The 95,610-nt window shown below is 69.9% G+C and carries 94 protein-coding genes and 1 tRNA gene (1 of these 95 only partly in view); 60 read left to right on the forward strand and 35 right to left on the reverse strand.

The window, feature by feature from the left end; genetic code table 11:
• From ABZU76_RS26320 to ABZU76_RS26350, 7 genes are all read right to left on the reverse strand, one after another.
• Positions 1-511, reverse strand: partial view of a sirohydrochlorin chelatase gene (locus tag ABZU76_RS26320; RefSeq protein WP_354874035.1) — the 5' portion only. The gene continues 218 nt to the left of window position 1, outside the view; only the first 511 of its 729 coding nucleotides appear in the window; its start codon is at positions 509-511; the stop codon falls past the left edge of the window.
• A complete protein-coding gene (locus ABZU76_RS26325) occupies positions 508-1,770 on the reverse strand; it encodes a GTP-binding protein (RefSeq protein ID WP_354874037.1) in 1,263 nt (420 codons plus the stop codon). Before ABZU76_RS26325 ends, ABZU76_RS26320 begins: the two co-directional genes overlap by 4 nt.
• A complete protein-coding gene (gene cysD / locus ABZU76_RS26330; RefSeq protein ID WP_354874039.1) occupies positions 1,770-2,852 on the reverse strand; it encodes a sulfate adenylyltransferase subunit CysD in 1,083 nt (360 codons plus the stop codon). The genes ABZU76_RS26325 and cysD overlap by 1 nt, the downstream gene beginning before the upstream one ends.
• Positions 2,765-3,460: a phosphoadenylyl-sulfate reductase gene (locus ABZU76_RS26335; RefSeq protein WP_354874041.1), complete on the reverse strand. Its 696-nt coding sequence runs from the start codon at positions 3,458-3,460 to the stop codon at positions 2,765-2,767. Before ABZU76_RS26335 ends, cysD begins: the two co-directional genes overlap by 88 nt.
• Positions 3,457-3,615 carry an Insertion element protein gene (locus ABZU76_RS26340; protein ID WP_354874043.1) on the reverse strand — a complete coding sequence of 53 codons (159 nt, stop codon included), beginning with the start codon at positions 3,613-3,615 and terminating at the stop codon, positions 3,457-3,459. Before ABZU76_RS26340 ends, ABZU76_RS26335 begins: the two co-directional genes overlap by 4 nt.
• A complete protein-coding gene (locus tag ABZU76_RS26345) occupies positions 3,612-5,303 on the reverse strand; it encodes a nitrite/sulfite reductase (protein ID WP_354874045.1) in 1,692 nt (563 codons plus the stop codon). The genes ABZU76_RS26340 and ABZU76_RS26345 overlap by 4 nt, the downstream gene beginning before the upstream one ends.
• 127 nt (positions 5,304-5,430) lie before the next feature.
• On the reverse strand, positions 5,431-5,517 hold the full coding sequence (locus tag ABZU76_RS26350) for a putative leader peptide (RefSeq protein WP_354874210.1): 87 nt from the start codon (positions 5,515-5,517) through the stop codon (positions 5,431-5,433).
• A 269-nt stretch (positions 5,518-5,786) separates the two neighbouring features.
• On the opposite strand from ABZU76_RS26350, the gene hemW reads away from it, so the two are divergent.
• Positions 5,787-6,995 (forward strand): radical SAM family heme chaperone HemW, encoded by a 1,209-nt coding sequence (gene hemW, locus ABZU76_RS26355; RefSeq protein WP_354874047.1) that lies wholly within the window; start codon positions 5,787-5,789, stop codon positions 6,993-6,995.
• A gap of 72 nt (positions 6,996-7,067) precedes the next feature.
• Positions 7,068-7,988: an NADP-dependent oxidoreductase gene (locus ABZU76_RS26360; protein WP_354874049.1), complete on the forward strand. Its 921-nt coding sequence runs from the start codon at positions 7,068-7,070 to the stop codon at positions 7,986-7,988.
• Here ABZU76_RS26360 and ABZU76_RS26365 read toward each other — a convergent pair.
• Positions 7,978-8,685: a TetR/AcrR family transcriptional regulator gene (locus tag ABZU76_RS26365; RefSeq protein WP_354874051.1), complete on the reverse strand. Its 708-nt coding sequence runs from the start codon at positions 8,683-8,685 to the stop codon at positions 7,978-7,980. The genes ABZU76_RS26360 and ABZU76_RS26365 overlap by 11 nt on opposite strands.
• Positions 8,686-8,781: 96 nt before the next feature.
• Here ABZU76_RS26365 and ABZU76_RS26370 point away from each other — a divergent pair, with 96 nt between their 5' ends.
• The 4 genes from ABZU76_RS26370 (at position 8,782) to ABZU76_RS26385 (ending at position 12,566) form a co-directional block, all read left to right on the forward strand.
• Positions 8,782-9,189 (forward strand): SgcJ/EcaC family oxidoreductase, encoded by a 408-nt coding sequence (locus ABZU76_RS26370; protein ID WP_354874053.1) that lies wholly within the window; start codon positions 8,782-8,784, stop codon positions 9,187-9,189.
• 36 nt (positions 9,190-9,225) lie between these two features.
• Entirely contained in the window at positions 9,226-10,425 is a 1,200-nt protein-coding gene (locus ABZU76_RS26375; RefSeq protein ID WP_354874055.1) for an amidohydrolase family protein, read from the forward strand.
• A 94-nt stretch (positions 10,426-10,519) separates the two neighbouring features.
• Positions 10,520-11,335: a siderophore-interacting protein gene (locus tag ABZU76_RS26380; RefSeq protein WP_354874057.1), complete on the forward strand. Its 816-nt coding sequence runs from the start codon at positions 10,520-10,522 to the stop codon at positions 11,333-11,335.
• Positions 11,336-11,345: 10 nt separating this feature from the next.
• A complete protein-coding gene (locus tag ABZU76_RS26385) occupies positions 11,346-12,566 on the forward strand; it encodes a serine hydrolase domain-containing protein (protein ID WP_354874059.1) in 1,221 nt (406 codons plus the stop codon).
• Positions 12,567-12,680: 114 nt separating this feature from the next.
• Here ABZU76_RS26385 and ABZU76_RS26390 read toward each other — a convergent pair whose 3' ends face one another.
• From ABZU76_RS26390 to ABZU76_RS26410, 5 genes are read right to left on the reverse strand one after another with little or no spacing between them, the layout of a single operon-like run.
• Entirely contained in the window at positions 12,681-13,196 is a 516-nt protein-coding gene (locus ABZU76_RS26390) for a pyridoxamine 5'-phosphate oxidase family protein (RefSeq protein WP_354874061.1), read from the reverse strand.
• Between the two features lie 38 nt (positions 13,197-13,234).
• Complete coding sequence (locus ABZU76_RS26395; protein WP_220242808.1) at positions 13,235-14,233, reverse strand: TIGR03842 family LLM class F420-dependent oxidoreductase; 999 nt, start codon at positions 14,231-14,233, stop codon at positions 13,235-13,237.
• Positions 14,234-14,243: 10 nt separating this feature from the next.
• Positions 14,244-15,626: a dihydropyrimidinase gene (hydA, locus tag ABZU76_RS26400; protein WP_354874063.1), complete on the reverse strand. Its 1,383-nt coding sequence runs from the start codon at positions 15,624-15,626 to the stop codon at positions 14,244-14,246.
• Entirely contained in the window at positions 15,626-16,468 is an 843-nt protein-coding gene (locus ABZU76_RS26405) for a nitrilase-related carbon-nitrogen hydrolase (protein WP_354874065.1), read from the reverse strand. The genes hydA and ABZU76_RS26405 overlap by 1 nt, the downstream gene beginning before the upstream one ends.
• Positions 16,419-17,963 carry an NCS1 family nucleobase:cation symporter-1 gene (locus ABZU76_RS26410; protein ID WP_354874067.1) on the reverse strand — a complete coding sequence of 515 codons (1,545 nt, stop codon included), beginning with the start codon at positions 17,961-17,963 and terminating at the stop codon, positions 16,419-16,421. Before ABZU76_RS26410 ends, ABZU76_RS26405 begins: the two co-directional genes overlap by 50 nt.
• A 230-nt stretch (positions 17,964-18,193) precedes the next feature.
• Between ABZU76_RS26410 and ABZU76_RS26415 the strand changes: the two genes are divergently transcribed.
• The 3 genes from ABZU76_RS26415 (at position 18,194) to ABZU76_RS26425 (ending at position 21,563) form a co-directional block, all read left to right on the forward strand.
• On the forward strand, positions 18,194-18,889 hold the full coding sequence (locus tag ABZU76_RS26415) for a response regulator transcription factor (protein ID WP_354874069.1): 696 nt from the start codon (positions 18,194-18,196) through the stop codon (positions 18,887-18,889).
• Positions 18,886-19,932 (forward strand): HAMP domain-containing sensor histidine kinase, encoded by a 1,047-nt coding sequence (locus ABZU76_RS26420; RefSeq protein ID WP_354874071.1) that lies wholly within the window; start codon positions 18,886-18,888, stop codon positions 19,930-19,932. The genes ABZU76_RS26415 and ABZU76_RS26420 overlap by 4 nt, the downstream gene beginning before the upstream one ends.
• Positions 19,933-20,003: 71 nt before the next feature.
• The gene (locus tag ABZU76_RS26425) at positions 20,004-21,563 is read left to right on the forward strand and encodes a DUF4173 domain-containing protein (protein ID WP_354874073.1); all 1,560 of its coding nucleotides are present in this window, start codon (positions 20,004-20,006) and stop codon (positions 21,561-21,563) included.
• A 33-nt stretch (positions 21,564-21,596) separates the two neighbouring features.
• Here ABZU76_RS26425 and ABZU76_RS26430 read toward each other — a convergent pair whose 3' ends face one another.
• Together ABZU76_RS26430 and ABZU76_RS26435 are read right to left on the reverse strand one after the other, a co-directional pair.
• On the reverse strand, positions 21,597-21,986 hold the full coding sequence (locus ABZU76_RS26430; RefSeq protein ID WP_354874075.1) for an SSI family serine proteinase inhibitor: 390 nt from the start codon (positions 21,984-21,986) through the stop codon (positions 21,597-21,599).
• Between the two features lie 28 nt (positions 21,987-22,014).
• A complete protein-coding gene (locus tag ABZU76_RS26435) occupies positions 22,015-23,664 on the reverse strand; it encodes a PucR family transcriptional regulator ligand-binding domain-containing protein (protein WP_354874077.1) in 1,650 nt (549 codons plus the stop codon).
• 146 nt (positions 23,665-23,810) lie between these two features.
• Here ABZU76_RS26435 and ABZU76_RS26440 point away from each other — a divergent pair, with 146 nt between their 5' ends.
• The 4 genes from ABZU76_RS26440 (at position 23,811) to ABZU76_RS26455 (ending at position 27,717) form a co-directional block, all read left to right on the forward strand.
• Positions 23,811-25,301, forward strand: coding sequence for a CoA-acylating methylmalonate-semialdehyde dehydrogenase (locus ABZU76_RS26440; protein ID WP_354874079.1), 1,491 nt, complete (start codon positions 23,811-23,813; stop codon positions 25,299-25,301).
• 115 nt (positions 25,302-25,416) lie between these two features.
• Positions 25,417-26,283 carry an aldo/keto reductase gene (locus ABZU76_RS26445; protein ID WP_354874081.1) on the forward strand — a complete coding sequence of 289 codons (867 nt, stop codon included), beginning with the start codon at positions 25,417-25,419 and terminating at the stop codon, positions 26,281-26,283.
• A complete protein-coding gene (locus ABZU76_RS26450) occupies positions 26,280-27,107 on the forward strand; it encodes an oxidoreductase (protein ID WP_354874083.1) in 828 nt (275 codons plus the stop codon). The genes ABZU76_RS26445 and ABZU76_RS26450 overlap by 4 nt, the downstream gene beginning before the upstream one ends.
• A gap of 34 nt (positions 27,108-27,141) precedes the next feature.
• Positions 27,142-27,717 carry a TetR/AcrR family transcriptional regulator gene (locus tag ABZU76_RS26455; protein WP_354874085.1) on the forward strand — a complete coding sequence of 192 codons (576 nt, stop codon included), beginning with the start codon at positions 27,142-27,144 and terminating at the stop codon, positions 27,715-27,717.
• Here the strand turns inward: ABZU76_RS26455 and ABZU76_RS26460 are convergent.
• From ABZU76_RS26460 to ABZU76_RS26475, 4 genes are read right to left on the reverse strand one after another with little or no spacing between them, the layout of a single operon-like run.
• On the reverse strand, positions 27,704-28,219 hold the full coding sequence (locus ABZU76_RS26460; RefSeq protein ID WP_354874087.1) for a hypothetical protein: 516 nt from the start codon (positions 28,217-28,219) through the stop codon (positions 27,704-27,706). The two genes, ABZU76_RS26455 and ABZU76_RS26460, sit on opposite strands and share 14 nt — an antisense overlap.
• On the reverse strand, positions 28,216-29,481 hold the full coding sequence (locus ABZU76_RS26465) for a hypothetical protein (protein ID WP_354874089.1): 1,266 nt from the start codon (positions 29,479-29,481) through the stop codon (positions 28,216-28,218). Before ABZU76_RS26465 ends, ABZU76_RS26460 begins: the two co-directional genes overlap by 4 nt.
• The gene (locus ABZU76_RS26470) at positions 29,478-29,801 is read right to left on the reverse strand and encodes a type VII secretion target (RefSeq protein ID WP_354874091.1); all 324 of its coding nucleotides are present in this window, start codon (positions 29,799-29,801) and stop codon (positions 29,478-29,480) included. The genes ABZU76_RS26465 and ABZU76_RS26470 overlap by 4 nt, the downstream gene beginning before the upstream one ends.
• Positions 29,801-30,364, reverse strand: coding sequence for a YbaB/EbfC family nucleoid-associated protein (locus ABZU76_RS26475; protein ID WP_354874093.1), 564 nt, complete (start codon positions 30,362-30,364; stop codon positions 29,801-29,803). The genes ABZU76_RS26470 and ABZU76_RS26475 overlap by 1 nt, the downstream gene beginning before the upstream one ends.
• A gap of 249 nt (positions 30,365-30,613) precedes the next feature.
• Between ABZU76_RS26475 and hrcA the strand changes: the two genes are divergently transcribed.
• From hrcA to ABZU76_RS26565, 18 genes are all read left to right on the forward strand, one after another.
• Positions 30,614-31,639 carry a heat-inducible transcriptional repressor HrcA gene (gene hrcA / locus ABZU76_RS26480; RefSeq protein WP_220242792.1) on the forward strand — a complete coding sequence of 342 codons (1,026 nt, stop codon included), beginning with the start codon at positions 30,614-30,616 and terminating at the stop codon, positions 31,637-31,639.
• A gap of 36 nt (positions 31,640-31,675) precedes the next feature.
• Entirely contained in the window at positions 31,676-32,842 is a 1,167-nt protein-coding gene (dnaJ, locus tag ABZU76_RS26485; RefSeq protein ID WP_285973972.1) for a molecular chaperone DnaJ, read from the forward strand.
• Positions 32,843-32,845: 3 nt separating this feature from the next.
• The gene (locus tag ABZU76_RS26490) at positions 32,846-33,598 is read left to right on the forward strand and encodes a 16S rRNA (uracil(1498)-N(3))-methyltransferase (protein WP_354874096.1); all 753 of its coding nucleotides are present in this window, start codon (positions 32,846-32,848) and stop codon (positions 33,596-33,598) included.
• Between the two features lie 473 nt (positions 33,599-34,071).
• Positions 34,072-34,428 carry a histidine triad nucleotide-binding protein gene (locus tag ABZU76_RS26495; RefSeq protein WP_220242789.1) on the forward strand — a complete coding sequence of 119 codons (357 nt, stop codon included), beginning with the start codon at positions 34,072-34,074 and terminating at the stop codon, positions 34,426-34,428.
• Positions 34,429-34,518: 90 nt separating this feature from the next.
• Positions 34,519-35,598, forward strand: a complete 1,080-nt coding sequence (locus ABZU76_RS26500; RefSeq protein ID WP_354874098.1) for a PhoH family protein — start codon at positions 34,519-34,521, stop codon at positions 35,596-35,598.
• Positions 35,595-36,167 (forward strand): rRNA maturation RNase YbeY, encoded by a 573-nt coding sequence (gene ybeY / locus ABZU76_RS26505; protein ID WP_354874100.1) that lies wholly within the window; start codon positions 35,595-35,597, stop codon positions 36,165-36,167. The genes ABZU76_RS26500 and ybeY overlap by 4 nt, the downstream gene beginning before the upstream one ends.
• Positions 36,168-36,176: 9 nt before the next feature.
• Entirely contained in the window at positions 36,177-37,526 is a 1,350-nt protein-coding gene (locus ABZU76_RS26510) for a CNNM domain-containing protein (protein WP_354874102.1), read from the forward strand.
• Positions 37,519-37,854: a cytidine deaminase gene (locus ABZU76_RS26515; protein ID WP_354874104.1), complete on the forward strand. Its 336-nt coding sequence runs from the start codon at positions 37,519-37,521 to the stop codon at positions 37,852-37,854. The genes ABZU76_RS26510 and ABZU76_RS26515 overlap by 8 nt, the downstream gene beginning before the upstream one ends.
• Positions 37,854-38,753: a GTPase Era gene (era, locus tag ABZU76_RS26520; protein ID WP_220242784.1), complete on the forward strand. Its 900-nt coding sequence runs from the start codon at positions 37,854-37,856 to the stop codon at positions 38,751-38,753. Before ABZU76_RS26515 ends, era begins: the two co-directional genes overlap by 1 nt.
• A gap of 61 nt (positions 38,754-38,814) precedes the next feature.
• Positions 38,815-39,174, forward strand: coding sequence for a CD225/dispanin family protein (locus ABZU76_RS26525; protein ID WP_220242783.1), 360 nt, complete (start codon positions 38,815-38,817; stop codon positions 39,172-39,174).
• Positions 39,171-39,620: a DUF2752 domain-containing protein gene (locus tag ABZU76_RS26530; RefSeq protein WP_354874107.1), complete on the forward strand. Its 450-nt coding sequence runs from the start codon at positions 39,171-39,173 to the stop codon at positions 39,618-39,620. The genes ABZU76_RS26525 and ABZU76_RS26530 overlap by 4 nt, the downstream gene beginning before the upstream one ends.
• 195 nt (positions 39,621-39,815) lie before the next feature.
• Positions 39,816-41,036, forward strand: coding sequence for an RDD family protein (locus ABZU76_RS26535; protein WP_354874109.1), 1,221 nt, complete (start codon positions 39,816-39,818; stop codon positions 41,034-41,036).
• A 121-nt stretch (positions 41,037-41,157) separates the two neighbouring features.
• Positions 41,158-41,637 carry a CD225/dispanin family protein gene (locus ABZU76_RS26540; RefSeq protein ID WP_354874111.1) on the forward strand — a complete coding sequence of 160 codons (480 nt, stop codon included), beginning with the start codon at positions 41,158-41,160 and terminating at the stop codon, positions 41,635-41,637.
• 57 nt (positions 41,638-41,694) lie between these two features.
• Entirely contained in the window at positions 41,695-42,456 is a 762-nt protein-coding gene (gene recO, locus ABZU76_RS26545; protein WP_354874113.1) for a DNA repair protein RecO, read from the forward strand.
• 43 nt (positions 42,457-42,499) lie between these two features.
• The gene (locus tag ABZU76_RS26550; protein ID WP_354874115.1) at positions 42,500-43,336 is read left to right on the forward strand and encodes an isoprenyl transferase; all 837 of its coding nucleotides are present in this window, start codon (positions 42,500-42,502) and stop codon (positions 43,334-43,336) included.
• Positions 43,333-43,749, forward strand: coding sequence for a YbjN domain-containing protein (locus tag ABZU76_RS26555; RefSeq protein WP_220242778.1), 417 nt, complete (start codon positions 43,333-43,335; stop codon positions 43,747-43,749). The genes ABZU76_RS26550 and ABZU76_RS26555 overlap by 4 nt, the downstream gene beginning before the upstream one ends.
• A 129-nt stretch (positions 43,750-43,878) precedes the next feature.
• Positions 43,879-44,898 (forward strand): permease, encoded by a 1,020-nt coding sequence (locus ABZU76_RS26560; protein ID WP_354874118.1) that lies wholly within the window; start codon positions 43,879-43,881, stop codon positions 44,896-44,898.
• Positions 44,895-45,674 carry a TIGR03943 family protein gene (locus ABZU76_RS26565; RefSeq protein ID WP_354874120.1) on the forward strand — a complete coding sequence of 260 codons (780 nt, stop codon included), beginning with the start codon at positions 44,895-44,897 and terminating at the stop codon, positions 45,672-45,674. The genes ABZU76_RS26560 and ABZU76_RS26565 overlap by 4 nt, the downstream gene beginning before the upstream one ends.
• Positions 45,675-45,680: 6 nt before the next feature.
• Here the strand turns inward: ABZU76_RS26565 and ABZU76_RS26570 are convergent, their stop codons facing one another.
• The gene (locus ABZU76_RS26570; RefSeq protein ID WP_354874122.1) at positions 45,681-46,124 is read right to left on the reverse strand and encodes a Fur family transcriptional regulator; all 444 of its coding nucleotides are present in this window, start codon (positions 46,122-46,124) and stop codon (positions 45,681-45,683) included.
• Positions 46,125-46,126: 2 nt separating this feature from the next.
• Positions 46,127-46,528 carry a metalloregulator ArsR/SmtB family transcription factor gene (locus tag ABZU76_RS26575; protein ID WP_354874124.1) on the reverse strand — a complete coding sequence of 134 codons (402 nt, stop codon included), beginning with the start codon at positions 46,526-46,528 and terminating at the stop codon, positions 46,127-46,129.
• A gap of 280 nt (positions 46,529-46,808) precedes the next feature.
• Here ABZU76_RS26575 and ABZU76_RS26580 point away from each other — a divergent pair, with 280 nt between their 5' ends.
• The 16 genes from ABZU76_RS26580 (at position 46,809) to ABZU76_RS26655 (ending at position 62,536) form a co-directional block, all read left to right on the forward strand.
• Positions 46,809-47,918 (forward strand): hypothetical protein, encoded by a 1,110-nt coding sequence (locus tag ABZU76_RS26580; protein ID WP_354874126.1) that lies wholly within the window; start codon positions 46,809-46,811, stop codon positions 47,916-47,918.
• Between the two features lie 6 nt (positions 47,919-47,924).
• Positions 47,925-48,563, forward strand: a complete 639-nt coding sequence (locus ABZU76_RS26585) for a class F sortase (protein WP_354874128.1) — start codon at positions 47,925-47,927, stop codon at positions 48,561-48,563.
• A 75-nt stretch (positions 48,564-48,638) separates the two neighbouring features.
• Complete coding sequence (locus tag ABZU76_RS26590; protein WP_354874130.1) at positions 48,639-49,292, forward strand: class F sortase; 654 nt, start codon at positions 48,639-48,641, stop codon at positions 49,290-49,292.
• A 91-nt stretch (positions 49,293-49,383) separates the two neighbouring features.
• A complete protein-coding gene (locus ABZU76_RS26595) occupies positions 49,384-50,772 on the forward strand; it encodes a glycine--tRNA ligase (RefSeq protein WP_354874212.1) in 1,389 nt (462 codons plus the stop codon).
• A gap of 110 nt (positions 50,773-50,882) precedes the next feature.
• Positions 50,883-51,788, forward strand: coding sequence for a hypothetical protein (locus tag ABZU76_RS26600; RefSeq protein WP_354874132.1), 906 nt, complete (start codon positions 50,883-50,885; stop codon positions 51,786-51,788).
• 92 nt (positions 51,789-51,880) lie between these two features.
• Positions 51,881-52,837 carry an ABC transporter ATP-binding protein gene (locus ABZU76_RS26605; protein WP_354874134.1) on the forward strand — a complete coding sequence of 319 codons (957 nt, stop codon included), beginning with the start codon at positions 51,881-51,883 and terminating at the stop codon, positions 52,835-52,837.
• Complete coding sequence (locus ABZU76_RS26610; RefSeq protein ID WP_354874136.1) at positions 52,834-53,574, forward strand: ABC transporter permease; 741 nt, start codon at positions 52,834-52,836, stop codon at positions 53,572-53,574. Before ABZU76_RS26605 ends, ABZU76_RS26610 begins: the two co-directional genes overlap by 4 nt.
• A 105-nt stretch (positions 53,575-53,679) precedes the next feature.
• Positions 53,680-54,813, forward strand: coding sequence for a sensor histidine kinase (locus tag ABZU76_RS26615; protein ID WP_354874214.1), 1,134 nt, complete (start codon positions 53,680-53,682; stop codon positions 54,811-54,813).
• Positions 54,810-55,415: a response regulator transcription factor gene (locus ABZU76_RS26620; protein WP_354874138.1), complete on the forward strand. Its 606-nt coding sequence runs from the start codon at positions 54,810-54,812 to the stop codon at positions 55,413-55,415. The genes ABZU76_RS26615 and ABZU76_RS26620 overlap by 4 nt, the downstream gene beginning before the upstream one ends.
• 52 nt (positions 55,416-55,467) lie before the next feature.
• Positions 55,468-56,109, forward strand: a complete 642-nt coding sequence (locus ABZU76_RS26625) for a YdcF family protein (RefSeq protein WP_354874140.1) — start codon at positions 55,468-55,470, stop codon at positions 56,107-56,109.
• Positions 56,110-56,152: 43 nt separating this feature from the next.
• Complete coding sequence (locus ABZU76_RS26630; protein ID WP_354874142.1) at positions 56,153-57,430, forward strand: deoxyguanosinetriphosphate triphosphohydrolase; 1,278 nt, start codon at positions 56,153-56,155, stop codon at positions 57,428-57,430.
• Positions 57,431-57,676: 246 nt separating this feature from the next.
• A complete protein-coding gene (locus ABZU76_RS26635) occupies positions 57,677-58,765 on the forward strand; it encodes a serpin family protein (protein ID WP_354874144.1) in 1,089 nt (362 codons plus the stop codon).
• Between the two features lie 110 nt (positions 58,766-58,875).
• Positions 58,876-60,597 (forward strand): glycosyl transferase, encoded by a 1,722-nt coding sequence (locus ABZU76_RS26640; RefSeq protein ID WP_255638879.1) that lies wholly within the window; start codon positions 58,876-58,878, stop codon positions 60,595-60,597.
• 3 nt (positions 60,598-60,600) lie between these two features.
• Positions 60,601-61,188 (forward strand): CPCC family cysteine-rich protein, encoded by a 588-nt coding sequence (locus ABZU76_RS26645; protein WP_354874146.1) that lies wholly within the window; start codon positions 60,601-60,603, stop codon positions 61,186-61,188.
• Complete coding sequence (locus tag ABZU76_RS26650) at positions 61,088-61,603, forward strand: carboxymuconolactone decarboxylase family protein (protein WP_354874216.1); 516 nt, start codon at positions 61,088-61,090, stop codon at positions 61,601-61,603. The genes ABZU76_RS26645 and ABZU76_RS26650 overlap by 101 nt, the downstream gene beginning before the upstream one ends.
• A 66-nt stretch (positions 61,604-61,669) precedes the next feature.
• The gene (locus ABZU76_RS26655) at positions 61,670-62,536 is read left to right on the forward strand and encodes a GNAT family N-acetyltransferase (protein ID WP_354874148.1); all 867 of its coding nucleotides are present in this window, start codon (positions 61,670-61,672) and stop codon (positions 62,534-62,536) included.
• 13 nt (positions 62,537-62,549) lie between these two features.
• Here ABZU76_RS26655 and ABZU76_RS26660 read toward each other — a convergent pair whose 3' ends face one another.
• Positions 62,550-63,506 (reverse strand): sigma-70 family RNA polymerase sigma factor, encoded by a 957-nt coding sequence (locus tag ABZU76_RS26660; protein WP_354874150.1) that lies wholly within the window; start codon positions 63,504-63,506, stop codon positions 62,550-62,552.
• Between the two features lie 43 nt (positions 63,507-63,549).
• Here ABZU76_RS26660 and dnaG point away from each other — a divergent pair, with 43 nt between their 5' ends.
• The 3 genes from dnaG to ABZU76_RS26675 are packed head-to-tail and all read left to right on the forward strand — an operon-like array spanning position 63,550 to position 66,820.
• Positions 63,550-65,475, forward strand: coding sequence for a DNA primase (dnaG, locus tag ABZU76_RS26665; RefSeq protein ID WP_354874152.1), 1,926 nt, complete (start codon positions 63,550-63,552; stop codon positions 65,473-65,475).
• A 1-nt stretch (position 65,476) separates the two neighbouring features.
• Entirely contained in the window at positions 65,477-66,001 is a 525-nt protein-coding gene (locus ABZU76_RS26670; protein WP_354874154.1) for a hypothetical protein, read from the forward strand.
• A 54-nt stretch (positions 66,002-66,055) separates the two neighbouring features.
• A complete protein-coding gene (locus tag ABZU76_RS26675) occupies positions 66,056-66,820 on the forward strand; it encodes a trans-aconitate 2-methyltransferase (protein ID WP_354874156.1) in 765 nt (254 codons plus the stop codon).
• 52 nt (positions 66,821-66,872) lie between these two features.
• Here the strand turns inward: ABZU76_RS26675 and ABZU76_RS26680 are convergent, their stop codons facing one another.
• Positions 66,873-67,091, reverse strand: coding sequence for a hypothetical protein (locus ABZU76_RS26680; RefSeq protein WP_220242757.1), 219 nt, complete (start codon positions 67,089-67,091; stop codon positions 66,873-66,875).
• Between the two features lie 123 nt (positions 67,092-67,214).
• Here ABZU76_RS26680 and ABZU76_RS26685 point away from each other — a divergent pair.
• The 3 genes from ABZU76_RS26685 to ABZU76_RS26695 all read left to right on the forward strand — a co-directional run bounded on the left by ABZU76_RS26685 (position 67,215) and on the right by ABZU76_RS26695 (position 71,177).
• A tRNA-Asn gene (locus ABZU76_RS26685) sits at positions 67,215-67,287 on the forward strand.
• Between the two features lie 200 nt (positions 67,288-67,487).
• Positions 67,488-67,763, forward strand: coding sequence for a hypothetical protein (locus ABZU76_RS26690; protein WP_354874218.1), 276 nt, complete (start codon positions 67,488-67,490; stop codon positions 67,761-67,763).
• An 819-nt stretch (positions 67,764-68,582) separates the two neighbouring features.
• Complete coding sequence (locus ABZU76_RS26695; protein WP_354874158.1) at positions 68,583-71,177, forward strand: Pls/PosA family non-ribosomal peptide synthetase; 2,595 nt, start codon at positions 68,583-68,585, stop codon at positions 71,175-71,177.
• A gap of 98 nt (positions 71,178-71,275) precedes the next feature.
• On the opposite strand, the gene ABZU76_RS26700 is transcribed toward ABZU76_RS26695, so the two are convergent.
• The 8 genes from ABZU76_RS26700 to ABZU76_RS26735 form a co-directional block, all read right to left on the reverse strand.
• Positions 71,276-72,460, reverse strand: a complete 1,185-nt coding sequence (locus tag ABZU76_RS26700; RefSeq protein WP_354874160.1) for a ZIP family metal transporter — start codon at positions 72,458-72,460, stop codon at positions 71,276-71,278.
• Positions 72,457-73,503 carry a multicopper oxidase domain-containing protein gene (locus ABZU76_RS26705; RefSeq protein ID WP_354874162.1) on the reverse strand — a complete coding sequence of 349 codons (1,047 nt, stop codon included), beginning with the start codon at positions 73,501-73,503 and terminating at the stop codon, positions 72,457-72,459. The genes ABZU76_RS26700 and ABZU76_RS26705 overlap by 4 nt, the downstream gene beginning before the upstream one ends.
• Before the next feature lie 753 nt (positions 73,504-74,256).
• Positions 74,257-74,679 carry a peptidase inhibitor family I36 protein gene (locus ABZU76_RS26710; RefSeq protein WP_354874164.1) on the reverse strand — a complete coding sequence of 141 codons (423 nt, stop codon included), beginning with the start codon at positions 74,677-74,679 and terminating at the stop codon, positions 74,257-74,259.
• Between the two features lie 349 nt (positions 74,680-75,028).
• Positions 75,029-75,493 carry an NUDIX domain-containing protein gene (locus ABZU76_RS26715; protein WP_354874166.1) on the reverse strand — a complete coding sequence of 155 codons (465 nt, stop codon included), beginning with the start codon at positions 75,491-75,493 and terminating at the stop codon, positions 75,029-75,031.
• Positions 75,494-75,786: 293 nt separating this feature from the next.
• Entirely contained in the window at positions 75,787-76,542 is a 756-nt protein-coding gene (locus ABZU76_RS26720; protein WP_354874168.1) for a hypothetical protein, read from the reverse strand.
• Between the two features lie 25 nt (positions 76,543-76,567).
• The gene (locus ABZU76_RS26725) at positions 76,568-81,136 is read right to left on the reverse strand and encodes an RHS repeat-associated core domain-containing protein (protein WP_354874170.1); all 4,569 of its coding nucleotides are present in this window, start codon (positions 81,134-81,136) and stop codon (positions 76,568-76,570) included.
• Positions 81,133-81,471, reverse strand: coding sequence for a type VII secretion target (locus ABZU76_RS26730; RefSeq protein ID WP_354874172.1), 339 nt, complete (start codon positions 81,469-81,471; stop codon positions 81,133-81,135). Before ABZU76_RS26730 ends, ABZU76_RS26725 begins: the two co-directional genes overlap by 4 nt.
• 18 nt (positions 81,472-81,489) lie before the next feature.
• Entirely contained in the window at positions 81,490-82,245 is a 756-nt protein-coding gene (locus tag ABZU76_RS26735) for a YbaB/EbfC family nucleoid-associated protein (RefSeq protein ID WP_354874174.1), read from the reverse strand.
• 182 nt (positions 82,246-82,427) lie between these two features.
• Between ABZU76_RS26735 and ABZU76_RS26740 the strand changes: the two genes are divergently transcribed.
• Positions 82,428-83,165, forward strand: a complete 738-nt coding sequence (locus ABZU76_RS26740) for an MFS transporter (RefSeq protein WP_354874176.1) — start codon at positions 82,428-82,430, stop codon at positions 83,163-83,165.
• An 89-nt stretch (positions 83,166-83,254) separates the two neighbouring features.
• Here ABZU76_RS26740 and ABZU76_RS26745 read toward each other — a convergent pair whose 3' ends face one another.
• Positions 83,255-84,115: an alpha/beta fold hydrolase gene (locus ABZU76_RS26745; protein WP_354874178.1), complete on the reverse strand. Its 861-nt coding sequence runs from the start codon at positions 84,113-84,115 to the stop codon at positions 83,255-83,257.
• Positions 84,116-84,609: 494 nt separating this feature from the next.
• On the opposite strand from ABZU76_RS26745, the gene ABZU76_RS26750 reads away from it, so the two are divergent.
• Both ABZU76_RS26750 and ABZU76_RS26755 read left to right on the forward strand, forming a co-directional pair.
• Positions 84,610-85,428, forward strand: coding sequence for an alpha/beta hydrolase (locus tag ABZU76_RS26750; protein ID WP_354874180.1), 819 nt, complete (start codon positions 84,610-84,612; stop codon positions 85,426-85,428).
• A 91-nt stretch (positions 85,429-85,519) separates the two neighbouring features.
• Entirely contained in the window at positions 85,520-86,404 is an 885-nt protein-coding gene (locus ABZU76_RS26755; RefSeq protein WP_354874182.1) for an alpha/beta hydrolase, read from the forward strand.
• Positions 86,405-86,460: 56 nt separating this feature from the next.
• Here the strand turns inward: ABZU76_RS26755 and ABZU76_RS26760 are convergent, their stop codons facing one another.
• Positions 86,461-87,486 carry an AraC family transcriptional regulator gene (locus ABZU76_RS26760; RefSeq protein ID WP_354874220.1) on the reverse strand — a complete coding sequence of 342 codons (1,026 nt, stop codon included), beginning with the start codon at positions 87,484-87,486 and terminating at the stop codon, positions 86,461-86,463.
• A gap of 94 nt (positions 87,487-87,580) precedes the next feature.
• Here ABZU76_RS26760 and ABZU76_RS26765 point away from each other — a divergent pair, with 94 nt between their 5' ends.
• A complete protein-coding gene (locus tag ABZU76_RS26765) occupies positions 87,581-88,018 on the forward strand; it encodes a MarR family transcriptional regulator (RefSeq protein ID WP_354874184.1) in 438 nt (145 codons plus the stop codon).
• A 203-nt stretch (positions 88,019-88,221) separates the two neighbouring features.
• The gene (locus ABZU76_RS26770) at positions 88,222-91,008 is read left to right on the forward strand and encodes an AAA family ATPase (protein ID WP_354874186.1); all 2,787 of its coding nucleotides are present in this window, start codon (positions 88,222-88,224) and stop codon (positions 91,006-91,008) included.
• Between the two features lie 65 nt (positions 91,009-91,073).
• Here ABZU76_RS26770 and ABZU76_RS26775 read toward each other — a convergent pair whose 3' ends face one another.
• On the reverse strand, positions 91,074-91,886 hold the full coding sequence (locus tag ABZU76_RS26775) for an SDR family NAD(P)-dependent oxidoreductase (RefSeq protein ID WP_354874188.1): 813 nt from the start codon (positions 91,884-91,886) through the stop codon (positions 91,074-91,076).
• A gap of 501 nt (positions 91,887-92,387) precedes the next feature.
• On the opposite strand from ABZU76_RS26775, the gene ABZU76_RS26780 reads away from it, so the two are divergent.
• Both ABZU76_RS26780 and ABZU76_RS26785 read left to right on the forward strand, forming a co-directional pair.
• Positions 92,388-93,227, forward strand: a complete 840-nt coding sequence (locus ABZU76_RS26780; RefSeq protein ID WP_354874190.1) for an alpha/beta hydrolase — start codon at positions 92,388-92,390, stop codon at positions 93,225-93,227.
• Positions 93,228-93,342: 115 nt separating this feature from the next.
• Positions 93,343-93,894 (forward strand): DUF302 domain-containing protein, encoded by a 552-nt coding sequence (locus ABZU76_RS26785; RefSeq protein WP_354874192.1) that lies wholly within the window; start codon positions 93,343-93,345, stop codon positions 93,892-93,894.
• Positions 93,895-94,008: 114 nt separating this feature from the next.
• On the opposite strand, the gene ilvD is transcribed toward ABZU76_RS26785, so the two are convergent.
• A partial coding sequence (gene ilvD / locus ABZU76_RS26790; RefSeq protein ID WP_354874194.1) for a dihydroxy-acid dehydratase occupies positions 94,009-95,610 on the reverse strand: 1,602 nt, incomplete at its 5' end.

The following is a 95,610-nucleotide window of genomic DNA, read 5'->3' on the forward strand; positions in this document are numbered from 1 at the left end:
CGTCGGGCTGCGCCGCGCTCGCGAACGCCTCCGTGACCGGCAGCCCCAGCTCGCCTTCCCAGCGGGCGGCCAGGTCGGCGACGGCCGCGTTGGCTCCGGCGTTCGACGAACCGACGGCGCTCACCACGACCCCGTCGCCGTGGCCAAGGCCGGCTCCGGACAGCCGGTCGAGCGCGACGCGTTCCAGCACCGGGTCGACGCCCAGGACGTCGGACACGCGCACGTCGAACCCCGGGCACTCCGCCCGGACCTCGGCCACGAGCGCGGGCAGGTCCACGCGTGCGTGGAACGCGCTGCCGAGCAGGAGCGGCACCACGACGGCGGCGCGGTGCCCCTGTGTGTAGAGGCGCCGCAGGACATCGGTGACCCGTGGTTCGGAGAGGTCCAGGAAGGACTCGTAGACCTCGATCCCCGGTGCCTGCGCGCGCACGCGCTCCACGAGCCCCCGCACGGTCGCGGCCGAGCGGGGGTCGCGGCTGCCGTGCGCGACGGGGACGAGAGGAGCTGTCACGGGAACCGTTCGCCGATCAGCCCGGCGGCGAGCGTGTCGCCGTCCTTCGGGTCGATGACGAGGAACGCGCCCGTGCGGGGGCTGTCGGTGTAGTCGTCCACGCCCAGCGGTTCGGCCAGGCGCAGCTCCACTCGGCCGATGTCGTTGAGGTCCAACGAGTCCGGATCGTCCACACTGGACAATGTCTGCTCGTCGAAGCGGGCGGTGAGCTCGGTGACGATCGCCTGGACCGTGCGCGTGCCGTGCTTCACGAGCACGCGCGCGCCCGGCTTGAGCTGCTTCGACGAGAGCCAGCACAGTGTCGCGGTGAGCTCGTCGGTGACGCGGGGCTGACGGTCGGCCGTGGCGATGAGGTCGCCGCGGGAGATGTCGAGGTCGTCGGCCAGCAGCAGGGTCACGGACGTGCCGGCGCCCGCCTCGTCCAGCGGCCCGTCGGCGGTGTCGATGCGCTCGACCGTGCTGCGCAGCCCGGCGGGCAGCACCACGATCTCGTCGCCCGGGCGGATGGTGCCGGCGGCGATCTGCCCGGCGTAGCCGCGGTAGTCGAGGTACTCGGGCGTGCGCGGCCGGATCACGTACTGCACCGGGAAGCGGAACGCCGCCTCGTGCGGGTCGGGCGCGGCGGGCACGGTCTCGAGGTGCTCCAGCAGCGTCGGGCCGTCGTACCAGGGGGTGCGCTCGGATGTGGTGGCGACGTTGTCGCCTTCCAGTGCGGAGACGGGGATGGTGACGACGGTGCCGTGGTCGTAGCCCAGGGATTCGGCGTGGGCGGCGAATTCCTTGGCGATCACGGAGAACGTCTCCTCGTCGTAGTCGACGAGGTCGATCTTGTTCACCGCCAACACCAGCCGCGGCACCCCCAACAGTGCGAGCACCGCGGCGTGGCGGCGGGTCTGTTCCACGACGCCCTTGCGCGCGTCGACCAGCAACACCGCCAGCTGCGCGGTCGAGGCACCGGTGACGGTGTTGCGCGTGTACTGCACATGCCCCGGCGTGTCGGCCAGCACGAACGAACGCCTCGGGGTGGCGAAGTAGCGGTAGGCGACGTCGATGGTGATGCCCTGCTCCCGCTCGGAACGCAGCCCGTCCACAAGCAGCGACAGGTCCGGAGTGGACAGTCCCTTGTCCACCGACGCGCGGGTGACGGCGTCGAGCTGGTCGGCCAGCACCGACTTCGTGTCATACAACAGCCGCCCGACCAGAGTGGACTTGCCGTCGTCGACGCTGCCCGCAGTGGCGAGCCTCAGCAGCGAACTCATCAGAAGTAGCCTTCCCGCTTGCGGTCTTCCATGGCCGCTTCCGACATCCGGTCATCCGCCCGGGTCGCACCACGCTCGGTCAGCCGCGACGCGGACACCTCGGCGATCACCTCCGCCACGGTCACTGCCGTCGACTCGATCGCACCCGTGCACGAGCCGTCGCCCACGGTGCGATAGCGCACCGACAGCTCCCGCACCTGTTCCTCGGCCCGGGGTCCGCCCCAGGGGCCTTCGGCCAGCCACATACCGTCGCGCTGATACACCTCGCGCCGGTGGGCATAGTAGATCGACGGAAGATCGACCTTCTCCCGCGCGATGTAGTTCCACACGTCCGCTTCGGTCCAGTTGGACAGCGGGAACACCCTCACCTGTTCACCGGGACGGTGCCGGCCGTTGTAGAGGTTCCACAGCTCCGGGCGCTGCCGACGCGGCTCCCACTGCCCGAAGGAGTTACGCAGACTGAAGATCCGCTCCTTCGCCCGCGCCCGCTCCTCGTCACGGCGGCCACCGCCGAACACCGCATCGAACTTGTTCGCCGCGATCGTGTCCAGCAACGGCGTCGTCTGCAACGGATTGCGCAGACCGTCGGCGCGCTCCTCGAGACGGCCGTCGTCGATCCACTCCTGCACCTTGGCCACCACCAGACGCAGCCCGTACTTCTCCACGACACGGTCGCGGAACTCGATCACCTCGTCGAAGTTGTGCCCGGTGTCCACGTGCAGCAACGGAAACGGCACCGGCGCCGGCCAGAACGCTTTGATCGCCAAATGCAGCAGCAGCGTCGAGTCCTTACCCCCGGAAAACAAGATCACCGGCCGGTCGAACTCACCCGCCACCTCACGGAAGATGTGAATGGCTTCGGACTCGAGGGCGGCCAGGTTGTCGCTTGCGATCGCGGTGGGGGCGTCCAGGGGGGCTTGCCCCCGGGCCGGGGTCTGGGGCTCGGCCCCAGAGGACACAGTCAGGGTGGTCATCGGTCCTTCTGTGTTCGCCATCAGCCGTGCAGTCCGCACTCGGTCTTCGACTGGCCGGCCCAGCGGCCGCTGCGCGGGTCCTGCCCGGCCTCGACCTTCGCCGTGCACGGCGCGCAGCCGATGGACAGATAACCCACCGACACCAACGGGTTTTCGAGCACGCCGTGGTCGTGGATGTAGCCGTTGAACTCGTCGTCGGTCCACGCGGCGAGCGGGTTGACCTTCACCAGGCCGTTGCGCTCGTCCCAGGTGACGATCGGGGTGTTCGCGCGCGTCGGCGCGTCCACACGGCGCACACCGGTGACCCACGCCGAGTACTTCGCCAGCGTGTCGCGCAGCGGCACGACCTTGCGCAGGAAACAGCACTGGGTGGCGTCGCGCTCGAAGAGGTTCTTGCCGTACTCGGCGTCCTGCTCGGCCACGCTCTGCTCGGCCTGCGCGTTGACGATCGTCACGTCGGGGTACACGGTCTGCACGGCGTCGCGCGTGCCGATCGTTTCCGGGAAGTGGTACCCGGTCTCGAGGAACAAAACGTCCACATCGGACTTGACCTGGGTGGCCAGGTCGATGAGCACGGCGTCCTGCATGTTCGACGCGACGATGAAGTCGTCGCCGAACTGCTCGACCGTCCAGCGCAGGGCTTCGGTCGCCGTGGCCTGGGCCAGCTCTTTCTCCGCGCGTTCGGCCAGGGTCCGGTAGTCAGCTGTGGCCGTCATCCGAGCGTCTCCTCCGGTAGGGACAGTCCGTGGAACTTCACCGAGAATCCGCGCCGGCACGCACCGCAGAGCCAGCCGCCGTCTTCGGCGGGGCGCAGGTCCTCGTCACCGCAGAACGGGCAATAGTAGGGCACCGCTCGTTCCGTCGAGGTCACTGCAGCAGGCTCTCGTCGGCGCGCCCGACCCACTGCGCGAAACGCTCGCCGGGCTCACGGCCGTCGAGGTAGGCGCGAACCACGCGCTCGACGTAGTCGACCAGCTCGTCGGCGACGACCTTGTGCCCCCGCAGCTTGCGGCCGAACCCGGCGTCGAGGCCGAGACCGCCGCCGAGGTGCACCTGGAACCCCTCGACCTGGCGGCCGTCGGCGTCGGTGACGATCTGGCCCTTGAGCCCGATGTCGGCGGTCTGGATGCGGGCGCACGAGTTGGGGCAGCCGTTGAGGTGCACGCTGACGGGGTTCTCCAGATCGCCCTGGACGTCGGCGAGGCGCTTCTCGAGGTCGGTCACCAGCGCCAGCGCGCGGGCTTTCGTCTCGACGATCGCGAGCTTGCAGAACTCCAGCCCGGTGCACGCCATCACGCTGCGCCGCCACGGCGAGGGCTTGGTGTGCAGGCCCAGCTCCTTCAGCTCCGTCTCCAGGCCCGGGACCTCGGCCTCGGGCACGTCGAGGACCACGAGCTTCTGCTGCGGGGTCAGGCGCACGCGCTGGGACCCTGCGCGTTCGGCGGCCTTGGCCACGGCCAGCAGCGTCTCGCCGTTCACGCGGCCGGCGACGGGCGCGGCGCCGACGTAGAACTTGCCGTCGACCTGCTTGTGCGCGCCGACATGGTCGATCGGGGCGGGCGGGACCTCGGGTGCGGGGCCGTCGAGCAGCGGGCGCTTGAGGTACTTCTCCTCCAGGACCTCGCGGAACTTCGCGGCGCCCCAGTCCTTGACCAGGAACTTGATGCGGGCGCGCGAGCGCAGGCGGCGGTAGCCGTAGTCGCGGAAGACGCTGATCACGCCTTCCCACACGTCCGGCACCTCGTCGCGCGGAACCCAGGCGCCGAGGCGCTGGCCGATCATCGGGTTGGTGGACAGGCCGCCGCCGACCCAGACGTCGAAGCCCGGGCCGTGCTCGGGGTGGTTAACGCCGACGAACGCGACGTCGTGGATCTCGTGCGCCACGTCCTGCTGACCCGACACGGCGGTCTTGAACTTGCGCGGCAGGTTCGCGTACTGCGGGTCGCCGATGTAGCGGCGCTTGATCTCCTCGATGGCGGGGGTGCCGTCGATGATCTCGTCGGCCGCGATCCCGGCGACGGGCGAGCCCAGGATCACGCGCGGGCTGTCGCCGCACGCCTCCATCGTGGTCATGCCCGCGTTCTCGAGCTTCTGCCAGATCGTGGGGACGTCCTCGATCCGGATCCAGTGGTACTGGATGTTCTGCCGGTCGGTGATGTCGGCGGTGCCGCGCGCGTGCGTCTGCGAGATCTCCGCCAGCACGGCGAGCTGCTGCGTGGTGAGCAGGCCGCCGTCGAGGCGCACGCGCATCATGAAGTAGCGGGCGTCCAGCTCTTCGGGCTCGAGCGTGGCCGTGCGGCCACCGTCGATGCCTTCCTTGCGCTGGGTGTAGAGGCCGAACCAGCGGAAGCGGCCGCGCAGGTCACCCGGGTCGATCGAGTCGAAGCCGCCACGGGCGTAGATGTTCTCGATGCGTGCGCGGGCGTTGAGCGGGTTATCGTCTTTCTTCGACCGCTCGTTGGGGTTCAGCGGCTCTCGGTAGCCGAGCGCCCACTGTCCCTCGCCGCGCTTCTGCCGCGGCCGGCTCTTCGCGGGGGTTTCGCGCGTGGGTGAGGCCATGAGGAGTCCTCCGGTTAGTGGCTCCGGGCGCCGTTCCGGTTGTGCCGCTTCGTGGCGGGCAACGGGGATCGCGGCGGGTCCGGCGCCTGCGGTCCAGATGTGGTGGGCTGGGGTCGGGCGTCGGGAGTCAGCGGGCAGGCCGGCAGAGCGCGCTCGCGACCCGCAGAAGGTCGACGTGGCGGCGCGCCACGAGAAGGACACCGGCAGGACTCACCGGCCCAGATAACCACGCCTTCAGAACGTGGTTCAAACGCGTCCGGATGGTGGGAGGGCCTTGTCGGGGGGCTTGCGCGTGGGTCGCCGGTGTGGGTGAGCGGGCTCGCTGCCTGCGGTTTTGCGGCGCGGCGTGGATGCTCTGGGCGGCTCCTCGGCCGTGGTTCGGGCCGGGTGGGGTGCCGGTGTGGTTCGTTCGGCCGCCGAACTTCCGCCCGGGTGGCCCGGGGCCGGGGGAACACCGGCTCAGGGCGAGGGACAATGGACGTCGTGCCTGACGTAGCCGAACTGCCTGCCGAGACCGGATTGCCCGAAAGCGCCCTGAAGGGGCTGGGGCGGCGGCCGTTCGGCGTCTACGTGCACGTGCCGTTCTGCGCGACGCGCTGCGGGTACTGCGACTTCAACACCTACACCGCCGGTGAGCTGGGGTCCGCGGCGTCGCCGAAGTCGTGGCTCGACGGGTTGCGCAGCGAGCTGGACCTGGCCGCGCGGGTGCTGGGGGAGCCGCCCGCGGCCGACACGGTGTTCGTGGGCGGGGGCACGCCGTCGTTGCTGGGGGCCGACGGGCTGGCGGAGGTGCTGGACGTCGTGCGCGGCGCGTTCGGGCTGGCGCCGGGCGCCGAGGTGACGACCGAGTCCAACCCCGAGTCGACCTCGCCGGAGTTCTTCGAGCGCATCCGGGCGGCCGGGTACACGCGGGTGTCGCTGGGGATGCAGTCGGCCGCGAAGCACGTGCTGCAGGTGCTCGACCGCGTGCACACGCCCGGCCGGCCCGTGGACGCCGCGCGCGAGGCCAGGGCCGCCGGGTTCGAGCACGTGAACCTCGACGTGATCTACGGCACCCCCGGCGAGCGCCCGGAGGACCTGCGGGCCTCGCTCGACGCCGTGCTGTCCGCGGGCGTGGACCACGTGTCGGCGTACGCGCTGATCGTGGAGGAGGGCACCGCCCTCGCCCGCCGCGTGCGCCGCGGCGAGCTGCCCGCGCCCGACGACGACGTGCTCGCCACCGATTACGAGATGATCGACTCCGTGCTCTCGGCCGCAGGCCTGCGCTGGTACGAGGTGTCCAACTGGGCCACGGACGACGCGGCCCGCTGCCGGCACAACCTCGGCTACTGGCAGGGCGGCGACTGGTGGGGCGCGGGCCCCGGCGCGCACAGCCACGTGGGCGGCGTGCGCTGGTGGAACGTCAAGCACCCGGCCAAGTACGCGTCGCGGCTTGCCGAGGGAAGCAGCCCGGAAGCCGGCCGTGAGCTGCTTACCGAATCCGACCGCCACCTCGAACGCATCATGCTCGAACTCCGTGTCGCGGAAGGACTCGCGCTCGACGCACTCGACGCCGGGGGCATCGCCGAAGCCCGTGCCGCGGCGGCGGAAGGACTCCTGGAACCGTCCGTTCTGGACAGTCGCGGCCGCGCCGTGCTGACGGACCGCGGGCGGCTGCTCGCCGACGGTGTGGTCCGGCGCCTGGCCGGCTGAATTTTCGCTCAGCGGGCATAAACCCGGCGGATGGTTCGTTGGTCGAAGTATCGACGAGCGAGGGAGTCGCGCATGCCGCAGGCGGTCAGGTACAGCGAACACGGCGGGATCGACGTCCTGCGGGTGGAAGAAGTCGCGCGTCCGGTGCCCGGCCCCGGCCAGGTGCTCGTGGAGGTCAGGGCCGCCGGGATCAACCCCGGTGAAGCCGCCATCCGCGAAGGCGTCTTCGCGCAGCAGTTCCCCTCGACGTTCCCGTCCGGGCAGGGCAGTGACCTCGCCGGCGTGGTCGCCGAGCTGGGTCCGAACGTCGAAGAGATCCAGGTCGGCGACGAGGTCATCGGCTTCGTGCACACGCGCGCCAGCCAGGCCGAGTTCGTGCTGGTCGACGCCGAAAACCTGACGCCGAAGCCCAGCGGCGTGTCGTGGGAAGCGGCGGGCGGGCTGTTCGTCGCCGGCACCACCGCATACGCCGCGGTGCGCGCGACCGGCCTGCACGAGGACGACACCCTCGTGGTGTCCGGTGCCGCGGGCGGCGTCGGCTCCCTGGTCGTGCAGCTGGCGAAGCTCACCGGCGCGACCGTGGTCGGGATCGCGAGCGAGGCCAACCACGCGTGGCTGAAGGAGCAGGACGTGCTCCCGGTGGCCTACGGCGAGGGCCTCGAAGAGCGGATCCGCGAGGTCGCCGAGGGCAAGGTCGACGCGTTCATCGACACCTACGGCGACGGGTACGTCGAGCTGGCGCTGCGCCTGGGTGTCTACACGGGACGGATCGACACCGTGATCGACTTCGCCGCCGCGCAGAAGTTCAACGTGAAGACCGACGGCAACATGGCCGCCGCGAGCGCCGAGGTCATGCGCGACCTCGCCGCGCTGGTGGACAAGGGCCTGCTCGAGGTGCCGGTCGCGGCCACGTACCCGCTGGCGCGGGTGCAGGACGCCTACCGCGAGCTGGAGCAGCGCCACACGCGCGGCAAGATCGTGCTCAAGCCCTGACGAGGCCCTGCAGTCCGCCCACGAACATCGCGAGGGCGAACTCGAAGCGGTCCTTGCTCGTCTCGCCGGTGAAGAACTGCCCGGACTGCAACAGGTTCGGGAACGCGCCGGCCGGCAGGGACCGCATGTAGTCGGCCATCTGACGGCCGCGTTCGGCGACTTCCGCCTCGTCGTAGTCGCCGAACGTCCAGCTGCTCGCCTCGTAGGCATAGGCCTTGGCGTACAAGCTCAACGCGTCGCCCGCGTACACCGCCTGTTTCAGATTCAGGCCCCCGGCGCGCAGGATCGCGAGCATCGCTTCGCCCTGGCGCAGCGAGTTCGGCGTGACGGGCACCGGCGTGTTCCACGCGACCTTGGCGATGCCCGGGTAGGCCACCATCGCGCGGACCTGCTGCCGCACCTGCTCTTTCACCTGCTCGGTCCAGTTTTCCGGATCCGGTTCCGGCACCGGCACGTCGCCGAGGACCGCGTCGAGCATGAGCTCGTCGAGCTCCTCCTTGTTGGCCACGTGTGCGTAGAGCGACGCGGGTCCGGTCTCCAGCTGCTGCGCGATCCGTCGCATCGACACGGCTTCGAAGCCCTCGGCGGCGAGCATCTGCAGCGCCGTCTTCACCACCAGATCCCGTGACAGCACCGGCTTTTCGGCGCGCCGGCGGGGGCTCGGGCTACGGCGCCACGGCGGGGGCGGGACGGTCATGGACAGCAGCCTAGACGAATCGGGCCTTGACTCGAACGGCGTTCGTCGATAGAACAGTGTTCGTTAAGGCGAACACCGTTCGACAAGGAGCTCACCATGACCGATCGAGAAGAAGTCCTCGCCGTGCTCAGCCGTCTCGCCGACGCGTGGAACAGCGGCGACGCCGCCGCGTACGCGAGCCTGTTCACCGAGGACGCCGACTACGTGACGTTCTTCGGGATGCAGCTGCCCGGTCGAGAGCTGATCGAGAGCTCGCACCGCGCGTTGTTCGAAGGGCCGCTGCGGGGTTCGACGATCGGGGGACCCGGCGACGCGTCGGTGCGCTTCCCGCGCGAGGACGTCGCGATCGTCGTGTCCGGCGGCGGTTCGGCGCTCGACGGGGGCGACGCCGTGGCCCAGGGGCGCGAGAGCACGGTGACGTTCGTGCTGGTCCGCTCGGAAGCGGGCTGGTTGATCACGGAATTCCAGAACACCCGGGTGAGCGATCCGCGCGCGGCGGCGTGACGAGTTTTGCCGGACGGCCGCGCTACGGTCTTGCCTGTGTTGATCCGTGATGTCCGACCCTGGGGCGGCGAGCGCAGCGACGTCGAGCTGACCGGCGACCGCATCGCGGCGGTCCGCCCGCACGACCCGGCGCCGGCACCCGGTGCTGTGGAGGGCCGGGGCCGGCTGCTGTTCCCGTCGTTCAGCGACGTCCACGTGCACCTGGATTCGACGCGGATCGGCCTGCCGTTCCGTCCCCACACCGGCGGCCCCGGCGTGTGGGCGATGATGACGAACGACCGCGAGAACTGGCGGTCGGCGGAGGTGCCGCTGCCGGAACGGGTGGCGGGCACGCTGGAGCGGATGATCGCCCACGGCACCACGCGGGTCCGCAGCTACGCCCAGGTCGACGTCGACTGCGGGCTGGAGAAGCTCGACGCCGTGCTGGCCGCGAAGGAGAAGTTCGCGGACCGGGCCGAGGTGCACGTGATGGCGTTCGCCCAGGCGGGGATCCTCCGCGAACCGGGCACGCTGGACGTCCTGGACGCAGCACTGCGGTCCGGCGCGACCGTGATCGGCGGCATTGATCCGTGCACGCTGGACCGCGACCCGAAGGGCCACCTGGACGCGGTGTTCGGCCTCGCGGAGAAGCACCAGGTCGAAGTGGACATCCACCTGCACGAGCCGGGCCACCTCGGCCTGTTCTCGACGGACCTGGTGCTCGAGCGCGTCCGGGCGCTGGACCTGCGCGGCAAGGTGACGATGTCGCACGCGTACGACCTGGGCTCGATTTCCGAGTCGGTGAGCCGCCGGGTGATCGACGACTTCGCCGAGCTGGACGTCGCGATGACCACGGTGGCGCCGTCTTCCGCCGGACAGCTTTCCTTGCTGGACCTCGTTTCCGCCGGCGTGCGGATCGGCCTGGGGGAGGACGGGCAGCGTGACTACTGGAGCCCGTACGGCAACTGCGATCTGCTGGACCGGACCTGGCAGCTGGCGTTCACGCGCGGGTTCCGCCGGGACGACCACGTCGAGCTGGCCTTGGCCGTGGCGACGATGGGCGGGGCGTCGATCATGAGCCACGACGTGTCCCGCCTGGCCGGGGTGTCGGACCGCCCGGGGCTCGCGGCGGGCGACCGGGCGGACCTCGTCCTGGTGGACGGGGAGACGCCGACGAGCGCGGTGATGGACCGCGGCCGGGACCGGACCGTGCTGCACGACGGCGTGGTGGTGGCCGACGGGCTCGCCGTTCTCTGACCTGCGGCGTGACCAGTGCCGCTGGTCGGGACCGGGGGCGGGCGCGTACGGTGGGAGCAAGATTAGGTAAGCCTTAGTGATTGGGTGGTGTCCGATGGCCGATGCTCCGGCGCGCAAGGGGAACCCGGGCGTGCGCTTGTCGGTTCTGCGCAAGGAGAACCTGACCCCGCACATGATCCGGATCGTGGCCGGGGGCGAAGGCCTGCGCGATTTCCAGCCCAACGCGTTCACCGACGCGTATGTGAAGGTGATCTTCAAGGTGCCGGGCGTCGAGTACCCGGAGCCGTTCGACCTGCAGCGCATCCGCGCGGAACTGCCGCGTGAGCAGTGCCCGCGGATGCGCTCGTACACCGTGCGGTCCTACGACGCATCGGCCGGCGAGCTAGTGCTCGACTTCGTGGTGCACGGCGACGAGGGGCTGGCCGGCCCGTGGGCGATGCGGGCGCAGCCGGGCGACGAGCTGCTGCTCTCGGGCCCCGGTGGCGTGTATGCGCCGCGCGCCGACGCGGGCTGGCACCTGCTCGTGGGCGACGAAGCCGCGCTGCCGGCCATCGCCGCGTCGCTGGAGGTCATGCCGGCCGGTGCCCGGGCGCACGTCTTCCTGCTCGTGTCCGACGCTTCGGAGGAGCAGCCGCTGGTGACGAAGGCCGACGCGCAGATCACGTGGCTGCACCGGTCGTCCGGCGCGGACCTCGCGGCCGCCGTGAAGGCGCTGCCGTGGCCGGCGGAGGACGTGCACGCGTTCGTCCACGGCGAGGCCGGGTTCGTGCGCGAGTTGCGGCGCTACCTGTTCGCCGAGCGCGGTGTGCCGAAGGAGTCGGTGTCGATCTCCGGGTACTGGCGCGAGGGCAAGAACGACGAGGCGTGGCGCGAGGAGAAGGCGGCCGAGCGGGCGCGCGAAAGGGCGTAATGTCGCCGGCATGAACCTGGAGACCGACCCGTCTTCGGCGGGGTTCGACGCTGACCGTCTGAAGCGGATCGACCGGCTGTTCGACGCCTATGTGGACGACGGGCGGCTGCCCGGTTACCTCGCGGTGGTGAGCAGGCACGGGCGCATCGTCCACGTCGCTTCCCACGGCAAGCGGGACGTCGAATCGGGCGCCCCCGTGGAGCACGACACCCTCTGGCGCATCTTCTCGATGACCAAGCCGATCACCTCGGTGGCGGCGATGACCTTCGTCGAGGAAGGCGCCATCGACCTCGACGACCCGATTTCCCGCTGGCTGCCGGAGTTCGCGGCGCCGCAGGTGTACGTGAAGGGCTCGGCGCTGAGTCCGATGACGGTGCGGGCGACCGAGCCCATTCGCCTGTGGCACCTGCTCACCCACACCAGCGGCCTGACCTACGGCTTCCACCACACACACCCCATCGACGCGATCTACCGCGCGGCGGGCTTCGAATGGGGCACCCCGCCCGGTCTGGACCTGGCCGCCGCGACCCGCGCCCTGGCCGAGTTCCCGCTCGTCTTCCAGCCGGGCAGCGAATGGAACTACTCGGTGTCCACGGACGTCCTCGGCCGCCTCGTGGAGGTGCTCGCGGGCAAGCCCTTGGACGAGGTCTTCGCGGAGCGGATCTTCGGGCCGCTGGGCATGACGGACACGGGCTTCTTCACCAAGGACACGGACCGGCTGGCGGCTCTTTATGTCGCGCATCCGCGCACCAAGCTGCCCACCCGGAACGAGGCTTTCGGCTCCATCGGCGTTGCGCGCCCGGACTCGTTCTCAGGCGGCGGCGGGCTCGTGTCCACCGCCGCCGACTACCACCGCTTCACACAGATGCTGCTGCGCGGCGGCGCTCTGGACGGCGCGCGGATCCTGGGGCCGCGGACGGTGTCGATGATGGCGAGCAACCACCTGCCGGGCCACGTCGACCTGGAGTCCTACGGGCGGCCGTTGTTCGCGGAGATGCCGTTCGACGGCTTCGGGTTCGGCCTGGGCTTCTCGGTGCTGGAGGACCCGGTGAAGGCGAAGACCCTGTCGAGCGCCGGCGAGTACGCGTGGGGCGGGGCCGCGTCGACCGCGTTCTGGGTGGATCCGGACGAGGATCTGACGGTGGCGTTCTACACGCAGCTGCTGCCGTCGAGCACACATCCGATCCGGCAGCAGTTGCGGCAGTTGGTGTATCAAGCGCTGGTCGACTGACCGGCGTTCTTTGACCGGCGTCGGGCCTCGACCTGGTTCACTCTCCCCGCACCGGTTCGCGACTTGCCGGCGGGCCGCTTCGGCGCCCCGCCGGCAAACCGCGGGTTGGCTGGGTCACTGGGCGAAGTCCCACCGCGTCGCGCCATGAGGCTCGGCCGTCGCGACGCCCACGGCGGTGCGCAGGTCCAGACGGTAGACGTACCAAGGCGGCGGACCCGCGCTCGGCGCGCTGTACGGCGCGGTGAAGGTGTCCCCGTCGGCGGTGACCGGCCAGCCGTTGGCGTGGTAGACGGCGGCGAGGCGGGCGACGGTGGTGGCGTCGGTGACGCGGCCGGCGAAGCCTTCCAACGTCAAGTCGATGCCCTGCAAGCGGACGCCCACACTGCAGGACGCACGGGATGCCACGAGACGCGACTTCAGGGTGCCCGGACCGCTGGTGAAGTACAGGGCGTCGGAGTCCCAGATGGCGCCCACACCGGCCGTGTGGGGACGGCCGTCGGGGCGGACGGTGGTGAGGAAGAAGGTCAGGTCGGCGCTCGGCGAAGGGATGAGGGCGTCGCGGGCGCGGCTCCAGGGGAGTTCGGCGTGGCCGTAGATGTCCAGGTTTCGGGTGCGTTGGGGTTCAGTCATGTCAACGCGTCGAACGGCGACACCGAGAATCGACAGCCCTAAGCCGTGAGCTCGCCGACGACCTGTCCGCCGTACGCGGCGAGCGTCTTCTCGCGTTCGTCGTGCATCAGGTAGAGGGCGAACTGGTTCACGCCCAGCTCAGCGAGCTCCTGCAGGCGCGCGATGTGCGCGGGGGCGGGCCCGAGCAGGCAGAACCGGTCGACGATCTCGTCCGGCACGAAGTCGGTGGACGGGTTGCCGGCGCGGCCGTGGTGGCTGTAGTCGTAGCCGGTGCGGGCGCGGATGTAGTCGGTGAGCTCGTGTGGCACCGGGCCGGAATCGCCGTAGCGCGCGACGAGGTCCGCGACGTGGTTGCCGACCATGCCGCCGAACCAGCGCAGCTGCTCGCGCTGGTGGGCGAGGTCTTCGCCGACGTACGCGGGCGCGGCCACGCAGATCGTGATGCCACCCGGGTCGCGCCCGGCGGCGCGCGCGGCCTCACGCACCGCGCCGATCGTCCAGCGCGCGATGGCCGGGTCGGCGCACTGGAGGATGAAGCCGTCGGCGTGCTCGCCCACGGTCTTCAGCGCCTTCGGCCCGTACCCGGCCATCCACATCTCCAACCGCCCGTTGCGAATCCACGGGATGCGCACGGCCGTGTCGTTCATCGTGACCTCGCGCCCCTCGGCGAGGTCGCGCACCACGCGCATGCAGTCGCGCACCGTGGCCAAAGTGGACGGTGGGTTGCCGACGACGCGATGCGCCGAGTCGCCGCGGCCGATGCCGCACACCGTGCGGTTGCCGTACATGTCGTTGAGCGTGGCGAAGGTCGACGCCATCACCGACCAGTCGCGCGTGGCCGGCGAGGTGACCATCGGCCCCACCACCAGCGACGACGTCTCCGCCAGGATCCGTGAGTAGATCACGAACGGTTCCTGCCACAGCACGCACGAGTCGAACGTCCAGCCGTATCGGAACCCCTGGTCCTCCGCGGCCTTCATCAGCCGCACGACGTCCGACGCCGGCGGGTCCGTCTGCAGCACGATCCCGAAATCCAAGGCGCACTCCCTAACGAAGGTACTGATTCAGCCCACGGGACAAGAACTGACCGTGCCCGGCAGACCCACTGAAGCCCGAAGGCGACACCACGACCCGGCCCCGCGACAGGACAGTGTGGACCTTCCCGGTGAGGGAAAACCCTTCATATGCCGAGTAATCCACGTTCATGTGGTGCGTCGAAGCCGACAACGTCTGCGTCGCCGCGGGATCGTAGACCACGATGTCCGCGTCGGACCCGGCCGCGATCACACCCTTGCGCGGGTACAGCCCGAACATCCGCGCCGGCGTCGCCGAACACGTCTCGACCCAGCGGCCCAGCGTGATCTCGCCTGCGACCACGCCCTGGTGCAGCAGATCCATCCGGTGCTCGACGCCCGGCATCCCGTTGGGGATGGCGCGGAAGTCGTCGCGGCCGAGCTCCTTCTGGTCCTTGAAGCAGAACGGGCAGTGGTCCGTGGACACCACCGACAGGTCGTTGGTCCGCAGTCCGCGCCACAGGTCCGCCTGGTGCGACTTGTCCCGCAACGGCGGCGACGCCACGAACTTGGCGCCCTCGAAGCCCGGCCGCGCCAGGTCCTCGATGGACAGGTACAGGTACTGCGGACACGTCTCGGCGAACACGTTCTGCCCGTCGCTGCGCGCCTCCGCCACGGCCGCGAGCGCTTGCGACGCCGAGAGGTGCACGATGTAGAGCGGCGCGCCCGTCACGGCCGCGAGCGTGATGGCCCGCGACGTCGCCTCGGCCTCCAGCTGCGGCGGCCGCGTGAGGCCGTGCTGCAACGGGTCGACGTTGCCCGCCGCCACCGCCTGCGCGGCCAGCTGGTCGATCGCGATGCCGTTCTCCGCGTGCATCATGATCGTCGCGCCGACCTCACGCGCTTGCTGCATCGCGAGCAGGATCTCGCCGTCGGTCGAGTAGAACACGCCCGGGTAGGCCATGAACATCTTGAACGAACCGACGCCCGCGTCCACACAGGACTGCATTTCCTTCAGCGTGGAGTCGTTCACGTCCGACATGATCATGTGGAACCCGTAGTCGATCGCGCAGTTGCCGTCGGCCTTCGAGTGCCACTTGTCCAGTGTGGACTGCAACGACGTGCCCTTGGCCTGCACGGCGAAGTCGATGATCGTGGTCGTCCCGCCCCACGCCGCGGCGGTGGTGCCGGTCTCGAACGTGTCCACCGAGTGCGTGCCGCCGAACGGCATCTCCATGTGCGTGTGCGCGTCGATCCCGCCGGGCAGCACGTACTTTCCGGTGGCGTCGATCGTCTCGTCGGCGCTGAGCACGCCGGGCGCGGCGACGGCGGCGATGCGCTCGCCGTCCACCAGCACGTCGGCGAGCACGGCGCCCGACGGCGAGACGACCTGGCCCCCCTGGATAAGCGTGGTCATCAGGCCTCCGTCAGGGGTCCGTAGCTGTCCGGGCGGCGGTCGCGGTAGAACGCCCACAGGTCGCGCACCTCGGCGAGGCGGCCCATGTCGAGGTCGCGCACCACGATCTCCTCCTCGGTGTCCGACGCGGGGTCGCCCACGAGCTGCCCGCGCGGGTCCGCGAAGTACGACTGGCCGTAGAAGTCGTTGTCGCCCAGGGGTTCCACGCCGACGCGGTTGATCGTGCCCACGAAGTACTCGTTCGCCACCGCGGCCGCCGGCTGCTCCAGGCGCCACAGGTACTCCGACAGGCCGCGGCTGGTCGCCGACGGGTTGAACACGATCTTCGCCCCCGCCAGGCCCAGCGCGCGCCAGCCCTCGGGGAAGTGGCGCTCGTAACAGATGTAGACGCCGATGCGGCCCACCGCCGTGTCGAACACCGGGTAGCCCATGTTCCCGGGCCGGAAGTAGAACTTCTCCCAGAACCCCTTCACCTGCGGGATGTGGTTCTTGCGGTGCTTGCCCAGGTACTTGCCGTCCGCGTCGATCACCGCCGCGGTGTTGTAGTAGACGCCCGGCTGCTCCTGCTCGTACATCGGCACCACCAGCACCACGCCGTGGCGCTCGGCCACTTCCTGCATGAGCTTCGTGGTCGGCCCGTCGGGGATGCCCTCGGTGTAGGAGTAGTAGTCGGCGTCCTGGATCTGGCAGAAGTACGGGCCGTAGAACAGCTCCTGCAGGCACACGACCTGGGCGCCCTGCGAGGCCGCCTTGCCGATGGCGTCGACGGCGTTGGCGATCATCGAGTCCTTGTCACCCGTCCACCGCTGCTGGATCAATCCGGCTCGAACCAGGTCGCTCACTTGTCTCCTCCTTCTTCTTCAGGGGCAGGGCGAGCAGCACGTACACGAGGAATGCGCTGGCGAAGCCGATCGCCCAGTTGTAGTCGTAGAGCGGTTTGAGGAACGGGATGAGACCGTCCGCGGGGAACGGTCCGCCGTAGGCTCCGCCGACCGCGAGCACGGCGCCCACCAGCGTCGCGACGAGGGCACGCCAGTTCCAGCCGCCGCGGAACCAGTAGATCCCGTCGCGGGTGTAAAGGTCGCGCAGCCGAAGCCGCGTCCGGTTGACCACCCAGTAGCCGGCCACGAGCACACCGGCGACGGCGCCGAGCAGGCCGCCGTAGAACCCGAGCCACGCGAAGATGTAGATGCTCGGGTCGGAGTAGAGCCGCCACGGCTGGATCGCGATGCCCAGGATGCCCGTGATCAGGCCGCCGATCGCAAAAGTGATGCGCTTCGGGAAGGCGTTGGAGAAGTCGTAGGACGGGCTCACGACGTTGGCCGCCAGGTTCGCCGAGATCGTGGCCAGCACCAGTGCCACCAGCGCCACGACCACCACGACCGGGCTCGCGAAGCGGTCGGCGAGCTGAGCGGGGTCCCAGATGTCCTCGCCGTAGAGCACGTGCCCGCCCGACGTCGTGAGAATCGCGACGATCGCGATGAACGTCATCGTGGTCGGCAGGCCCAGGATCTGCCCGCGCACCTGCTTGCGCTGGCTGCCGCCGAAGCGCGTGAAGTCCGGCATGTTGAGCGAGAGGGTGGACCAGAACGCGATCATCGCCATGAGCGACGGCGCGAACACCTTCCAGAAGTCCCTGCCCCAGCCGAGCTTGCCGCCGTCTTCGAGGATCGGGCCCAGACCACCGGCCTTGACGAGCACGTAGCCGAGCAGGATGAGGAACCCGACCGACACGAGCGGGGCCGTCCAGTTCTCGAACTTGCGCACCGCATCCATGCCGCGCCAGATGATCAGCATCTGCACGATCCAGAACACGGCGAAGCTCAGCCACAGCGTCCAGTGCTGGCCCCACACCACCGTCGCGTCGCGCCACCCGGAACCGGCGAGGCGCCCGATGATCACGTAGATCGCCTCGCCGCCCACCCACGTCTGGATGCCGAACCAGCCGCACGCGATGAACGCGCGCAGCAGCGCGGCCAGGTTCGCGCCGCGCAGGCCGTAGAACGCGCGGGCGAACACCGGGAACGGGATGCCGTACTTCGTGCCGGCGTGGCTGTTGAGCAGCATCGGCGCGAGCACCACGATGTTGCCGATGGTGATCGTGATGAGCGCCTGGACCCAGTTCATGCCGAGCGCGATGAGCGACGCGGCCAGGGCGTAGCTGGGGATGTTGTGCGCCATCCCCATCCAGAGCGCGAAGTAGTTGTACGTGGTCCAGGTGCGTTTGGCGACGGGGACGGGGGCCAGTTCCTCGTTGAAGAACCGGCTGCCCGCGAGGGACCGCACATCGGCGAGTTCCACGCGGCCGTCGGCGTGTTCGCGTGTCGTCGGCTCCATTGCGGAATCCTGCGCGCCGGTCGAGGGCGGGTGGCAGAGGCAGACTGTTCACTCTTCGCGTGCGCTCGGCGCAGACTGTCGATTGCGTTTCGGCGCACGGCAGTGCATGACGTGCGTCACAATCTGCTCGTATCTTCGGTGCAAAGTGACCGAAACACGACGGGAGTTCTCCACAAGATCTCCACAGCTCACCCGGATGGCCTCCACGCTGGTTCCCTAGAGTCAGCGGCATGGACAAAGGGGGACGGCGGGTGCTGGTCGTCGAGGACGACCTCACGATCGCCGCGTCGATCGCGGCTCGGCTGCGGGCCGAGGGGTTCACGGTGGACGTGGCCCACGACGGTCCGGCCGCGGTGGCGGGCGAAGCCGAGTTCGGTCCCGACCTCGTGGTGCTCGACGTGATGCTGCCGGGGTTCGACGGCCTCGAGGTGTGCCGCCGGATCCAGGCGCGGCGGCCGGTGCCGGTGCTCATGCTCACCGCGCGCGCCGACGAGACCGACCTGCTCGTGGGCCTGGGCGTGGGTGCCGACGACTACCTGACCAAGCCGTTCTCGATGCGCGTGCTCAGCGCCCGCGTGAGCGCACTGCTCCGGCGGGTCGAACGGTCGGCGCAGGTCACGGCCCCGGAGCGGATCGTGCTGGGCGACCTGGAGATCGACATCGACCAGCGCCGGGTGGCCCGGGCCGGCGTGCCCGCGCAGCTCACGCCCATCGAGTTCGACCTGCTGGTGCACTTCGCGCGCCGGCCGCGAGCGGTCCAGCCACGGGAACGGCTGCTCAGCGAGGTGTGGGACTGGGACGTGCCGACGGGCGGCGCCGGCACGCGCGCGGTCGACAGCCACATCAAGGCACTGCGGCGCAAGCTCGGCGCGGACCTCATCCGCACTGTCCACGGGGTCGGGTACGCGTTGGAGGTGCCGGCGTGAAGGCGCTGCTTTCGAAGGCCGTCGACTTCCTGCCGCGGCCGCTCGATCCGATCCGGTCGATCAAGCTGAAGCTGGCGATCCTCATGCTGGCCGCGGGGGCGATCGCGTTTCTCTTCTTCTGGTCCCGCATCGGCTGGCTGCCGCCCGCGACGACGATCACGGCCATGTTGATCGCGCTGGTCACGTCGCAGATCCTCGCCCACGGCATGACGCGGCCGCTGCGCGAGATGACCGCGGCTGCCCGCGCGATGGCGAAGGGCGACTACACGCGCCGCATCCGCGCAACGGCCCGCGACGAGGTCGGGTCGCTCGCCCACGCGTTCAACCAGATGGCCGCCGACCTCGCCACCGCCGACCAGCAGCGGCGCGAGCTGATCGCGAACGTCTCGCACGAGCTGCGCACGCCCATCACCGCGTTGAGCGGCGTGCTGGAGAACTTGGTCGACGGCGTTTCGTCGCCCGACGCCGCGACGCTGCGTACCGCCCTGCACCAGAGCGAACGGCTGGGCCGGCTCGTCACCGAGCTGCTGGACCTCTCGCGCATCGACGCCGGCACGTTGTCACTGGACCGTTCGCGCGTGGACCTGGAGGAACTGCTGGCCGAGGTCGCCGCCGAGGCGGAAGCCATGGCCGCGGCGGCGGGGCGCGGCGTGCGCTTCGACGTGTCCGTGTCGCCCCCGGGCGCGTGTGTGCGCGCGGATCGCGAGCGGCTGTACCAGGTCGTGGTGAACCTGCTGGAGAACGCCGCTCGGCACGGTCCCGCGGGTGGTTCGGTGGAGGTCCGCGCGGTCGTGAACGAGGGGGAGACCCGCATCGAAGTCCGCGACGAAGGCCCCGGCATCCCCGCTGCCGACCGCGACCGCGTGTTCGAACGCTTCACCCGCGGTGAACGCACCGGTGGCGGTGGGACCGGGCTTGGCCTGGCCATCGCGCGCTGGGTCGTGGAGCTGCACGGCGGGACCATCGCCGTCGTCGAACCCCCGGCCGACGTCGGGCCCGGTGCGGCGCCGGGGTGCCGGATCCGCGTGACGTTGCCGGCCTGATCTTCCTGGCGCTTCCCTCGGGGGAGCTGCCGCGCTCGATGATTTGCCAACGCGAACACGGAGGCTGTTTCGTGACCGAGGAAAAGCCGAGACCGGCCCACGCGGTACCGCCGGAGAACGCGGTGGGTGGGGCCGTCGAGGGGGCTGCCCCACTCGCCGCGCACGCGGGGGCCGGTTCAGCAGGTGGTGTCGCCGTCGCGGAGCCGTTCACGCCGATGCTGGTGAGGCCCGCGCCGAAGTCGGCGGTGGTGCCGATGGTGGCGGGGGTGCTGCCGGCCGTCGCGGTGGCCGGCGTGGTGACCGCGACGTTGGTGCCACTGGACCGGCCGGGGATCGGGTGGCTGCTGGCGGCTCTGGTGGTGACGGCGTTGATCGTGGTCGTGGATCGCCGCGCGCGGGCGGAGAAGACGGCCCGCCGGGCGAGCATCGCGTGGGCGGCGCTGGCGCTCGCGCTGGTGGCGGTCGGGGCGGTGCGGGCGTCGGAGTGGCTGTTCGGGTTGTGCGTCGTGGCCGCGTTGGTGGCCGGGTCGCTGGCGGTGGTGGGTCCGCGGTCGGTCAACTCGGCGCTCTACGACGCGCTCGCCGTGCCGCTGGAGGCGTTCCATGCGATCCCGTGGGTGGCGCGCGGGCTGCGGGGCCGGGGGACGCAGCGCGGCCGGGTACTGGGGGCCACGCTCGGCGCGGCCGCGGTGCTGGCGGTGTTCCTGCCGTTGCTGACGAGCGCGGACGCGACGTTCGCGCACTTCGTCGGGGCGCTCGTGCCCGATCTGCGCGCGGATTCGGTCGTGCAGTGGGGATTCCTGTTCTGCGCCGGTGCGTTCGGTGCGGCGGGGGCGTACTACGTGCTGGCCGCGCCACCGCGTCGGGCGACCGACGGCAACCGCAAAGCCCAGGGTGACAGTCTCTTGTGGACGGTCCCGCTCGTGACGCTGGTGGTGCTGTTCGCCGCCTACGTCGTGGTCCGGCTCGTGGAGTTGTTCGGTGGCACGGACTACGTGCTGCGCACCGGCGGCCTCACCTCGGCCGAATACGCTCGGGGCGGCTTCTGGCAGCTGTGCGCGTGCACGGTCCTCACGTTGGGCATCATCGCGCTGGCGTTGCGCTGGGCGCCGCGGGAGACGGCCGCGGAACGGCTGCGGCAGCGGGTGCTGCTCGGTGCGCTGGCGGCGCTGAGCCTCGTGCTCGTGGTTTCCGCGCTCAGTCGCATGTGGACCTACCAGGAGGCCTACGGCTTCACCGTGCTGCGGCTGCTCGTGGAGGTCTGCGAGCTCTGGCTCGGCTGCGTGTTCCTGCTCGTCGGGGCGGCGCTGGTCACCGTGGGCTCGTCGTGGCTGCCGCGCGCGGCCATCGCGACGGCCGCCGGCGCGTTGCTGGCACTCGCCGTCGCGAACCCGGAAGCGCTCATCGCGGGCGCGAACATCGACCGCGCGCAGCACGGGAAATCGCTCGACCTGGCCTACCTGCGCGGGTTCTCCACCGACATCTTCCCCGTGGTCGCCGAACGGCTGCCGGACGCCGACTGCGTGCTGGGGCCGATGCTGCTGCGGCTGGACGACGACAGCTGGCCCGGCTGGAACCTCAGCCGGGCCAGGGCACTGGACGTCGAACTGCCGCCGCCCGGACACTGCTAGAAGCCGACTGCGTTTCTAGAAGCCACTGCGTTTCTAGAAGCCGAAAACGCCGGCGGTCTGGGCATCGGCCGCGCACTTGTTCGAGAACGTGGCGTGGAACGTGACCGGCTTGCCGTGCCAAGTGCCGAAGGCGGCGGCGTCGACCGGCGAGTAGATCATCGTGCAGCGCTGCAGCCGCGGCTTGATGTGGGCGATGTCGCCGTCGACGCCCGTGAGGGTGGCACAGGCTGCGTTGGACTCGGGGTGGCTGCCGCCGGCCGGGTCGCAGGTGAGCGAAACCGAGCTGAGGCGGCCCGTCGTCTCGTGCAGGCTCAGCTGGAGCGTGGACGCGGGCAGTTGAGGGGCCGCGACACCACTGAGCCCACTGACACCACTGAGGCCGAGCACGCACGCGGCGATCGGAGCGAAGGAAGAAAACACCATACTTCGGCTATCGGCAGCCGGAGGCTGATCACTGTGCTGCACGTCCGGGTGAGTTTTCCTCCCCCGAAAGGGTGGGGTCACCGGTCAGGTCGTGGGCCAGGAGCGCGACGTAGAGCGACAACATCGACTCCGGGTCTTCCAGCCGCACGCCGAGGACCTGCTCGATCCGCGCGAGCTGCTGGTAGTACGCCGTGCGCGAAGTGTGGGCCGCGACGGCCGCCGCCGACTTGTTGCCGCCATGGGCGCAGTAGTGCCGCAGCGCCTGCACCAGCCGGCTGCCCGAAGCGGCGTCGCGCTGCAGCAGCGGCCCCAGCTCGCGCGCGGCGAACGACGTCACGCGCTCGTCGTCGGCCAACAGGTGCAGCAGGCCGCGCAGCCGCACGTCTCGCAGCCGGTGCAGCGGCCGTTCGGTTTCTTCGCTCAACGCGGCCGCGGCCACCTGCGCGGCCTCGACCAGCGTCCGCCGGGCCTCGGCGGGCCCCGTCACGCTGGTGCCGACGGCGAGCACGGCGGGCGCGCTCGCACGGGCCTCGTGGATGTCGGCGGCCAGCCGCTGCAGCACGGCGTCCGCGTGTGCCTCGGGCGAAAGGGCGAGCAAGGCCCGCACGCCCGTCTCGTCCGTCGCGACGAGCGCCGACACCTTCGCCCGCCGCGCGGCCAGCGCCGTCGCCTCGGCCAGCTCCCGCAGCAGCGGCGGCGTCGACAGCGACTGCCGCGTGGTGGCCGTGATGCGCGGGCGCACCGCGAGGCCGATCAGGCGCCGCCCCGTCAGCGGCACGGCCAGCGCCGACGCCCGCGCGAGCAGTTCCATCGACGGCGCCGGCGAAGCCAGCAGTTCCGTGACCATCGCCCGGTGCGCCAAGCGTTCCAGCGTGTCGGAGTCGCGGGCGACCAGCCGGTGCACGGCCAGCGCCGACGCCGCGCGTTCGGCCACCACGCGGTGGCGGTGCGGCGGCGGTTCCGCGCAGACGAGCACGAGCCGGCCCCAGTCGTGGCCGCGTGCGCCGACCACGGTCACGAGCCAGCCCGCGTTCGCGTGGTAGCCCGTGCGTTCGCCGAGCTGAACCACGCGCGAGCGCGCCGGCCAGCCCGTGAGCAGCTCGGCGGGATCCGTGCCGGCCGCGTCGTAGGCGAGCACCTCGTGGGCCAGCGTCTCCAGCACCACCGGCTGCTCGGTCAGCCGCGTCACCTCGCCGAGCACCACCCCGGGTTCCGCGCCCGCGACGGTGAGCGCGGTGAACGTCTCGTGCACCCGCTCGGCCGCGCGCAGTTCGGCGACCTGGGCGTCGACGATCAGCCCGTTCACGGCCTCGGTCACGGCGACGTAGCGGGTCTCGCGGGAGAGCGTGATCAGCGGCAAGCCGCGGTGCTCGGCGGCCTCGACGAGGGCGTTCGGCAGGCGGTCGCTCCAGTGCCGGACCAGCTCCACCACCACGCCCGAGACACCGACCTCGGCGAGGTCGGCGACGTAGCGGGCGAGCGACGGGCCGTCGTCCGGCAGCGCGACGCCGGTGGTGAGCACCAGCTCGCCGCCGCGCAGGAGGTGGGCGATGTCGGCGACCTCGGCCACGTGCGCCCAGCGCACCGGCCGGTCGAGCCCCGCGCTGCCCGCCACGACGTGCGGCCGGCCCTGGCGCAGGGCCGGCAGCGCGAGCACCTCGGACACGGTCGGGTACATCCGGTTCTCGCCCCTCTTTCGCACACCGGCAGGCACAGACTGTACGGCCGGGCGCGGGACTCCGTACACGTTGCCGATGGCGTCCGCGTGGCGCGCGAGCCGAGACTCGGGAGAGACAAGCGCCCCCTGAGCGAGGAGCCGACGCTGTGACCGACCGCATCAGCCACTGGATCGACGGCAAGCCGTACACCGGCGCGGCCGGGCGTACCGGCGACGTGTACGACCCCGCGACCGGTCAGGTCCGCGCGAAGGTGGACTTCGCGGGCCAGGCCGAGGTCGACCAGGCGGTGGCCGCTGCTTCCGCCGCGTTGCCGGGGTGGCGCGGCACGTCGCTGGCCGGGCGCACGCGCGTGCTGTTCGCGTTCCGCGAGCTGCTGTCGGCGCGCAAGCACGAGCTGGCGAAGATCATCACGAGCGAGCACGGCAAGGTCGAGTCCGACGCGGCCGGCGAGATCTCGCGGGCGATCGAGAACGTCGAATACGCGTGCGGCGCCGCGCAAATGCTGAAGGGCGGCTTCAGCGAGAACGCCTCCACCGGCGTGGACGTGTACTCGATCGCGCAGCCGCTGGGCGTGGTCGGCGTGATCTCGCCGTTCAACTTCCCCGCGATGGTGCCGCTGTGGTTCGTACCCAACGCGCTGGCGTGCGGCAACACCGTGGTGCTCAAGCCGAGCGAGAAGGACCCTTCGGCGTCGCTGTTCATCGCGGAGCTGCTCGCCGAGGCCGGGCTGCCCGCGGGCGCGCTCAACGTGCTGCACGGCGACAAGGCCGCGGTCGACGGACTGCTGGAACACCGCGACGTGAAGGCGATCTCGTTCGTCGGCTCCACGCCGATCGCGCGCTACGTCTACGAGACGGGCACCCGCCACGGCAAGCGAGTGCAGGCGCTCGGCGGGGCGAAGAACCACATGGTCGTGCTGCCCGACGCCGACCTCGATCTCGCGGCCGACGCCGCCGTGTCGGCCGGGTTCGGGTCCGCGGGGGAGCGGTGCATGGCGGTGTCGGTGGTGGTGGCTGTCGACCCGGTCGGCGACGAGCTGGTCGCCAAGATCACCGAGCGGATGTCCCGGCTGCGCGTCGGCGACGGCCGCGAACCCGAGTCGGAGATGGGTCCCCTGGTGACGAAGGCGCACCACGAGCGCGTGACGTCCTATGTGGACGCCGGCGTCGCCGAGGGCGCGGAACTCGTGGTGGACGGCCGGGGCATCGAGATCGCGGGGGACGGGTTCTGGCTCGGCCCGACGTTGTTCGACCGCGTCGGACCCGCGATGTCGGTCTACACCGACGAGATCTTCGGCCCCGTGCTGTCGGTGGCGCGCGCGACGAGCTTTGACGACGCGCTCGGCCTGGTCAACGCCAGCCATTACGGCAACGGCACCGCGATCTTCACCGGCGACGGCGCGGCCGCGCGGCGCTACCAGAACGAGGTGGAGGTGGGCATGGTCGGCGTGAACGTGCCCATCCCGGTGCCGGTCGGGTACTACTCGTTCGGCGGCTGGAAGGACTCGCTTTTCGGCGACACCCACGCGTACGGGCCCGAGGGCTTCCACTTTTTCACGCGCACCAAGGTGGTCACCTCGCGCTGGCCGGACACGTCGCACGCCGGGGTGAACCTGGGCTTCCCGAAGAACACCTGAGCTCCTGGCCCGGGGCAGCTTCGCGGGGTGCTGCACCCGGGCCAGGTTGGCGGGCTCGCCGGAACGGGCGTAAAGTGAACTGTACGTTCAGTTCACTTTTGAAGGAGAACGTTCCATGTCAGCACAGCCCGCGAAGTCGTCCGGCACGTTCGCGATCGGCGGGGACCTGCCCGTCGTGCGGCTCGGGTTCGGCGCGATGCAGCTGCCCGGCCCCGGCGTGTGGGGCGAGTCGCGTGACCCGGAGGGGGCCGTGCGCGTGCTGCGCAGGGCCGTCGAGCTCGGGGTCAACCTCATCGACACCGCCGACTCGTACGGCCCGTTCGTGGCCGACCTGCTCATCCGCGAGGCCCTGCACCCGTATGCCGACGACCTGGTGATCGCCACCAAGGCCGGCTTCACACGGCAGGGGCCGAACCAGTGGATCCCCGTCGGCCGGCCCGAGTACCTGCGCCAGCAGGTGGAGCTGAACCTGCGCCACCTCGGCCTCGAGCGCATCGACCTGCTGCAGCTGCACCGCATCGACCCGAAGGTGCCCGTGGCGGACCAGGTCGGGGAGCTCGCCGCGCTGCAGTCGGAGGGGAAGATCCGGCACATCGGCCTGTCGGAGGTCTCGGTCGAGGACCTCGTCGAGGCCCAGAAGACGGCCACGATCGTCTCGGTGCAGAACCGCTTCAACCTGGCCGACCGCTACTCGGAGCCACTGCTGGACCACGTGTCTGCCGCGGGTATCGCGTTCATCCCGTGGTTCCCGCTGGCCACGGGTTCGCTGGCGGGTTCGGACAGCCCGCTTTCGCAGGTGTCGAAGGAACACGGCGCGTCGCCTTCGCAGCTCGCGCTGGCGTGGCTGCTCAAGCGTTCGCCGGTGATGCTGCCAATCCCGGGCACCTCCAGCGTCGGGCACCTCGAGGACAACGTGGCGGCGGCCGAGATCGAGCTGACCGACGACGAGTTCGCGGCGCTGAGCGCGGCGGCTTCTCGGTGAGCGTCTGGTTCGTCACCGGTGCGTCGCGGGGTTTCGGCCTCGAGATCGCGCGGGCGGCGCTGGAGCGCGGTGACCAGGTGGTGGCCACCGCGCGCCAGGCGTCGGCCGTGGAGAAGGAGTTTCCCGGCCATCCCTCGGTTCTGGCGGCGGCGCTCGACGTGACCGACGAGGCCCAGGCTTCGGCTGCGGTCGGTGCGGCGCTGGACCGGTTCGGGCGCATCGACGTGCTGGTGAACAACGCCGGCCGCGGCCTGCTGGGCGCGGTGGAGGAGGCGTCGGACGCGGCCGTACGCGCGGTGTTCGACGCCAACGTTTTCGGCCTGCTGTCCGTGACGCGCGCGGTGCTGCCTGTGCTGCGACGCCAGCATTCGGGGCACGTGGTGAACATCAGCTCGGTCGGCGGCTTCACGACCGGCCCGGGCTGGGGCGTGTACGGGGCGACGAAGTTCGCTGTGGAGGCGCTTTCCGAGGCGCTGCACGGGGAACTGGCGCCGCTCGGCGTGCACGTGACGGTGGTCGAGCCGGGCTTCTTCCGGACCGACTTCCTCGACTCGTCGAGCCTGCACCGCGCCGAGGGCGAGATCGCCGACTACGCGACCACCGCCGGCACGATGCGCGCCGCGGCCGATTCCCGCAATCACGCTCAGCCTGGCGACCCGCGCAAGGCGGCGTCGGCGATCGTTTCTGTCGTGGCTTCTCCTTCGCCACCGCTGCGGATCCAGCTGGGCGCCGACTCCGTGGCCCGCGTCGAAGCGAAACTGGACTTCGTCCGGGATGAACTTTCCCGCTGGCGCGAGCTTTCGGTGTCGACAGACCATGGCTGAGTCGCCTGTGCCTGCGTTGCCGGGGCCTGTGTCTGTGTCTGCACTGCCGCCTCGCAGCGCGCGCGCCCACGCGTGCGCGCTCGAGGCGGCGCGCGCCCTGCTCGCCGAGGGCGGCCTCCCTGCCGCCACGGTCGACGCGATCAGCGCCCGGTCCGGCGTGAGCAAGGCGACGCTGTACAAGCACTGGCCCAGCCGCACCGCGTTGGCCGCGGAGGCCTTCGGCCGCGAAATGGCGGACGCCATTCCCTTGCCCGACACGGGGGACCCGCGGGCCGACCTGGAGGAGCAGGTGCGCCGGGTCTCGGCGTTCTACGCCGGCCCGACGGGGGAGGTCTTCGCCCAACTGCTGGCCGCTTGTGTCACGGATCCCTTGGCTGCGCCGTTTTTTCGTAAGTTCTTTTTGGACGGTCGACGGGCGGCCATCTCCGTGCTGTGGCAGCATTTGGTGGACGCCGGCCAGGCCTCACCGTCGGTGACTGCCGAGACGGCGACGGACCTGTTGTTCGGGCCGCTGATCTTCCGCCGCCTGACGGGCCACGCGCCCCTGACCGTGTCCGAAGCCGACGCGATCTCTTCGGCGGCGCTGCGGGGGCTGCTCAAGCGGGAATGACGTTGATGATCAGCTTGGTCTTCGGGTATAGGCACAGCGTGTTGTTCCGCTCGGGCTTGATCTTCTCCCACGTCTCGAGGTCGGTGTTGTAGGTCTTTCCCCCGACCTGGACCTCACACCGTTGCATCGTGCGGGTGGTGCCCGCTTCGAACCGCAGCCCGATCGGGTAGGCGTCCGTGATCGGTGATCTGCCGAAGTCGTGGGTCCACCCGGTGACCACGACCAGCGGCTTGTGCAGGTCGCGGTAGCGGCGCGCGCAGAACGCCAGGCACACGACGGCGAGCACCACGAGGAAGGGCAACGCGCCGAACGACGCGGCCCTGTTCGGGCCTTCGAACACGTCCGTGGTCGTCGGCACGACCACGCAGAACACGGTGGTGAGCACGCCGACGGTCAGGGAGAGCCAGAACGCGAAGTCGAGAACCCGGTGACGCTGAGACGGGTGGAGCCGCCCGGCGAGATTGGCCGCCGCGATTTCAGCCGGGCTGACCGGAGTGGTCACTCGCCGCCGCCTTCGGTCGTGCCTTCTCCTCCGCCTTCGCCGCCCTCACCTTTGTGCTCGTTCTCGTAGGCCTCGGAGGCCTCCTTGGAGCGGTCGCGCTGTTCGTTTTCCTGTCGGCGAGCTTCTTCGCCCGCACCGAGCGTGTCGGTCGGCGTCCACTTCGGCATATCGCCGCCGGCTTTCTCCCACTCCTCGGGGTTGAGGAAGCTGCGACCGGGCTCGGTGAACGGCTTGACTTTGGTGTCGAGGAAATCGTGGCCGGGCACCTTCTCCGACGAGCCGTCCTTCCAGCCTTCGGCCTTCTCCTTGACCTTCGCGGCCTTCTCGGCGTCGGTGAGTTTGTCCCAGGCCGCGCCGGTCTCCTTGAGGTTGTTGGCCTTCTTCTCGATGCTCACGGCGGCGTCGAGGCTCTTGTCGGAGATCTTGCCCGCGGTCTTGCCGAGCTTGTCGAGGATCTTGGCTGCTTCCTCGATGGCGCCCTTCGCCTTGCCAGCGCTCTGGGCCAGCTTGTCGAGCTTCTCCACGACCTGCGCGATGCGGGTGCTGATCTTCTCCGCGAGGATGCCGCCTTCGACGACCGCGTCCGCGATGAACGCCGCGATGGTGCCACCGAAGGTGAACCAGGAGGAGGCGAGCGCGGCGAGCGCCTTGATGATCAAGTTACCGATGAACGACGAGATCATGTCCCGGATCAAGCCGCGTTCGGTGCCCACCAGTGCGCCGGCGACGTTCATCGCCACCGACGCCGCCTGTGCCTGCCCCGCCGCGCCGCGCAGCGTGGCGACGTAGCCCTTGGCCATGTTCTGGTATGCCTGGCCACCCGCGCTCTGGAACTCCGGGGCCACGTTGGCCGCGGCCTGCTCGTACTGTCCGGCGCTGGTCGTGAGCTGCTTCGAGACGTTGGTCCAGGTCACCGCCTTGGCTGTGATTTCCTCGGGGTTGCCCGCCAGCTGGTCGAGGAAGTCCTTCAGGAAGCTGATGTGCTCGATGAGCCAGCCGACGCCGGCGGCCGCCAGCGTGCCGAGCGGGTCGATGAGCGCGCCCAGGATGTCGAGACCGTCGGTGACCGCGTCGACACCCACGTTGAACCAGTCATGGTTGCGGATGTCGGTGAGCGTGGACGCGGCGTCGTTCAGTGCGCCGCTGCCGGCCGTCTGCGGGTTGAGGTTGTCGAGCTCGTTCTTCGACGTCCCCATGTTCGACCACAACCCGTTCGACGGCTCCGCGGTCGCGACCAGCGGGTTCTCCTGCGTCTCGGTCATTCCGGGAGCTCCTTGCCGAACGAGTTGACCTTGTCCTTCGTGCCCTGTTCGTTCGTGTCGTAGTGGTCGTGGGCCTGCTGGAGCTTGTCGGCGATGTCGTCGGCGGACGACGCGACCTTGTCGATGAAGCTGCTCGCCACGCTCAAGTACAGCTGGAGGGGAGCGGCGAAGACCTGTCCGACGATGCCGAACGAGTCGTCCATGAACGCCTGCGCGGACCCGGTCGCCTGAGCGGCCGTCTTCACGCCCTCCCCGATGTCCTGCACCTCACCCTTGTGCGTCTGCAGTGCCGTGAGGTTCACCTGCTGCGTGCCTGCCATCAGTAACCCCTCCCGAGGATCGAGCCGCCGTTGTAGTAGTCGTCGTCATCGGAGTCGGCCGGGGGACGGGCCGGGCGCGCGGGGCGTGCGGGCGGCGCAGGCGGGGCCGGAGGTGCCGGCGGCCGCATCCCCGGAGCAGGCGGCGGCGGAGGAGGTACGGGCCCGTCTTCTTCCCGATTGAAGAATTGTCGCGTATCGCCCGGAGTCGAGGCCGGGGGCTGTTCCTCGGGCACTTCCGGCGTGGGAATCTGCTCGTCGAGGAATTTCATCGCGTCGCTGTTCTCGCCGATGAGCGGGGCCATGATGGCGTGCAGCTGCTGGGCTGCCTGGGCCTGGGCGCGGTGCGCCGTGGCGACGACGGCGGCGGCGAGCGCGCTGCGGCTGATCTCGTCGGCGCGGGGGCCGAAGCTGAGCTGCTGCAGGGCTCCGCTGGTGTTCACGGTGACGGTGACCGCCCCGTCGTTGCTCGTCGCCGTGGCGGCGACGCGCTTGAGGCGCTCCTGGGCCTCCGCGGCTCGCTGTCCGATTTCGGCGATTTCGGGTGCGCGCCCGTTATTGTCCACGACTGCCCTCGGCTCTTGGGGATTCACCACGTTCTTCTGAGGCAGCAAACCGGTTAACGGTTCCCCTAGCAAGCGAAGATTTGATTTGTCCGGTTCGCCGTTATTAATGGCTATTTGCCATTCATTTACCTTGAAGCGGCGGCCACCCGGAGCGCTCCGAGACACCACCGTGTCCGCGGGGTTGAGCGCCGGGCACTCAGGCTTCCGTAAACTCGTTGTGAGTAGCGGGTCGAAAGCAGGGAGGTGCCGGTGGCGAACACGGACGAGCGTCGCTTCGAGGTGCTGCGCGCGATCGTGGCCGACTACGTCTCGAACCAGGAGCCGGTGGGTTCCAAGACGATCGTCGAGCGGCACAACCTGGGCGTGTCGAGCGCAACCGTGCGCAACGACATGGCCGCGCTCGAGGAAGAGGGGTACATCACCCAGCCGCACACCAGCGCGGGGCGGATCCCCACGGACAAGGGCTACCGGCTGTTCGTGGACAAGCTCTCGGAGATCAAGCCGCTCTCGGCGGCCGAGCGGCGGGCGATCACCACGTTCCTCGACTCGGGCACCGACCTCGACGACGTGCTGCGCCGGTCGGTGCGGCTGCTCGCGCAGCTGACCCGGCAGGTCGCGGTGGTGCAGTACCCGATGCTGACCAACGCGGCGGTGCGCCACCTGGAAGTGGTTCCGCTCACGCCGGCGCGGCTCATGCTCGTGCTCATCACCGACTCGGGCCGGGTCGACCAGCGCACGGTCGACCTCGGCGACGTGCTCACCGAGGAGAGCGTGCTGCGCCTGCGGACCGTGCTCAACGGCGCGCTCGCCGGACGCCGGCTCGTGGAGGCGGCCGCGAGGGTCGCCGAGCTGCCCGAGGTGGCGCCGAACGAGCTGCGCGACAGCCTCACCCGCATCTGCACGGTGCTGGTCGAGTCGCTGGTCGAGCACCCCGAGGAACGCCTGGTCCTGGGCGGCACGGCCAACCTCACCCGCAACGTCGCGGACTTCCCCGGGTCGCTTCGGCAGGTCCTCGAAGCGCTCGAGGAGCAGGTGGTCGTGCTCAAGCTGCTGGCCGCGGCTCGCAACCCCGGTGCGGTGACGGTCCTCATCGGCGAGGAAAATGAAGACGAGCAGATGCGCAGCACCTCGGTCGTGTCGATCGGCTACGGCCGGGACGACATGCTGCTGGGAGGCATGGGCATCGTCGGACCCACCCGGATGGACTACCCGGGCACCATCGCGGCCGTCCGCGCGGTGGCCAACTACGTGGGGCAGATCCTGTCCGGCCGCTGACGGCCCGGGCAGAGCAGAAGGAGAAGGCAGAAAAACGTGGCGAGGGACTACTACGGGATCCTCGGGGTGGCCAAGAACGCGTCGGATCAGGAGATCAAGCGCGCGTACCGCAAGCTGGCCCGTGAGCTGCACCCCGACGTGAACCCGTCGGAGGACGCGCAGCACAAGTTCGGCGAGGTGACCACCGCCTACGAGGTGCTCTCCGACCCGCAGAAGCGCAAGATCGTCGACCTCGGCGGCGACCCGATGGACTCGGGTGCGCGCGGCGGCGGTGGCGGCGACCCGTTCGCCGGCTTCGGCGGGCTGGGCGACATCATGGACGCGTTCTTCGGTGCCGCCGGTGGCGGCGGCGGAGGCCGGGGCCGGGGGCCGCGCAGCCGGGTGCAGCCGGGCTCCGACGCGCTGATCCGCCTCGCGCTCACGCTCGAGGAGTGCGCCACCGGCGCCGACCGCGAGATCACGGTCGACACGGCCGTGGTCTGCGACCTGTGCCGCGGCGCGGGGACCGCGGAGGGCACCACCACCAAGACCTGCGACACCTGCGGTGGCGCCGGCGAGGTGCAGTCGGTGCAGCGCTCGTTCCTCGGCCAGGTCGTCACGGCCCGCCCGTGCCCGGTGTGCCGCGGCTTCGGCGAGGTCATCCCCGACCCGTGCCGCCAGTGCGGTGGCGACGGGCGCATCCGCGCGCGCCGCAACGTCACGGCGAAGATCCCGCCGGGCGTCGGCGACGGCATGCGCATTCGCCTCTCCGGCCAGGGCGAGGTCGGCCCCGGCGGCGGCCCCGCGGGTGACCTGTACGTGGAGATCGACGAGCTGCCCCACGAGGTGTTCGTGCGTGAGGGCAACGAGCTGCACTGCAACTTCCGCATCCCGATGACCACGGCGGCGCTCGGCGCGACCGTGCCGATCAGCACGCTCGTCGACGGCGACTACGAGCTCGACGTCGAGCCCGGCACCCAGCCCAACACCGAGCTCGTGCTCACCGGCAAGGGCATGCCGCGGCTGCGCTCCTCCGGGCGCGTCGACGGCCGCGGCGACCTCCACGTGCACATCGACGTGGTCGTGCCGACCAAGCTCGACGAGGCGCAGCGCGACCTGCTCGTGGAGCTGGCCCAGCAGCGCGGCGAAGAGGTGCCCACGCTGGCGTCCAACGGCAGCAAGCACGGCGGCCTGTTCTCCAAGCTGCGCACGAAGCACCGCTGACCCGTGCCCGACACCACGCTGCCGGTCTTCCTCGCCACCGCCGTGCCCGACCGCGGTTCGGCCGTTCTCGACGGCGAGGAAGCCCGGCACGCCGCCACCGTGCGCCGGCTGCGCGTGGGGGAGCAGCTCGTGCTCTCCGACGGCGCCGGCGCGATGGCCCGCTGCACCGTCGACGCCGTGCAGGCCGGGCGAGACGCCTCCCTCACCCTGACGGTCGTCGAGCACTGGACGGAGGAGCCGCCGGCGCTGCGGGTCCACGTCGCGCAGGCACTGGCCAAGGGCGACCGCGGTGAACTCGCCGTGGAACTCGCCACCGAGGCCGGCGCCGACGCGATCGTGCCCTGGCGCGCCGCCCGCAGCGTCGCCCGCTGGGAAGACGGCACCCGCGGCGACAAGGCACTGGCCCGCTGGCGCGCGACCGCCCGCGCCGCCGCCAAACAAGCCCGACGCGCGCACGTGCCCGACGTCATCGAACCCGTCGGCACCCGGGAGCTCGCCCAGCTGGCCGCCACGATGTCCCGGACGCTCGTGCTCGAGTCCGGCGTGACCAGCCGGCTCACGGAGATCGACCTCCCGGACACCGGAGACATCTTGCTCGTCGTCGGCCCCGAAGGCGGCATCACCGACGACGAGCTCAGCACCCTCGAAGCCGCCGGCGCCACCACCGTCCGCCTCGGCCCGACCGTGCTGCGCACCTCCACCGCGGCCGCCGTCGCCCTCGGCGCCCTCGGTGCGCTGACCGGCCGCTGGAAGTAGCCCCCGGACACGGATGCGGCCACATTTTGCGGCGAGTCATGGCGCGATCACACTCCGAGCAGCTACGCTCGTCACCAACGCGCAAGACAACGCTGGGCATCAAAAAAAACGTTTGGGCGCGCTACTGGGTGGGTAACCCCTGGTCGCGCGTACCCAAAAGAACCCCGCCGGGCACCTCCCCCCTCGGTCCGGCGGAGCCGCGGAGGTGCGGTGGGCCGACCCCCAGGGTCCACCGCCCCCGCGGCGCTTTCGACTTCGTAGACCCTTTGGGTCTCCTTCGCCGATGCGCGGAGGCGGATATTGCCCGGGGGCCCGAGCCCCCGGAGCCCCCACGGTGCCATTGGTGACCATTCCTGCACGGCCGACCTGCATGGTCGGCCATGGTCGGTGAGCCGTCCCGGCGTGATGACCATGGGCGGTGACCCGGGCGGCTTGATGGGGAGTGGTCGTGGGCGGATTTGTAGGGTGTGGCCATGAGTGATGCGGAGACGTTGTTCGAGCGGATCATCGCGGGCGAGATCCCGGCGGACGTTGTCTACGAAGACGAGAACACGTTCGCGTTCAGGGACATCAATCCGCAGGCCAACGTGCACGTGCTGGTGGTGCCGAAGAAGCGCTACCGCAACGTGGGCGAGCTGGCCGCCGGGGACCCCGAGCTGCTGAGCGCGGTGATCGGTGCGGCCAAGAAGGTGGCGGAGCTCGAGGGCATCGCGGAGTCCGGCTACCGGGTGGTGTTCAACACCGACGGCGACGCGGGGCAGACGGTGTTCCACGTGCACGCGCACGTGCTGGGCGGCGAGCAGCTCGGATTGTTCGGGCGCCACGCCTAAACCGACCTGCGGCAGCCAGGCGCGAGCAAGTAGCATCGGCAACGTCAGAAGTCCGTCAGGCGAAGCAGCAGAAAGCAGGCCAGAGGCCACGTGGCCGGAACCGCACAGGGTGGAGCCGCCCGACCCGACGCCACCGCCGGCAAGGCGGCGCAGTCGAAGAACGAGGACGCCACCCCCGTGGCCCAGTCCCGCTTCCCCATCCCCGAAGCCGCCGTCCTGAGCCTGCTCGGCTCGCGTGACGAGAACCTGCGCGTCGCCGAGGACCTCCTTGCCGCCGACGTGCACGTCCGCGGCAACGAAGTGACCCTCACCGGCGCGCCTGCCGACGTGGCGTTCGCCGAACGCGTCTTCACCGACCTCGTGCAGCTCGCCACCGGCGGCCAGCAGGTCGGCCCCGACACGGTGCGCCGCACCATCGGCATGCTGTCCTCCGGCGACGCGTCCCCGGCCGAGGTCCTGAGCCTCAACATCGTCTCCCGCCGCGGCAAGACGATCCGGCCCAAGACGCTCAACCAGAAGCGCTACGTCGACGCCATCGACAAGCACACCATCGTCTTCGGCATCGGCCCCGCCGGTACCGGCAAGACGTATCTCGCCATGGCGAAGGCCGTGCAGGCGCTGCAGGCCAAGCAGGTCACGCGCATCGTGCTGACCCGTCCCGCCGTCGAGGCGGGCGAGCGGCTCGGCTACCTGCCGGGCACGCTCAACGAGAAGATCGACCCGTACCTGCGCCCGCTCTACGACGCGCTGCACGACATGGTCGAACCCGACTCGATCCCGCGCCTCATGCAGGCCGGCACGATCGAGATCGCGCCGCTGGCGTACATGCGCGGGCGCACGCTGAACGACGCCTTCATCATCCTCGACGAGGCCCAGAACACCACGCCCGAGCAGATGAAGATGTTCCTGACGCGCCTCGGCATGGGCTCGAAGATCGTCGTCACCGGTGACATCACGCAGATCGACCTGCCCAACGGCCAGAAGAGCGGCCTGCGCGTGGTCCGCGACATCCTCGACGGTGTCAACGACCTGCACTTCGCCGAGCTGACCAGCCAGGACGTGGTGCGCCACCGGCTCGTCGGCGACATCGTCGACGCGTACGAGAAGTGGCAAGCGGTGCAGGACGCCCAGGACCAGCAGCAGGGCGGCTGGAAGGGCAATCGCCGATGAGCATCGAGATCGCCAACGAGTCGGGCGTCGACGTCGACGAGGCGTCGATCGTCTCGGCCGCGCGCTACGCGCTCGACAAGATGGAGGTCAGCCCGCTCGCCGAGCTGTCCATCCTGCTCGTCACGCTCGAGGTCATGGAAGACCTGCACGAACGCTGGATGGACCTGCCCGGGCCCACCGACGTGATGGCCTTCCCCATGGACGAGCTCGACTCGTCGCGCCGCCCCGACGCGCCCGACGCGTCTCCGGCGCTGCTCGGCGACATCGTGCTGTGCCCGGCGTTCGCGAAGGACCAGGCGAAGACGGCGGGCCACGCGCTGGTCGACGAGCTGCACCTGCTCACCGTCCACGGCGTGCTGCACCTGCTCGGCTACGACCACGCCGAACCGGCCGAGGAACGCGAGATGTTCGGCCTGCAGAAGCGCATCCTGACGGAGTTCCAGTCGGCCGTGGCCGAGCTGAACCGGAAGAACGCGCAGCGCAACGCCGACGACCGCGTGCTCGGCATCGCGGGCCTCGACGCGTCGGCCGCGCCCGCGGCGCCGAAACCGGTCGAGGAAACCCCCTAGGCAGCGATCATGGGCAGTCCCACGGCACAGCTCGTCGTCGCGGTGGCGCTCGTGCTGCTGGCCGGGGTGTTCGCGGCCGCCGACGCGGCCGTCAGCACCGTCTCGCAGGCCCGCACCGAAGGGCTCGTGCGCATCGGCCGGGCCGGTGCGCGCCAGCTCGCCGCCGTCGTCGCCGAACGCCGCCGCCACATCAACCTGCTCCTGCTGCTGCGCCTCGGCTGCGAGCTCACAGCGACGGTGCTCGTCACCGTGTCGTTCCTCGCCTGGTTTGGCAAGCTGTGGCTCGCCGTACTCGTCTCCGCCGTGGTGATGGTGGTGGTGAGCTACGTGCTCATCGGCGTCGGCCCGCGCACCATCGGCCGCCAGCACCCCTACCGCGTCGGCACGATCGTCGCCGGGCCCGTGCGGGTCCTCGGCTTGATCCTCGGCCCGCTCTCGAGGCTGCTGATCGTGATCGGTAACGCGATCACCCCCGGTCAGGGCTTCCGCGAAGGCCCGTTCACCTCCGAAGTCGAGCTGCGCGAGCTGGTCGACCTCGCGCAGGAACGCGGCGTGGTCGAGGACTCCGAGCGCGAGATGATCCACTCGGTGTTCGAGCTGGGCGACACGGTGGCGCGCGAGGTGATGGTGCCGCGCACCGAGATCGTGTGGATCGAGCGCACCAAGACCGTGCGCCAGGCGCTCGCGCTCGCGTTGCGCACCGGGTTCACGCGCGTACCGGTGATCGACGAGTCCGTGGACGACATCGTCGGCGTGGTCAACATCAAGGACCTGATGCCGGCGTACATGGACCCGGACGGCCCGAGCACGGTCGTGGACCAGGTGATGAACCCGGCGAGCTTCGTGCCCGACTCCAAGCGGCTCGACGACCTGCTCAAGGAGATGCAGCTCACCCACAACCACATGGCGATCGCGGTGGACGAGTACGGCGGGACCGCGGGCCTGCTGACCATCGAGGACATCCTCGAGGAGATCGTCGGCGAGATCACCGACGAGTCCGACACCGACGAGCGGCCCGACGTCGAGGAGCTCGAGGGCGGCGCGGTTCGCGTGTCGTCGCGCCTGAGCGTCGACGACCTCGGTGAGCTCTTCGGCATCGACCTCGAAGACCACGACGTGGAGACCGTGGGCGGGCTGCTCGCGGAACGACTGGGTAGGGTCCCCCTTCCGGGGGCCGAAGCCGAGGTCGCCGGTCTTCGGCTGTTCGCCGAAGGGGGCAAGGACCGCCGGGGCCGCATGCGGATCACGTCGGTCGTCGTCCACCCGGCCGACGCGGACGCCGTGACCGAGTCCGGCACGCGCCGGCGCACCCGGGTGCCCCAGCCCGAAGAACGCGACAGGAGAGTCGAACATGCCTGACCTCGACGCCGAGGACCAGAAGCTCATCACGCTGGCCCGGTCGTCGCGCGCCCGCGTCGGCGCCGAGGAGGGCGCGGCTGTGCGCGACACCGACGGCCGGACGTACACCGCGGTGACCGTCGACCAGCCCTCGTTCAAGCTCACGGCCGTGCAGGCCGCCGTGGCTGCCGCGCTGTCGAGCGGCGCCGAAGGGCTCGAGGCGGCGGCCGTGGTGACGGGTGACGTGCTGGTGCAGGAGGCCTCGGTGCACGCTGTGCGTGACGTCGCGAAGACCGCGCCGATCATCCTGGCCGACCCGAAGGGCGACGTCGTCGAGGTGCTGCGCTGATGGCCGACGCGCACCGCTCCGGCTTCGCGTGCTTCGTCGGGAGGCCCAACGCGGGCAAGTCGACGCTCACGAACGCGCTCGTGGGCTCGAAGGTCGCCATCACCTCCAGCAAGCCGCAGACGACCCGGCACGCGATCCGCGGCATCGTGCACCGCGAGGACGCGCAGCTGGTCATCATCGACACGCCCGGCCTGCACCGTCCGCGCACGCTGCTCGGGCAGCGGCTCAACGACGTGGTGCACGAGACGTGGTCCGAAGTGGACGTCGTCGGGTTCTGCGTGCCCGCCAACGAAAAGATCGGCCCCGGGGACAAGTTCATCGCCGCGGAGCTGACGAAGATCGCGCGTCGTACGCCCGTGATCGGCGTGGTGACCAAGACCGACCTGGTGAAGCCCGAGCAGGTGGCCGAACAGCTGCTGGCGCTGCAGGGCGTGATGGAGTTCGCCGACCTCGTGCCGGTGTCCGCTGTGGACGGTTTCCAGGTGCAGACGGTGGCCGACCTGCTCGTGGCGCGGCTGCCGGAGGGCCCGCAGCTCTACCCGGGCGGCGAGCTCACCGACGAGCCCGAGATGACGCTCGTGGCCGAGCTGATCCGCGAGGCCGCGCTCGAAGGTGTGCGCGACGAGCTGCCGCACTCCATCGCCGTGACGGTGGAGGAGATGCTGCCGCGCGAAGGCCGCGACGATCTCGTGGACGTGCACGCGTTCCTGTACGTGGAGCGGCCCAGCCAGAAGGGCATCATCCTCGGGCACAAGGGTGAACGCCTGCGTGAGGTCGGAGCCGCGGCCCGCAAGCAGATCGAGGGGCTGCTGGGTTCGAAGGTGTACCTCGACTTGCACATCAAGGTGGCCAAGGACTGGCAGCGCGACCCGAAGCAGCTGCGCCGCCTCGGCTTTTGAGCGGCGGCCGCGGGAGGTAGCGTCAGTACCCTCAGCGCACTACGGACAGCAGGGGGACGCGATGACCGGCCCGTACCCGCCACCCGGCGGGCAGTACCCGCCGCCTCCCGGCGGCCCGTACTACTACGGCGGCCCGCAGCCGAACTTCCCGCCGCCGCCGGACAACCGGCTCGTGTGGGGGATCCTCACCACGATCTTCTGCTGCCTGCCGCTCGGGATCGTCTCCATCGTGAAGGCCAATGAGGTCAACTCTCTGTGGTACCAGGGCCGCTTCGCCGAAGCGCAGCACGCCGCGGACCAGGCGGGCAAATGGGCCATGTGGTCGGCGCTGGCGATTCCCATCGGCATCGTGGCGTACCTGCTGGTGGTGCTGTTCGTGTTCCTGATCGCGGGCACGTCCGCCGGGTTCTGGTCGTCGTGAGCACCGTCTACACGGGAATCCCGGTGCGGGGCGCGCGAGCCACGGCGCGGGCGCTGGCCGGGCCGGCGGCCGTGGTCGCGGGGCTCGGCGTGTGCTGCGCCGCCGTGTGGCTAGGTGATCCGACGACGCCGGGCGGGCCGTTGCCGGTGTGTCCCACCAAGTTCCTCTTCGGTATCGACTGTCCGGGTTGCGGCGGTATGCGGATGGCCTACAGCCTCATGCACGGCGACCTCGCCGGCGCCGTGCACTACAACGCGGTGGCGCTCGTGTTCGTGGCGCTGTTCGCGTGGAGCGGTGTCGCGTGGGCCGTCGGGCGGCTGCGCGGACGGGCGGTTCGGTCGTGGCTGCACTGGCGCCGCACGCCGCTCGTGGTGGCAGTGGTGTTCGCGATCTGGTTCGTGGTGCGGAACCTGCCTTTCGCGCCGTTCACCGGTTTGTCGGTCTGAGTTTTCCTTCTGCCGGAACCGTCTTCGCTTCCCGTTCGTCGTACGGGTTTCGGGTCGCCACCCGGTGCGGACGCCTAGCTGGGCCGACCTCGTCCGGACCAGGTACGCTCCCGCGCACCGGCCCGTCCTCATCGGACTCGGCCGGTTCTCGCGTGCCACCGCGCGCGGGTCAGGACGAGCGAGGGGGAGAACACGATGACCGATCCCTACGGCCGGCCCATGGGGCAGCCGCAGGGCCAGCCGCCCTTCGGACAACCTGGTTCGGGGCAGCAGCCGTTCGGCACACCCGGCGGCTTCGGCCAGCAACCGCCTTCGGGCGGGTTCCCCCAGCAACCCGGCGGTTTCGGGCAACAGCCCGGTTTCGGGCAGCCGGGTCAGGCGCAGCCGGGCTTCGGTCAGCCGGACGCGCAGGGCCAGCCGGGCTTCGGACAGCCCGGTTTCGGTCAGCCGCCCGCCGGTGGTTTCGGCCAGCCGCCCGCGTTCGGGCAGCCCGGTGGGTTCGGTCAGCCGAACCCGTACGGCCCGCCCGGCGGTACCTACGCGAACTGGGGCCAGCGCGTCGGCGCCTACCTGATCGACTTCGGACCGTTCTTCGTCGTGGGCATCATCGCGGCGCTGGTGTCGATCGCTTCGCCGACCGTGGGCGGAATCCTGTACTGGCTGGCGATTCTCGCCAATCTCGGCTGGACGATCTACAACCGCTGGATCACCGCGGGCAACACCGGCCAGTCGCTGGGCAAGCGGATCGTCGGGATCAAGCTCATCAGCGAGGCCACCGGACAGCCGATCGGCGCCGGCATGGCGTTCCTGCGCGACCTCGCGCACGTCCTCGACAACCTGGTCTGCGCGATCGGTTACCTGTGGCCGCTGTGGGACGACAAGTCCCAGACCTTCTCGGACAAGATCCTCGGTACCGTCGTGGTGCCCGCCGATGCCGCGCCCGCGGGCCAGTTCGGGCAGCCGGGCTTCGGCCAGCAGCAGCCCTTCGGCGGCGGGTTCCCGCCCGCCGGGCAGCAGCCGGGCGGGTTCGCCCAGCAGCCCGCCGGGTTCGGGCAGCAGCCGAGCGGGTTCGGCGCGCAGCCCGGGTTCGGGCAGCCGGGTCAGCCGGCCGCCGGCGGTTTCGGCCAGCCGGGTCAGGCACCGTCGGGTGGTTTCGGCCAGCCCGGTGCACCGGCCAGTGGCGGATTCGCGCAGCCGGGCGCCGAGTCGCCGGGCGCGACCGCGTTCGAGCAGGCCGAGCCCACGCAGATGCTCAAGCCGGGCGGCGGCGCCGCCCAGCCCGAGAGCGGTGCGTTCGACGGAGCCGAGCGCACGCAGATGCTGCAGCCGGGTTCGCCGGTCGCGGAAGCGCCCGCGCAGCCCGAAGAGACGCAGAAGATCCAGCCGGGCGGGTTCGGCCAGCCGCCGCAGCATTGACCCGCGAAGCCGCTGCACCGATCGACAGCGCCGGGCCACGGCTTCGATCGGGCAGGGGCGCGGACGAAGACCCACGGCGGGGGGAGCTCGCCGGAAGCACGAGGAGTTTGGGGAACCAGTCATGACCAATCCGTACGGTCAGCCTCAGCCGCAGCCGCCCTACGGCCAGCAGCCGTCCGGCCCGATGCCGACGCCGTATGGCCAGCAAGGCCAGTACGGCCAGCAGGGTCAGTACGGCCAGCAGGGTCAGTACGGCCAGCAGGCGCCGTTCGGGCAGCCCGGCTTCGGCCCCGGCATGGGGATGCCGCCGGGCGGCGACATCAACGCCATCAAGGAGTACAAGGGCTGGGCGATCGGCTGCATCTTCCTGATGTGGATCCTCGCGATCTTCGCGATCATGAAGTCCAACGAGGTCCGCACCTTCAAGATGCAGGGCAACTACGCGATGGCCCAGCAGGCGTCGCAGACCACGAAGACGCTGTGCCTGATCGCCACGATCATCGGCGGCATCGGCTACGCCCTCGCGATCACGTTCCTGATCATCGGGATCGTCGCGGCGACCACGGTCAGCACGTACTGCACCGGCTACTACGGCTGCTGACGCGCTGAACCAGGGTGTCTCCGCCCCGGCATCGCCCGGAAGTGGGACGATGTCGGGGTGGTGAACCTCTACCGCGACACCGGAGTGGTGCTGCGCACGCACAAGCTGGGTGAGGCCGACCGGATCATCACCCTGCTGACCCGCCGGCACGGGAAGGTCCGTGCCGTGGCCAAGGGCGTGCGCCGCACCTCGTCGCGGTTCGGGGCCCGGCTGGAGCCCTTCGGGCACGTGGACGTGCAGTTCTACACCGGCCGCACGCTCGACGTGATCACCCAGGTCGAGACCGTGGACGCGTTCGCGCTGCCGCTGGTCGCCGACTACCAGCGCTACACCGCGGCCAGCGCGATCGCCGAGACCGCCGACCGGCTCTCGGCCGAAGAGGGCGAGCCGGTCCTCAAGCTGTACCTGCTGGTCGTGGGCGCGTTGCGCGCGCTCGCGAGCGGTGAACGCGACGCCTCCCTCGTCCTCGACGCGTTTTTCCTGCGGGCCATGGCCTACGCCGGCTGGGCGCCCGCCATCACCGAGTGCGCCCGCTGCGGCCTGCCCGGCCCGCACGCCGCGTTCAACGTGGCCGCCGGCGGCTCGATGTGCCCGGACTGCCGCATCGCGGGTTCCGTGCACCCCGCGCCCGAGGTGCTCACCCTGCTCGAGGCCCTGTTGCACGGCGAATGGCCGGTGGCGGAGGCTTCGCACGGCGTGACCCGGCGTGACGCGTCGGGCCTGGTGGCGGCTCACCTGCAGTGGCACCTCGAACGCCAGCTGCGTTCGCTTCCGCTGGTCGAACGGCGTGCCCGGGAGACCGTGACACCGGCCAAGTAGGGTCTTGCGCGTAGGAAATTTTCACTCTTCCAGGAGGCGCGAAGTGCTGCGCAGGGGACGCGAGGTCCGGGCGTCGGGATACGAGCTGCGGGCACCGGATCCGCACCCGTCGGGAGCCAGGCCACCGGAGATCCCGAAGGATCTCGTGCCGAAGCACGTGGCTCTGGTGATGGACGGCAACGGGCGCTGGGCCAACCAGCGCGGCCTGCCCCGCATCGAGGGTCACAAGCGCGGCGAGGCCGTGATGATCGACGTCGCCAGCGGCGCCGTCGAGCTCGGCGTGAAATGGCTTTCGGTCTACGCGTTCTCCACGGAGAACTGGAAGCGCAGCCCGGAGGAGGTGCGCTTCCTCATGGGCTTCAACCGCGACACCATCCGGCGCCAGGTCGACTACCTTGGCTCGATCGGCGTGCGCATCCGCTGGGCGGGGCGCCGGCCGAAGCTGTGGGCCAGCGTGATCAAGGAGCTGCAGGTCGCGGAAGAGAAGACCAAGAACAACACGGCGCTGAACATGACGATGTGCGTCAACTACGGCGGGCGCGCGGAGCTCGGTGACGCGATGCGCCGGATCGCCCAGGACGTGGTCGAGGGCAAGCTCAAGGCCGACAAGATCGACGAGCGCACGATCGCGAAGTACCTGTACCAGCCCGACATGCCCGACGTCGACCTGTTCCTGCGGCCCTCGGGCGAGCAGCGCACGTCGAACTTCATGCTGTGGCAGTCGGCGTACGCGGAGATGGTCTTCCAGGACACGCTCTTCCCCGACTTCGACCGCACGCACCTGTGGAACGCCTGCCTCGAGTTCGCCAAGCGCGACCGCCGGTTCGGTGCCGCCGTCGACCAGGCGGAAGCCGAGCGCGCGGCCGGGGAAGCGTCGTGAGCACCTCGGAGGCCGCCGAAACGGCGGCGCTGCTCGGGCTCGCACGCGAGGCCCTCGAGCGCTACCTCGACGTCAACGTGGACGACGACGGCGCGATCACCTTCCGCCACGCCGAGGTCCCGTGCGTCATCCAGGCCACGCGCCTGGCTGACGGGCTCACGGTGCTGAGCCTGACCTGCGTGGTGGCGTGGGATCTGCCGGACAACCCGGCGATCGCCGTCGCCGTGGCCGAACGCGCGGGGCAGGGCCTGTTCGGCACGCTCGGCGTCGGGCACACCGACAGCGGAGTCGACGTGACGTTGCGGTACGCGTTCCCGGCCGAGGGCATGGACCCGTCGGCGCTGGGCACGTTGCTGATGCTCGTGGTCTCGACCGCGTCGCAGCTGCGGACGGAACTGCCGGGTCTGGACTGAGCTTCGCGCCCGGCTTGTCCGATTGACGGGGGCGCGAACGGCGGATTCGGGCCGAAACCGGTCCGAGCGGTCCCCTCGTGCTGTGTCCCGCTGGGATCGGGCGGGCCCGGGCTGGCATCATCGGGCCTCGTGAAAACCCTTGTCGACAACGCGCCCGAGCAGAAGCGGCGCGCGCGGCGGATCCGGGTCAGCTCGATCGAGATCCTTTGCGCTGTGCTGCTTGTCGCGATCCTCGCGCAGGGCCGGTTGCAGGACCTGTTCGACGTGCCCGCGCTGCGCACCGGCTCCACGGTGTTCGTCGCCGTGTGCGTGCAGGCGCTGCCGTTCCTCGTGCTCGGCGTGCTGATCAGCGGTGCGATCGCCGCGTTCGTGCCCGCGCGGGTGCTGGAACGCGTGCTGCCCAAGCGCGCGAGCGCGGCGGTGGGGGTCGCCGGGCTCGCCGGCGTCGCGCTGCCCGGGTGCGAGTGCGCGTCCGTGCCGGTGGCGCGGCGGCTGATCGGCCAGGGGGTCGCGCCGGCCGCGGCGCTCACGTTCCTGCTGGCGGCGCCCGCGGTGAACCCGGTGGTGCTGGTGGCTACGGCGGTCGCGTTCCCCGGACGGCCGGAGATGGTGCTGGCGCGGTTCCTGGGCTCGCTCGCGACGTCGATGGTGATGGGCTGGATCTGGGCCCGCTGGGGCAAGCTCTCGTGGATCACCGAACGCGCGCTGCGGCGGCTGCCCGACGTCGAGCCGGGGCAGCGGTGGAAGGTCTTCGCCGAGACCGCGCGCACGGATCTCGTTGAGGCAGGCGGATTTCTGGTCTTGGGCGCGCTGATCTCGGCGACGCTCAACGTGCTCGTGCCCGCGAAGTGGTTCGGGGTGCTGGCGGACCAGGTCGTAGTCGGCGTGATCGTGATGGCGGTGCTGGCCGTGGTGCTCGCGCTGTGCAGTGAGGCCGACGCGTTCGTGGCCGCTTCGCTGACCGCGGTGCCAATGCTGCCGAAGCTGGTGTTCCTCGTCGTCGGCCCGGCGATCGACGTGAAGCTGTTCGCGCTGCAGGCCGGCACGTTCGGAAAGTCGTTCGCGGTGCGGTTCGCGCCGGTGACGTTCGTGGTCGCCCTCTCGTGCGGCACGGTCGTGGGCGCGCTGCTGCTGGGTGGTGCGCGATGAGGCGCGAGACGCAGAACGTGCTGCTGATCCTCCTTGGCGGGGCGCTGGTGAAGATCGCGGTGAACGGCGACTACCTGCGCTACGTCAAGCCCGCGCAGCAGCCGTGGATCATCGCGGGCGGCGTGGTGATGCTGGTGCTCGGCACGGTCGCGATCCTGCGTGACCTCGTGGCGGCGCGGGCCACGGCGAAGGCGGCGGCGCTCGAGTCCGAGACAGCCGGCCACGAGGCCCCTGAAGGACACGACCACGTCGACGACGGCCACGGGCACGCCCATTCCGCGCGCTCGGCCTGGCTGCTGGTGGTGCCCGTGCTCGCGGTGTTCCTGGTGGCCCCACCCGCGCTCGGCGCCGACTCGGTCACGCGCACCACGGCTCGCGTGCCGCAGAGTGCCGCGACCACGTCGGCGGCCGCGTTCCCGCCGTTGCCGGCGGGCAAGGTCGTGGAGTTGGCAATGAACGAGGTCGTCACACGCGCGGGCTGGGATTCGAGCGGGACGATGAACGGCCGGACCATCGGCATGTCCGGGTTCGTCGTGCACGAGGGCAGCACCACGCTGCTGGCGCGTCTGGTGATCAGCTGCTGCGCCGCCGATGCGGCACCTGTCACCGTGCACCTGAAGGGCGGGGCCACCGACCGGTTCCCGAACGACACGTGGCTGCGGGTCACCGGACAGGTCGTGCCGGGCACGGCCAACGAGAACAACTCGTACACGCCCGATTTCGTGCCCGCGACCGTCGAGCGGATCGCCGCGCCGAAGGACCCCTACGAGTACTGAGCGGCCTCAGCTCGCGTGCTCGGCGCAGGTGCCCGTGATCTCCACGGTGTGGCTGATGTCGGAGAACCCGTGCTCGGAGGCGATCTTCTCGGCCCAGCGCTCCACTGCGGGGCCCTCGACCTCCACCGTGCGCCCGCACACGCGGCACACCAGGTGATGGTGGTGGTGCGTGGAGCAGCGGCGGTAAATGGCCTCGCCGGAGTCGGTGCGCAGCACGTCGATCTCGCCGGCCTCCGACAGCGACTGCAGCGTGCGGTACACGGTGGTCAGGCCGATGCCGTCGCCGCGCTTGCGCAGCTCGTCGTGCAGCTCCTGCGCGGAGCGGAAGTCGTCGACCGTGTTGAGCAGGTCGACCACCGCCGCGCGCTGCTTGGTCGAGCGGCGCCCGGGCACGGGGGCTGAGTTGGGGGTGGGGGCCGGTGGAGGCGCCGAGTGGGGGGTCGAGGTCATGGTCACTTCCCTTCCTGCACGTGGGCGACCGCGTCGACGACGATGTGGGCCAGGTGGTCGTCCACCAGGCGGTACACGACTTCCCGGCCCCGGCGTTCGCCCTGCACCACGCCCGCCGTCTTCAGCACCCGCAGGTGCTGGCTGATCAGCGGCTGAGCGACGTCGAGGGCGTCGACCAGCTCGTGGACGCACCGGTCGGCCTCGCGCAGCCGCAGCACGATGGCGATCCGGACGGGGGCGGCGAGCGCGCGCAGCAGGTCGCCGGCGTCGGCGAGCGCGGCGCCCGACGGACCCAGCGGACCTGCTGCCGGACCGGAAGCCTCGAGCGGGCCGGCCGGCGCCGTCGCCGGGTCACCGGACGTGCCGGTGCCGGCCGAAAGAGCGCCCGTGCTGGCCGGTGCCATCGTTGCCTCCCCTTGCGCGCGAAGCCACCGGACGAGCCGGCGGGTTCCGAAGTCGGATGTCATTGTCGACAACGGTCACGGTCATCGTAGTGTTCCCCTCAGCCGCCCCTGTCGGTCACCGGTCACTCACACCAGCCTCACCCGATCGGGTGAGTTCGTCAGGAATCGGCACTTCGGCTTCGCAACCGGTGGCCGACGGTGCAAGGTTGGCGTGGGGCGTTTCGTCGCTTCTCGTACGCTGACGATCCGCCCGAATCGAGGCGGAGGCAGTGGGGAGACAATGACTCGTTTCGTTACGAAGGCAGCGATCCTGGCGATGGCGGCGTTGCCCGCGCTCGCTCCGGTGGCAGCTGCCCAGACGACGCAGACCGTGAAGGCCGTCGACGAGAAGACCGGTCCCGTGTCGTTCGCCAACGTGGCGTCGGTGCGGCTGGGCTCCGACCCGCAGCACGGCGGCTCGCTGATCACCGAGACGCAGCGTTCACCGCTCACCCCCGGCCAGTCGAAGCTTTCGGCCGACCGCGTGGCCGTGCCGAAGAACGAAGGCGAGGGCTCGACGTTCGGCGGCAACTGGGAGGTCGACCTCGGCAAGTTCGGCTCCGCGGCCACGAGCCCCTACCCGGCCGGGATCGCGAGCCGCGACCACAACGTCGTCGCCGCCCTCCAGGCCACGAACGTGCCGACGGCCGTCGCCGAGACCAACTACGCCCTGCGCGACAACGCTCGCAGCAAGGCGCGCCCGGTCGACAACACGATGCTGGTGCTGGAAAGCGCGCGCAGCGCCGCCGACTGCTCGGCCCCGAACAAGGCCACCGGCACCACCACGCTCACCCGGCTCTGGGTGCGCGGAGAGGACGACACGCTCAAGCAGGTCGCGATGCCCACGGGCCCGGCCTCGCTGAGCGTGAAGAACCTGCGCATGGGCGCCCCCAGGGTCATCGACGGGGCCGACCCGACCAAGTCGCTCTCGGACGTCGTGGTGTCCCGCGTGTCCTCGTTCGACCAGCTGATCAGGCAGGACGGCTGGCGCAACGGCGACGTCACGGCTCAGGCCGGCTGGCGCGTCGACGTGACCACCCACGTCCTCGACAAGTCGGGTGAGGCGCTGCCGGACGTGAGCACCACGCTGGTGCTTGGCGGCGTGAGCTGCTCGATCCCGAAGAACTTCGTCGCCGTGTCCGGTGCCAGCGGCAACGGCAACGGCGCGACCGCGACGCAGCCGCCGGTGCCCACCGAGGTCCCCGCCGGTTACCTCGGCACGACCGCGGCCGCCCCGTCGAGCGACTACCGGCTGCCGCTGGGCCTCGGCCTGCTGGTCGCCGGCCTGGTGTTCGGCGGGCTCGCGATCGGGCTGGGCCGTCGGCGCACGGCGCGCTCGCGCGGCGAGTAGGTCCCCGTGCTGCGCACCGCGCTGACCGTCGTGTCGGCAGTGGTCGCCGTGCTCGCGCTGGCCGCGGGCGTGGTCGTGCTGACCTGGGGGCCCGCGCCTGTGCCCGCCGCCGCGGCGGAACCCCCACCCGGCTCGCTGCCGGGTGAAGACGGCGCGCCCGCCGAGCTGCCCGCGGACGGCGCCGCGGTCGGCGTGCAGCGCCCCGGCAGCATCCGGCTGCCCGACGGGTCCGAGGCCCGGCTCGTGCGCACCGAGGTGACGCGCGACGGGATCCTGCCGATCCCGCGTGGCCTCGGCGACGCCGCCTGGTGGGGCGCGCGCCTCGGCGCGAAGCAGGGTGCGGCCGTGCTGTCCGGTCACGTGAACTGGGCCGGCACGAAGGGACCGTTCGACGACCTGTGGCGCGTGCGCACGGGCGACAACGTGAGCATCGTCGACTCCTCGGGCGGGCATTGGCTCTACCGCGTGACCGGTGCGGCAACCCTGCGCAAGGAGCAGCTCCCGGAGCAGGCGCCGCAGTGGTTCGCGCAGACCGGGCCGCACCGGCTGGTGCTCGTGACGTGCGGTGGCGACTACATCGGCGGCACCGAGGGCTATGACGAGAACCGCATCGTCACGGCGAACCTGGTTTCGCGTCCGGACTGAGCACGATCGGGTGCAACCCCGGCCGCGTCCCGCGGCATGTCTTCCTGCGCACGACACACCGGAGCAGGGAGCACGATGCAAGGGACACAGGAACGGCCCGCGAGGACCAAGTGGGTACTGGCCGCCGTCGGGGCGGTGGTGGTGGCGGTGCTGGTTGCCGCCCTCCTGCTTTTCACGGGAAAAAATGAACCAGGTCTCGCCAGTGGCGCGTTCTCGGTACCGGTACCGGCGGCGGGAGCGGGGGCTGCGCAGCAGTCGGCGCAGAAGCAGGCCGACCCGGGGCAGACGCCCGGCACTGTGCTGCTGCCCGCTGGCGGTACGGCGAAGCTCGTGCAGGAACCGGTGGGTGACGACGGCGCGCTGGTGATCCCGCAGAGCCTTGCCGAGGCCGCGTGGTGGGGCTCGGGACTGGGCGCCGACCAGGGCGTCACGCTCTTCTCCGGACACGTGAACTGGAAGGGCAGCACCGGGCCGTTCGACCAGCTGTGGCAGGTCAAGCAGGGCCAGACGGTGACGGTCACCGACACCGCGGGCGGCAAGTGGAACTACCGCGTCGACGAGGTCCGCACGATCCACAAGTCGGGGCTCGCCGCGGAGTCCGCGAAGCTGTTTTCCCCGGACGGGCCCCACAAACTGGTGCTCGTCACGTGCGGTGGCGACTACGTCGGCGGCACCGAGGGCTACGACGACAACCGGGTCGTCACGGCGTCGCTGACGGGCCGGTCCTGAGCCCTGCTCACCTCGCCGGAAGCACCGCGGGGGCGGCCGGATACGCTGAACCTCCTAGTCCAACCGTCCCCGCATGCGTCCGGAGCGTGGAGTGCCCGCCAACACCATCGAAACCGTCGTCAGTCTGTGCAAGCGCCGTGGCTTCGTCTTCCCGTCGGGAGAGATCTACGGCGGCACCAAGTCGGCGTGGGACTACGGGCCTCTCGGCGTGGAGCTGAAGGACAACATCAAGCGCCAGTGGTGGAAGACCATGGTGCAGGGCCGCGAAGACGTGGTCGGTCTCGACTCGTCCGTGATCCTGCCGCGCCAGGTCTGGGTCGCCTCGGGTCACGTGAACGTGTTCACCGACCCGCTGATCGAGTGCCTCCACTGCCACAAGCGCTTCCGCGCCGACCAGCTCGCCGAGGACTACGAAGGCCGCACCGGCAAGGCGACGTCGGAGGACGACCTGTCCGACGTGCCGTGCCCCAACTGCGGCACGCGTGGCAAGTACACCGCGCCGCGCGACTTCAACATGATGCTCAAGACCTACCTCGGCCCGGTCGAATCCGAAGAAGGCCTGCACTACCTCCGCCCGGAGACCGCGCAGGGCATCTTCGTGAACTTCCTCAACGTGCAGACGGCTTCGCGCAAGAAGCCGCCGTTCGGCATCGGCCAGGTCGGCAAGTCCTTCCGCAACGAGATCACGCCGGGCAACTTCATCTTCCGCACGCGCGAGTTCGAGCAGATGGAGATGGAGTTCTTCGTCGAGCCGGGCGAGGACGAGCGCTGGCACCAGTACTGGATCGACGAGCGCACCAAGTGGTACACGGACCTCGGCATCAAGCCGGAGAACCTGCGCCACTTCGAGCACCCCAAGGAAAAGCTCTCGCACTACGCGAAGCGCACCGTGGACATCGAGTACCGGTTCGACTTCAACGCGGGCCAGGAGTGGGGCGAGCTCGAGGGCATCGCCAACCGCACCGACTTCGACCTCACCACGCACTCGAACCACTCGGGCGTGGACCTGTCGTTCTTCGACCAGGCCTCCGGCCAGCGCTACCGCCCGTTCGTCATCGAGCCGGCGGCCGGTGTCGGCCGCTCGATGATGGCGTTCCTCGTGGACTCCTTCGACGAGGAAGAAGTGCCCAACGCCAAGGGCGGCACCGACAAGCGCACCGTGCTGCACCTCGACCCGCGGCTCGCGCCGTTCAAGGCCGCCGTGCTGCCGCTCTCGCGCAACGCCGACCTCTCGCCCAAGGCGCGCGACCTCGCCGCGACCCTGCGCAAGCACTGGAACGTCGACTTCGACGACGCGCAGGCCATCGGCCGCCGCTACCGCCGCCAGGACGAGATCGGCACCCCGTACTGCGTCACCGTGGACTTCGACTCGCTCGAGGACCAGGCCGTCACGGTCCGCGAACGCGACAGCATGACCCAGGAACGCATCGCGATCGACAAGGTCGTGGACTACCTGGCTCCCCGCCTGCTCGGCTGCTGAAGCTTTTCGTACGCGGCCCTTCCCCGGTTTCGGGGGAGGGCCGTTCGTGCTTTCGGCGGATCTTGCTGACCGACCGCAACCCGGCTCGACGCATGCTACGAAGGACGAACATGCCCGACTCTGGAGAAATCTGGCTGGTCGATTTCCTGCACCGCGGCTACCAGGAGCTGCGCGAGGCATGGGCTGTCTTTCTGGCCGATCCGTCGCGTGACCACACAGCGCCTGGTTTCTTGTGGAAGGAGGCGCCTGAGGACGCCCCGATAACTCCTCGGGATGTGTTCCTGCAGGTCGGTGAGCTGGTCGCGATCAACGCCGCGAAGTGCGTTCTGCACTACTTGCACGCACTTGCGAAGGCTTACTCGTGTGAGCGCATGCCGGAAGGCGATCCGAATCCCGACGACTGGCCGTCGACCGCTGTGTTCACGCTTGCCAGAGGCATGCTTGAAGCGACTGCGGTTGTGACTTGGCTGATGGATCCGCTGTTGGCCGAGCAGGACCGGATGTTTCGAGCGGCGCAGATCACGCTGTGGTCGGAGAAGAACGATCGCACTCGACCGGCGACGGAAACAGCTGCTGCGGTTAATCGATGGACGACTGCAGCCGAGGCAATCGGCTTCGAAGTCAAGGACGCCGGCCGGTGGAAGGTTCGCGTGGGTCTCGCCGGTGAATTCAAGACCTTCGGACACTCGTCGGTCATCAGAGATGTGTTCGGCCAGGTGGGCGCCGACCGGTACGCCCATTGGAGCGGTGTCGCGCACCAGGCCGCTTGGGCTCTCGCGCCTTGGACATCCGTGCGTATCGAGGAGGACGGAATGGGTGCCTACAGCTCGACAGCACGAGGGGAAACCGATCACCTCGACCTCGGCGTCGCGGTAGCAGAGATCGTGGCTGCGGCCGGCAAGTCCATCGCGGGGTACTGGGGGCGGGGCATCGATGATTTACGCGAGGTGACCTCGGCATTGGCCGGTGAGTTTCGTGAAGGAGCTCGGCAAGTGAGGTCCGCCACCCGGGTATGAGTTCGGCCTCGGCCCACCCCTGACACCTGTCACGGTCACGACGTGACGCTCGGCCTGCGGACCGACGCCGAAACCCCGGCAGTCTTCAGGGCATGGAAACCACACAGGCCACGCGCGGGGCGCGGGACGTCGCGGCGGGGGCCGCTGTCCGGTTGAGCGGGTTGAAGAAGCACTACGGCGAGGTGCGGGCCGTCGACGGGGTCGAGCTGACGATCGCGCCGGGTGAGGTGGTGGCGCTGCTCGGGCCCAACGGGGCCGGCAAGTCCACCACCGTCGACATGATCCTGGGGCTCAGCAAGCCCGGCGCGGGCGAGGTCACGGTGTTCGGCAAGACGCCGGCCGACGCGGTGCGCGCCGGGATGATCGGGGCGATGCTGCAGGGCGGGGCGCTGCTGGAGGACCTGACCGTGCGCGAGACCGTGCGCATGGTCGCGAAGCTGCACCGCACGCCGATGCCGCTCGACCAGGCGCTGCAGCGCGCCGGTATCGAGGACATCGCCGACCGGCGGGCCAACAAGCTCTCGGGCGGGCAGAAGCAGCGCGTGCGCTTCGCCGTCGCGCTGGTTTCGGACCCCGACCTGCTGGTGCTCGACGAGCCGACGGCCGCCATGGACGTTGGTACGCGGCGCGAGTTCTGGAAGTCCATGTACTCCTTCACCGACAGCGGCCGCACGGTCCTGTTCGCGACGCACTACCTGGAAGAGGCCGAGGAGTTCGCCGACCGCGTTGTGCTCATGCGGGCCGGGCGCGTGGTCGCCGACGGGTCCGTCGCGCAGGTGCGCGCGCTGGCCGGCGGGCGCACGATCCGGGCCGTGTTGCCCGGCGCCGGCGAGGAGACCGAGCGGCTCGTGGCGACGCTGCCCGCGGTGACCGACTTCGAGCTGCGCGGCGAGCGCGTCGCGATCTCCAGCAGTGAGTCGGACGCCACGCTGCGCGCGCTGATGGCCGCCGTGCCGGCCGTGCACGACATCGAGATTGGCGCCGTCGGCCTCGAAGGCGCGTTCCTTTCCCTGACCAGCGACGAAAACCAGGAAGAAGCAGCCCGATGAACCCGTCCTACCTCGCCGTCGAGATCCGGCGGCTGTTCCGCTCCATGCGGTTCCTCATCTTCGTCGTCGCCTTCCCCGTGGTGATGTTCCTGTTGCAGGCCAACGTCTTCACGAAGGCGACCGACCCGGACCACGCCGCGGTGGTGGCCGTGGTGATGGTCAACATGATGGCGTTCGGCCTCTTCGCCGCGGCGACCACCAACGGCACGCGCCTGGCCCTCGAACGCGCCAGCGGCTGGCAGCGGCAGCTGCGGCTTACCCCGCTGTCGGGTACGTCCTACCTCGGGGGCAAGGCCGTGGCGGGCATGCTCGTGGGCCTGCCCGCGCTGCTGCTGGTGCCGCTCGTGGCGATCTTCGTCGAGGGCGTGCACCTTGACGGGGCCGGCTGGCTGCGCGTGATCATGGGCCTGTGGCTCGGCACCATCCCGCTCGTGCTGCTCGGCCTGCTGATCGGCCAGATCGCGACGCCGGAGTCGATGCAGCCCATCTCCATGATCGTGATGCTCGGCATGGGCTTCCTCGGCGGCCTGTGGATCCCGCTGGAAGGCATGCCGGCGTGGATGCAGGACGTGTCGCAGCTGCTTCCCACCTACTGGCTGATCGGGCTGGTGCGCCCGGCCGTGACCAACGAGCTGCTCGTGAGCTTCCCGACCGCGCTCGCGGTACTGGCGGGTTGGGCTGTGGTCCTCGGAGCGCTCGTGATCAGGCGATACCGTAAGGACAGCGCCCGGGTCTGACCGGGACGGGAGGGAACGACAGTGGAGCGGACGAAGGACGACCCTGGGTCCATCGCGCGGCCCCGGTTCGCGATCCGCGACCGGGCCACGTGGTGGGACGACCCGATGCCCGAGAAGAAGGGCGGGCCCGGCAAGGTCGGCTGGCCGATCTTCGCGGTGCTGTTCCTCCTGCCGTACCTGGTGCCGGCCACCCGCGGCCTGGCGGAGAACACCGGCCCGATGTGGGCGCGGGTGGCGCTGGGCGTGCTGGTCTACGCCTACGCCGCCTGCTACGTGATCTTCCCGGTCGCCTTCGGCAAACCTCGCCGCTTCAAGGTCGTGTTCGGGCTGGTCATGCTGTCGTTGGGCCTGCTGGTCACGCTGCTGATCGACTCCAGCCCGTTCATCCTGCTCTACGGCACCGCCACGCTCGCGTTCCTCTACCCGCCGGGATGGGCCGCGATCTTCGACACGGTGGCGCTCGGCTCGGTCACCCTGGTGCTGCTGGCCGACGGCCGGTTCGAAGGCAACGGCGGCGACCTGATCTCCGTCGCCTCCATCACGATCGCGATGTTCTTCATGGCCAACCTCATCCGCGCCATCCGCCGCCTGGAACGGGCCAACCAGGAGATCGCGACGCTCGCCGTGGCCAACGAACGCCAGCGCGTGGCCCGCGACCTGCACGACCTGCTGGGCCACAGCCTCACCACGATCACCGTGAAGGCCGGGCTGGCGAGGCGGGTGCTGGAGAGCTCCGGAGACGTCGGGCGCGCGGTCGAGGAGATCCGCGAGGTCGAGGGCCTCACCCGCAGCGCTCTGTCGGACGTGCGGCTGACCGTGTCGGAGTACCGCGAGGTGTCGCTGGCCGCGGAACTCGCCGGGGCGCGCGCGGCGCTGCGGGCGGCGGAGATCGAGGCGGACCTGCCCTACGCCGTGGACAATGTGCTGCCGCAGCTGCAGAGCACCTTCGGCTACGTGCTGCGCGAAGCGATCACCAACGTGCTGCGCCACTCCGGGGCCAACCGCGTCAGCGTGCGGTTCGGGCGCGACTGGCTCGAGGTGGAGGACGACGGGGCCGGGGCGGACGCGGCGCAGGGCAACGGGCTGCGCGGGCTGACCGAGCGCGTCGGCGGCGTCGGGGGGACGCTGCGCAGCGGGCCGCGGCCCGGGGGAGGATGGGTGGTCCGGGCGGAGGTTCCGGAACCGGAGCCGCCGGCCGTCCAGGCCGTGCGCGCCGAACCCGCGGGAGGACTTGCGTGATCCGCGTTCTGCTGGCCGACGACCAGGCGATGGTGCGGGGAGCCCTGGCCACGGTGCTCGGGCTGGAGGCCGACATCGAAGTCGTGGCGCAGGTCGGGTCGGGCGACGAGGTGCTGGCCGCGGCGAAGGAGTCGGCGCCGGACGTCGCGCTGCTCGACGTGCAGATGCCCGGGAAGGACGGCCTCGCGGCTGCCGCGGAGCTGCGCACCGCGCTGCCCTCGTGCCGCGTGATCATCTGCACGACCTTCGGCCGGCCCGGGTACCTGGCGCGCGCGATGGCCGCGGGCGCCGCGGGGTTCGTGGTGAAGGACGCACCGCCGGAGCAGCTCGTGGAGGCCGTCCGGCGGGTCCACAGTGGACTGCGCGTGGTGGACCCCGCGCTGGCGGCCGAATCGCTGGCGACCGGGGCGAGTCCGCTCACCGGGCGGGAGTGCGACGTGCTCTCGACCGCGCGCGACGGCAGCACGGTCGCGGACATCGCGAAGGCGCTGTTCCTCTCGGAAGGCACTGTGCGCAACCACCTTTCGGCCGCGATCGGCAAGACGGGCGCCCGCACGCGCGCCGAGGCCGTGCGGCTGGCGGAGGAACGCGGCTGGCTCTGACGCCCGGGGTGCCTGCGCCGGAATCGCGTGCGGCTCTGAAAAGATGGCGGGCATGAGAACACCACCCACGCCTGTGAGCTGGCTGCGCCGCATCGCGTTCGGCGGGGTGCTCGTGGTGCTCGCCGTCGTCGGCGGCACGGCGTTTCGCGTGTGGCAGGTCGCGCGCGAGAACGACCGCACGCCGGCCGACGTGATCGTGGTGCTGGGGGCGGCGCAGTACAACGGCAAGCCGTCGGACATCTTCACGGCGCGGCTGGAAAAGGCGCGCCAGCTCTACGACGCGGGTGTCGCGAAGACCGTGGTGACCGCCGGCGGCAAGAAGGCGGCCGACAACTTCACCGAGGCCGCGGCCGGCGCGCGGTGGCTGAACCAGCACGGCGTGCCCGCCTCGGCGACGCTGGCGGTCGGCGAGGGCAGCGACACGTTGCGGAGCCTGCGGGCCGTGGCCGACCAGGTGCAGGCGCGCGGCTGGCACACGGCGGTGCTCGTGAGCGACCCGTGGCACTCCTACCGCGCGCGGACGATGGCGTCGGACCTCGGTCTCGACGCGTGGACCGCGCCGACGCACAGCGGCCCGATCGTGCAGGAGCGCGTGACGCAGGTCCGCTACATCTTCCGCGAGACGGGCGCGCTGCTGTTCTACGAGCTCACGAAATCGCCGGCCGACGAGCTGTTCGACACCTTCATGGGCTGAACTTCCCCGGGGAATTGTCGGTGGCCGCGCTTAAGCTGACCGGGTGAGCGACGGGTACTCCGAGTACGACCGCGCCCGGGTGCTGGCCGAGGCACCCAAGGGCGCGGCGCTGGCAGGCGCACGGCCCGACGGGCGCAGCGACTTCGCGCGTGACCGCGCCCGCGTGCTGCATTCGGCCGCGCTGCGGCGGCTGGCGGGCAAGACACAGGTGGTCGGTCCCGGCGAAGGGGCCGAGGTCAGCGGGGTGCCGCGCACGCGGCTCACGCATTCGCTGGAGGTCGCGCAGATCGGGCGCGGCATCGCCGAGGAGCTGGGCGCCGACCCGGACCTCGTCGACACGGCCGGGCTCGCGCACGACATCGGGCACCCGCCGTTCGGGCACAACGGCGAGCAGGCGCTCGACGACGTCGCCCAGGCGTGCGGCGGATTCGAGGGCAACGCGCAGACGTTGCGCATCCTCACGCGCCTGGAACCGAAGTCCCTCGACGACGCCGGCGCGGCGGCAGGCCTCAACCTCACGCGCGCCTGCCTCGACGCGACCACGAAGTACCCCTGGCGGCGCCGGCCGGGGCAGCAGAAGTACGGCGTGTATACCGACGACGTGCCCGTGTTCGAGTGGGTGCGCTCCCGCGCGCCGGGCGAGCGGCGGTGCCTCGAGGCCCAGATCATGGACTGGTCCGACGACGTGGCTTACTCCGTCCATGACGTCGAGGACGGCGTGCTGGCTGGGCGCATCTCGCTGAGCGTGCTGGCGGATCCGGACGAACGCGCGGCCGTCGCGGAGGCCGCGGCGCGGCACTTCTCCACGCTGTCGGCGTCCACTTTGGAGGGCGCGGCTAAGGAGCTGCTCGACCTGCCCGTGGTGGCCGCCCTCGTTCGCACCGCCCCGGACGGCTCGCTGCGCGCGCAGGTGGCGCTGAAGCAGCTGACGAGCGAGCTCGTGGGCCGCTTCGCCTCCGCCGCGGTCACCGGCACCCGCAGCGTCTACGGCGAGGGCCCGTTGATGCGCTACGGCGCCCGCCTCGCCGTCCCGGACCAGGTCGCGGCGGAGGTCGCGCTGCTCAAGGCGCTGGCCCTGCGCTACGTCATGAGCGACCGCCGCCGCCTCGCCATGCAGGACGGCCAGCGTGAGCTGATCGCGCAGCTGGTCGCCGCCCTCCTGCGCCGCGCACCGGAGTCGCTCGACCCGCTCTTCGTGCCCCCGTGGCACGCGGCCGCCGCCGACGCCGCGCGCCTGCGGGTGGTCGTCGACCAGGTCGCCTCGCTCACCGACGCGCAGGCCCACGAATGGCACCGCTGGCACGTGGGCCGGCCCGTCTGACCTGTCGCTGTCTCGACCACCCGCCTTCTTGACCACCGCCCGGCCCTCTGCGCTCCGCTTGCCGACGGCCTTCGCAGTCCTGCCAACCGCACCCCAATGTGGCGTTGGTTGCGCTCAACGCACCGAACGCCGCATTGGGGTGCTGCGGCCGGCAGGAGGGGAGAAGCGGGGCCTGAGAGGGGGAGGCGAGGCTTCGGCTGATCGGTTCCGTGCCGCCGGAACCACCCGGTCGGGTACGGTCGCGGCATGGCCGTGGACAGCCACTTGGACTTCACGCTCGCCCTGGGACGCACCGCCGCGGCGGGTGGGGGTGACGCGTGTTTTTCGCCGTACTCCGCGGCCAGCGCGCTGGGCCTGGCGGCCCGGGCGGCGCGCGGGCGGACCGCCGAGGAGCTGCGCAAGCTCCTGGCCACCAGCGACGCCGACCTGGACGCGCACGCCACGGTGCTGCGCGACGCCGCGGCGCTCGGCGATGAAGCCCAGCTGGCCGTGGCCAACACGCTGTGGGCGTCCGACGCCATCACCGTCGAGAGCGCCTTCCTCGACCAGCTCGTCACCTGGCCCGGCGGCAAAGCCGAGACCGCGCCCTTCACGACCGACCCCGAAGCCGCGCGCGGGCTGATCAACACCGACGTCGACCGGATCACCCACGGCCTGATCCCGGAGCTGCTGCCCTCGGGCACGATCAGCGCCGACACCCGCGCCAGCCTCGTCAACGCGCTCTACCTCAAGACCGCCTGGCGCCACCCGTTCCCCGACGGCGCCACCGCCCGCGCCGACTTCCACAGCCCCGGGGCGACCCGCCGGGTACCGACCATGCACCTCGAAGAGACCGTCGGCTACCACCACGCCGACGGCTGGCAGGTCGTGAGCCTCCCCGCGCAAGGCGGCGTCGAAGCCGTCGTCCTGCTCCCGGACGGTGACCTCGCACCCGCCGAAGCCGCGCTCGACACGCGGAACCTCAAGCGGCTCCTCGACGGCCCGAAACGCCGCAAGGTGCGCCTCTCGCTGCCCAAGATCAAGCTCGACGTCCGCACCGACCTCGACGGCGCCCTGCGCGCGCTGGGCGTGCGCGAGGTGTTCACCACCGACGCCGATCTCACCGGGCTCACCGCCGCGCGCCCGCTGTGGGTCGACAGCGTGGTGCACCAGGCTGTGCTGCGCCTCGACGAGCAGGGCCTCGAAGGCGCGGCCGCCACGGCGATCCAGATGCGCACGTTGTCCCTGTCCACGGCCGAGCCGCTCGAAGTCGCGGTGGACCGGCCGTTCCTCCTGCTCGTCCGGCACGCCGGCACCGGCGCGGTGTACTTCTTCGCGCGGGTGGTGCGCCCGTAGTGAGTCTTTTCCAACCGGAAGCGAGGACCGAGCTGATCCCCGCCGTTCCCGGGCCGTCCGCGCCCGCCGTCACGCCGAAGCCGCGCCCGTCGTGGGCCGACGCCGGCATCATGGCGGCTTTCGTCGCGTTCGCCTTCATCCTGTACGGCGGCCTCTGGGACGACCTGGGCACGGGCTACCTGTGGAACAGCGCGTCCGACCAGAACCTGTGGGAGTGGTTCTTCGACGTCACCGCGAAGTCCGTGCTGCACCTGCAGAACCCGCTCAACTCGGACCTGCAGAACTACCCGCTCGGCGTGAACATGATGGCCAACACGGCCATGCTCGGCGTCGGGATCCCGCTCACGCCGATCACGCTCGCCTTCGGCCCCACGGTCACGTGGGCCATCGCGCTCACCGGCAGCCTCGCCGGCACCGCGGCCGCCTGGTACTGGGTGTTCTCGCGCCACCTCGTGCGGCACCGCGCGGCGGCGGCGATCGGCGGCGCGGTGGCCGGGTTCGCGCCGTCGATGATCTCGCACGGCAACGCGCACCCGAACTTCGTCGCGTGGTTCGTGCTGCCGTTCCTGGCGCTCAAGGTGATCCATTTGGCGCAGGGCCGCAAGCTCGTGCGCAACGGGATCTGGCTCGGCGTGCTCACCGCGTACCAGATCTTCCTCGGCGAAGAGCCGCTGCTGATCTTCGCGCTGGGCTTCGTGATCTTCGCCGTCGCGTACCTCGCGTCGCGCCCGCGGGAGATCAAGGCGATGGTGCGGCCGCTGCTGCTCGGCGGCGGGCTGGCCGTGGTGATCACCGGCGTGCTGGTGGTTTTCCCGCTGTGGTGGCAGTTCTTCGGCCCGCAGAGCTACTCCGGCCTGGAGCACGGCCCGGTCGGCAACGACCTCGCCGCGTTCACGCGGTTCGCCACCCAGTCGATCGCCGGCCAGCCCGACGCCGCGGCCGACGTGTCGATCAACCGCACCGAGGAGAACGCGTTCTTCGGCTGGCCGCTCATCGCGCTCATGGTCGTGGTCACGATCTGGCTGTGGCGCGAGGCCGTCGCGCGCTCGCTCGCGATCGCGATGTTCCTCATGGCGTGGCTGTCGATGGGCGTCGAGCTCATGGCGGTGCACGTGGACACCGGCGTGGCCGGGCCGTGGAAGCTGCTGGCGGACCTGCCGCTGTTCGAGTCGCTGCTGGAGTCGCGCCTGGCGATGGCGTGCGTGCCCGCGATCGGCGCGCTGCTGGCGATCGCCACCGAGCGCGTGTTCGCGACGGCCGAGACTCTGCCGGATCCGGAAGAGGGCAAGCACCGGCTGCCCCTGCGCCTGCTCTGGGTGGGCGCGGTGATCGCCGTGCTCCTCCCGATCGCGCCGACGCAACTGCTGGTCAAAGACCGCCCACCCACGCCGGCCTTCTTCGCCGACGGCACTTGGCGCACCTACGTCGCCCCTGGTGGCACCGTGGTGCCCGTCCCGCTGCCCGGCTCGGGCGAGTCGGAGCCGCTGCACTGGCAGATGGACGCCGGCCTGGGCTACGCGATGCCCGAGGGCTACTTCGTCGGGCCGAGCGGCCCCGACGACAAACGCGGCCGCTACGGCTCCTACCAGGTCCCCACGTCCACCCTCCTCGACCGCGTCCGCGACTCTGGCGAGGTCCAGCCCGTCACCGACGCCGACCGCGACCAGACGATCAAGGACCTGCGCTACTGGAACGCCAGCGTCCTCGTCCTCATCCCGCGCGAGCACGCCGACGCGTACCGCGCCACCGTCGAGCTGCTGCTGCGCAAACCCGCGCAGTTCGTCGACGGGGTGTGGATCTGGGACGTGCGTGCGGTCACGGCCCGCCGCTAGCTGATGGCCCAGTACCCGTGCCCGTGCTGTGGGCACCTGGTGATCGAGGAATCGCCGGGCTCCTACGCGATCTGCGCCGTGTGTTTCTGGGAAGACGACGCGATCCAGCTGCGGTGGCCCGACTGGCGTGGCGGTGCGAACCGCGCGTCCCTGATCGAGGCCCAGCGGGTGTACGCCGAGCTCGGGGCGATGGAGCCTCGCTTCACCGGCCGCGTACGCCCGGCCGCTGCTTCCGAACCGATCGACCGAGGCCGGCGCCAGGTGGATCTCGCCGTCGACGACTTCGAGTCTCGGGATGTCAGCGATGAGCCGTGGCCGGCCGATCGCACCTCGCTGTACTGGTGGCGGCCGGACTACTGGCGTCGACGCCGACGGTCCACTGTCACATTCGCGCGGCCCGTCTCGTTCCTCCGTCAGTACCGACGAAGAGGAGACGACCATGCCCCGCATCCCGGCGAAGCGCACCACCGAGGCCGGCCCGCTGCTGAAGCTGCTCTACCGGTTCGCCGGAAAGCGCTTCGGCGCCGTGCCCGAGCCGATGGCCGTGATGGCCCACAACCCCGGGCTGCTGCGCGCGACCGTGGTCCATGAGCTGATGGCCGAGAAGGCGTCGAAGCGGTTGCCCGCCAACGTGCGCGAGCTGGCGGTGTACCGCGTCGCCACGCGGATCGGGTGCTCGTGGTGCGTGGACTTCGGCAGGATGCTGCAGCGCCACGAAGGCCTCGACATCGAGCGGCTGCGCCACATCGACGACTACGCGACCTCGCCCGCGTTCTCGCCCGCCGAGCGGCTGGCCGTGGCCTACGCCGACGCGATCTCGGGCGCGCAGGTCAGCGTGACCGACGAGCAGGTGGCCGAGCTCGAAGCCGAGTTCGGCCGCGCCGGTGTGCTGGAGCTGACCTACCAGATCGCGCTCGAGAACTCCCGCGCGCGCATGAACAGCGCGCTCGGCATCGTCGACCAGGGCTTCACCTCGGGCGACGCGTGCCGGGTGCCGATGCCGTGACAGCCAGGTGTCCCCGGCCCGGCAATTCGAGTGCCCGCTCCGGGCTGAAGGTGTTTCATCACCACCGTGGCCATCGAACTGAGCACACCGGACGCCGGCCGGCTCGGCGACGTCGTCCGCGCCCTTCGCGACTGGCAGAGCGACGCCGCGCCGATCCAGCTGCACCCGGGCGACCTGGGCTGGTACTGGCAGTTCGGTGCGGACGCGATGGCGGCGGGGGTGCGGACCTGGAGACGGGACGGACAGCTTCTGGCCATCGGGTTCCTGGACAGTCCCGACGTGGTGCGGATGACTGTCGCGCCCTCGGCCTGGCGCGAGGAGGGGTTGGCTCACCAGGTCGTCGCGGACATGTCCGAACCACGACGTGGCGTCCTGCCGGCGGGAAAGGCCTCCATCGAGGCACCGGACGGCACCCGGGTGCAGGAGCTGCTGTCCGAGGTCGGCTGGAGCGCCGGCGAGCCGTGGACGCCGCTGCGCCGCGACCTCACGGGGCCGGTGGACCAACCGGGTCTGCGGGTCGAGGTCGTCGGGCCCGGGCAGGAGTCCGAGTTCACCGCCGTCCACCGGTCGGCGTGGGGCCGCCCGCGGTTCACCGACGAGCTGTGGCGCGCGATGACGGCCGGGTTGCCGTACACCGACGCGCGGTGCCTGCTCGCTCGCGACGGCCAAGGCGTTCCGGTGGCGGGAGTGACGGTCTGGTCGGCCGGTCCGGGGAAGCCCGGGTTGCTCGAACCGATGGGCGTCCACGCCGACCATCGCGGGCGCGGCTGCGGCCGGATGATCTGCGTCGCCGCGGCGGCCGAGCTCAAGAAGCTGGGTTCGTCGAGCGCACTGGTCTGCACCCCGAGCTCCCGTGACGCCGCCGTCGCCACCTACGAGTCGGCCGGTTTCCGGCGCCTACCCGAGCGGCTGGACCGAACGCGAGGCGCCTGAAGCCTGACAACGCTCAGTCGCTCGAGTCCGCCGACTCGGGACGCGTGATGTGCGTGAGCTTGTCGGGGTTCACGATGTCGTAGATGGCCACGATGCGGCCGTCGCGCAGGCTCATGGACTGCACGTGCTCGTCGACGGAGAGGAACCCGTCGTGCCCGGGCATCGGCGGGAGCCAGAGGCCGAGGTCGCCGTTGACGAGGATCGGGGCACCGCGGCTGATCACGCCGGGCTCGTACTTTTGGATCAGGCCCAGGAAGAAGCGCGACAGCTTGTCGGCGCCCACCATGATCTGGCGCGTGGTGCGGCCCTTGCCGTCGGAGTCGCCGATGAGCACGACGTCCGGGTGCAGCACCTTCGCCATCGCCAGGATGTCGCCGGCCAGCAGCGCGGTCACGAACTTCTCCAGCACCTGCTGCTGCTCCGTGAGCTCGGCGCGAGGCGGCGGGTCGGCGCTCTCGAGCGCGCGCCGGGCCCGGGAGCCGTGCTGGCGGGCTGCTTCGGGCGAGCAGCCGAGGATCCCGGCGATCTCCGCGAACGGCACGGAGAACGCGTCGTGCAGCACGAACGCCACGCGCTGCTCGGGCGTGAGCTTGTCGAGCACCACGAGCGCGGCCATGCGGATGCCGTCGTCGCGCACGGCGGCTTCGAGCGGATCCTCGCTCACCGGCGCGCCGAACGGCGTCACGATCGGCTCGGGCAGCCACTGGCCCACGTACTGCTCGCGCCGCGCGGGCGCCGAACGCAGCCGGTCGAGGCAGATGCGGCCCACGACGGTGGTCAGCCAGGCCCGCAGGTCGCGGATGCCGGCGCGCCCGGCGTCGTCGAGCGCGGCCAGGCGCAGCCACGCTTCCTGCACGGCGTCCTCCGCGTCCGAGCGGGTGCTCGTGAGCCGGTAGGCCACCCCGATCAGGTGGCCGCGGTGGCCGGCGAACTCCGCAGCGAGGTCGTCGAGTGCCGTCGGTGTGCGCATGAGGCCGAGTGTGCCGCAAAGCCACCGGGGAGGGAGAACTATTGTGGATACCGTGGCAGGACGGATTCGGGAGAGCGACATCGCGGAGGTGCGTGAGCGCAACCGGATTGACGAGGTCGTCGGGGAGTACGTCGCGCTTCGGCGCGCCGGGGGCGGCAGCCTGAAGGGGCTGTGCCCGTTCCACAACGAGAAGACCCCGTCGTTCAACGTGCGCCCCACTCACGGCACGTTCCACTGCTTCGGCTGTGGCGAGGGCGGCGACGTCATCAAGTTCATCCAGAAGATCGACCTCGTCTCGTTCGTCGAGGCGGTCGAGCGGCTGGCGGACCGCGTCGGCATCCGGTTGAACTACGAGGGCGGCGGCGGGAGCGTGCAGCGCGACCGCGGCACGCGTTCGCGACTCATCGAGGCGCACCGCGCGGCGAGCGAGTTCTACATCGAGCAGCTGGTGACCGACGAGGCCCGCGCCGCGCGCGACTTCCTCTCAGAGCGCGGGTTCGACGCCGCCGCGGCCAAGCAGTTCGGCTGCGGCTTCGCCCCGGGCGGCTGGGACAAGCTGACGAAGCACCTGCTCAACCGCGGGTTCGAGGTCAAGGAGCTGCTCGCGGCGGGGCTGTCCAAGGAGGGCCAGCGCGGCCCGATGGACCGCTTCCACCGGCGGCTGGTGTGGCCGATCCGCGACGTCGGCAACGACGTGGTGGGCTTCGGCGCGCGGCGGCTGTTCGACGACGACCGCATCGAGGCGAAGTACCTCAACACCTCCGAGACGCAGATCTACAAGAAGTCGCAGGTCATGTTCGGCCTCGACCAGGCCAAGCGCGAGATCGCGAAGCGCCACCAGGTGGTGGTGGTCGAGGGCTACACCGACGTGATGGCGATGCACGCGGCCGGTGTGCCGACGGCCGTCGCGTCGTCGGGCACCGCGTTCGGCGAGGACCACATGAAGGTGCTGCGCCGGCTGATGATGGACGACGACGCCTTCCGCGGCGAGATCGTCTTCACCTTCGACGGCGACGCGGCGGGCCAGAAGGCCGCGCTGAAGGCGTTCGAGGGCGACCAGACCTTCGCCGGGCAGACCTACATCGCGGTGGCGCCCGACGGCATGGACCCGTGCGAGCTGCGCATCGCGAAGGGCGACGCGGCCGTGAAGGACCTCGTCGCCCGCCGGACGCCGCTGTTCGAGTTCGTGATCAAGAGCACGCTCAAGCAGTTCGACCTCGACGCGGTCGACGGCCAGGTCTCGGCGCTGCAGAAGACCGTGCCAATGGTCGCGGCCATCAAGGACCGCGCGAGCCGCGACGGTTACGCCTCCAAGCTCGCGTGGTGGGTCGGCTGGCAAGACGTGGCGCAGGTCGTGAACCGCGTGCGCGGCGCCGCCGGGACCACGGCCAAGCGTGGCGGCCAGACGCCGCAGCTGCGTCAGCCCGCCTCCCGGCAGGCTGCCGCGCCGGAGCCGGCTCAGGAGAAGCAGGACCTGCCGCGGCCCGCACCCGGCGACCCGCGGTTCATGGGCCAGCGCGAGGCGCTCAAGGCCGCGCTGCAGCAGCCCGCGATCGCCGGGCCGGAGTACGACTCGCTGCCCGAAGAGGCGTTCACGCACCCCGCGTACGTGGCCGTGCACCTGGCGTTGCTGAAGGCCGGCGGCGCGGCGTCGGGGCTCACCGGCTCGGCCCTGCTCGACGCCGCGACGCAGCACTGTCCGGAAGGGACGGTTCGGCGCGTGCTGAGCGAGCTGGCCGTGGAACCGTTGCGCGCCTTGGGAGAAGTGGACTCGCGCTACATCTCCGGCGTGCTCGCGGGAGTGCAGGAGAGCCTCGTCGGCCGCCAGATCGGCGAGATCAAGTCGAAGCTGCAACGGCTTTCGCCGGTCGAGGCGCCCGACGACTACCGCGCGCTGTTCGGCGACCTTGTCGCGCTGGAGCAGTACCGCAAGTCGCTGCGTGAGCAGGCCGCGTCCGGATGGGACTGACATGGGCTGGCTGAACCGTCTGATGGGCGGGGGACTCCCCGCGGACTTCCCGGGCGAGCTCGCTGCGGGCGAAAACGTGATCGCGGTCGCGGGCGTCGAAGGCGGCGGCGAGCTCGTGGTGACCAGCCTGGGCCTGTGGATCCCCGCCGAGGGCGGCCCCCGGCGCGTCTACTGGCACCTCGTGGCCAAGGCCGCGTGGGCCGAGGGCGTCTTCGAGCTCACGGAGTCCGAGGAGACCGGCGAGGCCGGCGCCGTGATGGTGGTCGTCGACCGCCCGCCCGTGCGGTTCCGGCTGCCGGCGCCGGGCAAGGTGCCGCCGCAGGTGCGCCTGCGCGTCGACAGCTCCGTGCGCTCACGCCACCGCCACGACTTCGGCACCGGCGGCGGCGCGTGGTTCGTGCAGCGCAAGGTCCCCGGCCGCGACGGCACGGTGCTCCAAGTGCGACCCGACCCGGGCACCGACCCGGCGCTGGTGGAGGCGATCGCCGGGGAAGTCGCCGAGAAGCTGGCCAACCCGGGGGAGTAAGCAGTACGCTTGTACTCAGTACGGGCGTACGGTTTATCTTTCGGGAGGTTCGCCATGTGGGATCCGGCCAAGTACCTCGACTACGCGGACCTCCGGGCCCGCCCCTTCTACGACCTGATCGGGCGAATCTCGTCCGACGCGCCCCGCCGCGTCGTCGACCTGGGCTGCGGCCCGGGCAACCTCACGCTCGACCTGGGCCGCCGCTGGCCCGGCGCCACGCTGGAGGCCCTGGACAGCTCGCCGGAGATGGTGGACGCCGCCCGCTCTCGCGGAGTGGACGCGCACGTCGCCGATGTACGCGAGTGGGCGCCGCGCCCGGACACGGACGTGGTGGTCTCCAACGCCGTGCTCCAGTGGGTGCCGGGCCACGACGACCTGCTGCGCCACTGGGTCTCGCAGCTGGCCTCGGGTGCCGTGCTTGCCGTGCAGGTGCCGGGCAACTTCGCTGCCCCGTCGCACCGCCTCACGCGCGAGCTGGCGGCCTCCCCGGCGTGGTCCTCGCGCCTGGCTTCCCTCGTTCTGCGGGAGAACGAGGCGGTGTCGTCGCCCCTGGAGTACGCCTCCCTGCTGGCCGACGCGGGCTGCCTCGTCGACGCCTGGGAGACGACGTACATGCAGCGCCTGGCCGGTGAGAACGCCGTGCTGGAGTGGATCACCGGCACCGCCCTGCGCCCCATCCGCGCCGCCCTCCCGGACAACGACTGGGCGTCCTTCCGCACCGAGCTGGCCCCGCTCCTCGACGAGGCCTACCCGCCCCGCGCCGACGGCACGACGTGGTTCGAGTTCCGGCGCATCTTCTTCGTCGCGCGGATCCCCTGACCCCGCCGTTTCCGGGCGCGCTCACGGGCCCCCTCAGCGGTACGCGTGCGGGTCAGTGGCCCCGGCCGAACTTCTCGCCGACCTTGGCGCGCGCCACTCCCGCGGCGCCCTGGACCATCGGGTGGTCGATCACCTTGCGGTAGGTGCGCACGATCTGCTCGTACCGTCCCCGGCCGGCCTTGGTCCCCAGCACGTATCCCAGACCCACGCCCAGCAGGAACTTCTTCATCAGCGGCCACGCCTCTCGTTCGTCGGACTCCCGACTCTCCATTGTCCAGCAATCCGGCGCCCCCTGGGCGTGATCCGCGAAGAGGGGCCCCCTGTTCGGGTGGCGCAGGCGGTGCGCTAAAGTTCTTTCCATCGCGCCGGACATCCGGCGCACAACTGAATACGATCCCCTGTAGCTCAACTGGCAGAGCATTCGGCTGTTAACCGGAGGGTTCTTGGTTCGAGTCCAAGCGGGGGAGCATCCAAGCCTAGGTCGCTGACCTGGGCTTTTTTGTTGCCTGCGGGTAGGGGCGTTTGAGGGGCTACAAAACCTCTGAGTTCGTGGCGGCGGGCCTCGGCTGCGCTTCACACAGTCAGGGCTGTCGGCGAACGGTTCAGGTAACTGACCGGTGACGCTTCGCTTGGCGGCGAAGACGATCTCGACCGGCTGGGTGGTTCGATCCGGCTCGCGGTGCACACGGTCGTTCGAAGTCGTGGCTGGCTTTGGCCGGACGCGGCGGGAAGCGCAGTCGAGCTGATGCCCGGCGATGTCACGCTGGGCCGGGGTGGGCCTGATCACCACATCGGCCACGAGCCAAGCGCCGAATGCCTCGATCCGGAGCTGCTCGTGCCGGCGATCCGCAGTGACGTCCGCACGAGCCCGACCGCGGCCACGCTGGTTCACTGCCTCGGCAGATCCGCGGCTGAACGCCGCGTTGCAGGTCATGCAAGGTGAGGCAGAGAAGGCGTGGACCGTCGCCGACCTGGCCGCCGTAAGCGCCGCCGCCTTCCGCTCTTCGCGAGCGTGGTGACCTTGGTGTTGAACGTCGCGGGACCGCTGATCGCCGGCGAATACGGCAAACCCGCTTTCGACGCGGTCGGGCCGTTCCTCTTGATCGGCTGGGCCGAGAGGAACGGCGGCTCGGTTCGACGTCGGTCGCAAGGAGCCTGGGCCATCTGGGGTCGTTCAGCAGGCATCTGGCGGTCGACCGGCCGAGGTGTTCCTGGAGCAGGTCCGCCGGGAGGGCGCGGTTCACCAGCGGCGCATATCTGCATGTCGAAGCGAATGTGAGGTAGCGAAGATGATCTGTCGACTCCGCTCGTGTCGTCGGCGTCTACCGTCCTCCGCTGAGTACTTTCGCGGCCGCGCTCCAACACTGCTTCTTGCCGTCCGGTCCGAGTGATCACAGGACCCGTCAGATATTGTCTCCACGCCGTCGACGAAAAACGACGCCCGATCACTGTCTTTACGCCCGCGTGACGAATGTCGAATGTGATCCACCAGATCAAATCGTGACGTCACGGTGACGCGGGTCAAATCTGTGTGAGGTGGCATTGTTCCACCGTGCTCAGCGCTGGTATTCGTGCATCCAAAAGGATCAGTTTCACCTGATCAGTCGTGAAGGTGTTGGAATCTTGCACGCACGTCCTTGCGGGCGCGGCGTCTGGTGTGTCACGGTGACGGAACTGGGTTGCTGTGCGTTCAAGGGTGTTCGCGAGCAGATCCTCGTCGCAATGCGCGAGAACGTTCACCACGCCTTCGCTGCCGGATTCGGTGCGTGCTCAACCCGCCTTGGGTTGGTTATCGGTTCGGCATAGATTTCCGATCAATGGGGTTCATGCGGTGAGTGAGTCATTCAACGTCCCGCCAGAAAAGCAACGTGACTCTGTGCGCGGCCAGGGCGGCAACGTAGAGGTGGCAGGCAGCGCCGAGCGCGTGTTCGCCAAGGTGCTGGCGGACGTCGTGCGTGTCGATCGGGTGTCGGTTGACAGTGATTTCTTCGAAGATCTCGGCGCCAACTCGCTGGTCATGGCTCATTTCTGTGCGCGGGTGCGTAAGCGCGAGGAGGTGCCGTCGGTGTCGATGAAGGACGTTTACGCCAACCCGACGATCAGAAGCCTGGCGGCATCAGTCGGAGGCGCTGCACCCGCGTTGGCTGAGCCTGCGGCTGCGAAGCAGGCCGATGCACCTCCTCGTGCCGGCACGGCAAAGTATGTCCTTTGTGGACTATTTCAGTTCCTGGCGTTCGTGGGTTACTCGTACTTGGCGGCGCTGCTCGTCGTACGCGGCGTGACCTGGGTGTCTGCCGCCGGAACGAACCTGCTGGACATCTACCTGCGGCTGGTGCTGTTCACCGGCGCTGCGTTCGTCGGCCTGTGTGTGCTGCCGATCGTGGCGAAGTGGGTGCTGATCGGCCGGTGGAAGCCGCGGCGGATCCGAGTGTGGACCCTCGACTACTTCCGGTTCTGGCTGGTCAAGACGCTGGTGCAGCGCAACCTGGTGGCGCTGCTTTTCCTGGGCTCACCGCTGTACGTGCTGTACCTGAAAGCACTCGGGGCGAAGATCGGCCGGGGAGTCGCGATCTTCTCCCGCAACGTGCCCGTGTGCACCGACCTGCTCACGATCGGCGAGGGTTCGGTGATCCGCAAGGACTCCTTCCTCCTCGGTTACCGGGCCGAGGCCGGCGAGATCCAGACCGGTTCGGTGACCCTCGGGAAGGACGTGTTCGTGGGGGAGTTGTCGGTGATCGACATCGACACCTCGATCGGCGACGGGGCGCAGCTCGGACACGCGTCGTCACTGCACCCCCGACAGGCGGTGCCGGCGGGTGAGCATTGGCACGGGTCACCGGCGCGGCGGACCGAGACCGACTACCGCGGCGTCGGTCCCGCGGGATGCGGCATGGTGCGCCGGTTCTGCTACGGCGTCTCGCAGCTGCTGGCCGTGCTGCTGGTGTACCTGCCGTTGGCCATCGGCGGCTTGGACCTACTGCTTGCCACCGCCCCGCAGCTCGCGACGTTCCTGAACTCAGAGCCGCTGCAGTTCACCAGTTGGGCCTTCTACCTCGACGCGCTCGCCGTGTCGTTCGTGATCTTCTTCGGCGGATCGCTCATCACCCTGCTGCTCGTCGCGGCCGTCCCGCGTGTGCTCGGCGTCGTCCTGAAACCGGACAGGGTTTATCGCCTGTACGGTTTCCGCTACTCGCTGCACCGGGCGATCCGCGTGGTCTCCAACCTGAAGTTCTTCATCACGCTCTTCGGCGACAGCTCGGCCATCGTGCACTACCTGCGGTACCTCGGGTACCGGATGCCCGACCTCCAGCAGACGGGGTCGAACTTCGGGTCCGTGGTCAAGCACGAAACCCCGCAGCTGAGCACCGTCGGCAGCGGCACGATGATCGCGGACGGCCTGTCGATCATCAACGCAGACTTCTCCAGCACGTCGTTCCGCGTGGCCCGAACGAAGATCGGCGGGCACAACTTCCTCGGCAACAACGTCGCGTATCCCGCGCAGAGCCGGGCGGGCGAGAACTGCTTGCTGGGCACCAAGGTGCTGGTGCCGGTCGACGGCCCGGTGCGCGAGAACGTGGGGCTGCTCGGTTCGCCGAGCTTCGAGATCCCGCGCACGGTGGCGCGGGACCGGCAGTTCGACCACCTCAGGAGCGGCGATGCGCTGCGCCGGGGCCTCGCCGCGAAGAACCGGCACAACTCCGTCACCATCGTGATGTTCCTGCTGGTGCGCTGGATCTATTTCCTGGGCCTCGTTCTGCTCGGCTGGGCCACCACGGACGTCTACCCCGTGCTCGGGCTGTCGGCGATCGCGCTGGCGTCGCTCGTCGGGATGCTGTTCAGCGTCTGTTACTTCACCCTGGTCGAACGCGCCTCCCAAGTGATCCACCCTCTGCAGCCGCTGTACTGCTCGATCTACGACATCCGCTTCTGGCGGCACGAACGGTTCTGGAAGGCCGCTGCGATGGCCTACGTGCAAGCCTTCAACGGCACACCGTTCAAAGGCGTGATCTGGCGGATGCTCGGGGCCCACATCGGCCGCCGGCTTTTCGACGACGGCTGCGGGTTACCGGAAAAGACCCTCGTGACGATCGGCGACGACGTCACGTTCAACCCCGCCAGCAAACTGCAGTGCCACTCCCAGGAGGACGGCACCTTCAAGGCCGACCGCATCGCCGTCGGGTCCGGCTGCACGATCGGAGTCGGGGCCCTGGTCCACTACGGAGCATCGATGGGCGACGGCGCGTCGCTCACCGCCGACTCCTTCCTCATGAAGGGCGAGGAGGTACCACCCCATGCTTGGTGGGGCGGCAACCCGGCCAGCGAGATCCGAGCCCAAGACTCACGGGTCTCCGCTTGAGCCCTCGGCGTACGAAGTAGTCGCCCTAGGCCTCGACGCCGCGAGAGCGGGATGGGTACGGCGCCCAGCTCGGCAACGGTGTCCGTGGGCGGTTTGGCTCAGACGGTGACGAGGAGCCCGGTGAGGTACATCGCGAGCAGACCGGCGGCGGCACCGCCGATCGTGGTGGGGTCGAGCATCCGGGCGTGGCGGTCTCTCAGGGATGGGGCGATCTGGATGATGACCTGTGCGATCGCGCCGACGCCGATGCCGAGCAGGAACGCGGAGAGTTCCGCGTTTCTCACGGTGGCGCCGACAAGTGTTCCGGCGATCGCTGGTGCGCCGGCGAGGATGCCGAGGCCCAGCAGGCGGAGCAGCGGGGGACGTTGCTCGGTCAGGGGCGCGACGATCGCGAGACCTTCGGTGGTGTTCTGGATGGTGAACCCGACGACCAGAGCGGTGCCGAGGGCGAGTTCGCCGACGGTGTAGGCGGCGCCGATCGCGAGACCTTCGCCGAGGTTGTGCAGGCCGATCCCGATCGCGATCATGACGGCCAGGCGGGTTCCGGTCGCCCGTTCCAGCTCCTCTTCGCAGCGGCCGGCTTTCAGGCGGTGGTCGACTGCGGTGAGGGCGAGGAAGGCCAGCACGGCGCCGAGCACGACGAGGGCCGGACCGCCGAACGCGCCTCCGCCGCGCCCGGCGAGCTCGACACCTTCGAGCGTCGCGTCCACGGCGAGAAACGCAAGCAGCCCGACGGTCACGGCCAGCAGCACGCGCATTCCCCGGGCGCCGATCCGGCGCAGCACGGGCAGCAACAGCATGCCGAGCACGACGGGGATGATTCCGACGTAGGTACCCAGCAGGGCCATCACGGCGAAGAAGCCGCCGTTGGCGGGCGGGGTGCTCACCGCGGCCGGGATCTCGTGTTCGATCGCCAGGCCGGTGGAGGTCAGCATCGCGACCGTGTACGGCTGTCCGTTCTGCCACGGGTAGGTCAGCCGTAGTGTGTCGGTGCCGAGCCGTTGGATCGGCCCCGTCCCGCCGGTGAAGTCGACGTAGGTGTCGTTGACGAACACCTGCGCGACCTGCACCGGATCCGGGCCGGTGTTGCGCAGGGTCAGTTCGATCGCGCCCGGGGTCAGCTGGGTGTGTTCGACGATGAGCTGCTCGATCGGTGGTCCGGTGCGTTCGGGCAGCGACCGGCCCCCGAGTACGGCAAGTGCTGCCAAGGCGATCCCGACGAGGACGACACCGGCGATCGCGGGCAGCCATGCCCGCAGCCCCGCCGTGCGGCCGTCGGTCATTCGGTCACCTCGAAGAAACCCATCCAGCCGAGTTCGGCGAACTCCGTTTTGTGAGCGTGGAACATGAACTTCCCGGTGTGCGGGAATCGCAGCTCACAGATTCCGCGCTGGCCCTGGGCCTGAACGACGGTGTCGGTGTACTCGGAGGGTTCGAGGCGGGTGCCGGTCGGGTAGTAGTCGAAGAAGTTGCCGTGCAGGTGGAAGCTGTTGATCGGGTCGTATTCGAGAATGTTGACCAGGTAGATCCGGACCAGCTCGCCGCGGCGGACCCGGATCGGCTCGTGCATGTAGTGGAACGGGATGCCGTTGACCGCGTAGAGCTGATTGCCCTGCCCGTCGAAGGTCGTGTTGTAGCCGTGCATCACCATGACCAGCTCATCGGCCGGCGGACGCGGCTGGGGCGGGTCGACGATGAAGGTGCCGTACATGCCGCGGGCGATGTGCTCGGCCAGCGGACCCACGTGACAGTGGTAGAGGTGCAGCCCGAACGGCTGAGCGTCGAACTTGTACACCACGCTGTGCCCGGGTTCGATGACCCCGGGCCCGATGTTGGGGACCCCGTCCATCTCGGCCGGGTGGATACCGTGGAAGTGCATCGTGTGCGGGTGGGCCGAGCCGTTGGTGAACCGCACCCGCAGCAGATCGCCCTGCCGGCAGCGCAAGGTCGGACCGGGCACCCGTGCGTTGAACGTCCAGGCCGGGAACCGGACACCGGGCGCGACCTCCACGTCCTCGTCACTGGCGAAGATCTCCCACTCCCGCAGCGGGCGGCCCCGGTCGGTCCGCGAGACGCGGCCGTAGTCGAAGTCGCGCAGGACCTCGCTGGGGTGGAAACCGTTCGCCCGATGGTCGACGGTGCCGCCCTGGCGGAACATCGGACCGTTCACGCCGCCGCCGTGCGCGCCCGCATGCCCGCCCGCATGCGTGCCGGCCGGAGTGACCGGCTCCTCGGACGATGCGGGCAGGGCGCAGGCGCCAAGCGCGAGGCCCGCGGTGCCCGCCAGGGCACCTCCCAGCAGGAACCGGCGTCGCGTCGCGGCCATCACGCACCTCCTTCGGGGGCAACCACCGTGCCGCATACGGCTCGGATGCGGCCTCCAGCTCGACGCTGCGTGTCCGGTGGGTCATCGCTTTTCCCGGCGGCACCCGACCGCCAGTTTTCGGTGTTCCAAACTTATATGTGTGCCGATGCGAATACAACCGTTCGGGGCATAGCGACCTCCGCTGCGACCTGCGGTGCATCGAGTTCGACCAAGTTGAGTCGTTGTGCGCTGCGCAGCCACAGGCAGAGCAGACCGCCGGACGCGCCGTGCGCCTGTGGGCGCTGGGTGATCCGACCCGGCTGAGGATCGCGCATGCCTTGTATGTCGGCGACGAGGTCTTCGTGTGCGGCCTTTGGCCCGGATCGTCGGAGCGTCACAGGGGCGTGTGTGTCGCGAGAACTCCCTCGGGCCCCTGGCGCTCTGGGGCAGCCTCGCCCGGACGGTCGCTGAAATTCGGCTGAGTTTGCCGGGTACGAAACTTTCTTGTATCGGGCAGAACCCCGGCAACGGTGTGTTGCCGGGGTTCTGTCGTGTTCAGGATCGCTATGACGCCGTCGGTGTCTCTGCCTTGGTCGTGTTGCGCGGTCCCGGATCTCGACGGCCTACCAGAGAAGGTCGCCGTCGGGCGGGGGCCGACGTGGTGACGGTGACGATCGACATCGATTTCGTCGCCGAGGCGTACGTGCATCGGTTGTGACCGCTCAGCCCTGCCGGTTCCTTCTCTTCCCCGCAAGGCTGAGCTGTCTCTGCGGTTTACAGCGACCGGAACAGGTGGCTGGCGTTGTTGTTCAGTAGCTCGGGAACGAAGTTGCCCCAAGTGCCGGGGTAGTAGGTCATTTCGGCGCCGCCGTAACCGCTGTTGTAGTACACCGTGACCTTGTATTTGGTGCGGTTCCACGCGGAGATGGCGTTGTTCTTGACGCAGGTGTTGATCCCCCGGCCGGCTCCCTTGAACTCGTAGCAGGTCGGCTGGGAGTCGCCGTAGTTTGAGATCGAGCCGGTAAAGTCCGACAACGACTCCGTCCGTTCATTGCCCCAGTAGAGGCAGAATTCCCCCGCGTCACAGTGTCCGTCACGAGCCGCTGCTTGAGCCGTGCTGACTGTCGTGGCCGCGAGAACGACACTGGCCCCGACGGCGACCGAGGTCCGCGCAAGGACCTTTCCGTTGTTCCTCAACAGAATCCTCCCCTGTTCGCTGAAATGTTCCCTGGCACGTGGGGACATACCGGCATTTTTGCGCAGTAAAGGCTGATTCAGGGAGGATCCGGCTAAAGTAACCTGATTGGCCCATCGAAGTGTGGGGCAGCGACAAAGCGGCCACTTGGCGACCGCTGCCAAGCCGGATCTCCTGGCACTCGCAGCGTGTCCACGATCCGCCTGCGTCCCAAGGTTCCTCCGTCGTCACACATTTCGAACGTGATGATCATGGAGAGTTATGCAGTACCGGAGATCAACAACTGCCATGCAGGCTGGACAACACGTACACGTCGAGGCCAGCCGTTGGCAGTCCTCCGTGGCCCGTGGCTCACGCGACGCGGTGAACGAGGCCGTGTTGCAGCCGGTGGTTCAGTTCCCACAGCGCGGTGCGGTTGGAATCCCACTGCACGGCCTTCGCTGCGTTGTCGAGGCTGAACCAGCCGTACTCGGTGTGCTCGTGCGACAAGTTCACCTCGGTGTCTTCCACGCGGATACCGAACGCGTACTCCGGGATCACCAGCACGTCCGGTCCCCACGTGAACTCCCCAGTCACGGAGACAACCGGGATCGTGGCACGCGCATCCAGCGCGACGAACTCGCAGTCACCGACCAAGCCGGCTTCCTCGGCGGCTTCCCGCCGCGCCGCCTGCAGCGGGGACTCGCCCGCTTCGCCACCGCCGGCCACACCCTGCCAATAGTCGGCATCAGCCCGCCTGAACAACGCGAACTCCGTGCCCTGGCCAGTCTGCCGGTAGGGCAGCACCAAAACCTGAAACGCAGCACGGTCGTTCATGACCAAGATCCTCCCAGCTCGCAGCGCCAGGATCGCCCTCCAGTTTGAGCTCGCTCTGTATAAACGCCGCGTACGTGGTTCCCTGGTCTCCCATGACTGAACGAGCTACCGAGCGTGCGTCGCGGCGGCGCGGTCAGCGGCATGACAAGAAGCCAAGGCGGAAACTAGCCGAGTCGAACAAAAACGAGACCTCGGGTAGCAATGTGGCGCTCGAGGTCGGCAGCGCCGGCCCGACTGCGCGGTGCCGCGCAGCGGTGGCGACCGCGCTAGCAGTGCGGCTGCTGCGCTCCACTTCAGCCAGGGAAGTCCGCGTACTCGACGTTCGGTCCGTACAGTGCGACCTTGACCGCTTCCAGCAGTTCCTCGAGGCCGACCGGTGTGGTGACGCCGTCCGGCCCGGTGAGGGTCCAGGTGTCGGTCCAGGTGACCGTGTACACCTCGTGCCGGTAGTTCTCGAACTCCACGAACAGGTCGTCCCGGCCCTCGCCGCGGGTCACCATGCTGACCAAGGATTTGAGCCCGGCGAAACCGCGTTTTGCCTGTACGGAACCAGTGGCGCCGCGGTAGCGGTATTTCAGGTACGGGGACGGCCGGCGGTCCCACCTGGTGCCGCGGATGCCGCTGCCGCGGCTGTAGCGGTATTCGGCGTCTTGGAGGCTCTCGTCGCCGGCGACCTCGCAGCGGTAGACCGGGATGACAGCCCGGACCGCGTCGTTCATCTCGGCGTCGTCCGGGTACCAGCGGTGCAGAGGCGAGGTGGCTGCGGCCACCGCGTCGAAGGCGTATCCCGGGTGGGAGAAGCCTTCGGCCGCCGTCAGCGGGGCGTCGGTGGTCAGTTCGGTGCTGTGCGAGCGGGCGAAGGACAGCAGCGCGATGGCCAAGCCTTCGTCGTACGAATCCAGTGCGTATGCCTGGAACGCACGCTTGCCGTCGGCGTACAAGGCAGCGCTGGAATCGAAGCCGGGGGCGGTCGCCCAGTGCCAGGCGTCGGGCAGGTCGCCGAGCGCGGCGACGCCGGGCATGGCCGTGTAGGTTTCGCGTAGGTCCACCGTTCGCCTCCCGATCTTGCCCTTGTCAGTGCAAGGTACACGGATGCCGCGGTCCCGGCTCCGTGTCCGCATAGCGCTCGGTGAGCTGCGCGCCTTCGGACGAGTTCTGCGATTTGCCCATGGCTTCCATGTCGTCGGTGTTGTTGTACCAGGCCTTGCGCTCCGCGTCGGTCATGTTGTGGCCTTCGGCGTTCCAGTGCTCGACGACCGGCGGAACGTGTTCGTAGGTCAGGTTCCGCTCGCCGTTCGCGTCGTAGTACGGAATCGGGCGGCCCTGCGCGTCGACCCAGTTCAGCTGTTCGTGTGGAATGCGGGCGCCGCTCGCGTCCCGCGGGACGTCGCCCAGCGCTCGGCCCTCCGTGGTCCACTTCGTCGCCATCTCATCATGCGTGGACTGCCAGTAGCCGCCGGGGTATTCGGTGCCGCGGTTGTGAATGTGGTCGGCGGGCGGCAGCGACGGGTCGTGTGCCCATTGCTGGCTCGCCGGGTCCCGGTAGCCGGCGAGGCCCAGCGGGTCGGCCACCGCGAGCGGGTTCGCGACGTAGGTGTAGTGGTTCGCGGACGGGGCCAGTCCGATCGGGTCCGGCGACAGGTACCGCGCGGTGTGCGGGTCGTAGTAGCGGTGGACGTTGTAGTGCAGTCCGGTTTCGTCGTCGTAGTACTGGCCTGGGAAGCGGAGCGGGCAGCCGGTTCCGTCCGAAGTGGACATCGCGATGGTGTTGCCCCACAGGCCGCTTGTCCGGTACCAGGCGACCCGGCCGGTCGCGTCGACCAGTTCGGTCGGTGCGCCGATCAGGTCGGCGACGATGGCGTAGAAGCGGGTGTCGATGGCCGCCGTGGGCGCGTCGGCCAGCCAGGAGCGGGTGGTTTGCGCGATGGGTTCGGCCGAGCCGCCGCGGTAGTCCCAGGACGTGACGGAGGTCCGGCCGTCGACGGTATGGGCGGCTTCGGCCAGGACGGTGCCGTCCCAGGAGAACGTGGTTTCTTCGGCGATGCTGCCGTCGGGGGCAAGTCGGTGTTTGGCGATCCGGCGGCCGAACGGGTCGTAGCGGTACCGCCAGCGGGTGCCGTCCGGGGTGGTGATGCCGATCAGCTGGTCGCGGTCGTTCCACACGTAATCGCGGATTCGGCGTTGACCGGACAGGCCGCGGCGGATTTCGCGGACGAGCCGGCCGGAAGCGTCGTAGGAGTAGGAAGTCCGGCCCGCGCTGCGCAGCAGCATTCCTTCGACCGCGCGGGGGCCGGCCACATCGGAAGCATCCTCTGTGGACGGACCTGGTTGCGCGGAGACCAGGTTTCCCAGTGTGTCGTAGGCGTACTGCTCGGTCCAGGTGGCGGCCTGCACGCCGGTGACGCGCCCGCCCGGGGTGAGCTGGAAGACGCGGGCGCCGTGCACCCGGTCGTCGATCGCGAGCACCTGACCGTCGGCGCGGTAGCGGAAACTGCGTTCCTGGAGCGCGCGATTCGGTTGCCCGGCGGACACGAGCGTTTGACCGGTGAGGCGGCCCAGTTCGTCGTGCGTCTGGGCCAGGCTCGCGTTTTCGCCGAGGCGGCGGAGCACTTCCCGGCCTTCCCGGTACTCGAAGGCGACCGTTCCGGCGGTCCCGGTCATCGCGGTTTCCCGGCGCAGCTGGTCGTACTGCCACCGTGCTTCGACCCCGGACGGGGTGATCCGGCGGACGCGGCGGCCGGTCGAGTCGTATTCGTTGCGCAGCACGCGGCCGTTGACGGACTCGGCAACCGGGCGGCCGAGCAGGTCGCGTTCGTAGGTCACTTCGACGGCGCCGTCGGCGACCCGGCGCAGGCGGCCGCCGTCGTCGTACTCGTAGGCGATGGTCGTTTCGCCGAAGGTCTCCCGGGACACTCGGCCGCGGAAGTCGCGGGTCAGCTCGGTCACTGCGCCGCCCGCTTCGGCGCGCGAGATCATCGCGCCCATCGCATCGACCCGGTATTCGAGCGCGCGGCCGGTGAAATCCTGTTCGCCGATCAGGTTTCCCGCCGGATCGTAGCGGTAGGACCAGGTTTGCCCGGCCGGGTTGCGGACGCCGGTGAGCCGCAGTTCGGTGTCGTGGGTGAAGGTGTGCCTGATGCCGTCCTGGCCGGTGCGCGCGGCGAGCAGGCCGAACGGGCCGCGTTCGAAAACCGTGGTCGCGCCAGTGGCCGAGCGGGCTCGGACCAAGCTGCCTTCGAGATCGTAGAACCGTTCCTCGCGGTCGCCGTTGGCGGCGACGCGCCAGGTCAGCGCGCCTTCGCGAGTCCAGCCGTACCGGGTGGTGCGGCCGCGTGGGTCGGTCGCTTCGATCGCCCGGCCGAAGCCGTCGAGCCGGAACGTGGTGGTTTCGCCGTCCGGCGAGGTGATCGACAGCGGGCGTCCGGCGCCGTTGCTGGTGTACGTCCAGCGGGCGCCGTCCGGTTCGACGGTGGCGGCCAGGTGGCCTCGCTCGTCCAGTTCGCTGGTCGCAACCGCGCCCAGCGGATCCACTGTGGACACGATGCGGGCGGCGTCGTCGTAGGTGTGCTGCCAGACCGCGCCGTTCGGCTGGGTCACGGTGACCGGCAGCCGCCAGCGCGGGTCGTACTCGATGGTGAGCGCGGTGCCGTCGGGGTATCCGATCCGCGTCGGGTCGCCGTTCTCGTCACGTTCGTAGCGGGTGACCGCACCGTTCTTGTCCGTAAAGGACAGCAGACGGTGGAACCGGTCGAACTCAGGGCGTTCGACACCGCCGTTCGGGTCGACCACCGCGGTGATGTGGTTGTGCTCGTCGTAGTGGTATTCGGTGCGCCGGCCGAGGCTGTCGGTGACGATGGTGACCCGGCCGGCCAGGTCGTAGTCGAAGGTCGCGTCGAGGTACCCGTCGAGGCCGGCGCCGCGGACGACGCGTCCGTCCGGGCCGTATTCGTACTCGTAGCGGTAGCCGGTGCGGTCGGTCCAGGCGACGATCCGGTCCGCGTCGTCGTAGTCGTACTGGTAAGGCGCGCCGGTCGAGTTCACGATGCCGGACAGCCGGCCGCGCCGGTCGTAGCGGAACGACACGATCGGCACATCTTCGCCGTGTTCGGCGCCGCCGAGCAGGCGGTATCCGGCGATGCGGAGGCCGTCCGCGCCGTCGACGGTGTCGACGCCGACCCGGTAGCCGCCGGAATGCGTGACCGCGAGCGGACGGCCGGTTTCGTCGCGCAGGTAGTCGACGCGGTGCCCGCTGCGGTCCGACAGCGAGTCGATCTGCCACTCCCTCGGCGCCGTGGGGTGCGCGGCGAACCGGCGGGTCCAGCCGGATTCCTGGTCGACGAGCAGGAAGGTTTCCGCGGCGGCATCCCAGCTCAACGGCCAGCGGGCGCCGAAGCTCGGCAGCACCGGAGAGCCGTCGCGGGCGGGATGGATGTAGCTGAGCACTTCCGCGTCCGTGCCGTAGTACCGGACGAAGTCGTCGGTCAGCACCAGCCGTTCGTCCAGTGTGGACGCCCAGCCGGGGCCGAAGGAACGACCGTCGGCGTAACCGGAGGCGTACGCGCGGTTCAGCACCAGCGGCAGCAGCCCGGGTAGCTCGACGTCGGTGCCCGCGGTGATCATCTGGCCGGACACTGCGTCGACCGGGTCGCCGCCCTTGCCGTCGCAGCCGCCGGTTCCCTCGGACTTCTGCCCGCCGGCCGCCTCCGGATCGTGGCTGCCGGGCGCGTTCGGGTCGGCGCCGTGGTTTCCGGGCGGCGTGCCGTCGGGGACGCTGCCGTCCGGCTCCGGCGTGGACGAAGGCGAGGTCCCGTCGTGCGGGGCGCCGGGTTCGTGCGGGCCGGAGTGGCCGGGTTCGGCCGACGAGACGTGCGTGCCGTCTTCACCGGGACGTCCGTGCAGCTCGGACATCACCTTCTTGACCGCGGCGAAGATCTCTTCGAGCTTCGACATCAGCGGCCGCAGCTTCTCGACCGAGTTGATCAGCTTCTTGATCAGCGCGCCGATCTTCTCGATCCACGCCGAAACCTGCTCGACCACCTGCGCCACCACGACCGGCGTGCCGAGCCCGAGCGAGCAGACCTCCTCCAGCGCGTCCTGGATGAAATCGCCGACCGCCTGGGTGATCATGTCGCGGACCATGGCGCGCACCGCGGCGGTGATCACCCCGACGATCTGAACCACGATGCTGATCCCGCTCGCGCAGGTCGCGGCCGCATTGAGGTGGTCGATCTTGTTCTTGACGTTCGCGCGGTAGGCGTCCGCGGCCTGGCCGGTCCAGTGCGCAGTGTCCTTCTGCACGCTGTCGCCGAGGTCTTTGGCCGCTTTTTCCACGGCCTTCGCGATGTTGCCCCAGGTCTGCGAGTAGGCGGTGATCTGGTCGGCATCGCCGGCCAGTTGGTTCAGCGCGTCCTGCAACGGCTGGACGTGCTCGATCAGCCAGTTGAGGCCGTAGGAGATGAGCGTGCCGACCGGGTTCATCGCGATGGTCAGCAGGTCCATCGCGGTCCCGAGCGCGGCGATGCCGCCCTCGATCCACGAACCGGACTTGATGCCGTCGTAGGCACCGATCGCGTCGTCGAGGACGTTGATGCCGGTGTGCCAGGTCGTCGAGTCCTGTTTGGCGGCGACCAGCGGATTGCTCACGGCAGGTCCTTGCCGAGGCTGGTGATCCGCTGCGAGTGCGCCTGTTCGGTGTCCTGGTAGGTCTTCGCCGCCTGCTGGATCGACTGCGACAGCGTGCCCATGGCCTGCTGCGCGGCGCCGAGGGTGACCAGGCCGGGAGTGCTGACCGCGAGCACCATCGGCACGAAGAGCGGGCCGCAGATCAGGCCGTACGCCTGCACGCCCATGGTGACCTGCTCGGCCGCGGCGAGCGCCTGCCCCAATGTCTGCCCGACCTGCTCGACCGCTTTCGCATGGGCGAGCAGTTCGTCCGGGCGGACTTGGTAGCCGCCGCCGTTGGTCGCACCGTCCGGCATGGTCGCCTCTCGTCCCGGCTATTCGCGGATCATGACCGGGCCGCCCCAGCCGTCGTCGTCATCGTCGGACGGGGCCGGCGGGCGCAGCGGCGGGGCCTGCGGGCGCGGCGGCGGCGGTGGCGGCGGCGCGGCCTCAGGTTCGTCGGCGAGCCGGCCGATCCGGCTGGTCGGCGCCGGCGGAGTTTCGGCTGGCTCGGGTTCCGGCTCCGGGAACTTCGCTCGGTAGCTGCCGACGATGGTGTCGCGGGTCTGCGGATCGTCGCCGATGGTGTCCGCCATGACCTCGCTGAGCCGGTCCGGCAGCTTCGACTGCGCGGTGCGCAGCGCGGACAGCACCGCTTTCGCGACCTGATCGCCGGACATCTCCCGGACGCGATCGGTGATCCGCAGGTCGCTGACGTTGCCGGCGGAGTCGACGGTGACCGTGGCGGTGCCGTCTTTGCTGGCTGCCGACACCACGACCTGCTCAACAGCCTGCTGCATCGCGCGGTAGCGCTGCGCTTTCTGCTTCGCTTGCGCGACTAATTGATCGACGCGGGCTTCTGCATTGTTCGCTTTGTCCGATATCGGGTCGCTCATCCGGTTGTTCACCCCCATCGCCGAGCCGGGTACGAGGAAACCATCGAAATCGGACCGGCGTGTGGCAGACGTTCCGGAATTACGCCGAATGCCGCACGGCGGCACCGAGTCGGCGGAACCGTCCGGGAACGGGTTGATGCCGGCGCGATGGATTCTCGCGCTGAGGCCGGTTACGCGGCGCTCCTTGTTCTTCACAGCAACGGTGAACTCGGAGAGGTGGGCGAACGCTGGGGGCTTCGGTTGGTGTTGTGTTCGACAAGGCACCGCATCGAAGCATCCGCTGAGGCGTCACTCCCTCGTGAGGTGAGGCATCAGCTGAGCTACGCGAGCGAGCAGTCGAAAGCTTCGAAGCTGAAGGAAAACGAACGCTCCCGTACGTGCTGAAGGTCGAGAGGACCGAACCCAGTGCGGACCCGAAGACGCCGTCCGCAGGCGTCGGCAACGTGAACGGGAAGGACGGGGGTGCGCGGATTTCCCCGCTCGTCGACGTGCGCGCGTTGGTTCGCCCGCAGCTGCTCCGCTGGTACCTCGCGGCGATCACCCTCGGCCTCGCTCTGATCGGCTCTCAGACGGTCGGCTTGACGTTCCTCTCCGCGGATCCCGCGAAGGTCGGATACGGGCTGAAACTTCCGGCCATTGTCCTCGCCCAGGTACTCGTGGTCGCCGGCCTGGCCGGGGGAATCGGCGCGTTGTTGATGTCCCGGTTGAGCCGCGCCATCGGTGGCACCCGCACCGCGATCGCAGGCATCTTCATCGACGTGGTCGTGCAGATCATCTTCATCGTGCAGCACGATTCCGTTGTGCTTTTCGTGGTCGTGACTCCGCTGTCGACCCTGGGCACGTCGCTGGCGTTCGCCGCGCTCCCGGCGATGATCGCCGAGCACAGCCCTTCCGACGAGATCGCGATGGCCACCGGGATGTACAACACGACGCGGGCGATCGGCGGCAGCCTGGGCGGCGCGGTCTTCGTCTTCGTCCTGTCCAGCATGACGCTGCCCGGCACGAGAATCGCCAGCGAAGGGGCCTACGTTCTCGCCTGGACGATCTGCGCGACCGCGGGCGTCATCACGATCGGTTTCCTCGCTCTCGTCGGCCGCGGGAGCCGCCGGAAATAGCCCGGCCGCGGGCTTTGCCGAGGACGTGGCCGGATCCGGCCGGCCGGCTGTCGATGCGGGAGCGGACCGTCGTGGCCGTGGTTACCCGGTCACCGCCGGCCGGTCGCGGCCGCGCGGTCCGCGATGATGCCCGCGACGCGCGCCGGCGCCGACAGGAACGCCGAGTGCGCCGTGGGCAGCTCGACGACCGTCGTGGGGTTCGAGGGGAACGTCGTGTCCGCTTGAGCGACGAAGAGCCGCTGCAGCCCGGCCGGAATGGCGCGGTCCTCCGTGCACACCACGTACGTACGGGGAATCGAGCCCCAGCCCTGTTCGGTCAACGTGGTGCTCTCGGCCACCATGGCCAGCGGCGCGTCGCAGCTGAGCAGCGCGGTCGCGGCCGCCGCCTGGGAAGGTTCGACGTCTCCGTAGAAGGCTTCGCGGATGGCCGCCTGGGCCTCGGGATCCGGACTGCGGTGGTCGATCCGCAGCGCGCCGATGGCCGCCGGGTCACCGACCAGCAACTGCATGAACCGGTTGTCACGGCCCTCGGGCAGCGACGGGTAGTCGAGGCACGGCGTGTTCGAGGCCGGCATGTACGCAGCCAGATACACCATGTGCGCGACGAGCTCGGGCCGCCGTTCCGCTGCTCTGCTCAGCACCGCACCCCCCATGCTGTGCGCCACCACGCAGACCGGCTTTCCCCTGCCGACGCTGTCCAGTTGCGCCACCAGAAGGTCGGCGGCGGCGTCCAGCCCGACCCCCGAGACCGGCGACGGTTCCGTGGCGTAGGCGGCCGGGTCGAACGGACGCCGGGCGGCGGATGCCGGAGACGTCGCGTGGAGACCGTGCGCCGCCATGTCGACCGCGACCGCGGTGCGGCCCTGCCCTGCCAGCTCGGCGATCACCTCCGTCCAAGCCCACGCTCCGTGGTAGAAGCCGTGCAGCAGAACGACCGGCTCGTTCGACATGAATCCTCATTCTCGACGCAGGGTCACGCGGGCATTCCGCCGGAAGGTAGCGGATTCGCGACTGTCGCGGTCACTGTCATTTGACTGGTTTCGCCTTCATCCGTGGGCTTCTGTCCGCGGCGCACTGTCCACCTGCGACCGATGCTCGTTCCTTTTGTCCGGGTATGGCGGGGGTGATTCGGACCGCGCTCGTGGTGACCACGCCGGCCGCGAAGCCCAGCGGATGCGAACCGGGGCCCGGCACGGGAGCCGGGTAACGCGCGCCGCCACGCGCGGCCGACCTGCGCGACACCCGCACCTGTCGAACGACTGTCCGAGGCGGCGAGACGGCGCCGATTCCCTGTGGCCATCCGACGGAAGCGGGCGAGCAGGGCGGGACTGGATCCTGAGAACCGCCGGGGGTGCGTGCTCGGCCCGCATCGAGGCGGCTTTCGAGGAGCGCCGGTCAGGCCTGCTCCAGTGAAGACAGCGTCCTATTCAAAGGGAAGATTCGCATGAATGATTTCTCCGCCGACGAGGCCGACACGATTGTGCTCGTTCACGGCCTCTGGGTGAACCCGCGCAGCTGGGAGGGGTGGAAACACCATTACGAGGCCCGGGGATACCGGGTGTTCACCCCGGCCTGGCCGGGGCTCGATCGCGAGGTGGAGGAGCTCCGGCGTGATCCCGCGGGTATCGCGGGCGTCGGCCTTCGCGAGGTGGTCGACCACTACCAGAGCGTCATCCGCTCGCTGGATCGACCGCCGATCATCATGGGCCACTCGTTCGGCGGCACCGTCGTGCAGCTCCTGCTCGACCGCGGGCTGGGCAGGGTCGGCATCGCCATCGACTCGGCAGCCGTCAAGGGTGTCCTTCCGCTGCCGCTGTCGACCCTCAAGTCGACCTTCCCGGTCCTCGGGAACCCGGCCAACAAGAACAAAGCGGTCGCGCTGACGCCGGAGCAGTTCCACTACGCCGTCACCAACACGCTCACCGAGAGCGAGTCCGCTGCGCGCTACGAGCGGTACGCCGTCCCTGGCTCGGCCCGCGTGCTCTTCCAGGGGGCGTTCGGCAACTTCAACCCCCGCGCCGCGACCCGCGTCGATTTCCGCAAGCGCCAGGCCCCGCTCCTGTTCATCGCGGGGGAGGCCGACCACCTCGTGCCACCCAAGGTCAACAAGGCCAACTGGCGGCTCTCCAGCAAGTCCGCGGCCGTCACCGAGTACAAGGAATTCCCCGGGCGCTCGCACTTCATCATCGGCCAGGACGGCTGGCAAGAAGTCGCCGACTACGCCCTGAACTGGGCCGAGGAACACGCCGCCGCCCGTGTCTGAGCGTCGACGCCTCCGGACCCAGCACCACGAACCCCCGCAGGCGGACACGTCTGCGGACAGCAATGACAATTGTTCCGAACAAGGAGAAACCGTGCGTAAACGTCGTGTTTTCCGCTCCGCCGTCCTCGGCGCGACCGGGATCGCCCTCGTCGCCGGCGTGACCACGCTGGCATCGGCCGCACCGGCCCCCCAGGCCGCGCCTGTCGCGCTCTCGCACCCGGCCGCGGCTCCGAAGCCGACGATCGTCCTCGTCGACGGAGCCTGGTCGAACTCCCAGAGCTGGGGCGATGTGACCAGGTCCCTGCAGGCGGCCGGCTACCCGGTCGTCGCCCCGCCGACGGCCCTGCGCAGCCTCTCCGGCGATTCCGCCTTGCTGGCTTCCTACCTCAAGACCATCCAGGGCCCGATCGTCCTGGTCGGGCAGTCCTACGGCGGAGCCGTCATCACCAGTGCCGCCACGGGCAACCCCAACGTCAAGGCTCTGGTCTACATCTCGGCCTTCGAGCCGGACATGAATGAAAACGTCACGACCCTGACTGGGCAATTCCCGGGCAGCCACATCAGCACCGACCCCACCGCGATGCCTCCCACCGCCCTCAGCCCCGTCCCCGTCCCCTACCCCAACCCCCACGGCGATCCCGAGATCGAGCTGTACGCCAAGGCGGCCCAGTACCGGGACCTGTTCTTCAGCAACCGCGTCTCCGCGGCCACCGCCGCGGAACTCGCCGCTACGCAGAACCCCGTCGCCTCGGCGGCCCTGGGCGAGAGCCTCGCCGGCGAGCCGGGCTGGAAGACGATCCCCTCGTGGACCCTCGTCTCCACCGCCGACCACTTGATTCCCACGGCCGCCGAGCGCTTCATGGCCACCCGCGCCCACTCCCACATCGTCGAGGCCAACACTCCCCACGCCGCACAGGTGACCAACCCGGGGATCGTTGTCAACCTCATCGAGCGGGCCGTCGCGGGCACCCGGTGACGTGAACCGGACGACACCGCCGGCCAACCCGGCGGTGTCGTCCGGTATAGGCCGATTTATTCCGGCGTTCCTTCGAGCGAAGCAGAGCCGGCCCCGCCGCGCCATGACCGTGGCGAACTGCCGTAGGCACGAGAAAACGCCCGGCTGAAGGCGGCTTCCGAGATGTAGCCCACGCGGGCGGCGATCCGGCCGACTGGGTCGGCCGTGCCGCGCAGCAGGTGCGCCGCGTGGCCCAGCCGGCACCGCAATACGTACGAACCGGGCGTTTCCCCGACCGACTCGGCGAACCGCGTCGCGAACGCCGAACGCGACAGCGACGTGAGCCGCGCCAGCTCGTCGACGGGCCAGTCACGGCCGGGGTCCCGGTGGATCGCGGTGAGGACCGGTGCGAGCACCGGGTCGAGCGCTGCCGTCAGCCAGCCGGCGTTGCGCACATCGCCGGCTGAGGCCCACGACCGCAGCGACCAGATGAAGAGCAGATCGAGCGCTCTCGAAACCATCACGCGGGTGCCGGGTGCCGAGTTCGTCACCTCGAACACGAGGAGCTCCCTGATGGGCAGGAGCCACGCCGCCGATCGCGCGTCGCCGCGGATCACGATCGCCGCCGGCAGAACGCCGAGCAGTGGCGCGGCGACAACCGTCTCGACCACGAACTCCCCGGTCACCCAGGTCGTGTGCGGCGTCGCTCGGACGATGTGGGCATCACCTCGCGCGAGCAGCACCAGGTCTCCTGCACCCAGCTCCACCGTGTCTTCGCCCGCCACCTCGACGCTGATCCCGCCCTCCTCGACGAGGTGCAGCACCCTGGCCCCGGCCGGATGCCGCTCACGCGGGCTCGATCGGCGGCGCACCTCGCCACCCTGCAGGTGAATCGCCTGCAACACGTCCGAGAGCGCATCGTGCTCGCCGTAAGGCGGCGGCTGTGGTGAATCGGCAAAGTCTTCCGGATCTTGAGCCATGTTTTCGCTCCGTCCTCCTTTTAGGCTGCGACGCTGAGTGCGCGAGTGGTTCCGCCCGAACGGACCCGGCGCTCCCGACGGAGGAGGCACCCCATCATGTCTGCCAAGTGGACCGTATGTCATCGGATCATCTGAGGAAAATCGATCCGAGGTCGGATGATCCAGCTGCGGATGATACGGTCGCGCAGTGTCTCCGAAGAGCGGGCGCCGCGACGAGTTGCCGCCACCCGACGCCACCTCGGCGATCGGCGACCTGACCTGGCTGGCTCACCGCGCGGCGGCAGCGCTCGGCGACGCGTTCAACGAGGTCTCGCGGGATGCGGGGCTGGCCGATCTGCGCGACTGGCTCGTTCTCGAGCTGATCAGCAACGGTCCGGAGCGGACGCAGTTGGAGATCGCCACGGAACTCGGTGTCGACAAGACCACGTTGGTGTCGATTCTCGACCGGATGGAGCGCGACGGGCTCGTCGTCCGCGAACTCTCCGCCCGTGACCGGCGTGTGCGCATTCCGAGGGCAACCGCGAAAGGCGTCGAGGTGAAAGACCAGGTCGCCATCGCCCGCGATACGGCGATCATGCGCCGCCTGTCCTCGATTCCCGCCCGTGACCACGCGAAGTTTCACGCGATGCTGTGGAGCATCGTCCAAAATTATTGACCACCCGAACGCGGAACCACTGCTTTAGCGCCACGTCTGCACAACGGCTGACGTCAGCACTCCGCGCGGTAGGAGTGAAGGATCGCCTACGTTGACAGCCATATCTGCACACCGGCGAATCGCTTGTGGACAGTCCGGCCCGCGAGGCCGGGTGCCGGGCCGGGAATTGCCGACGGGCCGTGCAGGCGGGGGAGCGTGATCCGGTGGGCGACAACGATCTTTTCGACCACGGTGGTGTCGATTCCCTGGTGGGGCGCGGCGTGGCGTTGGAGAGAATCCGCGGCTTCCTCGCCGCCACAGATCGCGGTGGGGCGCTCCTGTTGTCGGGCGCGGCGGGGGTGGGCAAGACCGTCCTGCTCGATGCCGTTGCCGAAACCGCGGTCGCGAGTGGCTCACGGGTCCTGCGTGCCGCCGGCGTCGAGTTCGAGGCCGACGTCAGTTATTCCGGGCTGAACCAGGTTCTCTTCCCCCTGTACGAGGCGTTCGGCGAACTCGACACGGCACACGCCGATGCGCTGCAAGTCGCCCTGGGTTTCGGGAGCGGAGCACCGCCGGAACGGCTCGTCGTGTCGAACGCGACTCTCATGCTCCTGCGTCACGTGGCCAAAGCCGGCCCGCTGCTCCTGATCGTCGACGACCTGCCGTGGCTTGATCGGGCCAGCGCCGCCGTGCTGGGCTTCGTCGCCCGCAGGCTCAACGGCACCCGCGTCACCTTCCTCGGCGCCATGCGCTCGGGTAGTGAGACCTTCTTCAACCGCGGTGGCCTGCCCGAGTACGAGGTGCCGCCGTTGGACGAAGAGTCCTCACACCTCTTGCTCAACACTCGATTCCCGACGCTGGCCGCTCGAGTGCGTCAGCGACTGCTGTCGGTGGCCGAAGGGAACCCGCTGGCTCTGCTCGAGTTGCCCACGGTGCTGAGCGGGGAGCAGCGTGTGGCCCTGGAGAGCCTTCCCGTAATACTTCCGCTCAGCCTAAGGCTTCAGGCGTTGTTCGTCTCTCGGGTGTCCGTCCTCTCGCTCGCCGCACGGCGGCTGTTGCTGCTCGCGACGCTGGAGGGAACCGGCAATCTCGCGGTCCTGCAGGCGACGGCGCGCGAGGCCGGCTACGAATCCGACCTCGAGGACCTCGCTTCGGCCGAGCAGGATGGGCTGGTGGCTTTCGACGAAGGCACGCGCCGGCTCGTTTTCCGGCACCCCTTGATCCGGTCGGCGGTGGTGGATGCCTGCACGAGTGCCGAGCGCCGGGCGGCCCATCGAGCGTTGGCCCACGTGCTGGTGAGCCAGCCCGAGCGGCGGGCCTGGCACCTCGGCGAGGCTTCCGTCGAGCCGGATGAGCAGGTGGCCGGTCTGTTGGACCAGGCGGCACGCAGCATCGCGGCCCGCGGAGACGCCGTCGGAGCGGTCGCGGCGCTGGTACGGGCGGCCGATCTGAGCCCGCACAGCTCGAATCGCGCTCGTCGGCTTGCTGAGGCCGCCTACATCGGCGCCGACGCGACTGGGCAACTCCGCAACGCCTCGGAACTGCTCGAAGGTGCCCGCTTGGCCGACCCGGAGCTGATCGGCTCGCTCCACTTCGCGGCCGCCGCCGTCTTCTTGATCATCAACGGCGACGGGGACATCGACACCGCCCACCGACTGCTGGCCGGCGCCATCGAGTCCGGCACGCACCGCTACGACGCCCAGGACGGCGCCCTCATCGACGCGCTCCACCTGCTGCTGCTCCTCTGTTTCTTCAGCGGCCGCGCGGAACTGTGGGATCCTTTGTACGCGACCCTCCGACGCCTGCGACCGGAGCCGCCCGCCCTGCTGTCGGTGGCTGCCAAGACCTTCTCCGACCCAGTCCGTTCCGGTGCCGGGGCTCTGGATCAGCTGGAATCCGTTCTGAGCGACCTGCAGAAGGAATCCGACCCCGGCCGGATCGTTCGCGCCGGCACTGGCGCGCTCTACGTCGATCGCCTGGCAGATGTCCGCGAGCCGTCGTGGCGAGTTGTTCTCCAAGGGCGCGACGGCGGTCCGCCGCGCCGGCACGTCGGCGCGCTGATGCACCTGTGCCTGGACGATTACCTCACCGGCAGGTGGGACGAATGCCTGGAACTGGCCGACGAAGGAACCCAGGTGTGCCAGGACTCCGGGTACCACTTCTTCACTTGGTACTTCTGGTACTGCCGGGCCGTCGTCGCCGCGGCCCGCGGTGACGACGAAGCCGTCGACCGCTTGACTGACCAGATCATCCGCTGGGCCACACCCAGGAGAGTGGGGGTAGCACTGCACTACGCCCGGCACGTCCGCACAGTCGCCGACTCCGGCCGCGGTGACTTCGAAAGCGCCTACCAGAACGCGACGGCGATCAGCCCGGCGGGTACGTTCGCCTCCCACGTGCCGCATGCGTTGTGGGTGGCGTTGGACGTCGTCGAAGCCGCGGTACGGACCGACCGGCAGACCGCCGCCGTCGCTCACGTGCGCGCCATGCGGGAGGCCGACATCGCTGCGCTGTCCCCGCGGCTCAGCCTGCTCGCCGCGGGTTCGGCGGCGTTGTGCGCCACCGACGACGACGAGGCGGTGCGCCTGTTCGAGGAGGCGCTGAAATTGCCGGGAGTCGAAAGGTGGCCTTTCGACCTGGCCCGCGTTCACCTGGCGTATGGGGAACGACTGCGACGTGCCCGCGCGAACGCCGACTCCCGAGAGCCACTGCGTCTGGCCTACGACGCCTTTACGTTGCTCGGCGCCAGTCCCTGGGCCGACCGTGCGGCCAAGGAGCTGCGTGCCACCGGATGGGGCGCACCGAGAACCACGGCGAGCGGAGAAGTGCTCACGCCCCAGGAGCGGGAGATCGCGGATCTCGCGGCGTCCGGCTTGAGCAACAAGCAGATCGCCGAGCGCCTGTACCTTTCGCACCGGACCATCGGTGCACACCTGTACCAGATCTTTCCCAAGCTCGGGATCACCTCCAGAGCCGCACTTCGCGACGCGCTCGAGGCCCTGGAGAAATGACGCCGCCACAGTGATGTACGACGCATCACCCGACCCTTCGCCGGTCGGACCAGGTGGACGCCGCCTCAGCACACGGCGCCCTTGCCGGATCCGGCGTCGGGCCGGCGAGGAGTGATCCTCAGTGGACGGGTGCCCTTGGGGCTGCCGACGGCAGCCGCGATGGCCTGGGCCGCGAGGGCGACCTCCGCGCCGGTGAGCGCCTGCGCGGCCAGCTTCGAGTCCACCCGGTGGACCAGGCCGGGGTATCGGCCTTCATAGGCTTGAGCCGTCTCGGCGTCGTCCGGGCGGACGGTGCGTACGTGCGAGCCGCTCTCGGGGACCAGGAAACCCGGGACGACGATCGTGGTCTCGACCCCGAACTCGGTCAGCTCCTGGGCGTAACTCGCTGCGAGATGGTCGATCATCGTGACCGCTTCGGAGTGCAGCGCAAGGTAGGGCGCGCCCTCGGCATCGTGGTTCGCCGGCACCACCCACACCAGCAGGCCATCCTGCCGCTCGCGCATCTGCGGCAGCACGCAACGGTTGACGCGCTGGGTGGACAGCACATGCGCGTCGTAGATCTGCGCCAGCTGGTAAGGGGTGAAGGATTCGAGCGGCCCCCGGGGCACCGGGCCGACGGCGTGGACCACTGCGTCGATTCTTCCGGCTTCCGCCAAGATGTGATCGACCGCGGTCGAGACCGAGCGTTGGTCGGCCACGTCCAACGAAATGGGGCGCAGGCGGGACCCGTGGCCGCTCGGCTCGGCAAGGCGGCCGGCCAGGTGGACGACAGCCGGGCTGATCCCCGCGTACGCGGTGTGGCCTGAACCGACCAGCGCATTGGCGGTGGCAGCTCCGAGGTCACTGGAAGCCCCGGTAACAAGGACGATCTGTGACATGGTGCTCCTCGTTACTCTTCGGCAGATCATGGAAGCGGAGCGGCGACCGAGAACGGTGGAGGCCGGCTCGCCATCACCAGCCCAAACCCGGCTGTCCTATCAGTGTCGGCATGACGGAATCCATTCGCATAGGTCGAATGACTGTCAGTGAGACTGCGGCTCATCGATCCGGCCCTGAGCATGTGAAATGCGCCTCCAGTGCCGATTGCACGGTAACGGGCAAGGGGATTTCCGTCGATCGGTGGCCCGGTGGGGATCTCAATCGGTTCAGCGCGCGAAGATCATCGTGAAACCTGATTTCGTCACGTCGTCCTGGCTGCGCCGACCTGCACATAAGGCGGTGGCATGGGGGAATGACTGCCTGCTGCGGAGTGACGCGCTGCCCGGCGGTGGTCTTCCGACGGAAGCGGCTCCCCGCCGATCCCGGCGAGGCTGTCGGACAGCGCCAAGAGGCGGATTCCCCTCGAAGAGCGCGGAACCACCGCGCAAGAAAGGCAAGACATGGCAGCGAGTTTTGTGCAAGCACCGGCCGAGACGGTGGACGTCGGCGGAACGCCGTTCGCGTACCGCGAGCTGGGCCCGGCCGCCGGCGTGCCGCTGGTGTTGCTGAACCACATCACCGCGGTGCTCGACGACTGGGACCCCGCCGTGGTCGACGGCTTCGCGGCCGAGCGACGCGTCATCGTGGTGGATCTCCGGGGCGTCGGCGGCTCCGGCGGCACCACCCCCGACAGCATCGAGGCGATGGCCGCCGACGCGGTGGCCTTCCTGGAGGCTCTCGGGCTGGACACGGTCGATCTGCTGGGCTTTTCCCTGGGCGGCATGGTGGCCCAGGCGGTCGCCCAGCAGCGACCCGATCTGGTCCGGCGGATCGTCCTGGCCGGCACCTCGCCCGCCGGTGACGAAGGGCCTGCCGGCTGGGGCGCCGGGCTGCAGAGCGCTTTCGGGAGGTCGGCCACTGAAGGCAAGCACCCCAAGCACTTTCTCTTCTTCTCGCCGACGCCCCGCAGCCAGGCAGCCGCGGATGCCTTTATCTCTCGCCTGGACGAGCGTACCGAGGACCGCGACACGCCGGTGACGGACGAGACGATCGGTGCCCAGCTGACCGCGGCCACGAAATGGGAGCAGGGCACCTCACCCGCCGGTCTGGCCGACGTGGACAAGCCCGTCCTGGTCGTCAACGGCGACAACGACATCCTGGTGCCGACGATCAGCTCGTTCAACCTCGCGCGGCTGCTGCCCAACGCCACGTTGAGCATCTACCCGGACGCGGGCCACGGCGGGATCTTCCAGTACCACGAGCTGTTCGTACAGCAGGTGCTTGACTTCCTCCGCGACTGACAGGCCGCCACGGTGCCGTCGCCGATCGGCACCGTGGCCGCCATCCTCGCTTGTCTCACCGGTTCCCCCGACTCCCGTCGAGCTACAGCCATGACCATCGAAGGACGGCAACGCCATGCCCGCCAGTGATCCCCATTCCATCCAGACTTTCGCACACGAGGTGCTCCGCCTGACCATCCCCGTGACGACAACCTTTTCGGAATTCCGAGAAGATTACGAACGCGCGGTGCCGGTGCTCGACGCCGCTCGAATCGAGCAATTCAAGAAGGAACGGGCCAGCTGGGACGTCGTCCGGGAGGCCACTGAGGAAAACGCCCCGCACAGCTTCATTCGGTACTGGGGCACCGACGTCGGCTCTCTGATGGAACTGGCCGCCGAATCGCGTCCGTGCGCAGAATACCTGATGGGCAATCACGTCTACGCCCAGCGCATGTTCCGGCACGACCCCTCGGTGATGCTCTACGCGCCATTGCGCACCGCGATCTACGTGGACCACGACGACCGAACCTGGTTCACGATCGATCAGCCCAGCACCCGATTCGACAGCTTTCACGATCCGCGCATCGCCCAGGTCGGGCGAGAACTCGACGCCGAGCTGGCCGCTCTCCTCGAACACCTCGGCCTACCAGTGCCGGCCGAATTGATCGCTGACGCCGACAACAACTGACGATCAGCAAAGCAATCCGGAACGATCCTGCGCCGGAGCTGCCCGCGGTCGCCCTGAGCCCGGTATCGCAGGAATCAGGGCGACCGCCACGGGTGTACCGCTTCTGCCGGCCGGCTAGAGGACTCGCCGCACAGCGCCGGTGTCGGCCGAGGTCGCCATGGCGGCGTAGGCGCGCAGAGCCTTCGAGACCGGACGATCGCGATCCGTCGGAGTCCACGGTCGCTCTGATGCGTCCATCTTCGCGCGGCGTTCGGCCAGGACTTCGACGGGGACGTCGAGCCGGAGTACCCGCTCGCGGACGTCGATGATGATCCGGTCGCCGTTCTCGACGAGTCCGATTGCTCCGCCGGCCGCGGCTTCAGGCGCGACGTGCCCGACGGAGATGCCGCTCGATGCGCCGGAGAACCGCCCGTCGGTGACGAGGGCGCACTTGGCGCCGAGGCCGGTGCCTTTGAGGAACGCCGTGGGGTGGAGCATCTCCTGCATCCCGGGGCCGCCGGCGGGGCCTTCGTAGCGCACGACCAGCACGTCGCCAGGTTTGATTCGCTTGGTGAGGATAGCGGATACGGCTTCTTCCTGGCTTTCGACGACCAGGGCGGGGCCTTCGAAGCGGAGGATGCCTTCGGGAACGCCGGCCGTTTTGATGATGGCGCCGTTTTCGGCGAGGTTGCCGCGCAACACCGCGAGGCCGCCGTCCGCGGTGTAGGCGTGGTCGAGGTCGCGGATGCAGCCGCCGGCGGCGTCGGTGTCGAGTGAGGACCAGCGGTTGTCCGTGGAGAACGCTTGCGTGGTGCGGACGCCGCCCGGCGCCGCGTGGTAGAGCTCGACCGCCGCGGCGGACGGCGAGGCGGCGCGAATGTCCCAAGTGGACAGCCAGTCCGACAGTGACGCGGCGTGGACGGTGTGCACGTTCTCGTGGAGCAGCCCGGCACGCCAGAGCTCGCCCAGGATGGCGGGGATGCCGCCGGCGCGGTGGACGTCTTCCATGTGGTAATCGGAGTTCGGCGCCACCTTCGACAGGCACGGCACGCGGCGGCCGATGGCGTCGATGTCGCTGATCGTGAAGTCGACCTCGCCTTCCTGTGCGGCGGCGAGGATGTGCAGCACGGTGTTGGTCGAGCCGCCCATGGCCATGTCGAGCGCCATCGCGTTCTCGAACGCGGCGCGGGTGGCGATCGAGCGGGGCAGCGCCGACGCGTCGTCCTCGCCGTACCAGCGCTTGCACAGCGACATCACCGTGCGGCCGGCCTCTTGGAAGAGTTCTCGTCGCGTGCCGTGGGTCGCCAGTGTGGAGCCGTTGCCGGGCAGTGACAGGCCCAGTGCTTCGGTGAGGCAGTTCATGGAGTTCGCGGTGAACATGCCGGAGCACGAACCGCACGTGGGGCACGCGACCTGTTCGACGGCGGTGAGGGCGCTGTCGTCCACGTCCTTCGACGCCGACGCGGCGATCGCGGTCAGGAGGTCGGTGGGGGCCTGGGCGACGCCGCCGACGACCACGGCTTTGCCGGCCTCCATCGGCCCGCCGGAGACGAACACGGTGGGGATGTTGAGGCGCATGGCGGCGTTGAGCATGCCCGGCGTGATCTTGTCGCAGTTGGAGATGCAGACGAGGGCGTCGGCTTGGTGCGCGTTGACCATGTACTCCACGGAGTCCGCGATGATCTCGCGGGAGGGCAGCGAGTAGAGCATGCCCGAGTGGCCCATCGCGATGCCGTC

This window comes from Amycolatopsis sp. NPDC005232 (assembly GCF_040607795.1).
Taxonomy (GTDB): domain Bacteria; phylum Actinomycetota; class Actinomycetes; order Mycobacteriales; family Pseudonocardiaceae; genus Amycolatopsis.

Bases quoted from the DNA above. Each gene is read 5' to 3' on its own strand.
- ABZU76_RS26325 (WP_354874037.1), bottom strand. From the start codon at position 1,770: ATGAGTTCGCTGCTGAGGCTCGCCACTGCGGGCAGCGTCGACGACGGC.
- ABZU76_RS26335 (WP_354874041.1), bottom strand. From the start codon at position 3,460: ATGACGGCCACAGCTGACTACCGGACCCTGGCCGAACGCGCGGAGAAA.
- ABZU76_RS26345 (WP_354874045.1), bottom strand. From the start codon at position 5,303: ATGGCCTCACCCACGCGCGAAACCCCCGCGAAGAGCCGGCCGCGGCAG.
- ABZU76_RS26360 (WP_354874049.1), top strand. From the start codon at position 7,068: ATGCCGCAGGCGGTCAGGTACAGCGAACACGGCGGGATCGACGTCCTG.
- ABZU76_RS26365 (WP_354874051.1), bottom strand. From the start codon at position 8,685: ATGACCGTCCCGCCCCCGCCGTGGCGCCGTAGCCCGAGCCCCCGCCGG.
- ABZU76_RS26370 (WP_354874053.1), top strand. From the start codon at position 8,782: ATGACCGATCGAGAAGAAGTCCTCGCCGTGCTCAGCCGTCTCGCCGAC.
- ABZU76_RS26380 (WP_354874057.1), top strand. From the start codon at position 10,520: ATGGCCGATGCTCCGGCGCGCAAGGGGAACCCGGGCGTGCGCTTGTCG.
- ABZU76_RS26385 (WP_354874059.1), top strand. From the start codon at position 11,346: ATGAACCTGGAGACCGACCCGTCTTCGGCGGGGTTCGACGCTGACCGT.
- ABZU76_RS26390 (WP_354874061.1), bottom strand. From the start codon at position 13,196: ATGACTGAACCCCAACGCACCCGAAACCTGGACATCTACGGCCACGCC.
- hydA (WP_354874063.1), bottom strand. From the start codon at position 15,626: ATGACCACGCTTATCCAGGGGGGCCAGGTCGTCTCGCCGTCGGGCGCC.
- ABZU76_RS26410 (WP_354874067.1), bottom strand. From the start codon at position 17,963: ATGGAGCCGACGACACGCGAACACGCCGACGGCCGCGTGGAACTCGCC.
- ABZU76_RS26415 (WP_354874069.1), top strand. From the start codon at position 18,194: ATGGACAAAGGGGGACGGCGGGTGCTGGTCGTCGAGGACGACCTCACG.
- ABZU76_RS26430 (WP_354874075.1), bottom strand. From the start codon at position 21,986: ATGGTGTTTTCTTCCTTCGCTCCGATCGCCGCGTGCGTGCTCGGCCTC.
- ABZU76_RS26435 (WP_354874077.1), bottom strand. From the start codon at position 23,664: ATGTACCCGACCGTGTCCGAGGTGCTCGCGCTGCCGGCCCTGCGCCAG.
- ABZU76_RS26445 (WP_354874081.1), top strand. From the start codon at position 25,417: ATGTCAGCACAGCCCGCGAAGTCGTCCGGCACGTTCGCGATCGGCGGG.
- ABZU76_RS26465 (WP_354874089.1), bottom strand. From the start codon at position 29,481: ATGACCGAGACGCAGGAGAACCCGCTGGTCGCGACCGCGGAGCCGTCG.
- ABZU76_RS26470 (WP_354874091.1), bottom strand. From the start codon at position 29,801: ATGGCAGGCACGCAGCAGGTGAACCTCACGGCACTGCAGACGCACAAG.
- ABZU76_RS26495 (WP_220242789.1), top strand. From the start codon at position 34,072: ATGAGTGATGCGGAGACGTTGTTCGAGCGGATCATCGCGGGCGAGATC.
- ybeY (WP_354874100.1), top strand. From the start codon at position 35,595: ATGAGCATCGAGATCGCCAACGAGTCGGGCGTCGACGTCGACGAGGCG.
- ABZU76_RS26510 (WP_354874102.1), top strand. From the start codon at position 36,177: ATGGGCAGTCCCACGGCACAGCTCGTCGTCGCGGTGGCGCTCGTGCTG.
- ABZU76_RS26515 (WP_354874104.1), top strand. From the start codon at position 37,519: ATGCCTGACCTCGACGCCGAGGACCAGAAGCTCATCACGCTGGCCCGG.
- era (WP_220242784.1), top strand. From the start codon at position 37,854: ATGGCCGACGCGCACCGCTCCGGCTTCGCGTGCTTCGTCGGGAGGCCC.
- ABZU76_RS26525 (WP_220242783.1), top strand. From the start codon at position 38,815: ATGACCGGCCCGTACCCGCCACCCGGCGGGCAGTACCCGCCGCCTCCC.
- ABZU76_RS26535 (WP_354874109.1), top strand. From the start codon at position 39,816: ATGACCGATCCCTACGGCCGGCCCATGGGGCAGCCGCAGGGCCAGCCG.
- ABZU76_RS26540 (WP_354874111.1), top strand. From the start codon at position 41,158: ATGACCAATCCGTACGGTCAGCCTCAGCCGCAGCCGCCCTACGGCCAG.
- ABZU76_RS26565 (WP_354874120.1), top strand. From the start codon at position 44,895: ATGAGGCGCGAGACGCAGAACGTGCTGCTGATCCTCCTTGGCGGGGCG.
- ABZU76_RS26570 (WP_354874122.1), bottom strand. From the start codon at position 46,124: ATGACCTCGACCCCCCACTCGGCGCCTCCACCGGCCCCCACCCCCAAC.
- ABZU76_RS26575 (WP_354874124.1), bottom strand. From the start codon at position 46,528: ATGGCACCGGCCAGCACGGGCGCTCTTTCGGCCGGCACCGGCACGTCC.
- ABZU76_RS26580 (WP_354874126.1), top strand. From the start codon at position 46,809: ATGACTCGTTTCGTTACGAAGGCAGCGATCCTGGCGATGGCGGCGTTG.
- ABZU76_RS26590 (WP_354874130.1), top strand. From the start codon at position 48,639: ATGCAAGGGACACAGGAACGGCCCGCGAGGACCAAGTGGGTACTGGCC.
- ABZU76_RS26600 (WP_354874132.1), top strand. From the start codon at position 50,883: ATGCCCGACTCTGGAGAAATCTGGCTGGTCGATTTCCTGCACCGCGGC.
- ABZU76_RS26605 (WP_354874134.1), top strand. From the start codon at position 51,881: ATGGAAACCACACAGGCCACGCGCGGGGCGCGGGACGTCGCGGCGGGG.
- ABZU76_RS26610 (WP_354874136.1), top strand. From the start codon at position 52,834: ATGAACCCGTCCTACCTCGCCGTCGAGATCCGGCGGCTGTTCCGCTCC.
- ABZU76_RS26615 (WP_354874214.1), top strand. From the start codon at position 53,680: ATGCCCGAGAAGAAGGGCGGGCCCGGCAAGGTCGGCTGGCCGATCTTC.
- ABZU76_RS26625 (WP_354874140.1), top strand. From the start codon at position 55,468: ATGAGAACACCACCCACGCCTGTGAGCTGGCTGCGCCGCATCGCGTTC.
- ABZU76_RS26635 (WP_354874144.1), top strand. From the start codon at position 57,677: ATGGCCGTGGACAGCCACTTGGACTTCACGCTCGCCCTGGGACGCACC.
- ABZU76_RS26640 (WP_255638879.1), top strand. From the start codon at position 58,876: ATGGCGGCTTTCGTCGCGTTCGCCTTCATCCTGTACGGCGGCCTCTGG.
- ABZU76_RS26645 (WP_354874146.1), top strand. From the start codon at position 60,601: ATGGCCCAGTACCCGTGCCCGTGCTGTGGGCACCTGGTGATCGAGGAA.
- ABZU76_RS26660 (WP_354874150.1), bottom strand. From the start codon at position 63,506: ATGCGCACACCGACGGCACTCGACGACCTCGCTGCGGAGTTCGCCGGC.
- ABZU76_RS26670 (WP_354874154.1), top strand. From the start codon at position 65,477: ATGGGCTGGCTGAACCGTCTGATGGGCGGGGGACTCCCCGCGGACTTC.
- ABZU76_RS26675 (WP_354874156.1), top strand. From the start codon at position 66,056: ATGTGGGATCCGGCCAAGTACCTCGACTACGCGGACCTCCGGGCCCGC.
- ABZU76_RS26680 (WP_220242757.1), bottom strand. From the start codon at position 67,091: ATGGAGAGTCGGGAGTCCGACGAACGAGAGGCGTGGCCGCTGATGAAG.
- ABZU76_RS26700 (WP_354874160.1), bottom strand. From the start codon at position 72,460: ATGACCGACGGCCGCACGGCGGGGCTGCGGGCATGGCTGCCCGCGATC.
- ABZU76_RS26705 (WP_354874162.1), bottom strand. From the start codon at position 73,503: ATGGCCGCGACGCGACGCCGGTTCCTGCTGGGAGGTGCCCTGGCGGGC.
- ABZU76_RS26715 (WP_354874166.1), bottom strand. From the start codon at position 75,493: ATGAACGACCGTGCTGCGTTTCAGGTTTTGGTGCTGCCCTACCGGCAG.
- ABZU76_RS26730 (WP_354874172.1), bottom strand. From the start codon at position 81,471: ATGCCGGACGGTGCGACCAACGGCGGCGGCTACCAAGTCCGCCCGGAC.
- ABZU76_RS26745 (WP_354874178.1), bottom strand. From the start codon at position 84,115: ATGTCGAACGAGCCGGTCGTTCTGCTGCACGGCTTCTACCACGGAGCG.
- ABZU76_RS26750 (WP_354874180.1), top strand. From the start codon at position 84,610: ATGAATGATTTCTCCGCCGACGAGGCCGACACGATTGTGCTCGTTCAC.
- ABZU76_RS26760 (WP_354874220.1), bottom strand. From the start codon at position 87,486: ATGACATACGGTCCACTTGGCAGACATGATGGGGTGCCTCCTCCGTCG.
- ABZU76_RS26775 (WP_354874188.1), bottom strand. From the start codon at position 91,886: ATGTCACAGATCGTCCTTGTTACCGGGGCTTCCAGTGACCTCGGAGCT.
- ABZU76_RS26780 (WP_354874190.1), top strand. From the start codon at position 92,388: ATGGCAGCGAGTTTTGTGCAAGCACCGGCCGAGACGGTGGACGTCGGC.
- ABZU76_RS26785 (WP_354874192.1), top strand. From the start codon at position 93,343: ATGCCCGCCAGTGATCCCCATTCCATCCAGACTTTCGCACACGAGGTG.